A 112,205-nucleotide genomic window follows, 5' to 3' on the forward strand; every position below is an offset into this window, starting at 1 on the left:
CGTGACGAGCTTGCCGGCCACGCGCCGCACCGGCACGCCGCGGCGGACGACGCCGGTGCCGCCGGCGTGCTCACCTCCCGGCTCGGGGGTCAGGTCGAAGCGCGGCAGCAGGATCTCGGCCGTCTCGGTCGTGTCGGCCAGGTCGGACAGCGACAGCGCCGGGACGACGTCGCCGAGGTCCAGGTTCCAGTTGCCCTCGTCTTCGGGGGTGAACCGGTGGCCGAGCGACCCGCCGGGGACGACGGGCGTGCCGTTCTGATCGAGCAGCACGGTCTTGAAGTCGGCGCGTGGCACCTGCGCCTCGGGGCCGTCCAGGTCGCTCGCGGTGAGGAACTTGCCGGGCACGAGGCCGTCGGGGTGCTCTTCGAGCGAGACGAGGTACGGCGAGTCGGTGAATCGCTGCATGTAGTCCTCGAAGCGCGCGGTGCGCTTGTCGACGTAGTGCTCCTTGAGGATCACGTGACCCATCGCGATGGCCAGCGCCGCGTCGGTGCCCGGATGCGGGGAGACCCACTCGTCGGCGAACTTCGTGTTGTCGGTGTAGTCGGGGGAGACCGTGATGACCTTCTGGCCGCGATAGCGGGCCTCGGTCATGAAGTGCGCGTCGGGCGTGCGGGTCACCGGCACGTTGGAGCCCCACATGATGAGGTAGCCCGCGTTCCACCAGTCGGCCGATTCGGGCACGTCGGTCTGGTCGCCGAACACCTGGGGGCTCGCGACGGGCAGGTCCGCGTACCAGTCGTAGAAGGAGAGGATCGAGCCGCCGAGCAGGTTCAGGAACCGGGCGCCGGCGCCGTGGCTGACCATCGACATGGCCGGGATGGGGGAGAAGCCCGCGATGCGGTCGGGACCGTACTGCTTGACGGTGTGCACGTGGGCCGCCGCGGCGATCTCCATGGCCTCGTCCCACGTCGTGCGGATCAGGCCGCCCTTGCCGCGCGCCGACTTGTAGCTGCGGGCCTTCTCCGGGTCCTCGACGATCGAGGCCCAGGCGTCGACCGGGTCGGGGTGGGTGCGCTTGGCCTCCCGGTAGAGCTGCGCGAGGGTGTCGCGGATGTACGGGTAGCGCACCCGGGTGGGGGAGTAGGTGTACCAGCTGAACGCGGCCCCGCGGGGGCAGCCGCGCGGCTCGTACTCGGGCGAGTCAGGGCCGACCGACGGGTAGTCGGTCTGCTGGGTCTCCCACGTGATGATGCCGTCCTTGACATACACCTTCCAGGAGCAGGAGCCGGTGCAGTTCACGCCGTGGGTCGAGCGGACGACCTTGTCGTGCGACCAGCGGTCGCGGTAGAACACGTCGCCCGAGCGGCCGCCTTCGAGGAACAGCGCGCGCAGGTCCTCGCTCGTCTCGCCGCGGCGGAGGAAACGCCCCATGTTGAGCAGCGTGTCGGCCAGCGGCCCGTCGGTCGCGGGGTGGATGGCCCGGGTGTCGGGGGTCATGAGTCCTCCTGAAGGTTGCCGGCTGACCCCAGTCTGTCCACGCGTTTCGGGGTTGTCCATCCCCTCCGCCCGTGTCAAATAACCCGGTTCGGGACTTAGGTTCTCCTTATCCGGGCCTGGGTTTTTGACACGGCCGGGACAGGTGACGCAGGCGGGCGGCGCCGCTAGGTTGGGTCGCGAAGCGCCGGTGACACTGCGCCGGAGCCGCCCAGTCGGCCTGATCAAGGAGACCGCATGTCGACGACCATCCCGGAGAAATCGGCCACGGCCGCCGAACCGAACCTGCGTGGCGGACTGGGGCAGGTGATCCTGGCCACCTTGGCCTCCACCGTCGGGTTCTGGGCGTGGATGACGATCGCGCCGCTGCAGAACATCTATGCCACCGAGATGGGGCTCGACCAGGGCCAGATCTCGATCATGCTGGCCATGCCGGTGCTCGTCGGCGCGCTCGGCCGCATCGTCGTGGGCGCCATGACCGACCGGTTCGGCGGACGCAAGATGTTCACCTTCGTGCTGCTGGCGGGTGTGCCGCCGGTGCTGCTGGTGGCGCTGGCCGGCAGCATCGGCAGCTACTGGCTGCTGCTGGTGTCCGGTTTCCTGCTGGGCGTGGCCGGCACGATCTTCGCGATCGGCATCCCGTTCTCGAGCGCGTGGTTCCCGCCGGCGCGCCGCGGCTTCGCCAACGGTGTCTTCGGCATGGGCATGATCGGCACGGCCGTGTCCGCGTTCGCGACGCCGCGCCTGGCCGAAGGCATCGGCTACCTGCCCACGCACCTGCTCATCGCGGGCGTCATGATCGCGATGGCCGCCGTCGTCTGGTTCGGCATGCGCGAGTCGCCGGTGTGGAAGCCCAGCCACCAGGCGCTGATCCCCAAGGTGACCGGGGCGCTCAAGCTCGTCATCACCTGGCAGATGTCGTTCCTGTACGCCATCGTCTTCGGCGGCTTCGTCGCCTTCTCGACCTACCTGCCCAAGTACCTGCTGACGATCTACCCGGGCGATGTGGATGCCGTGGGCGCCGGCACCCGGACCGCGCTGTTCGCCGCGGCGGCCGTCGTGGCGCGGCCCATCGGCGGTGTGCTGGCCGACCGGTTCGGGCCGAAGGTGATCTCGCTCGTGTCGCTGGCCGGCATCGTGGCCACCGCCTACATCGTCGGACAGCAGCCGCCCGAGGGCGTGCTCACCGGCGTCGTGTTCCTGCTCATGGCCTCGGCGATGGGACTGGGCATGGGCGCGGTGTTCGCCTGGGTCGGCCCCTCGACCCCGCCGGACAAGGTCGGCGCCGTGACCGGTGTCGTGGCCGCCGCCGGCGGCCTGGGCGGATACTTCCCGCCGCTGGTCATGGGTGCCACCTACCACGCCGACACCAACTCGTACGCACTCGGCCTGTGGCTGCTCGTGCTCGTCGGCGCCGGCGCGCTCGTGGTCGGCGGGATGCTGCGCGACGCCCGTGCGCCCAAGCCGTGAGAGCGGGGCGCCGGTCCGGCCGACCGCGCCACGCCTAGGCTGAGGACATGCAGTTGCGCGCACGGGTCATCACGGTGTCCGACCGCACCGCGCGGGGCGAACGCGAGGACCGCAGCGGTCCGGTCGCCGTGGCCGGCCTGCGCGACTCCGGGGCCTTCATGGTGGATGCCACGGTGATCGCCGACGGCGCCGACAGTGTCGAGGCGGCCCTGCGCGCGGCGCTGGACGCCGGCATCCGGCTGGTCGTCACGACCGGGGGCACGGGCGTGTCCCCGCGCGACCAGACGCCCGAGGGCACGGCGCGGGTGCTCGACCGGGAACTGCCCGGCATCGCCGAGGAGCTGCGCCGTCGCGACGCCGCCGAGAAGCCGCACGGCATGCTGACCCGGGGGCTGGTGGGGGTGGCCTCCACGAGTCTCATCGTGAATCTGCCGGGTTCACCGGCGGCCGTGGCGACCGGGCTGCCGGTGGTGCTGTCGGTGGCCGCACATGTTCTGGACCAGCTCGAAGGGGGCGACCACTGATGGCCGAGGTGCGCATCGCGCAGATCAGCGAGCAGCCGCTCGACGTGGCCGCCCACCTGGCGGCCGTCGACGATCGGTCCGCCGGGGCCGTGGCGAGCTTCATCGGCACGGTGCGCGACCATGACCCGGATGCGGCGACCGCCGTCGTCGCGCTGGAGTACAGCGCACACCCCGACGCCGAGAAGACGCTGCGCGAGATCGCCCTGCGCGCCATGGCGGGCCGCCCGGCGATCGTCGCCGTCAGTCACCGGATCGGGCGGCTCACGGTGGGGGAGGCGGCCGTGGTGATCGCGGTGGCGACCCCGCACCGCGCCGAGTCGTTCGAGATCTGCCGTGAGGTCATCGAAGACATCAAGCGGTCGCTGCCGGTGTGGAAGCGTCAGGTCGAAGCCGACGGCAGCACCGCCTGGAAAGGCCTGGGCGGGTAGCGACCTCCTCGCCGGTCACCCGCCGGCGAACGGGGGCAGCACGTCGACGAGCGCGTCGGCGCCCAGCGGGGCGTCGTCGGGAACGCGGGCGCCGTCGACCAGCACGGCGCAGCGCGGCAGGATGCCGCCCAGCCCGGGCCGCTCGGAGGCCAGGGCGGTGCGCAGCGCGCCGAGCGTCGTCTCGGGCCGCTGCTCCTCGGCGCGGCCGGCCATCTCCTCGGCGGCGGCGAAATAGCGGACGCGGGCCATCAGCCCTCCCACTCCTTGGCCATCTCCGTGATGACGGCCACCGCGGCGGCGACGTCCTCGGGCGCACCGCCAGCACGGCCGGCGATCAGGCCGGCGGCATACGCGCTGAAGGGTGCGGCGGGGCGCGCGACCCCGACGGCCACGTCGCGGGCCAGGTCGAGGATCAGCGAGATCGGCAGGTCCTGCTCGCTCAGCCCGAACCGCGTGCGCAGGGCCGCAGCCCACGCGTCGAGGGCCTCGGGCGGAAGGGTCTTCTCACTCATGCTCGCTCCTCCTCCGGCCCGCCGTAGCGTGCACGGGCCTTCTCCAGATCTTCCCATGTATCCACATCGGCGGTCTCGTCGGCCGGCGCGGCGACCATCGCGATGGCCAGGTCCGCCAGCAGGTCGCGCATCGACGCGTCGGCGCCGTCGGCCGGCAGCGCGGCCGCCGCCCGCCGCAGCACCCGGGTGCGATAGGCCCCGGTGAGCCACTGCGGCCGGGACGACGGGTCGCCCAGGCACACGCCGTCGACATCGCCCGGCAGCAGCGGCAGGTCGCGCAGCACCCGGGCCACCGCGTCGCCGGCCCGCGGCAGATCGCTCGCCAGCAGCAGCGTCCACTCCGGCGGCTCCGGGGCCGAATCCAGCGCCCGCACCCCGGCCACCACCGCGGCGGCCGGACCGGCGAACCGGGGCTGCTCGCGCACCCACTGCACGGCGCCGCCACCCGGGAGGTGCTCGGCGCCCGCATCGCCCACCACGATGACCGGCGCGCACCCGGCCACCGCATCCAGCGCATGCTGCAGCAGCGACCGCCCGCCGACGTCGAGCCGCGGCTTGTCGCGGCCGCCCAGCCGCGTCGCGCGTCCCCCGGCGAGCAGCACCGCGGCGGTCATTCCGGCCGTACCCAGTCGCCGCTCTTGCCGCCGGTCTTCGCCGTGATGCGCACGTTCTCGATCGCGGTGGCCTTGTCCATGCCCTTGACCATGTCGACGACGGCGAGCCCGGTCACGGCCACCGCCGTCAGCGCCTCCATCTCGACGCCCGTGCGGTCGGCGGTGCGCACGGTGGCGGAGACCTCCACACCGTCGTCGACGATCTCGAGGTCCACGACGGCACCGTGCACCCCGATCACGTGCGCCAGCGGCAGCAGGGCGGGGGTCTGCTTCGCGGCCTGGATGCCGGCGATCCGCGCCACGGCCAGCACATCGCCCTTCGGCACGGTGCCGTCGCGCAGCGCCGCCACCACGTCCGGCGCGCAGCGCACGAACCCGCGCGCGGTGGCCGAGCGCACGGTGGGCTGCTTGGCGGTCACATCGACCATGCGCGCGTGGCCGGCCTCGTCGAGGTGCGTGAAGCTCATGGGGTCATCCTTCCAACATCCAGACATCGACCGCGTCGCCGGCGGCCACGGCATCCACCTCGGCGGGCACGACGATGTACGCCTCGGCGACGCCCAGCCCGCCCGCCCGGTGCGATCCGGAGCCGCCGGGGGTCGCCGGACCGGCCGTCCAGCGCGCCGGGTCGCTGCGGTCGATCGCCGCGGGCAGGAACTGGCGGCGCCCCGGCGGCGTGCGCCAGGCGGTGGATGCCGGCAGACGCAGGACCGGGCGCGCCACGGTCGTGCGGCCCTGCATCGCGCACAGCGCCGGGCGCACGAACACCTCGAACGACACGGCCGCGCTGACGGGGTTGCCGGGCAGGCCGAACAGCAGCGCACCGGAGTCCGCGACGCCGAACCCCTGCGGCTTGCCGGGCTGCATCGCGACCTTCGTGAACGCCATCGCCCCGGCCAGCTCGTTCTTCACGACTTCGTACGCGCCCGCGCTGACCCCGCCGGAGAACACGACGACGTCCACCGCGGCCAGCAGCTTCGCGAGGGTCTCCTGCAGCTGCCGACCCTCGTCGTCGACGCTGGTCCGGTGCACGACCTCGGCGCCGGCGGCCAGAGCCAGGCCCGCCAGCAGCACGCTGTTCGATTCGGGGATCTGCCCGCGCTGCAGGGACTGTCCGGGCGCCACCAGTTCGCTGCCGGTGGAGATCACCGCCACGCGGGGGCGTCGCGCGACCGTCACCTCGGCCACCCCGGCGGCGGCCGCCGCGCCCTGCTGCCACGCACCGAGCACGATGCCGGCCGGCAGCACCTCGTCCCCGGCGCGGACGTCTTCGCCGGTGCGGCGGATGTGCGCGCCGGCCGTGCGTGGCGCCCGCTGCACCGTGACGGTGCCCAGCGAGTCGGCCAGGCCCCCGGCGGTGTCTTCGAACGGCACGATCGCATCGGCGTCGGTCGGCACCGGCGACCCGGTCATGATGCGCGCGGCCTGGCCGGCGCCCAACGGAGGGTCCTCGGCGGTCCCGGCGGGAAGGTCTGCGACGACCGTCAGCGCGACCGGGTGCGCGGGGCCGGCCTCGTGCACATCGGCGAACCGCACCGCGAACCCGTCCATCGCCGAGTTGTCGAACACCGGGATGTCGACGGCCGCCCGCACCGGGGCGCGCAGGGTGCGTCCGGCCGCGTCGGCCACCGCGACCGTCTCGGCCCCCAGCAGGGGGGTGGATGCCAGGACGCGGTCGAGCTGGGTCTCGACCGCGACCGGGGCGCCGGTCATGACGCCCAGGCGGCCAGTCCGCCGGCGAGCACCGACGCCTGCACACCGCGCGCCTGCAGCACCTCGGCCGCCCGCTGCGCGCGGACGCCGTGGGCGCAGATCACCACGACGCTGTCCCCGTCGACCTGTCCGGGGTCGGCGAAGAAGTCGCCGAGCGGAATCAGCACCGAGTCGGCCACGATGCCGGTCGCCGTCTCGAACGGCTCGCGCACGTCGAGCAGGGTGGCGCCGGCGGCCTGCGCGGCGAGCATCTCCTCGGCGGTCAGCTGCGGGATCGGCGGCGGGGGCGGGGGCGTCACGTCAGCGGTCATGGGCTCCATCCGGGTCTCGGCGGGGGTGAGGGGGATCTCGCGCTGCGTGCCGCGCAGGCTGTCGACGACGGCGATCCGGCCCAGCAGCGGCTCACCGATGCCGGTGATCAGCTTGATCGCCTCGGTGGCCAGCATGCCGCCGACCTGCAGGCACAGGGCGCCGAGCACCCCGACCGCGCTGCACGACGGCGGTTCGCCGGCCTGGTCGGCCGGGTACAGGTCGCCCAGGCGCACGGGCGCGACGCCGGCCGGGGGTGCGGACCAGAACACGGTGATCTGGGCGTGGTATTCCTGCAGCACGCCCCACACCAGGGGGATGCCGAGGGTCTCGCACGCGGCGGCGACGTCGGTGCGGGTGGCGAAGGTGTCGCTGCCGTCGATGACCAGGTCGGCGCCGGCCAGCAGCTCGGCGGCGTTGTCGGCGGTCAGTCGGGTGCGCTGCGGGCGCACGACCGTCTCCGGCGACAGGTCGGCGGCGGCGCGCACCGCCGAGTCGAGCTTGTCGGCGCCGATGTCGGCGTGCCGGTGCAGGATCTGGCGGTGCAGGTTCGTGACCTCGACGACATCGTCGTCGATGACGGTGAGCGTGCCCACCCCGGCGGCCGCGAGCGCGAGGATGACGGGACTGCCGAGGCCCCCGACGCCGATGACGCCCACGTGTGCGGCGGCCAGGCGTCGCTGTCCGATCTCACCGAAGCCGGCGAGGGTCGCGTGACGCAGCGTGCGCTCGCGCTCGGCGGGCGACAGTGCGGCCACGGGCGCGACGAGCGGGGGCAGGGGCATGTGTTCAGCGTAGTCGCGGGCACCGGGCCGGGCGCCGCGCGCGGCCGGGAATTACGCGGTCGTCCGGGGCACACTCAGGCGCAGATGCGGAATAATCACGGGGGAGAGAACCGCAGCCGCGGTGTAGCGTGGCATCCATGCAGAGCTTCCGCATCGCCCAGGCCGCGCGGCTGCTGGGTGTCAGCGACGACACAGTGCGGCGGCTGGTCGAGCGCGGCACCCTGCCGACCACGGGTGGGTCGCCGACCACGATCCCCGGCGACGCGCTGGCCGCCTACGCGGTCGAGGCGCAGTCGGCGGCCGCCGACCCCACCGACGTGCTCTCCAGCGCCCGCAACCGATTCGTCGGGCTGGTGACCCGGGTGCAGGTCGACGGCGTCATGGCACAGGTCGACATCCAGGCCGGCCCCCACCGGGTCGTGTCGCTGCTGTCGGCGGAGGCCGTCCGTGAGCTCGGCCTCGAGCCCGGCTCTCTGGCCGTGGCCGTCGTCAAGGCGACCCACGTCGTCGTCGAGACACCCGGCGGCTGACCGATGCGTCGCCGGATCGTCGCGACGCCGCTGGCGGCGGCCGTCCTCCTGCTGGGTGGCTGCGCCGGCGGCACCGGCACCGCGCCGGCCGCCGACGGGCTGACCGGGCCGGTCGCCGTGTCGGCCGCCGCATCGCTGACCGCGCCGTTCGACGAACTCGCCGCCGCATTCACGGCCGAGCACCCGGGCGTGCAGGTCGTGCCCAGTTACGACGGCTCGTCGACGCTGGCGACGCAGATCATCGAGGGTGCGCCGGTCGATGTGTTCGCCTCGGCGGACGAGGCCAACATGCAGAAGGTGGTGGATGCCGGGCTGGCCGGCGACCCGCGACTGTTCGCGACGAACACGCTGACGCTCATCGTGCCGGCCGGCAACCCGGGCGGCGTCACCGGCATCGAATCGTTGTCCGATGAGGCGCTCACCGTCGTGCTGTGCGCACCGGAGGTGCCGTGCGGCACGGCGTCTGACCGCGTCCTGGATGCGGCCGGTGTCGCCGCCGCCGTCGACAGCTTCGAGCAGAATGTGACCGCGGTGCTCACCAAGGTCGCCGCCGGCGAAGCCGACGCGGGGCTCGTGTACGTCACCGATGCGGCGCTCGCCGCCGGCGAGGTCGAGACCGTCGAGACGGCCGGAGCCGACGCGGTGGTCAACCGCTACCCTGTCGTTGTGCTCGACGATGCGCCCCACGCCGCCGCTGCGGAGGCGTTCGTCGCCTTCGTGCGCGGCCCGGTCGGGCGGGCCGTGCTGGCCGACCACGGTTTCGGCGCCCCGTGAGCGGCGCCGACCGCGACGCGCGCGGATTCGTCCCGGCGGTCCTCGTCCTGCCCGCGCTGGTGGGCATCGCCCTGCTGGTGGTGCCGCTGGCCGCCCTCGTCGGCCGCGTCGACTGGTCGACGCTGTGGGCCGACGTCACCGCGCCCGAAGCGCTGGCGGCGCTCGGACTGTCGCTGCGGACGGCGCTGATCGCGACCGCCGTGTGTCTCGTGCTGGGCGTGCCGCTCGCCCTGCTGATCGCCCGCGCCGGCAGCCGCACCGCGGCGTTGCTGCGCGCCGTGGTCACCGTGCCGCTCGTGCTGCCGCCCATGGTCGGCGGTGTCGCCCTGCTGTTCCTGTTCGGCCGCTCCGGCTGGCTGGGACCGGTGCTGGAGCAGTGGGGCGTGCAGATCCCGTTCTCGACGACCGCGGTCGTGCTCGCCCAGACCTTCGTCGCCCTACCGTTCCTCGTCCTCGCCCTCGAGGGCTCGCTGCGTGCGACCGGCGTGGGCTATGAGGCGGCGGCGGCCGCGCTGGGCGCCGGCCGGTGGACGATCCTGTGGCGGGTGACGCTGCCGCTGGCCGCCCCCGGGCTGGTCGCCGGCACCGTGCTGTGCTTCGCGCGCGCGGTCGGCGAGTTCGGGGCGACCGCCCTGTTCGCCGGCAACGCGCCCGGCACCACCCGCACGATGCCGCTGGCGATCTACACGGCGTTCAACGGCGCCGGCGTCTCGCAGGGCACCGCCATCGCCCTGGCCCTGCTGCTGCTGTTCACCGCCGTCGGCGTGCTGCTGCTGGTGCGCGCCTGGCGCCCGGGAGCGATGCGATGACCGGCGACGGTTCGGCCCACCTCGACGCGCACGTCGTCGTGCGTCGTGCGCGCGGCTTCGCCGTGGACGCCGTGCTGGCGGCCGCCGCGGGGGAGATGGTGGCGGTCATGGGCCCGAGCGGTGCCGGCAAGTCCACCCTGCTGTCGGCCGTGGCCGGGTTCACCCGGCTGACCGACGGCTATGTGAGCGTGGCGGGCCGGCTCGTGTCGGGGCGTCGCCCCACCACTGAGGGGAGCCCGGCCCGCGGGCGGAAGGCCCGGGTGGCGCCGGACCGCCGCGGCGTCGTGCTGCTGGGTCAGGACCCGCGGCTGTTCCCGCACATGACGGCACGCGACAACGTCGCCTTCGCGCTGCGCGCCCGCGGCACCGAACGCCGCCACGCGGCGGCACAGGCCGACGAACTGCTGTGGCGGGTGGGCCTGCCCGGGATGGGCGGGCAGCGTCCCGCCGCGCTCTCCGGCGGTCAGCAGCAGCGTGTCGCGCTCGCCCGTGCGCTGGCCGCCGCGCCGGACGTACTGCTGCTGGACGAGCCGCTGACCTCGCTCGACCCGGTGACCGCCGACGGCATCCGCTCGGTCATCACCGAGCTGCGCGCCGGGATCACGACGGTCATGGTCACCCACGACGCCGTCGACGCGGCGGCGCTGGCCGCGCGGGTGGTCGTGCTCGAAGACGGCCGGGTCACCCAGGACGCCCCGATGCGCGAAGTGCTCGCCCACCCGGCCACCGCGTTCGCGGCGAGCCTGGCCGGTCTCAATCGCCTGGTCGGCCGTGCCGTCGACGGTCGGTGGACCGGCGGTGACGGCGGTCCGGTGCTGGCCGGCAGCGCCCCGGCATCCCTCACCGACGGCGACGAGGTCGCGGCGGTGTTCCGGCCCGCCGCCGTGACGGTCAGCCGCGCCGCCGAGCAGACCTGGACGGCGGCGCTGCGCCTCGACCGCGAGCGGCCCATCGTCCCGGGCGAATGGCTCACGCGCGTGACGCGCCTGGAGCAGAGCCCGTCGGGAGTGCGCGTGCACACCGCCGAGCCGGTCGTCGTGGCAGAAGTGTCGGTGGACGACGTCGCCGCGCTGGGCCTGACGCCGGGGCTGCCGGTGCGCCTGCGGGTGCCGCCCACCGAGGTGCGTCTCGTGCGGCGGTGATCAATCCGGCTCAGTGCAGTCGGCCGGACTCCAGGCGGAGGGTGCGGTCGATCAGGTGCGGCGGCACCTCGACGTGCGAGATGACGACGACGGCCTGATCGTCGCCGACGGCCGACAGCAGATCGGTCAGCAGTGCGGTGGACGCCGCCGGATCCACACCCGCGGTCGGCTCGTCCAGCACGAGCACCGGGAACCCGCGCAGCAGCGCACGGGCCAGCGCGATGCGCTGGGCCTGCCCGCCCGAGACGAGCGCGCCGCGCTCGCCCACGCGCGCGTCCAGTCCGCCGCGCTCGCGCAGCCAGGCGCCCAGGCCCACCCGTCCCAGGACGGCCTCGAGCTCGGCGTCGGTCGCCGTGTCGCGGGCGAACAGCAGGTTCTGCCGGATGTCCTCATCGAACAGCATCGGCTGCTGCTCGCACAGGCCGACGACCCGGCGCACGGCGTCGGGGGACAGGTCGCGCACCTCCCGGCCGCCCAGGCGGTACGAGCCGGTCGCGTCGAGGAACCGCACGAGCACGTGGGCCAGCGTCGTCTTGCCCGCCCCACTCGACCCGACCACGAGCACCCGCTCGCCCGGCCGGACGTCGAGGTCGACCCCGCGCAGGGTGGGTTCGGGGTCGCCGGGCCAGTGCGCCGTCACGCCGCGCAGCCGCAGCCCCTCGCCCAGCATCACCGGGTCCGCGTCGGCGGCATCGGCCTCGTCGGGTTCGTACGGCAGTTCCGGGGGCACCACGTCGGGCAGCGCGTGGGCGATGCGCTCGGCGGCCGCGCGCACCTGCCGCCACGACGCGGCGGCCAGGGGCACGGCAGCGAAGACTTCGAACACCGCCATCGGGACCAGCACTGTCACCGCCGCCGCGGGTCCGGTGATCGCGCCGCTGCCCAGGCCCGGAACGACGGCGAGCAGGGCCAGCAGCGACGCGGCGCCGGCCAGCAGCGACACGACCGCTCCGGTGCCCGCCTGCGCCCCCGCACGGCGGACGACCGCGCGACGCAGGGCGGCGTCGGCCTGCGCGATCCGCTGCCGCCCGGCATCCACGGCACCGCATGCGATGAGCACGTCGAGGCTGCCCAGATGGTCGACGACGGCGTCGGTCAGGCGGCCGCGCAGCGGCGCGATCGCCCGCTCGGCCCGGGAGCCGGACAGCCACCCCCAGCCGGTGGCGACCACGCCCGCGGCCACCAGGCAGGCCAGCAGGGTCAGCGCCGCCGGCCACCACACGAACGCGACGAGGACGACCGCGCCGACGGCGACGGCGGCCGAAGAGATGAGCGGCTGCACCACGCGCAAGGGCAGGTTCTGCAGCTCGTCGACGTCATCGACGAGGGTGGCCAGCATCGAACCCCGCCGCGTGCGGGTGAGGCCGTCGGGAGCGAGGGGCACGAGCCGGCGGACGAGATCGGTGCGGGTGGATGCCAGTTGGCGCAGCGCCGCGTCGTGCCCGGCCACCCGCTCGGTATAGCGGAAGACGGCGCGCGACAGGGCGAAGGCCCGGACGCCCACGACGGCGGCGGTGATGTACATGACCAACGGCTGCTCGGCGGAGCGCACGATCAGCCACGCGCTGACGGCCAGCAGCGCCACCGCCGAGGCCTCCGACAGGAATCCCGAGGCGGCGCTGGGCCAGAACCGCCGGGCGGGCGGCATGGCGCGGCGGAGCACGTCGGCGGGGGTCATGCCGTCACCTCCGCGGACAGCGACACGACCGTGTCGGCGATCGACCGGGCGCTGCGACGATGCGACACCAGCAGCACGAGGGCGCCGCCCTCGGCGAAGGTGCGCAGCGACGCCCACAGGGCGGCCTCCGTCTCTGTGTCGAGCGCCGCGCTGGGCTCGTCCAGCGCGAGCACCGGACCCAGGCCGCGCAGGTGCCGGTAGAACGCGCGGGCGACCGCCACCCGCTGGGCCTGGCCCCCCGACAGGCCGGCGCCCTGCACGCCGAGGCTCTGGGCGGCGGGCACGTCGTCCAGCAGTGCGAGGGCGCGGGCCCGGGCGACCAGGGCGGGGTCGGGAGTCGTGTCGCCGAGGGTGATGTTGTCGGCGACGGTGCCGGCCACAAGCCCCGGCTGCTGGCCCGCCCACGCCAGCCACGTCGCCGGCGACAGCGCCCGGACATCCCGGGAACCGTAGGTGGCCGTGCCGTCGAAGTCGGCGCCGCCCATCAGGGCCGCGAACAGGCTGGACTTGCCGGCTCCGCTCGGCCCCTCCAGGAGGGTGATCGTCCCCGGCCGGGCAGTGAAGGAGACCGGAGGCAGCGTGCGGTCGCCGCGACGCACCCGCACGTCGTCGAGGACGAGCACTCCCGCACCGATCGCGGCGGTGGACGGCTCGGCCGGGGGCGCCGGAGTCACGGCGGCGGCCGCGTCGAGCACCGCGAACACGTCGTCGGTGGCCGCCACGCCCTCGGCGGCGGCGTGGAACTGCACGCCCACTTGGCGCAGCGGCAGATAGGCCTCCGGGGCCAGCAGGAGTACGAACAGGCCGACGAACAGGGGAAGCTCGCCGCCCAAGAGCCGGAAGCCGATCGACACCGCGATGATGGCGACCGAGATCGAGGCCAAGAACTCCAGCGCGAACCCGGACAGGAACGACACCCGCAGCACGCGCATCGTCTCGCGGCGGTACTGGTCGGTCACCTGCTCGATCGAGCGCACCGCGCGGTGCTGCCGGCCGAACACCTTGAGCGTCGACAGTCCGCGGACCGTGTCGGCGAACCGGGAGGCCAGCCGGCCCAGCGTGCTCCACTGGCGCTGCTGCACAGCCCGGGTGGCCACACCGATGAGAGCCATGAACACGGGGATCAGCGGGATCGTGGCCACGACGGTCACGCCGGAGATCCAGTCGTGCGCCCACATCACCGCCACCAGGATCGGGGTGGCGATCGCGGTCTGCACCAGCTGCGGCAGGTAGCGCCCGAAGTACGCGTCGAGGGCCTCGAGGCCCCGTCCGGCGACCACCGCGAGGCGGGCGCTGTTGTGCGTGGCGAGCCAGCCCGGTCCGAGCACGCCCACCGCGTCGATCAGCGCGGCGCGCAGCTGACCCTGCACGCGGGCAGCGGCCCGGGCGGCGACCAGCTCGCGCACCCACACCAATCCGGCCCGCAGGGCGATCACGGCGACGAAGGCCACCAGCGTGGGGGTGAGGTCGCCCCCGGCGATCACCGTGGTGACACCCGTGGTGAGCAGCCAGGCGAAGGCGACGATCGTGAGGGTCTGCGCGAGGCTGATCACCCCGATCGCGACGAAGAACCCGCGCGACGCGCGCCCGTACCGCAGCAGCCGGGGGTCGACCGGCCGCCCGCGCCGGCGCGCAGGGGTGTCGCCCGACGTTGCCATGACTCGATCCTGCCTGTTCTGCTCGTCGCCTGCCCGATGAGCCGGGTGCCGTGCGGCGGCGGCCGGGTGTGCCCGGCGTGGTCACGCCCCCGCCGGGTCAGTGGGCGGGGGCGGCCTCGGCCTCCTCCATGCGCGCCCGGGTGACGCGCTTGCGGAACACCCAGTACGTCCAGCCCTGGTACAGCAGCACCAGCGGAAGGAAGATCAGCACCGTCCAGCTCATGATCTGGAGCGTGTAATCGGTGCTCGACGCGTTCTCGATCGTCAGGCTGTGAACCGGATCGGGAGAGGACGGCATGACGTAGGGGAACAGCGCCAGCCAGAGGGTCAGCACCGCGAAGGCGACGGTCACGGCACCGGCGGCGAAGGCGATGCCGTCGCGGTCGACCCAGTTCAGCGCCACGGAAGCCAACAGCGCGAGCGCGGCGATCACGCCGCACGCCACGACCGCCCACAGCAGCGGAGCCTCCCGCTCGGCGGCGAGGATCGTCGTCCAGATCACGGTGCCCGCCGCGAACACGATCGTCGGCAGCGCGAGCTTCTTGCCCAGCGCCTGGGCGTCGTGGTGCACCTGACCGTCGGTCTTCAGCCCGACGAAGTGCACACCGTGCAGCCAGAACAGCAGCAGCGTGGTGATGCCCACCCACAGCCCGTACGGGTTGAGCAGCGTCAGCAGCGAGCCGGTGAACTCGTGATCGGCATCCAGCGGGACGCCCTGCACGATGTTGCCCACCGCCACGCCCCACAGCAACGCCGGCAGCGCCGACCCCCAGAAGATCATCCGGTCGAAGCCGCGCTTCCACCGCAGCGAGTCACGCTGATGGCGGTACTCGAACGACACGCCGCGGGCGATGAGCGCCAGCAGGATCACCAGCAGCGCCAGATAGAACCCGCTGAACAGCGTCGCGTACCACTCGGGGAACGCGGCGAACAGGCACGCGCCGGCGACGATGACCCACGTCTCGTTGAGGTCCCAGACCGGTCCGATGGTGTTGATGACCTGGCGGCGGGACACTTCGTCCTTGCCGAGGAACGGCAGAGCCATGCCGACGCCGAAGTCGAACCCGTCGAGCACGAAGTAGCCGACGAACAGGAATCCGACGATGAAGAACCACAGGTAGGCGAGATCCATGACGTCCTCCTAGTAGACCGTGGTCGCGGTGGGGGTGGGGGAGCCGGCTTCCGGGGAGCCGGGCTCGGGCAGGGGCGCGGGGCCCTTCTGCGCGGCCTTGCGGATCAGCCCGAACTCGACGACCGCGAGGGCGGCGTATATCGCGGTGAACGCGATCAGCGAGACGAGCACCGTCCAGCCGGGCACATTCGGCGAGACGCCGTCCTCGGTGAGCATGAGGCTGAACACGATCCACGGCTGGCGGCCCATCTCGGTGAACACCCAGCCGACGAGGCTGCCCAGCAGGGGGAGCGGAGCCGACCAGATCGCGACCTTCCACATCCACTTGGCCACCGGGCGCTTGGCGTTCTTGCGCGTCACCCACAGGCCCGCGACCGCGACGAGGGCCGATGCGGCGCCCAGCCCGATCATCCAGCGGAACGACCAGTACGTCACCCAGATGACGGGCATGTAGTCGATGCCGGCGCCGAACTGCTGCTCGTACAGCGCCTGCAGGTCGTGCAGCCCTTCGACGCAGCCGTCGAACGAGTGCGTCGACAGGAAGGACAGCAGGTAGGGCACGCGCAGCGACCACACCTCGGCCGTGCCGTCGGGTGTGCCGATCGAGAAGAGCGAGAACGATGCGTCGGCCCCGCACGCGGTATGCCAGAGCGCTTCGGCGGCGGCCATCTTCATCGGCTGGGTATCGACCATGACCAGGCTCAGCTGGTCGCCGGTGAGGGCGGTGAGCCCGAACGTGACGATCGTGAACCACAGGCCGTACTTCAGCGAAGCGCGCATCGTCTCCAGGTGCTGGCCGCGGGAGAGGTGCCAGGCCGAGACGGCGATCACGACCGCGCCGGCGAACATGAACGCCGAGAACAGCGTGTGCGGGAACGCGGCGAGGACGACCGGGTTGGTGAGCACCGCGACGAAGTCCGTCAGCTCCACGCGCCCGGCCTCGGGGTTCAGCGTGTAGCCGACCGGGTTCTGCATGAAGGCGTTGGCGGCGAGGATGAAGTACGCCGACAGGGTCGATCCGAACGCGACGGCCCAGATGGATGCCAGGTGCAGCGCCCGCGGCAGGCGATCCCACCCGAAGATCCACAGACCGATGAAAGTCGCCTCGAAGAAGAACGCCAGCAGACCCTCGAACGCCAGCGGGGCGCCGAAGATGTCGCCGACGAACCGGGAGTACGAGGACCAGTTCATCCCGAACTGGAACTCCTGCACGATGCCGGTGACGACCCCCATCGCGAAGTTGATGAGGAAGATCTTCCCGAACAGCTGCGTCAGGTTCAGCCATTTCACGTTGCCGGTGCGATGCCACACGGTCTGGAAGATGGCGACCGTCAGGGCCATGCCGAGGGTCAGGGGGACGAACAGATAGTGGTAAAGGGTCGTCAGACCGAATTGCCACCGTGCCAGCGCCAGCGGGTCGAGGAAATCCACCGCACGCTCCTTTCGAGTGCCTGAAGGTGAGGGTACGCGGGTGGCATGACCCGCGGCCCGCCGGGGGGCCGTGATTAATCGCGTTTGCGGTTTCCCCGGCCGCAGACGGCCTCCGGGGTGCGATCGGCGAGTAGCCTCGATGGCATGGCGGCCGTACCTCTCATCCTCACCCACCGTGCTGCGGTGGGCGTCGATGCGGCCGAATCGGAGGGCACGGCGCTGGTCGACACGTTCGGCCGGGTGCACCGCGATCTGCGCATCTCCCTCACCGACCGGTGCTCGCTGCGGTGCACCTACTGCATGCCCGAGCAGGGCAACGAGTGGCTCGCGCGCGAGAGCATCCTGACCACCGACGAGATCGTGCGCGTCGCCCGGGTGGCCGCCGCCGCGGGCATCACCACCTTCCGGCTCACCGGCGGGGAGCCCCTGCTGCGCCGCGACATCGTCGAGGTGGTGGCGCGCCTGTCACAGGTCGAGGGCCCGGACGGCCCCGTCGACATCGCGATGACGACCAACGGCATCCGCCTGCCCGAACTGCTGCCCGCTCTGGTGGAGGCCGGCCTGAAGCGGCTGAACATCTCGATCGACACGCTCGACCGCGAGAAGTTCCGCACCCTGACCCGTCGCGACCGGCTCGACGATGTGCTCGAGGGGATCGCCGCGGCGGCCGCCAGCGGACTGCGCCCCCTCAAGCTCAACGCCGTGGCCATGCGCGGCGTCAACGACACCGAGCTGGTGGACCTGGTCGAGTTCGCCCTCGCGCACGACGCCCAGCTGCGGTTCATCGAGCAGATGCCGCTGGATGCCGGCCACACCTGGGACCGGACGTCGATGGTCACCCGCGACGAGATGCTCGCCACGCTCGGCGCGCGCTGGGAGCTGACCGGGGTGCCCGGGCGCGGCGGCGCGCCGGCCGAACTGTTCCTGCTCGACGGCGGCCCGGCGGCGGTGGGCATCATCGCGTCGGTGACCGCCCCGTTCTGCGGCAACTGCGACCGCATGCGGCTGACCGCCGACGGTCAGCTGCGCAACTGCCTGTTCTCCACCAGTGAATACGATCTGCTGCCGGTGCTGCGCGGCGACGGCGCCGACGCCGACGTCGACCGGGTGCTGCGCGCATGCGTGCGCGGCAAGCTGCCCGGGCACGCGATCAACGACCCGTCGTTCCTCCAGCCGGTGCGGGGAATGAACGCGATCGGCGGCTGACGTGGGGCGCATCACCGCTCGCGCACCCGTCGTCAAGATCTCCACCGGCGGGGCCAGTCGTCGTCGCGCCGACACGCTCGCCGTCGAAGAGCCCCTCGAGATCCGGGTGGGCGGCGCTCCGCTGACGGTGACCATGCGCACCCCCGGCCACGACGTGGAATTGGCCGCCGGCTTCCTCGTCTCCGAAGGCGTGCTCACTCACGCCGGCCAGTTCGCCTCGGCGATCCACTGCGGCGGTCCGGGCACCGGCGGCACGCCGGCGACAGCGGTGGATGCCGGTGGGGCGGCGCCGGGCACGGCGAGCCTGCAGGTGCTCGGCACCGCGGCTGGCGAGGGCAACACCTACAACGTGCTCGATGTCACCCTCGCCGCGGGGGTGGCGCTGCCGGCATCCGACCTCGCGCGCAACTTCTACACGACCAGTTCGTGCGGCGTGTGCGGCAAGGCGTCGATCGAGGCGGTCGCGACCGTGTCGGCGTTCGACCTGTCCGCCGACGACACGGTGGTCGACCCGGCCCTGCTGGTCGACCTGCCCGAACGGCTGCGCTCCGAGCAGCGGGTCTTCGACAAGACCGGCGGGCTGCATGCAGCGGGGCTGTTCGACCTTGCGACCGGGGAGCTGCTGGTCGTCCGCGAAGACGTCGGCCGGCACAACGCCGTCGACAAGGTGGTGGGCTGGGCGGTGCTCGGCGACCGGCTGCCGCTGCGCGGCACGGCGCTGATGGTGTCGGGCCGGGCCAGCTTCGAGCTGGCGCAGAAGGCCGTGATGGCCGGCATCCCAATGCTCACGGCCGTCTCGGCGCCGTCGTCGCTCGCGGTCGAGCTGGCCGCCGGCGCCGGGCTGACGCTGGTCGGATTCCTCCGCGGCGACACGATGAACGTGTACGCCGGCGCCGAGCGTCTCCGCCTCTGAGCGCGGTCAGGCGGCGGGTTCCCGGGTGCGGCCGGTGTGCCGCAGCAGCACGACGCATTCGGTCGGGTCGCACGCGGGCCGGATGCCGGCGACCTCGAGCGGTCCGCCCGCCTCGGTGAGCACCCCCTGCATGATGCTCAGGTGCACCTGGCAGAGCACCTCCAGGTGCTCGGCCTGCGCCTGCGCCTGGTGGCACGGGGTCAGCTCGATCGACAGGTCGTTCTCGTCGATGATCGGATCGAACCCGGCATCCACCAGGTCATCGACGATCGCGTCGAGCTGGTGCAGGGCGTCGGTGTCCAAGGACTCCGGCGTGGAGCCCGGCAGCACCCGCCGCATGAGGTCGCCGCGCTCGGCGGCGGCGCGCACGCGTCGCCGCTGGATAGGGCTCGATGCGGCGTCGCCGTCGGCCGCGCTGTAGAGCACGCGGGGCCGGCCCCGGGTGGTGCGACGCTCGGTCTCGGTCACGACGTAGCCGTCGTCGATGAGCCGCTGCAGGTGCTCGCGCACGGTGTTGGCGTGCAGTCCGCTCGCCGCCGTGAGCTCGGAGATCGTGCGGGGAGACTTCTGCTGCAGCATGTGCATCAGCTCCACCCTCGAGTAGCTGGAGATCGCACTGTAGCCGGTGGCCTGAGCTGTGGTCATACCTCACATTATTCACGTTTTTCACGGCAGTGTGGGGAGGTGTCCACCCGGCGATTCTCAGGCAATGGGATCGGTGCGCTTGGTGCTCCGTGTCGCCGTCTGCTACGCGGTCCGGCGTGGATGCCGCCGGGCGACGATACTGGTCGGATGGACCGCGTGGAGCTGCAGGGGGAACTGGTCTGTTCCGATGCCGATCAGGCCGCGACGGTGCGCGCGCACCTGCCGCAGCACATCGCACTGACCCGGGCAGAGCCGGGGTGCATGGCATTCGAGGTGCGGGCGACCGACGATCCGCTGGTGTGGCGTGTCTCGGAGATGTTCGCCGACGCGGACGCGTTCGCCCGGCACCAGCAGCGCGTCGCTGACAGCGAGTGGGGGGCGGGCCACGCGCGGGATCGAACGCCGGTACCGGGTTACCGGCCCGGGGATCAGCGACTGAGGGTCGGCTCCCAGCCCAGCGCGGGCGCGACGTGCGTCGCGAACGACTCGACGATGCGCAGGTTGAACTCTACGCCCAGCTGGGAGGGGATCGTGAGCATGAGGGTGTCGGCCGACATGACCGCGGCATCCTGCTTCAGCTGCTCGATGAGCACGTCGGGAGCGGCGGCGTAGGTCTTGCCGAACGTCGAGCGGAAGCCGTCGATGTAGCCGATGCCGTCGCCCTCCTGGCTGTGTCCGAAGTACAGCTCGTCCTCGGCCGTCGTGATCGGGAACACCGACCGGCTGACCGACACGCGCGGCGTGCCGGGGTGCCCGGCCTCGCGCCACGCGGCGCGGAAAACGTCGATCTGCTCGGCCTGCAGGATGTCGAACGGGCGTCCGTCGGCCTCGGTCACCAGCGTCGACGACATGAGGTTCAGACCCATCCGGCCGGTCCACTCGGCCGTCTCGCGGGTCCCCGAACCCCACCAGACGCGCGAGCGCAGGTCGGGGGAGTGCGGCTCGATGCGCTGCCGGCCGGTGCCACCGCCGAACGGGCTCTGCGGGTCACGCTCGGCCAGGCCCTCGCCGTCGATCGCGCGCAGGAACAGGTCGGTGTGGGCGCGGGCGAGGTCAGCGCCGCGCGGGTCGGTGGCCCCCGTGTAGCCGAAGGCCTCATAGCCGCGCACGACGGTCTCGGGTGACCCGCGGCTGATGCCCAGCGCGATGCGGCCGCCCGAGATGAGGTCGACGGCGGCGGCCTCTTCGGCCAGGTACAGCGGGTTCTCGTAGCGCATGTCGATGACGCCGGTGCCCATCTCGATGCGCTCGGTCTTCGCGGCGATCGCGGCCAGCAGCGGCATCGGGGCGGACTGCTGCCGGGCGAAGTGGTGCACGCGGAAGTACACGCCGTTGACCCCGAGGTCGTCCATCCCCTGCGCGAGGTCGATGGCCTGCCGGAGCGAATCGCCGGCGGTCAGTTCGCGGCCCCCGCCCAACGGGCCGTAGTGGCCGAACGAGAGCGTTCCGAATCGTTGCATGTCCGGTGCAACCGCCCGACCTCGCGATCCATTCCGCCGCATGCGCCGCAGTCGCCTGCGCCCCGGCCGTCCCCGAGCCCACCTCAGCCGCGAGAGAACAACGGATGGACGAGAGAACGGGTGTTGCCCGCACTCTCGGCGCCCCGTTGTTCTCTCGCGGAATCCGGCCGGTCAGTGGGGGAGACGCTCGATGGCGGTGATGAACGCGTCGAGGTCGAACGCGAGCTGGGTGTCGCCGAAGTTGTCCACGCGCGCGTCGACAAGCTGTCGTAGTGCGGCGTACTCGCCTTGGACGCCGTCGAGCGCGCGGCGCAGATCCTCGATCTGCGGGTGGCCCTCGGCGCGTCGTCCGACCAGTGCGTCGCGGGCGAATCCGGTGCAGATCGTGACCAGCAGGTGCATCGACCGGCTGACGGTCACCTCGTCGTAGCCGGCCGCGAGCATGCGCTCGGCGATCGCCTCCGCCGGTCCCACCAGGGCGAGGTCGCGTTGGCTGGTGAACCGGAAGTGCTCGGCCCAGGCGCCGATGTCGAGAAGGCTCTGGACCATTCCGCGCGCGTAGGCGCGACAGGCATCCTGCCAGGTCGTGCCCAGCGCGACATCGACCTCGCCGAAGCGACGTCGGAACGCATCGAGGGCGAGCAGCTCGAACAGATGCTCGCGGTTGCGCACATGGTGGTGAAGCGCTTTGCGGTCGACCCCGAGCTCTCGGGCGAGGGACTGCATCGTGAGCGTACCGGGGTCCATGCCCCGGGCCGCGGCGACGATCCGGTCCGCGTCCAAGCCGGCCCGAGCGCCGCGGGCGCGGCGGCCGGGAATGTCTGCGTGCTCCACCCTGCCTCCCGCGTGTTTTCACGGCCCCGGGCCCTTGAGGGCCGGTATCCCGAAGCCTAGAAATTCCCGTACGGGAAAGAAATTCCCGCACGGGAACTCAGCCCGGTGCACTTCCGGGCGATCCCCGGCGCAGACGAAAGAGGAACTCATGGCACAGAGGCCGCTCACCGCGCAGAGCACGATCGGAGAATGGCTCGACAGCGATGTCGGCGGCCCGATCATCCTCGAACTGCTGGCGGCCTCGTGCGCGAGCGCGGAGTCGCTCGCCCCGGTCCGCGGACTGCCCTTGCAGCAGATGGTCGCGCTCAGCCAGGGCAAGATGCCCCAGGCGGTCGTCGACGGCCTCGTGCTCAAGGCCAACGGCGGCGTCATGCCCGAAGCCGAGGCCACCGGGTGGGTCGAGAAGATCACCCCCGGTCGCTTCGACGGAAAGACGATCATCGTCACCGGCGCCGCGTCGGGCATCGGCAAGGCGACCGCCTCGCGCATCGCCCGCGAGGGCGGCCGGGTCGTGGCCGTCGACGTGTCGGCCGAGCGCCTCGAGCAGCTGCAGGCAGAGCTCCCGGGCGTGATCACCGTCACCGGCGACATCACCGCACAGGACTCGGTGGATGCCATCGTGGCGGCCGCCGGGGACCGCATCGATGGGCTGGCCAACGTGGCCGGCATCAACGACGACTTCTCCCCGCTCGGTGAGACGAGCGACGCCATGTGGGACCGCGTCCTGGCCGTCAACGTCACCGGCGCCTTCAAGCTCACCCGTGCGGTGCTGCCGGCCATGATCGCCGCCGGTACCGGTTCGGTCGTCAACGTCACCAGCGAGGCCGGACTGCGCGGCAACGCCTCGGGCAACGCATATACGACCAGCAAGCATGCCGTGATCGGCATGACCCGCAGTGCGGCCTTCATGTACGGCCCGGCCGGCATCCGCGTCAACGCCGTCGCCCCCGGCGGGGTGGCCACCGGCATCCCGTTCCCGCCGAACGTGTCCGAGGCAGGGTCGGCGCGACTGCAGCCGTTCCAGTCGGCGATCCCGACGCTGGCGACCGCCGAGCAGCTGGCCGCTTCGATCACGTTCCTGCTGTCGGACGACGGCGTCAACATCAACGGCGCCATCCTCCCCAGCGACGGGGGCTGGTCGGTCCAGTAACCCGCTTGACCCCCCCAGGGGCACCCGGTGTCCCCGCGCCCGGGTGCCCCGTTTTCGTTCCGTTCGCGGGCGTGCGTAGGCTCGGACCACGACCGGAAGGACTCCCCATGGCCCGCATTCTGATCTTCGGAGGACACGGCAAGGTCGCCCTCCAGCTCGCCCCGCTGCTCGTCGAGCGCGGACTGCACGTGACCAGCGTGATCCGCAATCCCGACCACGAAGCCGAGGTCGCCGCGACCGGAGCAGTACCGCTGGTCGCCGATGTCGAGGTCTTCGACACCGAGCAGCTCACCAACCTGGTCAGCGCGAATGACGCGATCGTCTGGTCGGCGGGCGCCGGCGGCGGAAACCCCGAGCGGACCTACGCGGTCGATCGCGATGCCGCCACCCGATCGATGGATGCCGCGGTCACGGCCGAGGTGCGCCGGTACGTCATGGTGTCCTACTTCGGGGCGCGCACCGACCACGGGATAGCCCCCGACGACACGTTCTTCCCCTACGCCGAGGCGAAGGCCGCCGCCGACGAGCACCTGCGCGCCAGCGGCCTGGACTACACGATCCTCGGCCCGAGCCGGCTCACCCCCGACGCGCCGACCGGGCGCATCGACACGACGGCCGACCAGTCCGGCTCCGTCTCGCGCGGCGATGTCGCGGCGGTCATCGACGCGGTGCTGGCCGACCCTTCGACGATCGGCCGGACGATCCGGTTCAACTCCGGCGACGTGCCGATCGCCGAGGCCGTGCGGGGCTGATCCGGTTCTCGGACGGGCGCGGCGCACCTCTAGGCTCGGACCGTGAACACCCGCACCCTGGCCGACGGCGCGATCGTGCGGGCGGCCCGCCCGGGCGACGAGCCCGGCATCCTCGCCCTCATCCATGCGCTCGCCGTGTACGAACGCGAACCGGATGCCGTCCAGAACACGACCGAGACGCTCACCGCGTCGCTGTTCGGCGCCGAGCCGCGCGTGTTCGCACACGTCGTCGAGCGGGACGGGGCGGTGGTCGGCATCGCCATCTGGTTCCTCACGTACTCCACGTGGCTGGGCACCCACGGCATCTGGCTCGAAGACCTCTATGTCGACGAGGCCCAGCGCGGCCGCGGCTACGGCAAGGCGCTCATGATGTCGCTGGCGGAGGTCTGCGTCGAGCGCGGGTACGGCCGGTTCGAGTGGACGGTGCTCGACTGGAACGCGCCCTCGATCGCGTTCTACCGCTCGATCGGCGCCGAGGGCATGGACGAGTGGACCACCCAGCGGCTGACCGGCGAGGCCCTGCGGCAACTGGCCGGCGCTTCGCGTGTCGGTGGGGCTCGCTAGCCTCGTGGCATGCACCGGCTGAGGCGGGATCTCGTGGCATGCATCGGCTGACGCGGGATCAGGCGCGCCGCATCGCCGTGCGCGCCCAGCTGCTCGATGCCGACCGCCCCGGTGACGTCGTCGAGGTCGCCGAGCAGATCGGGCCGATCAAGATCGATCCGACCGCCGTCATCGCGCCGTCCCAGCTGACGGTGCCCTGGACGCGCATCGGCTGGTCGTTCGAGGCCGCGCAGCTGACGAAGGCGGTCGAAGAGGACGGGCTGCTGTTCGAGTACGCCGGTCACTTCTACCCCGGCACGTGGCGTCCGCTGGTGCGTGCCCGCCAGGGGCCCGACCGCCTCTACGGAGCCACGACCGCGTGGCTCGAGGCGAACGCCCGCTTCCGTGCCGATGTGCTCGCCCGGCTGCGCGCCGAGGGGCCGCTGCTGGCGGCGGCGATCGACGACACGAGTCAGGTCGCGGCGAAGGACGCGAACGGGTGGTACGGGTCGAACCAGGTGCCGCGCATGCTCGACGTGCTCGAGCGTCTCGGCGAGGTCGCGGTCGTCGGACGCGTCGGCCGCATGCGCCGGTGGGATCTGGCCGAGCGTGTGCACCCCGCAACGCCGCCGCTGGGCGCCGACGAGGCACAGCGGATGCTGCAGGTCCGTCGACTGCAGGCGGCCGGCATCACCCGGGCCGGCACCGCGTCGGCCGGTGTGGGCACGGCCGGTGAACCCGCCGAGGTCGAGGGCAGCAGCCGCGCGTGGCGCGTGGACCCGGAGGCGATCGCGGCCCTCGACGACGATCCGGGCGGCCGGGTGGCGATCCTCAACCCGTACGACAGCATGCTGGCCGACCGCTCCCGGCTGAGCGAGCTGTTCGAGTTCGACTTCAGATCCGAGCAGTTCACCCCGAAGGCGCAGCGCGTCTACGGCTACTTCGCGCACCCCATCCTCATCAGCGACCGGTTCGTCGGACAGCTCGACGCCGCGCTGGACAAGAAGAGAGAGACACTCGTGGTCGCCGCGATCCACGAGATGATCCCGTTCGACGACGACGAGCGCGAGATGGTGCACGCCGAGATCCGTGACCTCGGGGAATGGCTCGGCGTGGAGGTCGCCGGGCTGGGGTGAACCCGGGCGCGTGCTGGCCTTCGTCACACGCTGCGGCTAGATTCGGCGTACCGGAGGAGGGTCGATGACGACGGTCCCGCGTCGGCAGGCCGACACCGCACTGCCCGACCTGCGGGGACGGACGGCACTGGTGACCGGTGCCAGCGACGGGGTCGGCCTCGAGATCGCCCGGGCCCTGGCCGCGGCCGGCGGTGAGGTGCTGCTGCCCGTGCGGGACCGGACAAAGGGCGACCGGGCCGTCGCCCGCATCCGCAGCACCGTGCCCGACGCCCGCCTGTCCCTGCTCGATCTCGACCTCGCCCGGCTGGAGACGGTGTCCGCGCTGACCGCGCAGCTGCGCCGTGAAGGCGGGCCGATCGACCTGCTCGTGCTGAACGCCGGCATGATCGGACTCGGTGAGCGCGAACGACACATCACCGGCGACGGGTTCGAGCTGCACTTCCAGACGAACTACCTCGGGCACGTCGCGCTCACCCTCGGGCTGCTTCCGCTGCTGTCCGCCGGACACGCGCGGGTCGTCGTCCAGACCAGCCTGGCGGCCCGCTTCGCCCGTTTCGACGAGCGCGACCCGCAGATCGAGCGGCGCTACAGCGCGCTGCGTGCCTACGGCTCGTCGAAGGTCGCACTCGGCCTGTTCGCCACCGAACTGGCCCGCCGCGAGATCGCCCGGCAGTGGGGGCTGACGGTCCACCTCGCGCACCCCGGCGTCGCCCCGAGCACCGGGATCGCGCCGCACGTGCGTGCGCGTCGCGACGGCGGCGTGCTGTCCCGCGTCGTGCGACGCGTGGGCAACACCCCCGCGCAGGCCGCGCAGCCGGCGCTGCTGGCGGCGATCAGCACGCAGGTGCCGCCCACCTTGTTCGCGCCTTCGGGGTTCGGGCAGCTCGCGGGCCCGCCGCGCCCGGTGCCGCTCTATCGGTCGTTCCGGGACTGGCGCCGGGCCGCCCGATTGTGGGACTGGACCCGGTCGCTGTTGCCCGACCCGGACTGAGAGGATGCCGGGGCTGTGCCGTGTCGGTGGGCCGGAGTACCGTGCCGCGCATGAGTGACAACGACGTCCGAGACTGGCTGCTCGACTCCGATCCGACCCTGCGCTGGCAGGTGCAGCGTGATCTGGTGGGCGAGCACGAAGAGGTGTGGCGCGCCACCCGCGCCCGCATGGCGACCGAGGGGAACGGGGCGCGGCTGCTCGCGTACCAGGACCCCGACGGACAGTGGGCCGGCGGCGCCTACTTTCCGGCCGACGACTTCCAGAACGAGCCCGGTCAGCCGTGGACGGCGACGACCTGGACGCTCACGACGCTGCGCGAATGGGGGCTCGACGCGGCGGCGCTGGCCGGCACCGCGGAGAAGCTCGCCGCCAACAGCCGCTGGGAGTACGAGGACCTGCCCTACTGGGACGGTGAGGTCGACGTGGGCATCAACGGCATGACGCTCGCCAACGGGGCGTGGCTGGGCGCCGACGTGTCGAAGATCGCCGCGTGGTTCCCGCCGCACCAGCTCGAGGACGGCGGGTGGAACTGCGAGTGGGAGACGGGGTCGACGCGGTCGTCGTTCCACTCGACCCTCAACGCGCTGCGTGACCTGCTCGCATACGAGAAGATGACCGGCGGCACCGACGAACTGCGCGCGGCACGCCACCGCGCCGAGGAGTATCTGCTCGAGCGCCGGCTGCGCTATCGCCTGTCAACCGGTGAACAGGTGGGCCCGTGGACCGACGGCATCATGTACCCCTACCGCTGGCGGTTCACTGCGCTGAAGGCGATCGACTACTTCACCGAGGCGGCCGCGCACGACGGCACGGTGCCCGACGCGCGTATCGGCGAAGCCGTCGAGCGGGTGCGTGCCGCGCGGGGCGACGACGGGCGCTGGATGCAGACGCACAAGGCCGCCGGCCGGGTGTGGTTCCCGCTGGACGTCGAACCGGGTCAGCCGTCGAAGTGGCTCACCTTCCTCGCGATGCGCGCGCTGAACCGCTGGGACGCGGCGCGTGCGTCAGGTCAGGCGGTTTCGGCGCGCTGAGGCAGCACCCATCCCGCGCGCGGGAAGTGGCAGGTGTAGCCGTTGGGGTACTTGATCAGGTAATCCTGGTGCTCGGGCTCGGCCTCCCAGAACGGGCCGGCGGGCTCGATCGTGGTGACGGCCTTGCCCGGCCACAGGCCCGAGGCGTCGACGTCGGCGATCGTGTCGCGCGCGATGCGCTCCTGCTCGGGGGTGAGCGGGAAGATCGCCGAGCGATAGCTCGTGCCGATGTCGTTGCCCTGCCGGTTCAGGGTGGACGGGTCGTGGATCTGGAAGAAGAACGCGAGGATGTCCCGATACGTCGTCTGGGACGGGTCGAACACGATCTCCACCGCTTCGGCGTGGCCGGGGTGGTTGCGGTAGGTCGCGTGCGCGTTCTCGCCTCCCGTGTAGCCGACGCGAGTGGACAGGACGCCGGGCTGCCGGCGGATGAGGTCCTCCATGCCCCAGAAGCAGCCGCCGGCCAACACGGCGGTCTCGGTGCCCGGGGTCTGGGTGATGGTTCCGGTGTCCGTCATGGTGTACTCCTGAAACTGTCGGCGGTGGTGCTCCCACGCTAATACTCCGACGGAATGGTGCGGCCCGATCCGACGTTGTTCACAGCGTGAACCCGTCTGCCCGCTCCGTCGACGTGGTCGTCATCGGCGCCGGGCAGGCCGGGCTCTCCGCCGCATATCACCTGCGCCGACGCGGCTTCACCCCGGCATCGGTCGCCGACGACCCGGCATCGGTCGCCGACCACGCGGCACGCAGCTTCGTCGTCCTCGACGGCGAGACCGCACCCGGGGGCGCGTGGCAGCACCGCTGGCGGTCGCTGAAGATGGCGACCGTCAACGGGATCCACGAGCTGCCCGGGTATCCCGTCCCACCGGCCGACCCCGCGGCCGCGGCCCGCGATGTGCTGCCGGCGTACTTCGGCGAGTACGAGCAGCGGTTCGATCTGCGCGTCGAGCGGCCGGTCGAGGTGCGCGCCGTCCGCCGCGAAGACGACGACCCCGACGGGCGTCTTCTCGTCGAGACGGATCGCGGCACCTGGCGCACCCGCTTCGTGATCAATGCGACCGGCACCTGGACCAAGCCGTTCTGGCCGCGCTATCCGGGGCAGGAGCGGTTCCGCGGCCGGCAGTTGCACGTGGCCGATTACGTCTCGGCCGATGAGTTCGCCGGCCAGCGGGTCATCATCGTGGGCGCCGGGGTCTCCGGTGTGCAGCTGCTCGACGAGATCTCGCACGTCGCCGACACCGTCTGGATGACGCGCCGCGAACCCGAGTGGATCGACGACGACTTCGACATCCCGGCCCGCGTCGCGGCCATCGCCGGTGTCGACGAGCGCGTGCGGCAGGGCCTGCCGCCGGGCAGCGTCATCTCGGTGACCGGCATGCACTGGACGCCGTGGGCGCGCGCGGCCCAGGCGCGCGGCGTGCTCGTGCGCCACCCGATGTTCACGTCGATCGACGAACACGGGGTGTGGATGCCGGACGGCACCTTCGTGCGCGCCGACGTCATCCTGTGGGCGACCGGGTTCCGTGCCGCGCTCGAGCATCTGGCCCCGTTGCGGCTGCGGGTGCCCGGCGGCGGCATCCGGGTGGCGGACTCGCGGGCCATCGACGAGCGGCGGGTGTTCCTCGTCGGCTACGGACCGTCGGCCTCCACGGTGGGTGCCAACCGCGCCGGTCGGGCGGCCGTGGCCGCCATCGTCCGTGACCTCGACGCGTCGGCGGCCGCGCGCGTCGCGTGACCGGTACCCGGCCCCGGCCGTGCGCGTCGCATATCGGTACCCGGCGCCGGCCGTGAACGCAAGGGGGTCGTCGGATCGGGCCGGTTCGCCGAGCCTGTCGTCATGACGAACGACAACCTTCCGCAGCCCGGCGAGCCGGACCCCGGCATCCAGCCCCTGCAGGGGCGCGACACGACCATCGAGCCCGATCCGAACCGCGACCCGGCACAGGCCGAGTGGGACCGCACCACCGCGGCGGACGACGGCGTCGACCTCGACGTCGAGACCGCGACCGGCGCCGATCCCGCCGAGATTCCCGCCGCCGCCGACGATGTCCCCGCCGCTGACCGGCACGCCGATGCGGCGCAGCCCGAGACACAGGGCGCGGAGCCGATCGCTGCCGAGCTCGGTGAGGACGGCGAGGGCGACCTCGCGCCGGAAGACCTGTAATCGTTCGAGGCCGGAGCCACCGGCGAGAATGGACACATGACCCCGCGTGCGACCCCGGCATCCATTCTCGGCTCTTTCGTGCTCGATGCGGTGCTGGTGACGGCGTTCGCGGCGACGGGCCGCGCGAGCCACGACTCCGAGGTGCTGAGCGGGTTGTGGGGCACGGCGTGGCCGTTCCTGGCCGCGCTCGTGGTCGGCTGGCTCGTCACCCTCGCGTGGCGTGCGCCGTCGGCACCGGTGCGGACGGGGCTCGGCGTATGGGCGGTGACCCTCGTCGGCGGGATGCTGCTGCGCGCGCTGTCGGGGCAGGGCACGGCGCTGCCGTTCATCATCGTCGCGACCATCGTGCTGGGTGCGACCATCGTGGGGTGGCGGCTGATCGTGCTCGCGGTGCGGCGCGGCCGCGCCCGGACCGGCATTCGGGGCTGACCCGCCGCTCGCGACTGACACGCAGCGTCACGGTGCCGCCCCGGCAGGCCTCGGCCGTCGATACGGTGGGACCATGACTACTCAGGCTCAGCGTGCCCAGACCTTGTCCGCTCTCCACGCCGCCCCCGAGATCCTCCGCGTGGTCAACGTGTGGGATGTCGTGTCGGCGAAGACGATCCTCGCGCTGCCCGAGACGAAGGCCATCGCCACGGCCGGCCACTCGATCGCGGCGACGTTCGGGTACGCCGACGGTGAGAACATCCCGCTCGACCTCGTGCTGGACATGGTCGGCCGCATCGTCGAGGTCGCCGGCGACGTGCCGGTCACCGCCGACCTGGATGCCGGGTTCGGCAACCCCGGCGAGACCGTGCGCCGGGCCATCGGCGTGGGTGCCGTGGGTGCGAACGTCGAAGACCGGCTGAAGCCGCTCGACGAGGCGGTCGCCGCCGTCGAAGCCATCGTGCGCGCCGGCGAGAGCGAAGGCGTGCCGTTCGCGCTCAACGCCCGCACCGACGCGTTCGTGCGGGCCGGCGGCCGCCCGGTCGAGGAGTCGATCGCCGACGCCGTCGAGCGCGGCCGCGCCTTCCTGGCCGCCGGAGCCGACGTCGTCTTCGTGCCCGGCGTGCTGAACGCCGACGTCACCCGGCAGCTGGTCGAGGGCATCGGCGAGCGCAAGGTCAGCGTCATCGGCCTGCCCGGTGCGCTCACGGCCGCCGAGTACGAGGCGCTCGGAGTCGCGCGCATCTCGTACGGACCGACCACGCAGCGCGTGGCGTTGACGGCGCTGCAGGATGTCGCCGCGAGCCTGTACGCCGACGGGGTGATCCCCGAGAGCACCCGCGCGCTGAACTGACGATCAGACCGCGCGAACTCGCGCGCGATCAGACGAAGCGCACCCAGTTGGCGCCGCGACCGGTCTCGGCCTGCTGCCGCAGCTCGAGCCGGTCGCCGTCGACGGCGTAGAGCGAGACGGTCGTCGACCGCTCGCCCGCCGCGATCAGCCAGGCGCCGTCGGGGCTCAGTGCGAAACCGCGCGGCTGCGGCTCGGTGACCGTGAAGTGCTCGGGTGCGGCGAGGGTGCCGTCCGCGGCGACGGCGAGCGCGCCCAGGGTGCTCTCGGTGCGCTCGGACGCCCACAGGTGTCGCCCACCGGCGCCGAGGTGCAGGTCCGCACCCCAGATGAAGTGGTTGGCCATCGGGTCGGCGCCGAACTCGCTGTGCCCGAGACCCTTCGACGGGTCGTGTGCGAGGGCCGAGCCGACGGGGGTGAGGGTTCCCGCCGCGGTGTCGCGGGCGAAGTGCAGCACCTCGCCGGAGAACTCGGTCAGCACGTAGACGGCGTCCTGCGCCGGGTTGAGGACGAGGTGGCGAGGGCCGCTGCCGGCCGGTGCGGCGACCGTCTCGGGGGTCAGCGCCGCCAGGTGCATGTCCGCGTCGAGTGCGTACTGCGCGATCACGTCGGCGCCCAGCGAGACGAAGTACGCGAAGCGGCCGTCGGCGCTGGGCAGCACCGAGTGCAGGTTCGGGAACTCGATGGTCGACACCGGCTCGCCGATCACGCCGTCGGCCACGCGGGCCGTGATGCCGTACCCGCCTCCGTACGACGCGCCAAGAAGGCCGGTCCCGTCGCGGGTGAGGGCGAGGTAATTCATGCCGCCTCGATCCAGGTCCCGCCGACGCAGCGGTGTCAGTCGGCCGGAGGCGCGGTCGATGGCAAGGGTCAGGATGCCGGCGGGCTCACCGTCGGCGGCCCCCTTCACCGCAGCGTGCACCAGGTCGCGCGCGGCGTCGATCGCGAAGTTTGAGCACCCGGTCACGCCGTCGGTCACGGCGAGGCGGTCGAGCCGCCCACCGGTGAGCCGGAAGGTGCTGATGCTGCCGTCACCGGCATTGGCCACGAGGACGAGAGTCGAGTCGGTCACCCCTCGATCGTAGGTCGCCGGCATAGACGGTGTCGCGGCCGTTCGCGCTATGACTGCGTGGGCGGAACAGGCGGCGGGCGGTAACCCTGCGGCGGCACGCCGGGCGCGCTGGCCCCGTAGCCGCCGGGACCCCCGTATCCGCGGCTCGCGCGCTCGGCGTCGGCGAGCAGGATGCCGTTCTTCACCGCCGTGCGCATGATGAGGTATCCGATCCACAGGCACAGTGCGAGCACGCCGAGATAGATCGCCAGCATCAGCACGAAGAATCCGACGCCGATCCCCGCAGCCCAGCCGAAGTCGTTGTTCATGGTGTCCTCCCGAGGCGGCTCCGTCGCCGCCGACAGTCCCGACCCTACCGACGGGCCGCTGCCGGCACAGCGCGGCATGCCTACGATGGAGGCATCCGCCGGTATCGGAGGGAGGACCCCATGGTCCAGGTCCGCGTGGCCGGTGTCGCACTCGACGCCGCCGGACAGCACGTCATCCTGCTCAAGCCACTCGACGCGCTGCCGGGGGAGGGTCTCATCGTTCCGATCTGGATCGGCGCGCAGGAGGCCGCGTCGATCCTCATCGCGGTCGAGGGGGCGATCACGCCGCGGCCGCTCGCCCACGACCTGATGGTCGCGCTGCTGGAGAGCCTGGCGGCATCCGTGGCCAAGGTCGAGGTGACCCGCATCGACGACGGCACGTTCTACGCCGAGATCACCCTGGCCACCGCCTCCGGCACCCGGGTCGTCGACGCCCGCCCCTCCGATGCGATCGCCCTGGCCTCGCGGGCGGCCGCCCCGATCTGGGTCGCCGACGCCGTGTTCGCCGACGCGGGCGTGCCGGACGTCGTGCCGCCGGAAGACGCCGAGGAGAACCTTGCCGAGTTCAAGGACTTCCTCGACCACGTCGATCCGGACGACTTCCGGGAGTGATCCGGGCGCGAACTACGATCGAAGGGTCCCCTGGAGGTTCTTCGTGCCCGCTGATGCCCTGACCCACGCCGGCGATCTCGCCGACTTCGTCGCCGCCTCTCCCTCGAGCTACCACGCGGTGGCCGAGGTCGCCCGCCGGCTCGTCGACGCCGGTTTCACCGGCCTGTCCGAGGCGGAGGCCTGGCCGGCCCAGCCCGGCGGCCGGTTCTTCGTCGTGCGGGACGGCGCGGTGCTGGCCTGGGTGGTCCCCGGCGGCGCGACGGCGGACACCGGCATCCACATCTTCGGGGCGCACAGCGACTCGCCGGGCTTCAAGCTCAAGCCGCAGCCGACCACAGGGTCGCTGGGGTGGCTGCAGGCCGGCGTCGAGGTCTACGGCGGCCCGCTGCTGAACTCGTGGCTCGACCGCGAGCTGACCCTGGCCGGCCGGCTCGTGCTCGACGACGGCACGACCGTGCTCGCCGACTCCGGTGCGCTGCTGCGGCTGCCGCAGCTGGCGATCCACCTCGACCGCGGGGTCAACGACGGCCTCGCCCTCCACAAGCAGGCGCAGACCCAGCCGGTGTGGGGTCTGGGCGACGCCGCGTCCGAAGACCTGCTGGCCGAGCTCGCCCAGCGCGCGGGCGTCGACGCGGCGCGCATCCGCGGGTACGACCTGGTGACCGCCGACGCCGCCCGCGGCGCGGTGTTCGGCAAGGGCGACGCGTTCTTCGCCGCCGGTCGGCTCGACGACCTCGCCTCCGTGCATGCCGGGCTGGTGGCCCTGACCGGTGTCGCGGACGGCTTCGACGGTGAGCGCATCGCGATGCTCGCCGTGTTCGACCACGAGGAGATCGGGTCGGGCACCCGCTCGGGGGCGGCCGGACCGTTCCTGGCCGACGTGCTCGAGCGCATCCAGCTCGGCCTCGGTGCCAACCGCGAGCAGCAGCTGCGGGCGCTGGCCGACTCGTGGTGCGTGTCGAGCGACGTCGGGCACTCGGTGCACCCGAACTACGCCGACAAGCACGATCCGGTGGTGCGTCCCGTGCTCGGCTCGGGCCCGATCCTGAAGATCAACGCCAATCAGCGCTACGCGACCGACGCGGTGGGCGCGGCCGCCTGGCACGGCTGGTGCGGGGATGCCGGCGTGCACAGTCAGGAGTTCGTCTCGAACAACTCGATCCCGTGCGGCTCGACCATCGGCCCGATCACTGCGACGCGGCTGGGCATCCGCACGGTCGACGTCGGCATCCCGATCCTGTCGATGCACTCCGCACGCGAGCTCGCCGGCGTGAGCGACCTGTTCGACCTGGCGCGCGTCGCCGAGGTGTTCTTCACGCGCTGACCGGCACCCTTGGCCGCCGTCCCCGGGTGGCGTCCAGGCGCGCTGGGTACGATGGGTGGTTGCGCGCATCGGCCGATGCGTCGCACGAGTGCAACTACCTGCTTCCGGGGCAAGGCGGCACGTGAGAACGAGCTGACTGCTCCGGAGGTCATATGGCTCAGGCGCCCGCACCGCGCACCCTCATCCAGCACACCGGATGGGGCTACTATCCGATCGCGTTCATCGCCCGGCTGCCGTTCGCCATGATGGTGGTCGGCGTGCTGACCTTCGTGGTCTCTGCCACCGGTTCGGTGAGCCTGGGCGGTCTCACCTCGGCGGCCGTCGGCGTCGGCGTCGTGCTCGCCGGCCCCGTGATCGGCATCGCCGTCGACCGGTACGGGCAGCGCGCCGTGCTCGTGCCGGTGGGGCTGGCCAACGGCGTGCTGCTGGCGGTGTTCCCGCTGGTGGTGCTGGGCGGATGGGCCGATGCGCTGATCCTGGTCGCCGGCCTTCTCATCGGTCTGTCCGCGCCGCAGTCGGCGGCCATGTCGCGCAGCCGCCTGATGGCCATCGTGCGGGAGAAGATCGCCGTCATGCGGCAGCCGGGCACGATGTCGCGCATCATGTCGTACGAGTCCGCGGCCGACGAGACGGCGTTCGTCATCGGTCCCTTCCTGGTCGGCATCTTCGCGGCATGGATCTCGCCCTGGGCGCCGATCGCCATCGCCGCCGGACTCAGCTTCGTCTTCGTCACCGCCTTCGCCCTGCATCCGACCGGTCGCGTCACCGGTGCCGGGAGCCGCGCCCACCAGGAGCGTGCCCCGCTGCGCGACGTGTTCCGCGGCCGGGTGCTGATCCTCGTGGCCGCAGCGTTCGGCGTCGGCCTGTTCTTCGGAACGACGCTCACCTCGCTCACCGCCTACGCCAAGGCCGCCGGCGACGAGGCGCAGGCCGGCATCCTCTACGGGCTCATGGGCATCGGCTCGGCCGTCCTGGCGCTGGCGGTCGTGCTGCTGCCGGACAGATTCGCGCTGCGCTGGCGGTGGCTCGTGTTCGCGGCGGTGCTGCTGACCGCGGCGGCCGGGTACACGGCATCCACCGATCTGGGCATGGTCACGGTGATGCTGCTGGTGATGGGACTCGGCGTCGGGCCCACGCTGGTGACGCTGTTCAGCCTGGCGGGCGACCGGGCCCCGCTCGGCCGCGAGGCCACGACGATGACCCTGGCGACGTCGGCGCTGACCCTGGCCCAGGCGCTCGCATCGGCGGTGACGGGGGCCGTCGCCGATGAGGTGTCGGTCGCCGCGGCCATGACCCTGCCGGCGGTGGCGGCCGCGTTCGTGCTCGTGTGCGGCGTCGGCAACGCGTGGCTGGCGCGCCGCGTAGCCTGAAGCGTATGTCTGCCGTTTCGACCGACCGCACCGCCGCCGACGCCCGCGCCCAGCTGGCTGCACTGGCCGCGGCGGCCGAGGACTCCGGCGGCATGGCGGCGTGGACGGGGCTGCCTCCGGCGCGCGAGACCCGCCCGGCCGCCGTGCTGATCCTGTTCGGCGTGCTCGACGGCGTGCCGGCCGACCGCGACGGGTCGGTGGTGTCGCGGGATCTCGACGTGCTGCTGCTGGCCCGTGCGACGACGCTGCGTTCGCACCCCGGCCAGGTCGCCTTCCCGGGCGGGCGGGTGGATGCGTCCGATCCTGACCCCGTCGCGGCGGCTCTGCGTGAAGCGGTGGAGGAGACCGGTCTCGACCCGGACGGTGTCGAGGTGCTCGGCACGCTCGGCGATGTGTCGCTCGCGTTCTCGCGGCATCAGGTGACGCCCGTGCTGGCTTGGTGGCGCCGGCCGTCACCGGTCGGCGTGGTCGATGTCGCCGAATCGTCGGATGTGTTCCGGGCGCCCGTGGCCGACCTGCTCGATCCGGCCCATCGCGGCGTCACCGTGCTGCGGCGCGGCGACCAGGTGTACCGCGGACCCGCGTTCGTCGTGGGCCGGCACCTGGTGTGGGGGTTCACGGCGATGCTGTTGGACGCCCTCTTCGACCAGTTGGGCTGGACCGAGCCGTGGGACCGGAACCGCGAGGTGCCGCTGGCCGTGCCCGGTGCGGACGCCGGCGATCACGGACGCTGAGTCGCTACTGGTCGCACTCGCAGATCAGGTTGTAGGAGACCACCTGGTCGCCCTCCTCCGGACAGGCCCACGCCTCCGCCTCGGCGCGGCTGGCGAACTTCCGGCCCGCGAGGCGCCCATTGGCCATCAGGACGCTGAACTCGATCTCCTCGCGCGGGTCGGTCCACGTGGTGCTGCTCATCCGGACCTCCCGCCTCCAGTGTAGGTCGGGCCGCGCCGGGCGTCACCGATTCGTGTCAGTCGTCGCTGGAGTGCACGCCGCGGCGCGTGGACAGCAGGGTGACTTCGGGGTGCTCCTCGGCGATGAGCCGCTCGGCACGGTCGAGCACGTCGCGCACGTGGACGGCCTCGGATGCCACGACCGAGATGCCGATCGCGGTGCGCCGGTGCAGGTCGTGGGCGCCGACTTCGGCGGCGGCGACCTCGGTTCGGCGGCTCAGCTCAGCCAGCAGCGGGCGCAGCACGCTGCGTTTCTGCTTGAGCGAGTGCACGTCGCCCAGCAGGACGTCGAATTCGATCCATCCGATCCACATCGGAACGAGTCTGGCACGTGGGTGGCACTCGCGGTCAGCGACGCGGCAATGCGACGGTCGTGGCCGCGTCGACGTGCACGGACTCGCCGTGTACGTCGATCGTGAGCGGCTCACCCTCGCGCAGGGTGAACACGAGCTCGTCGGCGGTGACCCGCACCGCCAGCACGCGGCCGCGGAAGCCGATGGTGAACGAGAACGCGTCCCACCCGTCGGGGCAGAACGGCCGGAACGACAGCCGCTCGTCACGGACCCGCATGCCGGCGAACCCCTGCACGATCGACAGCCACGCGCCGCTCATCGACGTGATGTGCAGGCCGTCCTCGGTGTCGTTGTTGTAGTTGTCGAGGTCGAGCCGCGCGGTGCGCCGGTACAGTTCGATGGCTTTCTCCGGTCGGCCGATCGCCGCGGCCAGCACCGAGTGGATCGACGCGGACAGCGACGACTCATGCACCGTCATCGGCTCGTAGAAGTCGAAGTTGCGGCGCAGGTCGTCGGCGTCGAAGTCGTCCTCGAACAGGTACATGCCCTGCAGCACGTCGGCCTGCTTGATGAAGCACGATCGCAGGATGCGGTCCCACGACCAGTTCTGGTTGATGGGCCGCTGGTCGGCCGGCAGCGCCGACGCCGGCATGAGGTCTTTGTCGAGGAACGTGTCGTGCTGCACGTGGATGCCGAGATCCGCATCTTCGGGCAGATACATGCCCTCGGCGATCTCACGCCACCGGGTGCGCTCGTCGCCGGTCACGCCGAGTTCGCCCGCGCGTGCCGGCACGGTGTCGAGGGTCTGGCCCGTGTAGCGCAGCACCCACGCGGCGAGATAGTTCGTGTACCAGTTGTTGCTGACGTTGTTCTCGTACTCGTTGGGCCCGGTGACCCCGTGCAGCATGTACTGCCCGCGCCGCGCGGAGAAGTGCACGCGATCGGCCCAGAACCGGCTGATCTCGACGAGCACCTCCAGTCCCGGGCCCTCGAGATACGTCCGGTCGCCGGTGTAGCGCGTGTAGTCGTGGATGGCGTGCGCGATCGCGCCGTTGCGGTGGATCTCCTCGAACGTGATCTCCCACTCGTTGTGGCATTCGACCCCCGTGAACGTCACCATGGGGAACAGCGCGCCCGCGAGGTGCTGCTGCCGGGCGTTGTGCTGCGCCTGCGGCAGCTGGTCATGCCGGTACTGCAGCAGAGCGCGGGTCACGTCGGGCGAGGCGACCGCCAGGTACAGCGGCACGAGGTAGGCCTCCGTGTCCCAGTAGGTGGCTCCGCCGTACTTCTCGCCGGTGAAGCCCTTGGGGCCGATATTGAGCCGCTCGTCTTCGCCGTAGTACGTCGAGAACAGCTGGAACAGGTTGAACTGGATGCCCTGCTGCGCCTCGTCGTCACCCTCGATGACCACTTCGGCGCGTGCCCAGCGCTGCGCCCACAGGGCGGCGTGGGCGGCGTGCTCGGCGTCGAAGTCGCGCGCCTCCGTCAGCAGCCGCGCGGCTGCTCTCGCGTGCTGATCCTCAGCGACGTCGCGGGTGGTGACCACGGCGGTGGTCTTGGCCAGCACGGCGGTGTGGCCGGGCGAGAGAATGCCGGAGTATGCGGTGCCGACCTGCCACGGCACATCGACGAGTCCCACACGATCGAGGCCCGCTGCCGTCGAGGTCATGGCCGCGGTGACGGTGAATCGCGGGGTGCCGAACGGATTCGGCGCCGTGCGCAGCGAGAGCACCTGCGGGCCGGGCGCCGCGTCGGCCGAGCCCGCGTCGCGCGCGGCCTCCTCCCAGAACCGCTCGCCGTAATTCGCGTCGAGGTTGTGCACGTCGCCGTCGAGGCGCGGTGTCAGCGTGATCTCGGGGGAGCCGGCCAGGGCGGTCACCCGCACGCGCTGCAGGCACAGTTCGCGGGTCGCGATCGAGAGGAAGCGCTCGAACTCGATGCGCACGCGTGTCTCACCCACCCGATAGGTGAACGAGCGGGTCAGCAGGCCGTCGCGCAGATCGAGGCGGATCGCGATGTCATCCGCGCCCGCGCCGAACAGGTCGACGCGCTCGCCGTCGATGGTCACATCGATCGCGATCAGGTTGGTCGCGTTGATGACCTTGCCGAAGTACTCGGGGTAGCCGTTCTTCCACCAGCCCACACGGGTCTTGTCCGGAAACCAGACACCGGCGATGTAGGTGCCCTGATGGGTGTCGCCGCCGTAGCCCTCTTCGAAGTTGCCACGCATGCCCATGTGGCCGTTGCCGGTCGAGGTCATCGCCTCGATCAGTCGCACGTCGGCGTCCGCCAGCCCGGTCGTCGCGATCGCATACGGCTCGACCGTGAACACCCGCTCGCTCATGGTGGACATCCTCCCTCGACGGCACGCCGGATCACCGGATTCACCGGAAACGTATCCGGGCAGAGACGTTACCCCCGATCCGCACGCCGCGCACATCGCAGGCGGTTCCCAGCGCGTCGCCGGTAGGGTGGACGCCGTCATCAGTCAGAGGGGGAGCCGTGTTCTCGCGGATGTTCGACCGTGCCGGCCCACTGTGGCGCGCCGCGAACAGCATCGGCGACATCATCGTCGTCAACGTGCTGCTCGTGCTGACTCTGTTGCCGGTGGTCACCGCCGGAGCAGGCTTGACCGCCGCCTATGACACCGCACGTCGGGTGCTGGCCGACGAGGACCAGGGCGCAGCCCGCACGTTCTGGATCTCATTCCAGGCCAACTTCCGCGCCGCCAGTGCGTTGTGGGCCGTCGTCGGACCGATCGGTGCAGCGGTCGCCGCAAGCTGGGTCTTCATCCGGATCGACGAGCTGTTGGTGCTGAAAGTCTTGCTGACCTGGGTGTATCTGTTGATCTTTCCGTTCGTGTGGACGATGCAGGCACGGTTCGAGAACACCATTGGGCGCACCTTGCGCAATGCGGTGATCGTCGCCGTGGCCCGGCTGCCCCATGCGCTGGGCGTCCTCGCCATCCACGCCGTGATCGTCGCCGTGACCGTGGCGACGTGGATCATGCTGCCCCAGATCGTGGTCATCCTCCTACTGCTGGGCTATGCCCTCGCGGTGTTCGCGGTCACGCCCTTGCTGCAGCGGGCCATCGCGGTGCTCATGCCACCCGCACCGGCCGGCGTCGACTCCGTCTGAGGTGGTGCCGGGCGTCGGGTGCAGGCGCGCCCGCGCCGGACCGTGCCCGTCTGTGATTAGTCACGGCCTGCGCAGTGTTGCATCCGCGCCGATCGGTGCGTATCGTGTCGTCCGAGCCCCGGAACCGATTCCGAAAGCCCGACGAGACGGACGGGGTTCCGCGATGCGGCGTGGCGCGGTATCGCGTGAGTGTCCTCGATCCAAAGAAGGAAGGCCCAGGACGAATGAACAAGCGCAGGATGGCGACCGCGGTCGCCGCCGGGATGACCGTGGCGGCCCTCACCGGCGCCCTCGCCGGCTGCAGCAGCGCCGAAGGCGACGGTGATGCCGAGGGCAAGGTCTACTACCTCAACTTCAAGCCCGAGCAGGCCGAAGACTGGGTGGCTCTGGCCGAGGCCTACACCGACGAGACCGGTGTGGCCGTCGACGTGCAGACCGCAGCATCAGGCACGTACGAGACCACGCTCAAGTCGGAGATGGCCAAGAGCGACGCGCCGACTCTGTTCCAGGTGAACGGCCCCGTGGGGCTCGCGAACTGGAAGGACTACGTCGCCGACCTGTCCGACACCGCGATCTACGAGCACCTCAACGACCAGTCGGTGGCCCTGACCGGTGACGACGACGAGGTCCTGGCCGTCCCGTACGTCATGGAGACCTACGGCATCATCTACAACAAGAAGATCGTGAACGACTACATCGCCCTCGGTGATGCGGCCGTGGCATCCATCGACGAGATCACGGACTTCGACACGTTCTCCGCCGTCGTCGAGGGAATCCAGGAGCACAAGGACGAGCTGGGCGTCGAAGGCGCCTTCACCTCGGCCGGCTTCGACTCGTCGAGCGACTGGCGCTTCAAGACGCACCTGGCCAACCTGCCGCTGTACTGGCAGTTCGCCGCCGACGGCGTCGACGGTCAGCCCGCCGAGATCAACGACAGCTTCCTCGACGGCTACCAGCGCATCTTCGACCTGTACATCGACAACGCCACCGTCGAGCCCTCGACCCTGTCGGGCAAGACGATCGAAGACGCGAACAGCGAGTTCGCGCTGGGCAAGGCCGCGTTCTACCAGAACGGCACCTGGGCCTACGGTGACGTCTCGGGCCAGGCCGTGGCCGATGAGGACCTCGGCATGCTGCCGATCTACATCGGCGCGGACGGCGAGGAGAATGCAGGCCTCGCGACCGGTTCGGAGAACTACTGGGTCATCAACAACGAGGCATCCGCGGCCGACCAGAAGGCGACCAAGGACTTCCTCGAGTGGGTCATCACCTCCGACACCGGACGTGACAGCCTCGCGAACGCCATGGGCTTCGTGACGCCGTTCGACACGTTCGCCGACTACCTGCCCTCGAACCCGTTCGTGCAGGCCGACGCCGCGTACACCGAGGCCGGCAAGACCGCCGTCACCTGGAACTTCACCGTCATGCCCTCCGAGGAGTGGAAGAACGGCGTCGGCCAGGCGCTGCTGCAGTACGCGCAGGGCACTGGCGACTGGGCTGCGGTCGAGACCGCCTTCGTCGACGGCTGGGCCGCGGAGTACCAGCTCACCAACGGCTGATCCATCCCTGAACGTGGATGCCACGGCATCCACTCGCGTGCCGGTGGCGGCGACTGCGGTCGCCCCGCCGGCACCACCACGCACGCACTCCGCGTGCCGGGCCCGCGCAAGGAGCACGCACATGAAGAAGTCCCTCGCCCGCTGGGGGTGGCTGTTCACCGGACCGACGGTGGCGGCCTTCATCATCGGGTTCATCATCCCGTTCGTCCTGGGCGTGTACCTGTCGTTCACCGAGTTCCGCACGGTGACCAAGAGCACGTGGGTGGGGCTCGACAACTACGCGAAGCTGCTGGGCGACGAGACGTTCGCGCACTCGCTGTGGTACACCGCGGCGTTCGCGCTGGTGACCACGGTGCTCATCAACGTCTTCGCGTTCGCGATCGCGTACTTCCTCGTGAAGAACTTCCGTGGCAAGAACGTGTTCCGTTCGGTGTTCTTCATGCCGAACCTCATCGGCGGCATCGTGCTGGGCTACATCTGGCTGCTGCTGCTCAACGGCGTGCTGGGGCTGTGGGCGCGGTCGATCACCTATGACGCGACCTACGGGTTCTGGGGCATGGTCATCCTCATGTGCTGGCAGCAGATCGGCTACATGATGGTCATCTACATCGCCGGGCTCCAGTCGGTGCCCACCGAGCTGATCGAAGCGGCCGAGATGGACGGCGCCTCGCGCGGCCGCACGCTGCGCAGCGTCATCATCCCGCTCGTGATGCCATCGATCACCGTGTGCACCTTCTTGACCATCACCAACGGCTTCAAGATGTTCGACCAGAACCTTGCGCTGACCAACGGCGCACCGTCGCGGCTCTCCGAACTATTGGCGCTCAACATCTTCAACACGTTCTACGGCCGCACCGGATTCGAGGGGGTCGGGCAGGCCAAGGCCGTCATCTTCCTCATCATCGTGGCGGTCATCGCCCTGGTGCAGAACCGCTTCGCCCGCTCGAAGGAGGCCGCGCTGTGAACGACAAGCCCCGTCGCCCGTGGCTGTGGACGGTCACGTTCACCGTCATCGCGCTGGCCTACCTGTATCCGATCGCGCTCGTTGTCATCAACTCCTTCAAGGGTAAGGTGCACATCGCCGACAACCCGTTCGCGCTGCCGAATGCGGAGAGCTTCGTCGGCTGGCAGAACTACATCGACGGCGTTCAGAAGACCGACCTGTTCGCGTCGTTCGGCTGGTCGCTGGTCATCACGGTCGGCTCGGCGCTGCTGATCCTGGCGTGCACGTCGATGACTGCGTGGTGGATCGTCCGCATGGACAACCGGTACGCCAAGACGCTGTACACGTCATTCCTGTTCAACCTCGTGGTGCCGTTCCAGATGGTCATGTTCACCCTGTCGTGGCTGACCGACTACCTGGGGCTGGGCAACCCGTTCGGGCTGTGGATCATCTACCTCGGCTTCGGCGCGGGGCTCGCGGTGTTCATCTTCACCGGGTTCGTGAAGGGCATACCGTACGAGATCGAAGAAGCCGCCACCATCGACGGCTGCGGTCCGGTGCGCACGTTCTTCCTCGTGGTGCTGCCGATCATGAAGCCGGCGGTCATCACCGTCGCGATCCTCGAGGTCATGTGGCTGTGGAACGACTACCTGCTGCCGTACCTCACGCTGGACCTGAAGGAGTACATGACCATCCCGATCTCGGTGCAGTACCTCAAGGGTGGCTACGGCGCGGTCGACATGGGTGCCATGATGGGCGTGCTGGTGCTCGCGATGATTCCCGTGATCGTGTTCTATCTGTTCAGTCAGAAGCACATCATCCGCGGCGTCGTCGCCGGTGCCGTCAAGGGCTGACCGCGAGAAGGAGCACCGCGCCGTGGCCGAGATGACCATCAAGGAGCTGGCGCGCATCTGCGGCGTCGCGGTCTCGACGGTGTCGCGCGCCATGAACGACCGGTCCGACGTGAATCCGGCCACCCGGGCGCGCATCCGCGCCGCAGCCGAGCGGTACGGCTACGTACCCAACGCGAGTGCCCGGCGGTTGAAGATCGGCACGACCCGCACGATCACGGTCATCATCCAGGGTGAATTCGGCCAGCTGCTCATCGAGGTGCTCGAGCATCTCGAGCAGGCCTTCGCCGACGCCGGGTACGACATGACCATGTCGCACATCGCCGACCAGCACGCGCATGCCGCGACCGTCGAGCGCATCGTGCGCGAGGGCAAGTACGGGGGAGTGGTCTTCCTCGGCCGGTACGGTTCGGCCGACCGTGAGGCGTCAGCCGCGCTCAGCCGGCGGCTGGCCGAAATCGATGTGCCGATGGTGTTCTGCACGACCCCCGACTACTCGGGATCGGCGGCGCTGCACTCATCGATCTCGGTCGACGACCACTCCGGCGCGCGCGACTTGACGACACATCTGATCGAGCGCGGCCACCGGCGCATCGGGTTCATCGGTGCCGGTGACGAGCACGACCGTGAGCACGCGTGGGCATTGCGCCTGGCCGGTTACCGGTCCGGACTCGAGGCCGCCGGCATCCCCTACGACCCGAAGCTGGTGGTCGCGTCGGCCGCACCCGACCAGATCTACACGATGGTCAACGGCTACGAGTCGGCGCGGCGCTGGCTCGCCGACGGCGCGGCGGTGGATGCCGGTGCGACGGCACTGTTCGCGGTCTGCGACGCCGCCGCGATCGGCGCGGCGCGCGCCCTCAGCGAGAGCGGCCGGCGGGTGCCCGACGACATCTCGCTCGTCGGCTTCGACGGACTCGACATCGCGCAGTACTACGTGCCGCGGCTGACGACACTGGTCCAGCCGGTGGCGGAGCTGGCGCAGAGCACCGCGCGCGTGCTGATGTCGACGATGGACGACCCGGGACGGGCCCGCGAACAGGTCTGGATCCGCGGGCGCCTCGTCACGGGTGAGTCCGTGAAGACGCTCGCTGTGTCAGCCTGACGCTGTTGCATGACGTCGCGGCAACTCCCGTTGCATGCTGATTCGAGTTCCGTCAATATAGAGGCATGTCTATGCAGTCCGGCGTGTACCTCGTCGATGACGCACCCGCCGCGCCGGAGGCGACGAGGCTCTCGACCCTCGACCGGTGGCTTCCGCTCTGGATCGCGGGAGCGATGATCTCCGGACTGTTGCTGGGCCGGTTCGTGCCCGGCGTCGCCACCCTTCTCGCGCAGATCGAGGTAGGGGGGATCTCGGTGCCGATCGGCCTCGGCCTGCTGGTGATGATGTATCCCGTGCTGGCGAAGGTCCGCTACGACAAGGTGGCCGCCGTCACCGACGACAAACGGCTTCTCGTCTCGTCTCTCGTGCTGAACTGGCTGGTCGGACCGGCGTTCATGTTCGTGCTGGCCTGGGTGTTCCTGCCCGATCTGCCGGAGTACCGCACAGGCCTCATCATCGTGGGTCTCGCACGATGCATCGCGATGGTCATCATCTGGAACGACTTGGCGTGCGGCGACCGTGAGGCCGCTGCCGTGCTCGTGGCGATCAACTCCGTGTTCCAGGTCATCGCTTTAGCGTTGCTGGGGTGGTTCTACCTCGCAGTCCTACCCGGGTGGCTCGGTCTCGACACGCAGGGGCTCGACATCTCGATCGGTCAGATCGCGCTGAATGTCATCGTCTTCCTCGGCATTCCGCTGGCGGCCGGCTTCGCTTCGCGGCTGATCGGCGAGCGCCGCCGGGGCCGCGACTGGTACGAGCGGGCCTTCCTCCCCAAGGTCGGACCGTGGGCGCTGTACGGGCTGCTGTTCACCATCGCGCTGCTGTTCGCCCTGCAGGGCGAACAGGTCACCTCCCACCCCTGGGACGTCGCGCGTATCGCGTTGCCGCTGCTGGTGTACTTCGGTGTGATGTGGTTCGCGGGTCTGCTCGTCGGCAAAGCGCTCGGGCTGGGGTACGCCCGGTCAGCCACCCTGGCGTTCACGGCGGCGGGCAACAATTTCGAACTCGCCATCGCCGTCGCGATCGGAGCCTTCGGCGCCGCGTCCGGGCAGGCGCTGGCAGGCGTCGTGGGCCCGCTCATCGAAGTGCCCGTGCTCGTCGGCCTCGTCTACGTCTCCCTCTGGGCTGCGCGGGCGTGGTTCCGGACCGATCCCACCGCACGTGACCGCGTCACCGAAGAGAGGACGCCGTGATGGCCACCATCATCGATCCCGTCGCCGCCGACGGCGTGTGTGCTCCGGCATCCACCCACGCCATCGACGACGCAGCGGCCACCACGGTGGCGGCGACGCTCAAGGCGCTCGCCGATCCGCTGCGTCTGCGGATGCTGTCGGTTATCGCGTCCGACCCTCGCGGGGAGGCGTGCGTGTGCGACCTGACGGAGCTATCGGACGTGTCGCAGCAGACGGTGTCGCACCACCTCAAGGTGCTGCGTGAGGTCGGGCTGGTTTCCGCCGAACGGCGTGGCACGTGGGTCTGGTATCGCTTCACCCCCGAAGGTCGCCCAGCCGTCACGATGCTGCTGGACTCGTTCGCGCCCCTTGTACCCGCACTCATCCCCGCCCACCGATCTGGAGAGCCCGCGTGAACACTCGCACGCCCGCCGTCCTGTTCGTCTGCGTTCACAACGCCGGTCGCTCGCAGATGGCCGCGGGGTTCCTCCGGGACCTCGCCGGGGACCGCATCGAGGTGCGCTCGGCCGGGTCGATGCCCGCCGACCAGATCAATCCGGTGGCGGTCGAGGCCATGGCCGAGGTCGGCATCGACATCACCGCCGAGCAGCCCAAGGTGCTGACCACCGATGCCGTGCAGGACTCGGATGTCGTGATCACGATGGGCTGCGGCGATGCGTGCCCGTTCTTTCCCGGCAAGCGCTACGAGGACTGGACGCTGGACGATCCCGCAGGGCAGGGGATCGAGGCTGTCCGTCCGATCCGCGACGACATCCGAACTCGTATCGAGCAACTCGTGAGCGAGCTGATCTAGCGCCTGGGCGCACAGCCGCCGCCCATCTGCACCCGGTACGCTGTCATCCGTGCATCTGTACTTCTTCATCTGATCGACGCCTTGGCGTGCTGCTCGTCGAGTCTTCCGAGCGTGCGCCACGGTCAGCCGACCCCACGTGGGTCCGTCCATCAGATCCTGCGCACGCGCGCGCGCCTCGACGCGCGACGCTCGTGCGCTCATACCGGAGTACTCATGCCCATCACCCCTCAGCGCGCTCGCGCGCAGATTCTCGCCGCCGACGTCACGATGACGCGGGGCGCCCACACCGTCCTCGACCGCGTCGACTTCGTCGTCTCGCCGACCTCGCGCATCGCGATCGTCGGTGAGAACGGCCGTGGCAAGTCCACACTGCTGCAAGTGCTCGCCGGCGCGCTGACACCCGACGCGGGCACCGTCACGCGCATCGGCACACTTGGTGTCGCCGATCAGGAGATGCCCGCCGACGACGGCCGCACCGTCGGCGACGCCGTCACCGCTACGATCGCCGACGCCGTCGCCGCGCTCGCCGAACTCGAAGCCGCCTCGGAGGCCCTCACCGGCACCGCTCCCGGCGACGACCCCGCGGTTGTCCCCGAGCCCGGCGACGCCGCGCGCGCGGCATCCGACCGATACGCTGCGGCCCTCGATCGTGCCGTCGCGCTCGACGCGTGGGATGCCGAGCGTCGCGTCGACATCGCGCTCGAAGCGCTCGGCGCCGAGACCGACCGGGCACGCCCGCTGGCCGCATTGTCGGTCGGTCAGCGGTACCGCGTGCGGCTGGCGTGTCTGCTCGGCGGCGACGCGGACTTCCTGCTGCTGGACGAGCCGACCAACCACCTCGACCGCGTGAGCCTGGATTTCTTGACGTCTCAGCTGCGGGACCGGGCCGGCGGCCTGGTGCTGGTCAGCCACGACCGCGCTCTGCTCGCCGACGTCGCCGACACGATCGTCGATCTCGATCCCACGCCCGACGGGCGCCCGCGGACATACGGCGGTTTCGAGGCGTACCGCGCCGGCCGCGCGGCCGAGCGCGAGCGGTGGGAGCAGCAATTCGAGCGTGAGCAGGCCGAGCGCAGCCGGCTCCAGGCCGACCTGAGCTCGGCGCAGAACCGGCTCGTGACCGGGTGGCGTCCACCGAAGGGCGCGCCCAAGCACGGCCGGGCCACGCGCGCGGGCGGCCTGGTGCAGGCGGTGCACCGCCGGCAGGCCGAACTGGCCGCGCACGCGGTGACGGTTCCGCCGCCCCCGATGCGTCTGGCCTTCCCCGACCTGCGGGCGCGCACGGGAGTTCCGCTTGTCGTGGCCGACGAGGTCGCGGTCGCCGGGCGGCTCGCCCCGGTGTCGATCGCCCTGTCCGGCGCCGCGCACGTGCTGGTCACCGGCCCCAACGGCGCGGGAAAGTCGACGCTGCTGGACGCGCTCGCCGGGGATCAGCCGGTGGATGCCGGGCGCGTCGCCCGCGCGTCCGGGGTGCGGCTGGCCTATCTGCGCCAGGAGTCGGCGCTGCCGCCCGACCGGCGCGCCGCCGACGTCTTCGCCGAGCACGTCGACCAGTTGGTCGCCGCCGGCCGGCTGCCGGCATCCGCCGTGGTCGGGCTCGGTTCTCTGGGGCTGCTCGGTGCGCGGGAGACGGGCAAGGTGCTCGGGGCGCTGTCGATCGGCCAGCTGCGCCGGTTCGACCTGGCGCTCGCACTGGCGGCCCGGCCCCACGTGCTGCTGCTCGATGAGCCGAGCAACCATCTGTCGTTCACGCTCGTGGACGAGCTCACCCAGGCGCTGGATGCGACCGGCGCGGCGGTGGTGCTGGCGTCACACGATCGTCAGCTGCTGCGTGACCTGAGCCACTGGAAGCGCGTGGAGCTGGCGCCGTGCTGAAGGACACTCGCCCGTCATGCCTCACTGCGGTGTGTCGGGCGGGAGCGTCGGCTCGACCGGGTGGGGTGCCGGCGGCTCCGCGGGGTGCGGTGCCAGGGGCTCCTCGGGGTGCGGCGCGAGGGGTTCGTCCGGGGAGGACGGCGACGGCTCCTCCGGGGAGAGCGGCGGGTCGGGCATCGGGCTCGGCTCGCCGGGGACGGCGGGCTCGGCCGGACCGGGTGGGATCTCGTCGGGCCGCGGCGGGATCTCGCCGGGCATCGGGCTGGGAGTCTCGGGGAAGGTCATGACTCGTCCTCACGTGCGGACGCATCAGTCGATGCGCTCCGCCACCCTCCGCCGGTGCGGCGGTGTCACGCGAGGGGCTTGACCGGAGCGGTGCGGCCGTCTACCGGCATCCACTCGGGAGACCCGTCCGCCGCCCGCACACGGCATGCCGTGCCGAGGTGGTGTCGCGGGGAGGACGCAGCGCCCTCCCCGCGACGGGCGCTCAGAGCGCGCGGATGTTCGTCGCCTGCAGGCCCTTCTGGCCTGCTTCGGTGTCGAACTCGACGCGCTGGTTCTCTTCGAGGTTGCGGTGCCCGGTGCCGGCGATCGCGCTGAAGTGCGCGAACACGTCGGCCGAGCCGTCGTCGGGAGCGATGAACCCGTAGCCCTTGTCGGAGTTGAACCATTTGACGATGCCGGTGGCCATGACGTCATTCCTTCTTGTTCTGGGACCACGTGAGTGGTCCGGGTGTCCGCGGCGACGGCGCCGGCGCGGAGCGGTGTCCCCGACGACATGCGTGTCGGGGAAGGGTGGGGTGGATGCCGGTGGAGCCGCCAGAGCGGACTGCGCGGCCTCGAACGTCGCGTGCACGCCGAGGCGGGCGCTGTGGTGGTCGTAGAGCTCGAACGCTCCGCCGAGGTCGACGATGAAGCCGGCGAACTCACCGTCGCGGGTGGCGACGTGGACATCGAGATCGGCTTGGCGCCAGAGCAGGGGAGAACAGGGTGTGGACTGAAGAGTGAGGGGGATGATGCTGTCGATTCTGAGTGGGCGTCTCATGACGCCGGGGCCGAGGCAGGGATTGCGCTCAGAGAGGGCCCGTGGGTCTGACATGCGTGGCGCCGCTTTGCGCTGCGCGGGTCTGACCGCACATCAGTCTACGCGACCCGGGATGCCCCGGGACGAATCGGCCGCACGTGGACACATGGACGGTCCGATCACGCGCCGGCGAGTGGATGCCGCGCAGTGCGACCGCGCGGCATCCGGTACCCCAGCTGCCGGCCCCCTCTCCCCAGCGGTGACCGGCACTGTCGACAATGCCAGATCCTTCCGACATCGGGGCACGGCCGCCGGTCGCGCCGACGCGTCGACGCGTCGACGCGAGGTGCTTGCATCGTGGGCGCCTCGGCCGCTATGGTCACTGCCAAGACAGTAAACGCTTACGTTGCGTGGGGAACCGGAGTCGGTCGATGGTGACGCTCTATGACGTAGCGAGTGCCTGCGGGCTCTCGATCGCGAGTGTGTCGCGCGCGCTGAACGGGCAGCCGGGTGTTTCGTCGACGACGGCCGAGCGGATCAACCGCATCGCGACGGAACTCGGCTATGAGCGCAACGAAGTGGCCCGATCGCTCGTGGCCAAGTCGACGCAGACGATCGCGCTGCTCGTTCCCGACATCACCAACCCCTTTTTCCCCGAGCTCGTCAAAGGCGTCCAGTCCGTCGCAGATGAGCATGGGCTGTTGCTGCTGCTCGTCGATGCTCCTGCCGATGGGGAAATGCTGCGGGCCCGGCTCAAGGCATTGCGTCGCAAGCAGGTCGACGGCATCCTCATCGTGGCCAGCGAGTTGGACGGTGACGTCGACGAGATGTTCCCCGATACTGCGGTGGTCCTGCTCGACCGTGGCGCGAGCGATCGGCATGCGACGGTGAGTATCGACCAGGAGGCTGCCGGGTATGACGCGACCCGGTACCTGCTCGCCGCGGGACACACCCGGATCGCACACATCGCCGGTCCCCGCGAGCTGGCCGTGACCCGCGCACGGCGCGCCGGGTGGGAGCGCGCACTCACCGAAACGGGGATCCCCGCCCGCGACGACCACGTGGTCTATGGAGACTTCACCGAGGCGGGCGGCGATCGTGCCGGCGCCGAGTTGTTCGATGCCGGCGCCGCGCCGACGGGCGTCGTCGCCGCCAACGATCTGACCGCCATCGGATTCCTCGCCTGCTGTGCCCGTCGCGGACTCTCCGTACCCGAGGACGTGTCGGTCGTCGGAATCGACGGGATCGGGCTGGCCCGCTACACCAACCCGGCGCTGACCACGATCGCCCAACCGATTCGCGAGCTCGGTGCGACCGCGTGTCGGCTCCTGCTCGACCACGAACCGTCCCACGACGTCGTGCTGCCCACGACGCTCATCGCCGGGGCGAGCGTTTCCGCACCGGCGCTCCCGGGGGGAGGCGTGCCATGAGCGCACCGCGGGTCATCGTCGTCGGATCGATCAACGCCGACCTCACCTTTCTCGTCCATCGGCTGCCCGTGGCCGGCGAGACCGTCGTCGCCGACGCCACTCATCGGTCATCGGGTGGCAAGGGCGCCAATCAGGCGTATGCCGCGGCGCGTTCGTCGCGTGCTGTCGACGTGCGCATGGCCGGTGCCGTGGGGAACGACGAGGACGGACGGCGCATGCGCGCCGAACTGCGGGCTGCCGGTGTCGACGTCAGTGGCATCCGCGAGGTCGATGAGCCCTCCGGGGTGGCCATGATCGCGGTCGACCCGGAGGGAGCGAACCTGATCGTCGTTGCGCCCGGGGCCAATCACGCGTGGCCCCGCGATATCGATCTGGGGGTGGCCTCCGGTGATGTCGTGGTGTTGCAACTCGAACTGCCGCTCGACATCGTCGCTGAAGTCACGCGGCAGTCCCACGAGGCCGGTGCCACCGTGGTTCTCAATGCGGCTCCGGTCATGGCCGACGCGGCACGGCTGCTTCCCTTCGTCGACGTGCTGTTGGTCAACGACGGTGAGGCCCGTGAGCTTCTCGGTCTGGCGTCTCTCGCCGACGCCGACGTCGCCGCAGCAGCCGTGGAGCACAGCGTGGACATCGTGATCACGCTGGGCTCCGAGGGTTCCCTCGTTGCCCCGCGCGCCGGCACCGCGCCGGTGCGTCAAGCCGCATTCGCTGTATCGGCCGTGGACACGGTGGGAGCCGGAGACGCCTTCGTCGGCGCGCTCGCCGGCGCGCTCGCCGCCGGACACGATCTGCAGACGGCGGCGCGTCGAGGTGCGGCCGCCGGCGCGCTCACCGTCACCGTGCGCGGCGCACGGCATCCACAGTTGACCCCCGACGCCATCGACGACTTCCTGCGTCGAACGACCCCCCACGAATGAGGAACTCCGTGACCGCTCGCACTCCGCTCGTCGTCGATGTCGACACCGGCATCGACGACTCGCTCGCCCTGCTCTACTTGATGGCCAGCCCCGAGGCCGAGATCGTCGGCATCACCTGCACGGCCGGCAATGTCCCGGCCCGGCAGGTGGCGACGAACAACCTCGCCTGGCTCGAGCTGTGTGGATACGACGAGGTCGAGGTGGCGCTCGGAGCCGAGATCCCCATCGTGCAGCCGCTCATGACGACGGAGGAGACCCATGGGCCGCAGGGCATCGGGCATGCGGAGCTGCCGGCGCCCACCCGACACGTATCCGAACGGCACGCGACCGAGGTGTGGATCGATGCGGCCCGCAGTCGCCCGGGTGAGATCGTCGGGCTGGTCACCGGGCCGTTGACCAATCTGGCTCTGGCCGTCAAGCTGTGTCCCGAACTGCCGTCGCTGCTGAAGCGGCTGGTCATCATGGGCGGCGCGTTCAACCATCCCGGTAACACGCGGCCCACGACCGAGTGGAACATCGCGGTCGACCCCGAGTCGGCCAAGATCGTCTTCGACGCGTTCTCCGGCCTTCCCACCGACCAGCATCCGATCATCTGCGCGCTGGATGTCACCGAGCGCATCGAGATGAAGCCCGAACACATCGCAGCGCTCGCACGCGACGCCGGCAGCACGCCGGAGGAGGTCATCTCACCCGACGACCCGATCGGCCGGCGCTCACGGGCCTCGCACAAGGTGATCCGCCACCTCTCGGACGCGGTGCGGTTCTACATGGAGTTCCACCGCGCATACGACCAGGGGTTCCTGGCCCACATGCATGATCCGTTCGCCGCCGCGGTCGCGCTGGATCCGTCGTTGGCGGTGACGCGCCCGGCCACCGTCGACATGGAGCTGGCCGGAACTCTCACGCGCGGTCAGACCGTCGCCGACTGGCGAGGAATGTGGGGACGCGAGCCCAACGCCGCCATCGTGGTCGACACGGACCCCGCCGAGTTCTTCCGCCGCACGATCGAACGGGTCGGCAGGCTGGCCCGCGACGTCGGCTGATCACTGTCGAAGCCCTCTCACCTCTCCGGAAACAACCACCCGAATCGAATGCAAGGAGGCATTCATGTCCAGCAAAACACCCGTCAACACGGCGGAGCCGAAGCGGCTCCGTAACACCATCCTCGTCGCGGTCGGCGCCGTCGTCATTCTCGTGACCTATCTGTACCTCGTCATCGGGCAGCCGACGGAGGTGGCCGAGTCCGCCACGAGCCAGGCGTCGCTCATCGCCATGGGCGGTTACGTGATCGGCGCGATCCTGCTCGCGGCTGGATCGATCCACCGTCTTCCCACGGCCACCATCGCCATGGTTCCGGTCGCGATCGCGCTCAACATCGTGGTCGGTCAGATCGTCGCCGTCCTCGGCCTTCCGGTCTATCTCGACTCGATCGGCACCGTGCTGGTCTCCGCGCTCGCGGGGCCGGCAGCCGGCGTGGTCACCGGCATCCTCACGAACGTCATCTGGGGGCTGACCCTCAGTCCGATCGCGCTGCCGTTCGCGGTCGTGCAGGTCGTCATCGGCGTGATGGCCGGTTATGCCGCCCGCTACGGCATGTTCCGTCGGTTCTACCTCGCGCCGATCGCCGGCGCGGTCACCGGAGTGGTGGCGGCTGTCATCTCCGCACCGATCGCGGCATTCATCTTCGGCGGCGCCACCGGCGGGGGAACCGGTGCGATTGTAGGCGCCTTCCAGGCGATGGGTCAGTCTCTCCTGGGTGCGACGACGTTGCAGGGCCTGTTGTCGGATCCGCTCGACAAGGCGATCACCTTCACCGTCGTCGTGGTGATCCTCGCCGCATTGCCGGCACGATTCCGCCAGCGGTTCCCCTTCGTGCGGCAGCACCGCGTGTTCGGTAAGAACGCGACGCCGGTCACGAGCCGGAGCGCCGCAGCCGACGCCGAGACCAAGGGCTGAGAACAGATGACGTCGACGCTGTACGTCGATCGGGCTTCGCCGGTCCACCGGTTGAACCCGGTGACCAAGCTCGTGGTGATGCTCACTCTGATCGTCGTGGTGTTCGCTATCCCGTATTGGTGGGTTGCGGTCACCGTCATCGTCGTCGTCGTCATCCCGGCCGCCGTCGTCTCCGGCTGCGGCGGCCGGCTCACCCGCATCGGGTTGACCATCCTGCTGCCGATCATCACGGTGCTGTTCATCGTGCAGGGACTGACCTTCCCAGGCGGCAGAACTCCGATCTTCGAATGGGGCATGGTCACGGTCACCTCGGAAGGACTCTTGTTCGCGCTGGGCATCGGCTCACGGATCGTGTGTCTCGTCCTGGCTTCCGTGCTGTTCGTCCTGACCACCCACCCCGGCATGCTCCTGGCAGCGTTGACCGAGCGTGGGATGTCTCCGAAGTTCAGTTACATCATCAGCTCGACGCTGCAGCTCATCCCCGCGTTCCAGGACCGGGCCGATGCGATCCTGCTGGCGCAGCAGGCGCGGGGCCTGAAGGTCGGTCGCGGTGTGCGGGGGCGGGTGAGCGCGATGATGCCGCTGCTGGCACCGCTCGTGCTGGGGATGTTCACCGACGTCGAAGAGCGAGCCACCGCGATGGAGGCGCGCGGGTTCGGCTCCACGGCGAAGCGGACCGCGCTGAGCCCCGTGCCCGACAGCACCGCGCAGCGCATCGTCCGCTGGGCGATGCCCGTGGTGGCAGTCGCCGCCATCGCCCTCCCGATCGTGACAGGAACGCTGTGATCACCCTCACCGATATCACTTACGCCTACCCCGAAGCCGAACATTTCGCGCTCGAGCGGGTGAACCTCAACATCGCTGCCGGAGAGATCGTCGGCGTCGTGGGTGCCTCGGGTGCCGGAAAGACCACCCTTGCCAAGATCATCGCCGGGTTCATCCCTCATGTGGACGGCGGCGAGCTGACCGGAACAGTGACCGTGGCCGGCGTGGATATCGCGCAGATGAAGCTCTCCGACGCCGTGGCCAACGTGGGTCTGGTCATTCAGAACCCGTTCAACCAGATCTCCGGTGCCAAGTACACCGTGCGGGACGAGATCGCGTTCGGGCTGGAGAACCTCGGCACCCCCCGAGAAGAGATGATCGAACGCGTGGATGCCTCAGCGCGACTGCTCGGGATCTCCGCGCTGCTGGACCGTTCCCCCTATGACCTGTCGGGCGGTCAGCAGCAGTTGGTCGCGATCGCGTCGATGGTGGTGCTCCGCACACCCGTGCTGGTCATGGATGAGCCGACGTCGCAGCTCGATCCAGCCGGCACGCGCATGGTGTTCGACGTGCTCTCGTCGCTGCGGGAGGCGGGTACGACCATCGTGGTGCTCGAGCACAAGGTCGAACTGCTGCGCGAGCATTGCGATCGCATCGCCGTGATCGCGCAGGAGACCATCGCCGCCGTCGGCGAGCCGCGCGCTCTGCTGGCCGATGAACGCATGGCGCAGTGGGGCGTGACTCGCACCCGCTACACCGAGGCGGCCCGAGCCGCCGTGACGGCCGGCATCCTGCCCGCCGATGTGGCCCTGCCTGTTTCGCTCGAGGAAACCGTCGAACTGTTCACTCGGGAGAAGACGGCATGACCGGGCTGGCGCTGCGCTTTGAGAACGTGCGATTCCGCTATCCCTCCGGCACCGAGGCCCTGCGCGGTGTGACACTGCAGATCGACGCAGGTGAGCGGGTCGCCATCGTCGGCCAGAACGGAGCCGGGAAGACCACCCTGGTGCGCCACCTCAACGGCATCTTCACACCCAGTGAAGGGTCGGTGCATGTGGGCGACTGGAACACCGGCGGACGGTCGATCGCCGAACTGGCGGCACGCGTCGGCTACGTCTTCCAGAACTCCGACGAGCAGATTTTCGCGCGTCGCGTCATCGATGATGTGAGCTTCGGTCCCCGGAACCTCGGAATGGACGAGACCGCAGCCCTCGAACGTGCGCGTCAAGCACTTCAGGCGGTGGGCTTGACGACCCAGGAGGAGGTCCATCCGCACCAGCTCTCGCTGTCGGAGCGCAAGCGAGTCGCTCTGGCGGGGGTGCTCGCGATGCGCACGCCGGTGCTCGTTCTCGACGAGCCGACCACAGGTCAGGATGCCCGTGGCGTGGAGATGATCGCGCGCGTGGTCGATCGCGTGAGTGCGGAGGGGACCACCGTGGTGGCCATCACCCACGACATGGACTTCTGTGTGGAGAACTTCGACCGCGTGATCGTCATGACACAGGGCGCGGTGCGCGCTGACGGAACGCCCGAGGAGGTGTTCGCGAAAGACGATGTGGTGCAGGCTGCGCGCGTGGAGCAGCCTCAACTGATGCGGTTGGCCGAACAGCTGAGGTGGTCACAGCGACCACGCACGGTTGAGGACTTCATCGCGATCGCCGGAGGCCGGGGCGCATGACGGCCGCGTTCGCGCTGCTCGCCGCGCTGTGCCTGGGCGTCGCCGACTTCTTGGGCGGAGCGCTGTCGCGGCGCGTCGCACAGATCACCGTCCTGGTGCTGTCGCAGATGGTGGCCACGCTCGCGGTGATTCCACGAGTCATCGCCGAGCCGATCGGGCCCGACCCCGGGCCGGCACTGGTGTGGGGCGCGATCAGTGGTGTGGGGGCTGCGGTGGGCGTGGCTTCGCTGTATCGGGCGCTGTCGATCGGGACCATGGGCGTCGTCGCGCCGATCTCGGCTCTGGGCGTCGTCGTCCCCGTGGCGGCCGGCGTGATCGATGGGGATGCGCCGGGCGCGTGGCTGGTCGTGGGCATGGCCGTGGCCGTCGTCGGGTCGGTCTGCGCCAGTGGGCCCGAGATCGGCGGACGCACGGGTCACGGTGTGAAGCCGGTGCTGCTCGCACTGCTTGCCGCATTCGGGTTCGGCATGAACAACCTCGCTGTCGCGCGGGGCAGCGCGTTCGACATCTCAGCCACGCTCGTCGCGAATGTGTCGGCGACGCTGGTCCTATATGTGATCGCCCTCGCGGTGTTGCGGGTGGTTCCCCGGGCCGGGGGACGCCATCTCATCGGGATCATCGCCATCGGTGTTCTCGGCTTCATCGCCAACCTGTTCTTCGCGATCGCCAGTGAGTCGGGAATGCTGTCCGTCGTCGCCGTGTGCGCATCGGTGTTCCCGGCCGTCACGGCCGTCCTCGGGTGGTGGATTCTCAAGGAACGCCTGCTACCTGTCCAGGTGATCGGCGTCGTGCTCGTGCTGGGCGGCGTGGCGGTGGTCGCGCTCGGGCAGTGACCGGGGCGCCGGCGCTGCGCGGGGACCCGGCGTGGCCGGTCCGTGAGCCCGGCTGCGCGCCACGGCGCTGAATGCTCCGACAATGCTGGCCTGCGGCATCCGGCACCGCCATGATGATCGTATGGACACCCCTGCACGCAAGCCCGATCGCACTCTCTGGGTCGTGATCGGCGTCGTGGCGGCGCTCGTCGTCGTCGCCCTCATCGTCGTCTTCACCCGCGGCGGCTCCGCTCCGCTGGACGAGTCATCACCCGCGGGAGTCGTGCAGCGCTACACCCAGGCCGTCCTCGACCGCGACCGCGAGGCGGCGCTGCGCCACCTCGCCCCCGACGTGGCCGACCGATGCGAGCGGCTGGATCCGAGCGCCGCCGACGACGTCCGCGCCGTGCTCGACGACACCCGCGAGCACGGCGATTCGGCCGAGGTCACCGTGACGATCTCGCAACCGGCCGGCGGTGGCCTGCTCGGCCCGAACGAATACAGCTATCAGGCTTCGTTCTGGCTCGCGCGCACCGATTCCGGCTGGGTGATCGAGACGGCGCCGTGGGAGTTCGCCGTCTGTGCCGAGGTGACGCAGTGACCACGCCCCGTCAGACCGCCGCGCCGGGCGTTTCCGGCGCGCCGGGCGCGCAGGGCACCGTGCGTCGGGTGATCGTCTTCCTCCTGCTGTTCGTGCTGGTGTGCCTGACCGCGTCGGGGCTCGCCGGACTGCTCGGCCGGCTGTTCGAGGTCCGACCCGAGTTCGACATCGGCATCGGCGGCCTCGCCCTGTCGCTCGCCTTCACACTCGTCGGCGGCCCGCTGGCGGCGGTGCTGTGGTGGTTCGCGTGGCGCAGGCTCGACGGACCCGACCGCGGCTCGGTCGCGTGGGGCCTGTATCTGACCGCGATCTCGTTCACCGCGCTCGTGGTCTTCACCAGCGCGCTGCTGGGCATGTTCGCCGACCTGATCGCCGGACGGTGGGACCCCGGAGCACTGGGCACGGCCATCGCGTGGCTGGCCGTATGGGGCGCCCACCGCTGGATGCGGCTGCGCCGGCGACCGGTGCGGCTGCGCACCGCGCCCGGCGTGCTCGGGGCGGCGTACGGGCTGATCGTCGGTGTCGTCGGCGTCGTGCGCGCCCTGGCGAGTCTGTTCGACGAGGCGATCGCCCCGGCGCAGGCACACCTGGGCGGCGGATGGTGGGTCTTCGCGCTGCAGAGCCTGGTGTGGGGTGTCGGTGGCGCGCTCATCTGGTGGTGGCACTGGTACCGCGACGCCGTGCGAAGCTTGCGCGGCGGTTTCGCGGACGTCGCCCTCGTGGTCGTCGGGGTGCTCGGGGCGGCGGCGACAACCCTCGGCGGTGTCATCGCCGTACTGTACGTCGGACTGCGGGCGCTGTTCGACCCGAGCGAGCCGTGGCGCGAGATCGTGGAGCCACTGGGCCTGGGGGTGGCTGCCGCAGCCGTGGCGGCGGCGGTGTGGCTGTACCACCGGCGCATCGCGCTCGCGCGCACAGAGACCACGGCAGGGGCGATCGGCCTGGTCGAAGCCGGACTGGGGCTGATCGCCGCGGCATCCGGGATCGGCGTCGTCATCAACGCACTGCTGGCGGCGCTCACGGAGCCCCTGGCCGGGTCGGACGCCCGGGCGCTGCTGCTGGGCGGGATCGCGGCGCTCGTCGCCGGTGCGCCGTTGTGGTGGATCGCCTGGCGTCCGCCGGCCGGCCGGGTGGATGCCGCGTGGTCGAGCCGCCGGGTGTACCTCATCGCGGTGTTCGGGGTGAGCGCGGTGGTGGCCATCGTCGCGTTGCTCGTCGTCGGCTACCGCCTCTTCTCGTTCGCGCTCGAAGGCGACGGCGGCAACCTCGTGGAGCAGATCCGCGCCCCGTTCGGGTTGCTCGTGGCCACCGCGCTGATCGCCGGCTACCACTTCGCGATCTGGCGCCGCGATCGCGTCGACGCGGAAGACGAGCCGTCCGTGCCGCGCATCCGTCAGGTGATCCTGGTCGCTCCGCCAGGTGCGGACGAGTTGGCCCGCACCATCGGCGCGGTGACCGGTGCGGCGGTCACCCGCTGGGTGCGTGCCGACGCGGCGGGGGATGACGGGGGTGTGCGGGCTGGTGTCGTCAGTGACGTGGATGCCGCGGGCTCCGGTCGCGCGGATGCCGGCGGCGTGGGTGCTGCCGGGGGAGTGGACGCCGCGGCGCTCACGGACACGCTCGCCGGCCTCACTGCCCGCCGTGTGCTCGTGCTGGCCGCGCCCGACGGGAGGGTGGAGGTCGTCCCGCTCGCGGACTGACTCGGCGGGAGCGTCACCCCGCGGCGTGCAGCAGGGCGTCGGCGACCGGGGCGATCGCCTCCGGTGCCACATGCAGATTCAGCGCGGGTTCGATGAGCTCCACCTCGAGCACGATCAGGCCGTGCTCAGCGGTGTCGACCACATCGACGCGCGCGTACAGCGGCATCGGCTCGCCCGTGATGTGGCTCACCGCGCGCACCGCGTCGATGGCGAACGTCTGCTCCGCCAGGCTCGCCGGCACGGGGATCGGGTTCTCCTGATAGACGCCGCCGCGCAGCTCGCCGCCGACTTCCAACAGGGCGCCCTTCGCGATCGCGTGGGTGAAGCGTCCCTTGATGACGTACAGCGCCTTCTCCGCGCCGGCGCTCAGTTCGGCGATCTCGGGCTGGATCATGGCCGTGCCCCCGCGCGCGATGATCCGCTCGGCCAGCGCGAGCGCGCGGGGATCGTCGGCGTCGAACAGCCCGGTGTCCCGCGCGCCGGCCGACAGGGTGGGCTTGACCACGATGCGCTGTGGGCCTCCGGCATCCGCTGTGCGCGCGGAGCGCCGGCTGCGTGGGGTCCTGGCATCCACTTCTGCTGCCGCGTGAGCGCGCAGCGCCGCGCGCGCGTCGTCGAGATCGCGGCAGTACGCCGTCGGCACGGTGGGGATGCCGGCATCCGCCAGCGCGGTCAGATACGACTTGTCAAGGTTCCAGCGCACCAGCGTGGCCGAGTTGACCAATCGCGTCGCGGCGGCGGCACGCGCGACCCAGGCGGCGAACTCGTCCGCGCGCTCGGGGTAATCCCATGTGGAGCGAATGGCCACGAGGTCGAACGCGCCCAGGTCGATGCGGTCGTCGTGCCACACGACGGCCTCGGCCACCGCGCCCCGCGCGCGCAGCGCGGTCAACAGCAAGGGAGTGTCGTGGTCGGGGTCCTCAGCGGCGAACACATCGGTCGTGGCGAGGGCGATGCGCAGGGTCACGAAGTCAGCGTACGGGGCGGCGGCGGGCACGGATTCCTCCCCAATCTGTGTTCGATATACGTTGTCCACACTGTGTAGCGGATATGGAACGAATGTCCGACCCTCCTGTCAGTATGGAGCCATGACATTCCTCGCCGAGCTGACAGAGAGGCTGCGCATGGTCACCCGCCACGCCGAGCTCGACGTCGCGCCCGGTGAGCTCCTGCCCGCCGTGCGGCGGCTCGATGACGACGCGGTCGTCGCACTGCTCGAAGAGGCCGCGGCCATCTCCTCCTGCGTCGAGCGCCTCAAGGTCGTCGGAGCCGCCGTCGTCGCCGAGCGATCAACCGGCGGCGGTCTGGCTCGACGTCGCGGCTTCCGCAACCCGGTGCAGCTCGTCCAAGACATCACCGGTGGCACGCGCGGCGACGCATCGCGCACGCTGCGGGTCGGCTCGGCCCTCCTCGACGACGGGCCGGTGGATGCCGGAGACGGTCCGGCCGGTCGGGGCCCGTCGATCGAGGGCGCGGCCGGCGACGGTGAGGCCGGGGGTGACGGGGTCGACGGTGCGAGCGGCGACGTGGTCGAGGGTGGTGACGGTGTCGGCGCTGGAGGTGGCAGCGGCAGCGCGCCGGTGTTCATCTGGCACGCGGAATTGCGTGACGCCATGCTGACCGGTGCACTTTCGACCGCGCAGCACGATGCGATCCGTAACGGTCTCGGTGAGCCCGCCGACACCGAGCGCGCCGACGAGGTGTGGGCGATCGCCGCCCAGCAGCTCATGGCCGAAGCCGCCGACGTCACCGTGGAAGAGCTCCGCAAGAGCGCACGGGCGGTGCGCGATGCGCTCGACCCGGTCGGCGCCGAAGAACGGTTCGCCGAGCGCTTTGCCGCGCGATCGTGGCGGGAGTGGACGGACGAGCACGGCCGTCACCACGCGCACATCATCTACGACGACGAGATGGGGGCCTGGGCCAGCAGTGTGATCAGCGCGGCGCTGCGGCCGCGACGCGGCGGGCCGCGCTTCCTGACCGACGCCGAGCGCGCCCAGGCCGAAGCGCTGCAAGACGACGACCGTACGAACGACCAGCTCACCTACGACCTGATGATGGGTGTGCTGCGAGCCGGCGCGCTGGCCACCGCCGAGGACGTGTTCGGCGTGCGGCAGCCGGGCGTCCGCCTCGTCACGGTGAAGGACCACATCGGGCGCCGCGACATGTTCGGGCGGCTGGTGGCCATCGCGAACCTCGAAGACGGCGGCGACGCGCTGCCCGGCTCGGTTCTCGACGCGGCGCTGTGCAACACGGGGACGCTCGAGATCACCGTTTCGTCGTGCGGCAAGCCCCTCGATGTGGGGCGGGAGAAGCGACTGTTCACTTCGGCGCAGAAGCAGGCGCTGGCCATCCGTGACGGCGGCTGCATGTGGCCCGGATGTCACATGCCGGCCTCGTACTGCGAGTCGCACCACACGACGCCGTGGGCGGAGGGCGGATCGACCGACGTGGACGACGGCATCCTGCTGTGCCGATTCCATCACCTGCTGCTCCACAACGAAGGCTGGCGCGTCACCCGTGACGCGGCCCACGGAGTCTTCGTCCTCCACGCACCGACGGGGGAGCGGACCACGCTGCATTCGAAGTCGCCGCTGCGGTGGGCGTGGAGCGATCCGCCCGACCGGCCCGGCTGGCGCACGCCGCCGTCGGCGCGAGCTTCGGCCCCGGCCGCACCGCCCGCACCGCCCGGGAACCGGCCGGTGAGCGAACCACCCCGTGAGCGACCACCGGAAGGCGCCCGCCCACGTGAGGATACGTACGCCCGTGAAGGTGCCCGGTCACGTGAGGATGCGTACCCCCGTGAAGGTGCCCAGTCACGTGAAGATCTTCAACCCGCGCTGCTGCCCGCGTGATGTGGGCGACGGTCATGCCGCCCATGCGCGGAGGGTCCGCGAGACCACACCGATCACGGCGAAGGAAAAATGGCGGAGGATAGGGGATTCGAACCCCTGAGGGCTTGCACCCAACACGCTTTCCAAGCGTGCGCCATAGGCCACTAGGCGAATCCTCCAGGTCCCGCGAACGGGCCGACCGACAGTCTACCTGGTGGATCCCCGAGTCTCCGCCTCGGCCGCATTCAGGTCGTCGGTCACACCACGAGCTCAGCCCCACCGCAGCCGTCTCGGCAGCCGGCGCTACTTCGCCAGCGCCCGCGGCACCGAGCGCAGCCCCACGCGCTCGGCGACACCCGAACCCGGCTTCACAATCAGCGACTTCGGCATCAGCAACGCGCCGCGGCGCAGGTGCGGGGGCGCGGCCGCCAGCAGCCCGCGGCGCACGACCCCGGCATCCACCCCCGGCCGCGAGCCGGGCCGCGCTGCACGCGCATAGTTCGCATGCTCCACCGTCGACACGAGCCGCTCCACCGCATCGGCCGGCGCACCGTGCGACGCCACCAGCCGCGCACCGAACGCGCGCGGCGACTCGGCGCCGGGAACCGCGATGCCCAAGTCGATCGCCGTCTCCTGCACGATCCGCCACGCCGCCGCCACATCACCGCGCCGCGCGCGCCGGCGCAGCGCCGCCAGTCGCACCTGCCCCGCTGCCCACGGAAGAGCCCCGACCAGCAGCGCGATGCCCAGCGCCGCGAAATACGGCAGCGGACTCACCGGCGTGGACCCCGCCCCGGCACCGCCGGCGTCGACCTCGTCCTGCTCGTCGACCGGTGTCGCCGAACCCGTCGGCGTCGGGGCGGCCGTCGGCGTCGGACCGCTGACATCCTCACCGCCGTCCGGAGGAGCGGGCGCCGATTCGGGAAGGAAACTCGTGGGCACCCCCAACGACTTGGTCGGTTCGAACGGCACCCAGCCGATCCCCTCGAAGTGCACCTCGGGCCACGCATGCAGCAAGCTCGTCGACACGGCCGCCACGCGCTCGCCGTCGACCACCTCGTCCGTCGTTTCGCCGGGCAGGAAGCCGATGACGATGCGGGCAGGCATATCCAGCGTCCGCGCCATCACCGCGAACGCCGACGCGAAGTGCACACAGTATCCCTCGCGCACATCGAGGAACTGCGCGACCGCGTCGGCGCCGCTGCCGTCGAAGCCCTCCTGCACGGGGGCGAACAGCGAATACGTGAACTCCGGCCCGCGGAACCACGCCTGCAGCGCGATCAGCCGGTCATAGTCGTTGTCCGCCCCCGCCGTCACCTCAGCCGCTGTGTTGGCGATGATCGGCGGCATGCCCGACGGCAGCGTGAACTCGTCGACGCCGCTGCCGCGCAACGACGCCCGCGCACCCCGGATCTTCTCACGCGACGGCCGCACCACGTTCGACAGCACTTCGTACGTCTGGCCCTGCGTCGAGCTCTCTGCCGTGATCACCGTGCGGTTCGCGGCGACCGCCCGCCACGCCCCCTCCAGCCCCGTCAGCGACACCGCGGGGAACGGGATCGGCAGTCGCGCCGACGCAAGACCGTCGATCGCGATCGTCGTGCGGTACTGCGTGACGCGGACATCCTCGTCCACCGTGAGCGCCTCCCACGACGAGTCGTCGACGAGCTCGACCGAACGGTACCGGTCCGGCCGCCACACCTCGCCGTCGAACTCCGAGAGCGTCGCCACCCGCAGGTACGGCGGCGATGGCGCGTTGGTGTGCACGCGCAGCACCTCGACGTCGGTCGGCTGGCGCAGATCCTTGCCCAGCTCGAGCGACGCGTCGATGGATGCCAGTCCCAGCGCCCCGCCCGCTCCGGCCGACGGCGGCAGCGTCGGCGTGGCCAGCACCGTGGCGACGATCGCCACGGCACCGATTCCCGCAGCCATGGCCGTCACGCCGGCGCTGGCCCGGGCGCCGACCGGCACCGGCGCCTCCCGGGTGCGTGTCTCCGCGCGGATCAGATACAGCACCGCGGCGGCGAGGACGATGAAGGCCGCGACGCTCGCCCCGGTGGGGACGGCCAGCGACGGGATGAGCCACACCGCCACCAGCGCCACGGTCGCCAGCAACGGCATGCGCGCGGTGAGCACGACGTGATCCAGCGCGATGGTGAGCGCGCCCAGTGCCGTGACGACGATGAACGTCATCGCGTGCGTCGCCTCCAACGGCGCCACGCCCAGCAGGATCTCGTTCGCCGCCACGCCCACCAGGTCGGGCGCTGCGCGGAAGGAGTCGAGCGTCGGGACGAAGCCGAGGAACGCCGTGTCGCGCAGGAACGCGACCGTCACGATCACCAGCCACAGCGCGAGAAGGATGAGCGTGACGACCATCGCCGGCACGCGCAGCCGCCGTGCGACCAGGCCCGCGGCCAGCAGCACGGCGGCGAAGACGATGACCCCGGGGATCCAGCCCCCCGGTGCGATGACGGTCGTCAACGGCAGGAGCGCCGCCACGAGCGCCACCCACAGCCCAGCCGTCAGACGGATCTCCCCGCGTCGCCGCAACGCTTCCGGGGTCGCCCTGCGCGCGGTGGATGCCGCAGCCCCGCGCCCCGGAACGCCCGGGCCCCCGCCGCGTCCGGTGTCACGCGATGACATGGTCCGACTCCCGGTCGATGGCGGCGATCCACGCGTCCGACAGGTCGCCCGCCACATCGATCTGAGCGGCCCGCCACCCGGCGGTGGCGATGTCGGCCAGGGCGCGCTCGGTCGGGTCGACCGTCAGCAGCACCGGCAGCGTGCTGTGGTGGACCAGCGGCGCGAGCAGCGCGGCATCCGCTTCGTCGAATCGGCCGGTGACCACCACGAGCGGGCCGGTCATGGTGCCGAGGAACAGGTTCCGCACGCCCTCGAGCGTTCCCTCGCGTCGCGCGGTGATCGACGCGAAGGCGATCGTCATGTCCTCGACGGCCCCGTGGTCCTCGCTGTCGATCCGCTCGACCAGGGCGGCACCGTCGACGTCCAGCACGGAGACGACGTAGCCCTCGTCGGTCAGCCGCGCCACCGCCGAGGCGCACGCCGAGACCGCCGCCTCGAACGCGGGGTCCGCCCCCGGGGTCACCAGCGCCCCGGCGCCGTACCGGTCGGCGGTGCGGTCGAAGACGACGGTGGCCTCGGGGGTGGACTCCTGCTCCTCCTGCCGCACCATCAGGTCGTCGCGGTGGGCGCTGGCGCGCCAGTGGATGCGGCGCATCGAATCGCCGGGCACGTACGCGCGCGGAATGAGGTTGTCGGCGCCCTGCCCCAGCTCGTTGGTCTCCGAGTGCAGGCTGCCGCCCACACTGCCGGGCAGGTCGTCCAGCGCGCCGAGCTCGATGACGGCGGGCGTCACGGTCAGCGGCACCGGCGTGCCGATGACGTGGCGGCGCCGGGCGAATCCGAACGGGTCGGTCGACGTCACCGACAACGGTCCGATCGGGCGGATGCCGCGGCGTTCGGCGTGCACGACGTACTCGAGTTCGACACGCTGCGGGCCCGTGCCGAGCCCCGAGCCCACCGCCGGGAACTCACCGCCGGCGTCCCCGGACAGGCCCGATGCGAGCTGATCGCTCCACGTCGACGGAGCGCTGGGCAGCGGCGTGCGGATGTCGACCTGCACGCGCACGTGCGTGTCGCCGCCGGCGGGGGCGACGTCGGGGCGGAAGGCCCGCGCGATCGAGGCGGTGCGGCGCACGAGGTACAGGCTGGCCAGGCTCGCCGCGACCACGAGGAACAGGAGGATGCTGACATACAGCAGCTCGGTCAGGTGCAGTGCATGCGCGAGGAAGAAGAACACGATTCCCAGGAGCACCGCACCGGTGCCCCTCACGGTCAGCGGCCACCCCTTCATCGCATCGGCTTTCAGCGGGCGGCGACGGGGACCCGCACCGAGCCGGTGATCGACTCGAGGATCGTGCCGATCGCCTCGGCGGCGGTGCGGCCGCGCGCCAGGCCGGTGCCGCGCGCGGCGATGAGACGGTGTGCGAACACCGGCGGGACGAGGGTGGCGACGTCGTCGGGGATGACGAAGTCGCGGCCGTCCAGCGCTGCCCACACCTTCGCGGCGCGCACCAGTTGCAGCGTCGCACGGGGGCTGGCGCCCAGGCGCAGGTCGGGGTGCTGCCGGGTCGCGCGGGCGAGGTTGACCGCGTATTCCTCGACGGCGGGGGAGACGTGCACGCTCCGTGCCCACCGGATCAGGTCGCGCACGCCCGCCGCGCCCACCACCGGCTGGACGGCGTCGAGCGGATTGACCACGTCGCGCTGACGCAACATGAGTGCCTCGTTCGCGGCATCCGGGTACCCCATCGAGATGCGCATCATGAACCGGTCGCGCTGCGCTTCGGGCAGCACGTAGGTGCCCTCCATCTCGAGCGGGTTCTGCGTGGCGACGACCAGGAACGGGTCGGGCAGCGGCCGCGATGTGCCGTCGACGGTGACCTGCCCCTCCTCCATGGCTTCCAGCAGCGCCGACTGGGTCTTCGGCGACGACCGGTTGATCTCGTCGGCGATGACGATGTGCGCGAAGATGGCGCCCGGCTTGAACTCGAACTCGCGGTCGACGGGGTTGAACACGCTCACCCCGGTCACGTCGCCCGGCAGCAGGTCGGGCGTGAACTGGATGCGGCGCACCGTCGCCTCGACGGTGGCGGCCAGCGCCCGCGCCAGCATCGTCTTGCCCACGCCCGGCACGTCCTCGATCAGCAGGTGCCCTTCGGCGAGCATGCAGACCAGCGCGGCGCGCACGGCGTCGGGCTTGCCGTCGATGACCCGGCTGATCGACTCGATGATCTGCCCGGTCGTGGCCGCGAATCGCTCCGCATCGACGGTGGGCAGCGGGGGCAGGGGCGGCACCTTCAGCGTGCTGTCGTCCGGCATCGGGCTCCCTGGTCGAGTTGTCGGCGAGGTGTGCGTCGTCGCATCCCCATGAATCGATGCTAACCCGGCAGGTGGATGCCGGCACCTGATCGTCGGGTAGACTCGAACCGCTCTCCGCGAGGCGGCATCCAGGCCAACTCCCCCAGGACGGAAACGTAGCAAGGGTAACTTGGCTCTGCCGGGTTCGCGGAGAGTCTTTTTTGTGCCCGGATCAGGGGCGGGCGCGACGGGATTATGCCCGGTCGGCGTGCTGGTCGCCAGGCAGCGGCCGCCATAGGCTGGACGGGTGGCGCAGAGCATCTACATCACGTCGGCCGAGGGGCACTCGGGCAAATCCACCATCGCGCTGGGCGTCCTCGACGCGCTGAGCCATGCGACACCGCGGGTGGGGGTGTTCCGGGCGATCGCGCGGTCGACCGATGAGCGCGACTACGTGCTCGAGATGCTGCTCGACCATGACGGCGTCGACCTCGGCTACGACGAGTGCATCGGCGTCACCTACGACGACGTGCGCACCGACCCCGACGCGGCGCTGAGCCGGATCGTCGAGCGCTACAAGGCCGTCGAAGCGCAATGCGACGCCGTCGTCATCGTCGGCAGCGACTACACCGACGTCGCCGCACCTGCCGAGTTCGGCTACAACGCCCGCATCGCGGCGAACCTGGGCGCCCCCGTGCTGCTGGTGGTCGGCGGCCGCGCCGCGCAGGAGCAGCCCGAGCAGCTCGGCACGACCATCGCCCGCACCCCCGCTCAGGTCGGGCAGATCGCAGATCTGGCCTTGACCGAGCTCGCGCACGCCCGCGCCCAGCTGCTGGCCGTCGTCGCGAACCGCGCCGACCCCGAGTACCTCGAAGAGACAGTCGCTGCGATCCACCGGGCGGTGCGCGACGCGCAGCCGCCCACGATCGACACCACCGTGCCGGTGTGGGCGATCCCCGAGGACCGGTACCTGGTCGCCCCGTCGGTGCGCGGCATCATGCGCTCGGTGGACGGCCGGCTGCTCAAGGGCGACCCGGAGCTGCTGACCCGCGAGGCGCTCGCGGTGGTGGTCGCCGGCATGTCGATGAACAACGTGCTGCCGCGCCTGATCGAAGGCGCCGTCGTGGTCATCGCGGCCGACCGCACCGATGTGCTGCTGGCGACGCTGCTGGCCAACGCGTCGGGCACCTTCCCCTCGATCGCGGGCATCGTGCTCAACGGCCCGTTCGACCTGCCGCCCGACATCGAGCGCCTCATCGAAGGGCTCGGCTCCACCGTGCCGATCATCACGACCGCGCACGGCACCTACGAGACCGCGCTGCGGGTCATGCGCACCCGTGGGCGCCTGGCCGCCGATTCGCAGCGTCGCTATGACACCGCGCTGGCGCTGTTCGAGACCCACGTCGACACCGACGAGCTGCGGCGCGCGCTCGGGGTGGCGACCTCGACGGTGGTCACCCCGCTCATGTTCGAGTACCAGCTCGTCGAGCGCGCCCGCGCGACCCGCAAGCGGATCGTGCTGCCCGAAGGGAACGACGACCGGGTGCTGCGTGCGGCGGCCACGGTGCTCACCCGCGGCATCGCCGACCTGGTGATCCTGGGCGACCCGGCCGAGGTGCACGCCCGGGCGGTCGAGCTCGGCATCGATCTGACCGGCGCGCAGGTGCTCTCGCCGTTCGACGGGACACTCGTGCAGCGCTTCGCGGAGACCTACGCGCAGCTGCGGGCGCACAAGGGCGTGACCCTCGAGCGGGCCGCCGACACCGTCACCGACGTGTCCTACTTCGGCACCATGATGGTGCACCTGGGACTGGCCGACGGCATGGTCTCGGGTGCGGCGCACACCACGGCGCACACGATCCGCCCGGCCTTCGAGATCATCAAGACCAAGCCCGGCACCTCGGTCGTGTCGTCGGTGTTCCTCATGGCGCTCGCCGACCGCGTCCTCGTCTACGGCGACTGCGCCGTCATCCCCGATCCCACCAGCGCCCAGCTGGCCGACATCGCCATCTCGTCCGCGTCGACGGCCGCGCAGTTCGGCATCGAGCCGCGTGTGGCGATGCTGTCGTACTCGACGGGGGAGTCGGGCTCGGGTGCCGACGTCGACAAGGTGCGCGAGGCCACCGCCCTGGTGCGGGAGCGTGCGCCCGAACTGCTGGTCGAAGGGCCCATCCAGTACGACGCCGCCGCCGACGCCGCCGTCGCCCGCGCGAAGCTGCCCGAGTCGGCGGTCGCCGGTCGGGCCACCGTGTTCGTGTTCCCGGATCTGAACACCGGCAACAACACCTACAAGGCCGTGCAGCGTTCGGCGGGAGCTGTCGCGATCGGACCCGTGCTGCAGGGCCTGAACAAGCCGATCAACGACCTGTCGCGCGGTGCGCTGGTCGAAGACATCGTCAACACGATCGCGATCACCGCGATCCAGGCGCAGGGAGAGGCATGAGCACCGTCCTGGTCATCAACAGCGGCTCCTCGTCGTTCAAGTACCAGCTCATCGACGTCGAAGCGGCCCGGCCACTGGCCGGCGGCCTCGTCGAGCGCATCGGGCAGGACACCGGGGCGGCCCAGCACACGGTCATGCTCGGCAGCGCCGAAGGCCCCGTCGTGACCGCGACGGATGCCACGTACCGTCAGGAGCTGCCCATCCCCGACCACACGGTGGGATTCCAGGTGATGCTCGATGCGTTCGCCGCGCACGGCCCCTCGCTCACCGACCATGCCCCGGTGGCCGTCGGGCACCGCGTGGTGCAGGGTGGCGCCCGGTTCTTCGAGCCGACCTTGATCACCGACCTGGTCGAGATCAACGTCGACGAACTGTCGGTGCTCGCGCCCCTGCACAACCCCGGCGCGCTGCAGGGGATCCGTGCCGCGCGTGCCGGTTTCCCCGATGTGCCGCACGTCGCGGTGTTCGACACCGCGTTCCATCAGACGATGCCGCCCGCGGCCTACACGTACGCGATCGATGCGCAGACGGCGCGCAAGCACCGCATCCGCAAATACGGCTTCCACGGCACGAGCCACAAGTACGTGAGCGAAGCGGCCGCCGCCTTTCTCGGCCGCGACAACAGCGAGCTGCGCCAGATCGTGCTGCACCTGGGCAACGGCGCGTCGATGACGGCCATCGCCGGCGGCCGGTCGGTCGACCACTCGATGGGGCTCACCCCGCTCGAGGGGCTCGTCATGGGCACCCGGTCGGGTGACCTCGATCCGTCGGTGCTGCTCGTGCTGTCGCAGCGCGAGCACCTCACGCCCGATCAACTCGACGCGTTCCTGAACACCCGCAGCGGCCTCATGGGCCTCGCCGGCGTCTCGGACATGCGCGACATCCAGCAGCGCCGCGATGCCGGCGATCCCGACGCGTCCCTCGCCTTCGACGTGTACGTCCACCGGCTGCGCGCGTACCTGGGCGCCTACCTCGCCCAGCTCGGCGGCGCCGATGTCATCTCGTTCACCGCCGGGGTGGGGGAGAACTCCCCGGCGGTGCGCGCCGCGGCCGTCGAGACGCTGGGCTACGCCGGGGTCGTGCTCGACCCGGAGCGGAACGCGGCGCCGGGCCGTGGCATCCGCGTGATCTCCACCGACGACTCGGCGGTCACCGTCCTGGTGGTGCCCACCGATGAGGAGCTGGAGATCGCCCGGCAGACCATGTCGGTGGCCGGCTGAACACCGGCATCCACCCCCTCGCGCTCGGCTCGTGGCCACGACGGACGGCGGTTACGCTGAGACCGTGACAGTCGACCAGCTCCCCGACCTGACGACGTACGACGGCGTCCTCTTCGACCTCGACGGTGTGCTGACGCCGACGGCCGAGGTGCACATGTACGCCTGGCAGGCGATGTTCACCGAGCTGTTCACGGCGTGGGACATCGAGCCGCCGTACACCGAACGCGACTACTTCCTCTACCTCGACGGCAAGAAGCGGTACGACGGCGTGGCGAGCCTGCTGCGCTCGCGCTCGGTCGAGGTGCCGTGGGGCGACCCGTCCGATCCGGTGACCGCCGACACCGTGTGCGGCATCGGCAACCGCAAGAACGCGGCGTTCGAGAAGGTGCTCGGCGAGATCGGAATCGCGCCGTACCCGGGCTCGCTCGCGCTGCTGGACGTCCTGCAGGCCGCGGGCGTGCCGGTCGCCGTCGTCTCCAGCTCGAAGAACGCGGTCGACGTGCTGACCGTCGCCGGCATCCGTGACCGGTTCCCCGTGATCATGGACGGCGTGATCGCCGAGCGCGACCACCTCCCCTCCAAGCCTGCGCCCGACGTCTTCCGCGAGGCTGCCCGGATGCTGGGCGTCGACCCCGCCCGCAGCGCCGCCGTCGAGGACGCGCACTCCGGCGTGCAGTCGGCCGCCGCCGCCGGATTCGGCCTCGTCATCGGCGTCGATCGTGGCGCGGGTGCCGAGATCCTGACCGCCGCCGGAGCCGACCTCGTCGTCGACGACCTGTCGGCGTTCGTCCCCTGACAAGCCCCCGCACCGCTAAGGAGCATCGTGGATCGCGACCGTTTTCCCGTAGACCCCTGGCGCCTGGTCGAGACGCGCATGTCGATCGACGACGTCGGCCTGACCGAGACGCTGTTCGCCGTCGGCAACGGCTACCTCGGCATGCGCGGCAACCCGCCCGAGGGGCGGCATGCGCACGAGCACGGCACGTTCATCAACGGCCTGCACGAGACGTTCCCCATCCGCCACGCGGAGCAGGCGTACGGGTTCGCGGAGACCGGGCAGACCATCATCAACGCCCCCGACGCGAAGGTGATGCGCGTCTACGTCGACGACGAGCCGCTCGCGTTCGACGTCGCCGACTTCCGGGAGTACGAGCGCGTGCTCGACATGCGCAAGGGCGTGCTGACCCGGCACATGCGGTGGACCACACCCAGCGGCAAGGACGTCGTGCTGGACTTCGAGCGCATGGTGTCCTTCGAAGAGCGGCACCTGGCGGTCATGCGTGTCACGGTCACCGTGCTCAACGCCGACGCGCCGGTCGTGATCAACTGCCAGCTCATCAACCGCCAGGACGGCGAGGACGTGTACGGCGGCAACGCCCCGCACGCCAGCGCGCCGACCGCCGCGGCCGCCTTCGATCCGCGCAAGGCCGAATCGATCGAAGAGCGCGTCCTGCAGCCGGTCGAATACTGGCAGGAGGGGCTGCGCTCGGTGCTGTCGTACCGCGTGTCCCACTCCGGTATGACCGTGGCGGTGGTCGCCGACCACGAGATCGACACCGCGAACGAGTACACCGCGCGCACCCTCATCGAGCCCGACATCGCCAAGAACGTGTTCCGCGTGCAGGCGAAGGCGGGCGTGCCCATCACCGTCACGAAGTTCGTCAGCTACCACAGCTCGCGCGGCGTACCGGCCCGCGAACTCGTCGACCGGGGGCGCCGCACGCTCGACCGGGCGCGGCTGGAGGGTGCCGAGTTCCAGTTCGAGGAGCAGGAGGCGTGGTGCCGCGACTTCTGGGAACGCTCCGACGTGCAGGTCGCCGGCGACGACGGGCTGCAGCAGGCGATCCGGTGGTGCATTTTCCAGCTCGCGCAGGCCGCCGCACGCGCCGACGGCAGCGGCGTGCCCGCCAAGGGGCTCACCGGCTCCGGGTACAGCGGCCACTACTTCTGGGACACCGAGGTGTACGTGCTGCCGTTCCTCACCTACACGACGCCGCAGTGGGCGCGCAACGCGCTGCGCATGCGGTACCACATGCTGCCGGCCGCCCGGCGCCGCGCCGCCCAGCTCAACGAGGCGGGTGCCCTGTTCCCGTGGCGCACCATCAACGGTGAGGAGGCGTCGGCCTACTACGCCGCCGGCACCGCGCAGTACCACATCAACGCCGACGTCAGCTTCGCGGTCGCCAAGTACGTGCGCGCGACCCATGACCTGCACTTCCTCGACAAGGAAGGCGTCGACATCCTCGTCGAGACCGCGCGGCTGTGGGCGACGCTCGGGTTCTGGCGCTTCAACGAGGACTTCGGCACCGAGGTGTTCCACATCCACGGCGTGACCGGCCCCGACGAATACACCACCGTCGTCAACGACAACCTGTTCACGAACGTGATGGCCCGGTTCAATCTGCGGGCGGCCGCGCGGGTGGTCCGCGAGATGGCCGACTACGCGCCCGACGAGTACCGCGCCATGGCCGCCCGCCTCGACCTCGATCCGAACGAGGCCGATGCCTGGGATGCCGCGGCCGAGGCCATGCACATCCCCTTCAGTGAGGGGCTCGGCATCCACCCGCAGGATGCGGTCTTCCTCGAGAAGGAGGTCTGGGACCTCGAGAACACGCCGCCCGAGCAGCATCCGCTGCTGCTGAACTTCCACCCGTTGGTGATCTACCGGTACCAGGTGCTCAAGCAGGCCGACGTGGTGCTCGCCCTGTTCCTGCAGGGGAACCACTTCACCGACGAGGAGAAGCTCGCCGACTTCGAGTACTACGACCCGCTGACCACCGGCGACTCGTCGCTGTCGGCGGTCGTGCAGTCGATCCTGGCGGCCGAGGTGGGGTACCAGGACCTGGCTCTGGAGTACTTCCGCGAGTCGGCGTTCGTCGATCTCGAGGACATCCACCGCAACGCCGCCGACGGGGCCCACGTGGCCTCTGCCGGTGGGGTGTGGGGCGCCCTGGTCAGCGGGTTCGGCGGCATGCGCGACTACAGCGGCGAGCTGAGCTTCGACCCGCGGCTGCCCGCCGAATGGCCCTCGCTGTCGTACAAGCTGCGGTGGCGGGACATGCAGCTGACGGTCACCGTGACCGCCGACGAGCTGACCGTCGTGGGCACGCCCGCGCCGGGTGTCGACGCCGTCGACGAACCGGTCGAGTTCAGCGTGCGCGGGGAGAAGTACACCGTGGCTGCGGGCGAGACGGTGACCGTGCCGCTGGACGGGCAGGGTCCGCGGCTGGCCGGCCGGCCCACCCTCAGCGACATCGGCCAGGCGCTGCGCGAGGACGGCACCCGGCTGTCGGCGTCGGTGCCGGTCTCCACGGCGACCACCAGCATCCCCGTCATCGGCGAGACGATCGGCGGGATCGAGGCGGTGCCGGTCGAGGAGGGCAATCTCGGCGTCGACTCGTGACCGGCGCGCGCCGGCGGGGACGGGAACCGGGAACGGTGTCGGCGGCAGGCCGTAGTCTGTCAGGGTGACCACAGCTCTGTACCGCCGCTACCGCCCGGAGTCCTTCGGCGAGATGATCGGACAGTCGCAGGTCACCGAGCCGCTGATGACGGCGCTGCGCAGCGACCGTGTCGGTCACGCGTACCTGTTCTCGGGTCCGCGCGGCTGCGGCAAGACGACGTCGGCGCGCATCCTGGCTCGGTGTCTCAACTGTGCGGCCGGTCCCACCGACACGCCGTGCGGCACGTGCGACAGCTGCGTCGAACTCAGCCGCGCGGGCGGCGGTTCGCTCGACGTCGTCGAGATCGACGCGGCCAGCCACAACGGTGTCGACGACGCGCGCGACCTGCGGGAGCGGGCCGTGTTCGCCCCGGCGCGCGACCGGTTCAAGATCTTCATCCTCGACGAGGCCCACATGGTCACGGCGCAGGGCTTCAACGCCCTGCTGAAGCTCGTCGAAGAGCCCCCCGCGCACGTGAAGTTCATCTTCGCGACGACCGAGCCCGACAAAGTCATCGGGACGATCCGGTCGCGCACCCACCACTATCCGTTCCGCCTTGTCGCTCCCGGTCCCATGCTCGAGTACGTCGAGCAGCTCTGCGCCGCCGAGGGCGTGCAGGTCGAGCCCGGGGTGCTGCCGCTGGTCGTGCGCGCCGGTGGGGGTTCGCCGCGCGACACCCTGTCGCTGCTCGACCAGCTTATCGCCGGCTCGGAGCCCTCGACCGACGACACCCAGGCCGTGGTCCGCTACGAGCGCGCGGTCGCGCTGCTCGGGTACACGCACGCCGAGCTGCTCGACGAGGTGGTCGACGCGTTCGGTGCGCGCGACGCTGCGGCCGCCTTCGCCGCCGTCGATCGCGTCGTGCAGACCGGGCAGGACCCGCGGCGCTTCGTCGACGACCTGCTCGAGCGGCTGCGTGACCTCATCATCGTCGCGGCGACCGGTGACGGCGCCGCCGCTGTGCTGCGCGGGATGCCGGCCGACGAGCTCGAGCGCATGGGGGTGCAGGCGGCCGTCTTCGGCACCGACCGGCTCTCGCGCATCGCCGACCTCGTGGTCGCGACCCTCGACGAGATGAGCGGCGCGACCAGCCCCCGGCTGCAGCTCGAGCTCATGGTCGCCCGCGTGCTCGCGGCGACGGATGCCGGTGTGCCGGCGGCCGGCGGTGCCGCAGCCGCGGGTGCGGGTGGTGTCGCGGGTGCCAGTAGTGCCGCGGGGGCCGCGGCCGGCGCTGCGTCTGCCGGTGGCATCGGTGGGGGTGGTGCCGGTGCTGCGCCTGCGGGCGGTGCGGGTGCTGGCGTTCCCGCCGGCGGTGCGGGTGGCGCCGGTGCAGGAATGCCGGTTGGAGTTCCCGCCGCCGCGACGGACGGATCTGCGCCGGCCACCCCCGGCGACCACGGCGCACCGGCCTCGGCCCCGCCGGCGCATCCGTTGCCGGCCGGACCGCTCACCCTCATGCAGGTGCGCGACGCGTGGACCGAGATCCTCAACCGGCTCGAGCCGGTCAGTCGCTCGTCGTGGATGATCGCCAGCGCGGCCCGTCCGGTCGCGTACACGAGCGACGACGTGCTGACGCTGTCGTTCCAGAGCCAGGCCGACGTCGCGGCGTTCAAGAAGCTCAACGCGGGCAAGGGCCCGAGTGAAGACCTGCGCGGCGCGATCCAGTCCGTGCTCGGCGTGCGGGTCAAGTACATCGCGCGCCACGACGCCGATCCGGCGCCCGCCCCGCCCGGGTCGCTGCCCGCCGCGTCGGCCGGCGACCAGCCGGCGCCGCCGAACCCAGAGGAGCCCTCCTCAGGGCCGGCACACGCGCCCCTCCACCCGCCGGCCGACCAGACCGGCACCCCCGGCCGACCCGCCCCCGTCTCGAGCGGACCTGCAGGCGACGCACCCGCACAGGCAGGTGCGGCGTCCGGGCCCGCACCTCCTGCACCGGGGCCCGGCGGCGCGGCACCCACCGACGCCGCCCCCGCAGCGGGATACCCCTCCGCGTCCGCGAACGCGCACACGGCGGCGCCCCCGTCTACGCTCGCCGGCTCGCACAGTGCGCCCTCGGCGCCGTCGCCTCAGCGCGCGAGCCCGCCGGCTGCGGCCGCACCCGCCGCCGCACCGGCCCCGTCGGCGCCCGCACGGCCGCACACCGCGCAGCCCGCTTCGCCCGCCCGCCCCGGCCCGCACGCGTCGGCACCGGCCGCCGCGCCCGTGACCGAATGGGCCGTCGCCACCATCCCCGGTTCCGACACCGCCCCTGCCGGCCCGGGCCTCGCCGTCGACGACGAACCCGAGGACGCGGCCCGCGCCGCCTGGGACCCCACGCCCTCGCCCCGCGACGGCGCGGTCGTCACCGAACCTGAACCCGGCCCCTACGACGACGATGCGCCGCCGCCCGAAGACTTCGACGCGCCCGTACCTCCCCGGGCCCCGGTCGTGGTCGAGCGTCCTGCAGCGCAACCGCCCGCCTCCCGGCCCACCCGCAACGGCGGCATCGAGCGGGTCGGCGAAGCCGTCGTCCGCCAGATGCTCGGCGCGACATTCCTCCGTGAAGAGCCCTACACACCCCCGACGAGGTTCAACTAGCCCATGTACGACGGCATCGTCCAGGATCTCATCGACGAGTTCGGGCGCCTTCCCGGCATCGGCCCGAAGTCGGCGCAGCGCATCGCGTTCCACATCCTGCAGACCCCCACCTTCGACGTGACCCGCCTGTCGCAGCTGCTTGGCGAGCTGCGCGAACGGGTGCGGTTCTGCGAGCTGTGCGGCAACGTCTCCGAGCAGGAGCGCTGCGCCGTGTGCCGTGACCCGCGCCGCGACGACTCGCTCATCTGCGTCGTCGAAGACGCGAAGGACGTCGCCGCGATCGAGCGCACCCGCGAGTTCCGCGGCCGTTACCACGTCCTCGGCGGGGCCATCAGCCCCATCGCCGGGGTCGGGCCGGACGACCTGCGCATCGCCCAGCTCATGCAACGGTTGGCCGACGGCACCGTGCAGGAGGTCATCCTGGCCACCAACCCCAACCTCGAGGGCGAGGCGACGGCCACCTACCTGAGCCGTCTGCTGCACACCCTGGAGATCCGTGTCACACGGCTGGCGTCGGGGCTTCCCGTCGGCGGCGACCTCGAATACGCCGACGAGGTGACGCTCGGTCGCGCCTTCGAGGGGCGCCGCAACGTGTGATGGCCGCCGTCTCCGGGCGGGCCTGGCTGCTCTACGCGGCGATGGCGGTGCTGTGGGGCATCCCATACCTGTTCATCCGCGAGGCCGTCGACAGCTTCTCCCCGGCCGCGGTGGTCGCCGGCCGCACCCTGCTGGGGGCGGCGATCCTGCTGCCGATCGCGATCCGCCGCCGGACGCTGGGCCCCGCGCTGCGCGTGTGGCCGTGGGTGCTCGCGTTCGGCGCCATCGAGATGGCCGGGCCGTTCTTCCTGCTCAGCCACGCCGAGCAGACCATCCCCTCCGGCACCACCGGCCTGCTGGTGGCCACCGTCCCCCTGTTCGCCGCGATCATCGCGCTCCTGCGCGGCGATCGCTCGGCGTTCACCCCGGTGCGGGCGCTCGGCCTGCTGATCGGGTTCGGCGGTGTCGCGGTCACCGTGGCTGGACCCGGCCTGGGCATCCTCACCGACCCGGCCGCGATGTTCGCCGTCGGCGAGGTGCTGCTGACCGCCGTCCTCTACGCGATCGCACCGTTCATCATCGCGACCAAGCTCAAAGGCGTCTCGTCGATGGCCTCCGTCGGCCTGGCGCTGCTGGCGGTCGGACTGGTCTACCTGCCCATCGCCCTGCTGACCCAGCACGAGGTGCCCACCGTCCGCAGCACCGTGTCACTCGTGGCGCTCGGCGTGCTGTGCTCGGCCGTCGCCTTCATCGGGTTCTTCGCGCTCATCCGCGAGGTCGGCCCGGTGCGCGCGCCGCTGTTCACCTACGTCAACCCGGTCGTCGCGATCGGACTGGGCGTCGTCATCCTGGGGGAGCAGCTCACCCCCGGCCTGCTGCTGGGCTTCCCGCTCGTCATCGCCGGATGCTGGCTGGCCGCCACCGGGGGTCGCCCGCGGCGCCGTCGCCTGCCCGAGATGCCCGTCAGCGTGCCGCCCACCGCAGCGCCCCCGTCCGCATAGCACCCGCCGTCAGGGCCGGACGCGCGCCCGCGCGCGCCGCACCCCGCCCAGCGTCGCGCGCAGCGGCTGGCCGAGGTAGATGCCCAGCGACGCGCCGACGGCCAGCGCGATGCCGACCGTGGCCGCGAAGGTCAACGTCGTGAACCCGGCCAGCAGCATCGTGGTGTCGTCGCCGGACTCCACCACACTCAGCAGCCCGCGGAACACCGCGGCGCCGGGCACCATCGGCAGGATCGCCGCCGTCGTGATCGCCACCGACGGCACATGCAGCCGGAACGCCAGCAGCACGCCGACGAAGCTGCCCGCGAACGCCCCGACGCCGCTGGCCGCCGCCACGTCGAAGCCCAGCGCCGTCGCCAGCAGGAACCCGGTCCACGCCACCACGCTCAGCAGCAGGCTCACCACGACGATGCGCGACCGTGCGCCGTTGAACACCGCGACCGCCACGGCGATGATCGCCGCCCCCAGGAACTGCAGGCCCAGCGGCCCCAGCGGCAGCGTCTCACTGGGCGGGGCCATGGGCAGGCCGATGAGCTTCGCCGTCTCGAGCCCGACGAGGATGCCGAGCACGACACCGAGCGTGTGCGTGGTCAGTTCGAGGATGCGGCCCATCGCGGTCAGCGCGAACCCGTCGATCGCGTCCTGCGCCGCGCCCACCACCGTGAGCCCTGCCAGCATCAGCACGATGCCCGACGCGACGATCACCGACGGGCGGATGCCGGCGGCCGGCGGCCACCCGGTCAACTGCAGCAGCGGCGCCAGGGCCGCCACGATCGTCAGCACGAACCCACCCGCGATCTGACTGAAGAAGAACGGCACGCGCGCCTTCGACATGCCGTACTGCGTCAGCGCCGCCATCCCCGCCCCGAGGAACGCGAAGGCGATGCCCAGCCAGTTCACGCCGAACATGACGGCCACGCCCACCGCCAACAGCGCCTGCGCGCCGATGACGACGACGGGGGGATAGCGGAACGGGGCGCGCCGGATGGCCCGGTACTGCTCGTACGCGGCATCCACCGGCAGCCCGGTCTGGATCTCGGCGACCAGCGCCTGCAGCCGCTGCAGCTTGTCGTGGTCGGGCACCGAGGCGCGCACGACGCGCAGCAGCGTGATCGGCCGCGCCGCTCCCGCCCGGTGGTGCGCCGCGGTGATGGCGTTGTAGGTGACCTCGACGTGCACCGGTTGCAGGCCGTACGCCCCGGCGACCCGCACGATCGTGAGGGTCGCCTCGCTCGCGGGGGCGCCGGCGACCAGCGTCGACTCGCCGATGCGCACGGCCAGGTCGAGGATGCGTGCGGCCAGTGCGTCGTCCATGATCGGCAGCGCCTCGGTGAAGGCGTCAGGGGAGTGCGCCGGGCGCACCATGTCGGTCAGCGACGCGAAGACGCCGCGGCGACGCGCAGCCATCACAGCGGTGCGAACGCGTCGGGGTCGTTGCGCAGTGCCGTCTCGAGCGCGTGCTCGATGTCCTCGTCCTCGAGCGTGTAGGTCTCGTCGATGCGCTGCTCGGCCTCTTCGCGGCTCTCCTCGTCGAGGTCGCGCTCTTCGAGCACGGCGTTGTCGATCGCGCCGGCGGCCGATTCCAGACCGAAGAACCGGTACGCCTCCACGACCGCGTCCGACGGATACACGGGATCGTTGGCGTGCAGCTCGACGGCGGCGAGCAGACCGCCGTTCATGACCAGGCCGTGGAAGGTGAGGACCGTCAGCAGCGCCGCGTCGCCGGGACGCTCGGCGGCGTCGGGCGACTCCAGATCGAGGGCGCGGTTCCACACATCGTCTGCGAGGGAGCTCATGCCACCACGGTACGCCGTCGACGTCACATGGGAAGGGGCGGCCCCGCGCGCTCCTTACAATGTCTGGTGGGGTTGCGGCATCCGCGCACCCGCCGGTCGCTGAACCGGCCGTCTCCCGGGAGCTTTACACGTGGCGCTGATCGTCCAGAAGTACGGCGGTTCGTCCGTCGCCGACGCCGAGAGCATCAAGCGCGTCGCCAAGCGCATCGTCGACGCGCGCCGCGCCGGTGACGACGTCGTCGTCGCCGTCAGCGCGATGGGCGACACGACCGATGAGCTGCTCGACCTCGCCGCGAAGGTGTCGCCGATCCCGGCGCCGCGCGAGCTCGACATGCTGCTGTCCAGCGGTGAGCGCATCTCGATGGCCCTGCTGGCCATGTCTATCCACTCGATGGGCTTCGAGGCGCGCTCGTTCACCGGGATGCAGGCCGGCATGCTCACCACCGCCGACCACGGTTCGGCGCGCATCGTCGATGTCACCCCCACCCGTGTGCGTGAGGCGCTCGACGAGGGTGCGATCGTGATCGTCGCCGGCTTCCAGGGCTTCAACACCGACACCCGCGACATCACCACGCTCGGCCGCGGCGGATCCGACACGACCGCCGTGGCGCTGGCCGCCGCGCTCAAGGCCGACGTCTGCGAGATCTACAGCGACGTCGACGGCATCTTCACCGCCGACCCGCGCGTGGTGCCGCAGGCCCGCAAGCTGTCCACCGTCGGCGCCGAGGAGATGCTCGAACTCGCCGCCAACGGCGCCAAAGTCCTGTACATCCGTGCGGTCGAGTACGCCCGCCGTCACGGCGTCATGATCCACGCCCGCTCGTCGTTCAGCTCGGGCCCCGGCACGTACGTGCTCGGCCCCGGCATGACCGCACCGGAGGGCATCGAGGGAGAAGAGATGGAAGAGCCGATCGTCGCGGGTGTCGCGACCGACATGAGCCAGGCCAAGATCACCGTCATCGGCGTGCCGGACGTTCCCGGCAAGGCCGCGGAGATCTTCAAGATCGTCGCCAAGAGCGGCGCCAACGTCGACATGATCGTGCAGAACGTGTCCGCCGCGGCGACCGGACGCACCGACATCTCGTTCACCCTGCCCAAGTCCGAGGCGTCCACGGCGCTGCGCGCGCTGGCAGCCGAGCAGGGCGGCGTCGGGTTCGAGAGCCTCGTCCACGACGACCAGATCGGCAAGCTCTCCGTCGTCGGCGCCGGCATGCGCTCGCACTCGGGCGTGTCCGCCACGCTGTTCGAGGCGCTGTCGACCGCCGGCGTGAACATCGAGATGATCTCGACCTCGGAGATCCGCATCTCGGTCGTCGTCCGTGGGGACGACCTGGCCGAGGCGGCACGGGTCGTGCACACCGCCTACGGTCTCGACGGGGACGTCGAAGCGGTCGTGCACGCCGGCACCGGCCGCTGATCGCGGGCCGGCATCCGGACCCTGGATGCCGGTGGCAGTGATCCGCCGGCATCCGACCGTCCGCGGACGTCACATCGGGCCGTCGCCCGGTCGGGCGCGGGTAGACTCGCGGCATCCGCCCGCTCGGGCACCCCACCACCCGCACCGCCGTAAGGAATACTCGCAATGACCCGTATCTCGGACTCCGGACTCTCCGTCGCCATCGTCGGCGCCACCGGCCAGGTGGGGACGGTCATGCGCGAGATTCTGGCCGAGCGCACGTTCCCCGTCCGGGAACTGCGGCTGTTCGCCACGGCCCGCAGCGCCGGCAGCACCGTCGACTTCGCCGGACAGTCCGTCGTGATCGAAGACGTCGCCACCGCCGATGCGGCCGGCATCGACATCGCCCTGTTCTCGGCCGGCGCGGCCGGCTCGCGTGCCCACGCCCCGCGCTTCGCCGAGGCCGGCGCCGTGGTCATCGACAACTCCAGCGCCTGGCGCATGGACCCCGAGGTCCCGCTCGTGGTCAGCGAGGTCAACCCGCATGCGACAGAGAACCTGCCCAAGGGCATCATCGCCAACCCCAACTGCACCACGATGGCCGCCATGCCGGTGCTCAAGGCCCTCGACACCGAAGCCGGCCTGGAGCGGCTCATCGTCAGCACCTACCAGGCGGTCTCCGGCTCGGGTCTGGCCGGCGCCCAGGAACTGCTCGGCCAGGTCGAGAGCGTCCTCGCCCAGGGCCACACGCTCGACCTCGTCCACGACGGCAGCGCCGTCGACTTCCCGCAGCCGGAGAAGTACGTCGCGCCCATCGCGTTCGACGTCATCCCGCTGGCGGGCAACCTCGTCGACGACGGGCTGAACGAGACGGACGAGGAGAAGAAGCTCCGCAACGAGAGCCGCAAGATCCTGGAACTGCCCGACCTGCGCGTGGCCGGCACCTGCGTGCGCGTGCCCGTCTTCACGGGCCACTCGCTGTCGATCCACGCCGAGTTCGCGCGCGACATCACGCCCGACCGTGCGCGCGAGGTGCTCGCCGAGGCCCCCGGCGTCGTGCTCGAAGAAGTGCCGACACCGCTGCACGCCGCGGGCAAGGACCCGAGCTTCGTCGGCCGCATCCGCGCCGACCAGTCCGCCCCCGAGGGCAAGGGACTCGTGCTGTTCATCAGCAACGACAACCTGCGCAAGGGCGCGGCGCTGAACACGGTGCAGATCGCCGAGATCGTCGCGCAGCGCCTCGGCGCCGGCGTCGCCCGCTGACCCCTCGGCGTGCCACGGGGCAGCTGACCCCCGCCGGGAGTGACGCGGGCGCCGCTGCGCCGCCGAAAGTGCTCGCCACGCAAGATCGGCGAAAGTTCGCGGATGCCGGGGAGCCGCCGGCCGGGGGACAGCGGCGGCGACGCCTAGACTGGTGCATTGTGAGTGAACCAGTCGACGTCGTCCTGATCGGTGGGGGCATCATGAGTGCCACCCTGGGTACGCTGCTGCACCAGCTGCAGCCGGACTGGAAGATCGTCGTCTGCGAGCGACTGTCCGACGTCGCTCTGGAATCCTCCAACGCGTGGAACAACGCCGGCACCGGGCACGCTGCGCTCTGCGAGCTGAATTACATGCCTGCCGGTCCCGACGGTGAGGTCGACCCGGCCAAGGCGATCTCGATCAACGAGCAGTTCCAGCAGAGCCGCCAGCTGTGGACCTCGTGGGTCGAGCAGGGCCTGCTCGACGAGCCGTCGACGTTCATCAACGCCACCCCGCACATGACATTCGTGCGCGGCGAAAAGGACGTCGCCTACCTGAAGAAGCGCTACGAGGCGCTCAAGGACCAGCCGCTGTTCGCGGGCATCGAATACTCCGAGGACTCGCGCGTCATCAACCAGTGGGCGCCTCTGCTCATGCAGCGCCGCCGCAAGGGCGAGCCGTTCGCCGCCACCCGCGTGCCCGCCGGCACCGACGTCGACTTCGGCGCGCTCACCCGCCAGCTGTTCGAGGGCCTGAAGAAGGACGGCGTCGAGGTCGTCACCAACCGCGAGGTGCGCGGCCTGAAGAAGCAGTCCGACGGCACCTGGAAGGTGTCGTACCGCAACGCCCTGGGCAAGACCCCCGGCAGCCTCACCGCACGGTTCGTGTTCGTCGGCGCCGGCGGCTGGGCGCTCAAGCTGCTGCAGAAGTCCCGCATCCCCGAGATCTCCGGGTACGGCGTGTTCCCCATCGGGGGCCAGTTCCTGAAGACCACGAACCCCGCCATCGTCGCCCAGCACAAGGCCAAGGTGTACTCGCAGGCTTCGGTGGGCGCCCCGCCGATGTCGGTGCCGCACCTGGACACCCGGGTAGTCGACGGCGAGGCGTCGCTGCTGTTCGGACCGTTCGCGACGTTCAGTCCCAAGTTCCTCAAGAACGGGCGCCTCACCGACATCATCGCGCAGGTGCGCCCGGGCAACCTGTGGCCGATGCTCAAGGTCGCCATCGACAACCCGAGCCTGATCAGCTACCTCGTCGGCGAACTGCTGAAGAACCACGCGAAGAAGGTCGACTCGCTGCGCGTGTTCATGCCCACCGCGAAGGACGAGGACTGGGAGCTCATCCAGGCCGGCCAGCGCGCGCAGGTGATGAAGAAGGACCCCGACAAGGGCGGCGTGCTGCAGTTCGGCACGGAGGTCGTCACCTCCGCCGACGGCTCGATCGCCGCCTTGTTGGGGGCCTCGCCGGGCGCCTCCACGGCGGCCTCTATCATGCTCAACCTGCTGAGCACCTGCTTCCCCGACCGCATCGAGGGCTGGAAGCCGACGCTGACCGAGCTCATCCCCAGCTACGGCCAGACGCTGAACACCGATCCGGACTTCGCCGCCGCTTCGTTGCGGCGCACCGCCGCCGCACTCGGCATCAACGTCTGACGCATGCGGGGCCCAGCGACGCTCACCCGCGCCGTGCGGATGCCGGTGGCGCTGGCCGCCGCGCTGCTCACGGCGCTGCTGGTGTGGCTGCCGGCATCCACCGCCCACGCCGACGTCGACGACTTCACCTTCGAGTCGTTCACCGGTGACTACTTCCTGAGCCGTTCGGCCGACCAGCGCTCGCAGCTGTACGTCGTGGAGACGCTCGTGGCCGTCTTCCCGGAGTTCGACCAGAACAAGGGCCTCGTGCGCACCCTGCCCAAGACCCAGTCGGGCATCGACCTGGACACCGAGGTCGTGTCGGTCACCGGACCGGACGGTGCGGCGGTGCCGTGGTGGACCGAGGAGGACGACGACTGGATCTACGTGCTCACCGGCGACGACTCGTACGTGCACGGCGTGCAGGAGTACACGTTCCGGTACACCATGAGCGACGTCGTCGTGCGGTTCCCCGACCCCGATGCCGACACCGGCTCCGACTCCGGCACGGAGGAGTTCTACTGGGACACCGTCGGCACCGACCATCCGCAGCCGGTCGACCGTGCCGACATCACCGTGCACGTGGTGGGCTCGGCCGCTGCCGGCCTGCTCGACGGCGCGGCATCCTGCTACCAGGGCCCGGAGGGCTCGACCGAGGCGTGTGAGATCGCCGGCCCGGAGACCGGCGCGCAGTGGCCGTACGACGCGGCGTCGTGGGCCTCGTGGCACGGCGCCTCCGCTGCCGGTGCCGTGTCGTTCACCGCGCACGCGACGGGGCTGGGCGCCGACGAGAACGTCACCGTCGCGCTGGGGTTCACGCCGGGGACCTTCGCCGCCCCGACCGCGCCGCCACCGCCGGCCTACCCGTGGTGGCAGTGGATCCTCCCGGTGCTCGGGCTGGCCGTGGCCGTCCTCGGCCTGCCGCTGCTGCTGCTCGTGCGATGGATGCTGCGGCGCAACCCCGACCGCACGCCCGTCGTCGTGCGGTACACCCCCGCCGACGACGAGTCCCTGACACTGTCGGCCGGGGTGCTCGATGTCCCGGCCCGGGCCCTCGCCGCCCACACCGTCGACCTGGCGGTGCGCGACGTCATCGAGATCCACGGCACCGGTGACCGGGACGACCCCGAGGACTTCGAGCTCGTGCTCGTCGACCCGACCGGTCTCGATGCCGACGACCGCCGCGTCGTGCAGACGCTGTTCGGGCGCACCGCGCAGGCCGGTGCGCGCGTGGGTCTCGCCGACTTCACCGCGTCCCCGCCGCAGCGTGCTGTGACGTACGTGCGCCGCATCGACGAGTTCACCGTGCAGCGCGGATATCGCGCGAAGCGTCCCGCGTGGGCCGGCCGGCTGCGGACCGGGGTCATGTTCGGCGCGGTGCTGACGGCCTGGTTCCTGCTGCGCGACCTCGGGGAGACGGTCGTGCCCGACGGGATCATCCTGGCCGGGATGATCGCGTGCGCGCTCGCATTCCTCGCCGCGTTCGCCATCCGCATGCCCGAGACGGTGCTCACCGTCGCCGGGGGTATGCACGCCCATGAGCTCGACGGCATCAGGCAGTACCTCGGCCTGGCCGAGGAAGAGCGGCTCCGGGCGGCCCAGGCGCCGCAGACGGCCGACCTCGTCAGCGCCGGAAGCCGCCGGTACGGCGACGACAGCCCCGGCAGCGTGGTCAACGTGTACGAGCGGCTGCTGCCGTACGCGGTGCTGTTCGGCATGGAGGACGAGTGGGCGAAGGTCATCCGCGCCGAGCTGCCGGCCGCACAGGCCGCGCAGCGGGCCGTGCTGTTCGACGTCATCTCGTCGCGGTCGCTGGCCCGGGCCTCGTCGTCGGTCGGTCACCTGGCGGCCACCCCCGTCTCGCGGGCCGGGGGATCGGGGTCGTCGTGGAGCTCCTCCAGCAGCGGATGGTCCTCGTCGGGCGGATCGTCCGGCGGCGGATTCTCCGGCGGTGGCGGGGGAGGCGGCGGCATCGGCGGACGCTGAGGCCGCCCACGACGATGCGACTGTGGTCCCTGCACCCTGCGATCCTCGATCGCGCGGCTCTCGTCGCCTGCTGGCGGGAGGGCCTGCTCGCGCAGAAGGTGCTCGCCGGCCACACCCGCGGCTACACGCGCCATCCGCAGCTCGAGCGGTTCCGCGCCGCGGCCGATCCGCTCGGCGCCATCGGTCACTTCCTCGGCGGTCTGCACGCGGAGGCCACCGCGCGCGGGTACCGCTTCGACGCCGCGCGCATCGCGCGACCGGATGCCGGGACGCCGGCCATCCCGGTCACCGACGGTCAGTTGGCCTACGAGGCGGAGCACCTGCGGCGCAAGGTCGCCGCCCGCGACCCGGCCTGGCTCACCCGGCTGCCACAGACCCCGACCGCGGCCGACACGTTCGTCGTCAGACCCGGGGGCATCGAGCCGTGGGAGCGGCCCTGACCGGCGGCCGGACCGCGCGCAGCGGTCAGTAGACTCGTCCGGTGGCCAAACTGTACTTCCGCTACGGCGCGATGAACTCCGGGAAGTCCACGGCACTCCTGCAGGCCGCCTACAACTACGAGGAGCGCGGGCAGCATGTGCTGCTGGCCAAGCCCGAGATCGACACCAAGGGTGCCGATCGCATCTCCAGCCGCCTCGGCGTCGAACGCGTCGTCGACTTCCTCATCCGGCCGGACGACGATGTGCGCGCCCTGTTCGCCGAGCACCGCCGCCGGGTGCAGGACCGCGCCGAGGACGCCCTCATCCCGGAATCCGCGGCCACGGGATCCCGACCCGACGTCGCCTGCCTGCTCATCGACGAGGCGCAGTTCCTCACCCCCGCGCAGGTGGACGACCTGTTGCGGATCGTGGTCGAAGACGGCATCCCGGTGCTGGCCTACGGCATCCGCACCGACTTCCAGACCCGCGCCTTCCCGGGCTCGGCGCGCCTCCTCGAACTCGCGCACACGCTCGAGGAGCTCAAGACCATCTGCCGCTGTGGCCGCAAGGCTCTGTTCAACGCGCGATTGGTCGGGGGCCGGTTCGTGTTCGACGGCGACCAGGTCGCGATCGACGAGCTGTCGGCCGATCGCGTCACGTACGAGTCGATGTGCGCGCGCTGCTACCTCGAGGAGTCCGGCGGCCGCCTGCGCTGAAAGCACCGGCCACGACGAGTTGCGTGGTCAGACCATGGGCGACTAGTGTGGTCCGACATCAGGAAGGATGTCGATGACCGACACACCCACCCCGCGCGCCTGGCGCGTCGTGCTGGAGAAGATCGAGAGCGATCTGCTCAACGGCACGCTCGGCCCCGGTGACCACCTCCCGCCCGAGCGGGAACTGTCCGCGACCCTCGGCGTCGGCCGCTCGAGCGTGCGTGAGGCGCTGCGCGTGCTCGAGGTCATGGGCCTGATCCGCACCGGCACCGGCTCCGGGCCGACCTCCGGCGCGATCATCATCGCCACGCCCGCGGGCGGCCTCGCGCAGTTCCTGCGCCTCCAGGTCGCCGCGCAGGGCTTCCCGATCGACGACGTCGTCGAGACCCGACTGCTCCTGGAGGACTGGGCCGTCGCCCACCTCGCCGCAGCCCCCGATGCCGATCTGGCGGCCGTCCGGGCCACCCTGGCCGCGTTGGATGCCGAGGATCTCACCCGCGACGAGTTCCTCGCCCTCGACGCCCAGTTCCACCTGGCGCTGGCCGACGCGGCGGGCAACCAGATCGTCTCGGCCACGATGAACGGGCTGCGCTCGGTCATCGAAGGCTACGTGCGTTCGGGCGCCGACCTGCTCGCCGACTGGGACGAGGCCTCCCGGCATCTGCAGCACGAGCATCACGGCATCCTCGACGCCATCGACCAGCAGGACGCCGCCACCGCGCGCGAGCGCGTCCGCACCCACATCACCGGCTATCTCGCCGCGACCGGCCTGCGCGGCTGATCCGGCATCCAGGAAGGAACCCCATGGTCCAGCGCCAGCTGCCCCAGATCTCCGAACTGCTCGAGCTCATGCAGTTCAAGAAGCCCGAGTTCAACGGCAAGAAGCGCCGCCTGGGCGCCGCGTTGACGATCGACGACCTGCGCACGATCGCGAAGCGGCGCACGCCCAAGGCCGCGTTCGACTACACCGACGGCGCCGCGGAGGGCGAGCTGTCGCTGGCCCGCGCGCGGCAGGCGTTCCAGGACATCGAGTTCCACCCCGACATCCTCCGCCCGGCCGAGAACGTCGACATGTCCACCGAGATCCTCGGCGGCCCCTCCGCACTGCCGTTCGGCATCGCCCCGACCGGATTCACCCGCCTCATGCAGACCGAGGGCGAAGTGGCGGGGGCGTCGGCCGCCGGTGCCGCCGGCATCCCGTTCACCCTGTCCACGCTCGGCACGACCTCGATCGAGAACGTCCGCGCCGCCAACCCGCACGGACGCAACTGGTTCCAGCTGTACGTGATGCGCGAGCGGGAGATCTCGTACGGTCTCGTGCAGCGGGCCGCGGATGCCGGGTTCGACACGCTCATGTTCACCGTCGACACCCCGGTGGCCGGCGCCCGCCTGCGCGACAAGCGCAACGGGTTCTCGATCCCGCCGCAGCTGACCCTGGGCACCATCATCAACGCGATCCCGCGGCCGTGGTGGTGGTTCGACTTCCTCACCACGCCGAGCCTGGAGTTCGCGTCGCTGACCACGACCGGCGGCACGGTGGGGGAGCTACTCGACGCCGCGATGGACCCGACCATCAGCTATGAGGACCTCGAGGTGATCCGGTCGCTGTGGCCGGGCAAGATCGTCGTGAAGGGGGTGCAGAACGTGCCCGACTCGAAGAAGCTCGTCGACCTGGGAGTGGACGGTATCGTGCTGTCCAACCACGGTGGACGACAGCTCGACCGTGCGCCGGTGCCGTTCCGGCTGCTGCCGCAGGTGGTGCGCGAGGTCGGCAAGGATGCGACGATCATGGTCGACACCGGCATCATGAACGGCGCCGACATCGTGGCCTCGGTTGCGCTGGGCGCGAAGTTCACGCTCATCGGCCGTGCGTACCTGTACGGGCTCATGGCCGGGGGGCGCGCCGGCGTGGACCGCACGATCGACATCCTGCGCAGCGAGATCGAGCGCACGATGAAGCTGCTGGGCGTGTCGTCGCTGGCCGAGCTGGAGCCGCGCCACGTGACGCAGCTGCAGTCGCTCGTCCCCGTGGCGGTCGGAGGGCCGGTCAGCGCGCGGGCAGCGTCGGGATGAGGTCCTCGAGGAACGTGATCGTGTCCTCCCAGCCGGTGACCGCGTGGCAGGTCACGCCCATCGCGAGCACGGGGTAGTCGTTGCCGTGCTCGTCGAGCCGGTCGCCGACGAACAGCATGTCGTCGAGGGGGATGCCGGTCTGCTCGGCCAGCCGGCGCATGCCGTAGGCCTTGTCGATGCCGCGCTGGGTGATGTCCACCGAGGTGGAGCCTCCGGAACGCACTTCGAGGTCGGGGATGCGGGCGGCCACCGCGTCGCGCAGCGCGTTCTTCTTCTCGCCGGTGGGGTCCCACGCCTTCTTCGCCTCGAGCGGGGCGGTCTGCCCGAGCGCCGAGAACGTGATCTGTGAGCCGCGGTCCTCGAGGATGTCGCCCCAGGTCTTGCTCTCCCACAGCCCCAGCCGGCGGGCCTCCTCCTCGACGGCGGTGAGCGCGCGCTGCTTCTCGTCGTCGCTGAGCGCGTGCGCGTACACGGTCTCGACGCCGTCGGGGCTGAGCCGGTAGTACTGGGTGCCGCACGTGGGCAGCAGGTGGAAGTGCGCGAGGATGCCGGCGTCCGCGGCCGGCAGACGGTCGACCACCTGGGTCTGGAACTGCAGCAGCTGCCCGCCGGAGATGACCGCGACCTCGACCCGCTCGGCCAGCGCGAGCAGCAGCTCGCCCATGCGCGGCGTGATGGCGCTCTTGGACGGAGCGAGGGTGTCGTCCAGATCGAAGGCGACAAGACGGACTGTGCTCATGCGCGGCCTCTCGTGTTCGCGGAGATCAGACGAGAGGCTCCGTCCGGCGGACCGGGCGGAGCCTCTTGACTGGTCGGGGTGACAGGATTTGAACCTGCGGCCTCTTCGTCCCGAACGAAGCGCGCTACCAAGCTGCGCCACACCCCGTTGGCAACCCTGAGAGTCTACCCTCTCGCGCGCTCGATTCCGAATCGAGCGACGGGGCGCCCGGTCACGCCGCAGCGGTGAGGGTCAGCACCGACGCTTCGGGCCGGCATCCGAACCGGACCGGCGCGTAGATGGAGTGCCCGAGCCCCGCGCTGACGTTGAGCGGGACGCTGCGGCCGGCGGCCGTCCAGGTGCTGAGTCCCCGTGCCTGATCGAGCGGGATGTCGCAGTTGGCCACGAGTGCGGACGGCGAGAACGGGATGCGCACCTGCCCGCCGTGGGTGTGGCCGGCGAAGATCGCATCCCCGCCGAGCTCCACGAAGCGGTCGAGCACGCGCCGGTACGGGGCGTGGGTGACGCCGATCGTCAGCGCCCGGTCGCCGGGCAGCGCGTTGACGGCGGCCGGCAACGCGTCGAGTTCGTCCCAATCGCGGTGGGCGTCGGACACGCCGAATGCGCCCAGGGTCAGGCCGGCGATCTCGACGGCAGCGGCCGCGTTGTTCAGACGGTGCCAGCCGAGCTCATCGGTGAAGAACGCGTCCATCGCGTCGGTGTCCAGCACCGTCGCGGAGTAGGTGCCCTCGGACGGCCCCGTCAGGTACTTCAGGGGGTTGCGGGCGGTCGGTCCGATGACGTCGTTCGAGCCGTGCACATAGAACCCGGGCACGCCGCGCAGCGGTGCGAACGCCGAGCGGATGCCGGAGAGCCCACCGGTGTGGCCGAGGTTGTCACCGGTGTTGATCACCAGGTCGGGCTGCACCTCGTCGGCCAGGTCCGCGATCCAGCGCTGCTTACGGCGCTGCCAGGGCGCCATGTGCGCGTCGGACAGGTGCAGCACGGTCAGGCGAGGGGAGCCGGCGGGAAGGATCGGCAGCTCGTGGCGCCGCGCCGTGAACAGGAACCGTTCGATGCCGATGCCCCACACCGCCGCGCCCACGCCCACGGCGCCCACAGCGGCCGCCCCCACGAGCCACGGGCTCACGGGGGCGGTGCGGTGGTCGCCGGTCACGGGCGACCGGGACGCTCGCGGTCGTCGCCGCGGCAGTTCTCGCTCTGGTACTGGATCGTGACCGTCGTGTCGCGGCTCGTCGTGGTGCCCGCCGCGGGGTCGGTGCCGGTGACGACACCCTCGCGTGGCGCGCCCTCGGTCTCGGTGCACTGCTGCTCGATGTTCGAGAAGCCGGCGGCCCGCAGCTGGGCCACGGCGTCCCTCGGCGAGCCGTTGACGGCCGGGATCGTGGCACCCTCGCCGTTGCTCGGGTAGATCGTGACGGTGGTGCCGCCGACGACGCGCCCGGCGCCCGGATCCTGCTCGACGATCGTGCCCGGGGCCTCCGACGCGTCCACGGGGTCGCCGACCCGGACATCGAAGCCGGCCCCCTTGAGCGTGTCGACGGCGTCGTCCTCATCCATGCCGATGACGTTCGGCAGCGTGACGTAGGTGCGTTTGGTCAGCGCGGAATCCGGCTCCGGGAAGCGGTCGCCGCCGTACTTCGCGTTCGCGGCCCGCTGCATGTTCGGCCAGATCGAGTTGCGGATGCGCGAGAGCTGCCAGCCGCTCGCGTAGTACGGGTAGAGCTTCACGAAGCCCTCGACGTTGCCGACCCAGACCACGGTGGCCACCTCGGTGGACGAGCCGTCCATCCAGGTGTGCTCGTACTCGTGGATACCGGTCTTGCCGAAGATGGGCGTCCCGTCGAACGTGCGTGCGCCCACACCGGTACCGTTCATGACCCCCTGCAGCGTGTACGCGGCCGTGGAGGCGACCGCCTCGCTCAGGACCCGTTCGCACTTGGTCTCGGGCAGCGGCATCTCCTCGCCGTCCGAGTTCACGACCTTGTCGATCGCCTTGGGCTCGCACAGGATGCCGTTGGAGGCGATCGCCGCGTAGGCGGCGGCCATGTCGATCGGCGCGACGTTCTTCGAGCCGAGCACGTCGTAGGGGTGGTTCTCGGAGTCCAGCGGGCTGCCGTCGCCGTAGGCCACGCCGAGCTTCATCGCCGTGCGGTTGGTGCTGCACACCGAGATCTTCTCGCCCATGGCGAGGAAGCCCGAGTTCAGCGAGTCGACGGTGAACCGGTAGATCGATCCCGTGTAGCCGGGGTTGTTCTCGAAGTTGCCGATGTGTCCGGCGCGACCGCTGTTGTCGGACTCCACTGAGGCGGTGGCGCCGTCGCAGGTCTCCACCGTCTTCTTGCCGATGCGGCCGTTGAGGTATTCGTTGACCGAGTGGCCCTGCTCCATCCAGTTGATGAGGCTGAACACCTTGTAGGTCGATCCGGCCGGGTGCCCGATACCGCCGCCGTTGGTCTCACGGACGTTGTAGTTGACCGGGGTCTTGCCCTCTTGACCGCCCGTGGGGCTGTAGCCGGTGTTCTGCACCATCGACAGGACGCGTCCCGTGCCCACCTCGACCTGCACCCCCGAGGCGCCGAGCTTCATGTAGTCGACGTGGGCGGGAACGACCGAGATCGCCTCGCGCGCGGCCTTCTGCAGGTCGTAGTCCAGCGTGGTGTAGACCTTCAGGCCGCCGCGGCGCAGCGCCGCCTTGCGGGCCTCGTCGCTTTCGCCGAACGCCTTGTCCTCCTGGATGATCGAGACCACGTACGAGCAGAAGTATTCGGCACCCTTGGCCACCGCACAGCCCTGCTTGCGCTCGGTGATCTTCGGCTCGATCGGTGCTTCGGCGGCCGCGTCGTGCTCTTCCTGCGTGATCTTGCCGTCTTCGAGCATGCGCCCCAGGACATACAGCTGGCGCTGCTTGGTGAGGGCGTAGCCGTCCTCGGCGCTGTTGACCGGGTTGCCGTCACGGTCGGTGGTCGAGCCGCCCGGCATGTCGATGCGATAGGTGTTCGGCTCCTGCACCATGCCCGCGATCGTGGCGGCCTGCGCGATCGTCAGGTCCTTCGCGCTCACGCCGAAGTAGTACTCGGCGGCCGCGCCGATGCCGTAGGCGACACCGCCGAAGTGGGCGATGTTCAGGTATCCGTTGAGGATCTCGTCCTTGGAGTAGCGGTCCTCGAGCTGGATCGCGTACCGCATCTCCTGGATCTTGCGCTGATACCCCTCCGCGCCCTGGGCGACGGTCGTCTCGCGGAAGCACGCCTCCACCTCGTCGCTGCTCTCGGCGGTCAGCTCGCAGTTCTGCTGCAGGATGTTCTTCACATACTGCTGGGTGATCGACGATGCGCCGCGGTTCGTTCCGCTGGTCGCGTTGCCCACCAGTGCGCCGATCGTGCCGAGGATGTCGACACCGCCGTGTGAGTAGAAGTTCTTGTCCTCACTTGACAGGATCGCGTCGTACATCACAGGGGTGACCTGGTCGAAGGACACCGGAATGCGGTTCTGGTCGTAGAACTCGGTGAGCAGCCGGTACTCGTCGTCCGCATCCTTCACGTAGATCTCGGTCGGCAGCATCAGCTTGTCGATCTCGAGATAGCTCGGCATGTTCTCGAACACTTCGATGGCGCTCGAGGCGGCGTATCCGGAGACGGCGATGGCCGGGGTCACGGTCGCGGTGACCAGCACACCGGCGACGGCGCTCAGGCCGACCAGGCCGACAAGACCACCGAGCACGCCGGTGGTCGTCCGTTTCTGATGGGGCATAGGGTTGATCGTAAGGGAGATAGCTGGGGGAAGCCTTGGTGGCTTTCCGCACGTCGCGCTGATTCCACCGCCTATTCAGGGAGTGCTCATGACCACGTGGGAGTACCTCACCACGCCGCTGCTCATCCACAACACCGCCGCGATCCTCAACAACTGGGGCAAGCAGGGCTGGGAGCTTGTGCAGGTGGTGACCGGTCCCGAGGGTGGACTCGTCGCCTACTTCAAGCGTCCCGTGGGCGGCGGGGCCGCCAACGCGGGTCTGGATGCCGCGGCCGAGGCCGCCCAGAAGTTCGAAGGCCGGTGATGTCCCTCACGCAGCGCCTGGCCGAGCTGGGCATCGAGCTGCCGGGCGTCGTCCCCCCGGTGGCCGCCTACATCCCCGCGAACGTTCACGGCGACCTCGTCTACACCTCGGGGCAGCTGCCCATGGTCGACGGCACGCTCCCGGCCACCGGCAAGGTGGGCGAGGGGGAGGGGCTGGTCGCCCCCGCCGACGCGAAGGCCTACGCGCGGCAGAGCGCGCTGAACGCGCTCGCTGCCGCCGCTGCCGCCGTCGGCGGCGTCGACAAGCTGGTGCGCGTGGTCAAGGTGACGGGGTTCGTGGCATCCACCCCCGACTTCACCGGACAGCCCGGCGTCATCAACGGTGCGAGCGAACTGCTCGGCGAGATCTTCGGCGACGCGGGGCGCCACGCCCGCTCCGCCGTCGGCGTGCCGGTGCTGCCGCTGGACTCACCCGTCGAGGTCGAGGTGATCTTCGCACACGCCTGACGATCGCAGACGCCCCGGAGAACCGTCCCCGGGGCGTCTGTTCACGTCATGCCTACTTCACCTGTGCGCTGATGACCGACATGACCATGGTGTCGGCCAGGGTCGTCGTGTCGCCCACCTCGCGGCCTTCGGCGACGTCGCGCAGCAGGCGGCGCATGATCTTGCCCGAGCGGGTCTTGGGCAGTTCGCCCACGATGTAGACGTCGCGGGGCCGGGCGATCGGTCCGATCTGCTGACCGACCCAGTGGCGCAGCGTGTCGGCGAGGCCCTCGGGGGAGTGCTCGTCGAGGAAGCTCTGCTTGATGATCACGAACGCGACGACGGCCTGCCCGGTGGTCTCGTCCGACCCGCCGACCACGGCCGCTTCGGCGACCGCCTCGTGGGCGACCAGGGCCGACTCGATCTCGGTCGTGGACAGCCGGTGTCCCGACACGTTCATGACGTCGTCGACGCGGCCGAGGAACCAGACGTCGCCGTCCTCGTCGAGGCGCGCGCCGTCGCCGGCGAAGTAGTAGCCCCGGTCGGAGAACTTCTCCCAGTACGTCTCGACGAACCGGTCGGGGTCGCCCCAGATGCCGCGCAGCATGCTGGGCCACGGCTCGGTCACCACCAGCAGACCGCCGTTGCCGTTGCCGACGCGCTCGCCGGTCTCGTCGACCACGTCGACCGAGATGCCCGGCAGCGGCACCTGGGCGCTGCCCGGCTTGGCCTCGGTCACACCGGGAAGGGCCGACACCATGATCGCGCCCGTCTCGGTCTGCCACCAGGTGTCGACGATCGGGGCCGTCTTGCCGCCGATGATCTTGCGGTACCACATCCACGCTTCGGGGTTGATGGGCTCGCCCACCGAGCCCAGCAGCCGCAGGGACGACAGGTCGAACTGCTTCGGGATCTTGCGGCCGAGCTTCATGAACGAGCGGATCGCGGTCGGCGCGGTGTAGAGGATCGTCACGCCGTACTTCTGCACGAGCTCCCACCAGCGGCCGTGGTGCGGGGTGTCCGGCGTGCCCTCGTACATGAGCTGCGTCACCCCGTTGGCCAGCGGCCCATAGGTGACATAGGAGTGGCCGGTCACCCAGCCGATGTCGGCGGTGCACCAGAACACGTCGGTCTCGGGGTGCACGTCGTGCACGACCCGGTTCGTGTACGCGCACTGGGTGAGGTAACCGCCCGAGGTGTGCAGGATGCCCTTGGGCTTTCCGGTGGTGCCGGAGGTGTACAGGATGAACAGCGGGTTCTCCGCGGGGAACGGCTGGGCCTCGTGGTCGGCGGATGCCGCGGGCACCACGTCGTGCCACCACAGGTCGCGGCCTTCGGTCCAGTCGATGTCGTTGCCGCCGCGCCGCACGACGAGCACGTGCTCGACCGTCTCCTGGACGCCCTCGCCGCGGTCGCTGAGCGCCTGGTCGACGGCGGGCTTCAGCGGCGACACCTTCCCCTTGCGGTAGCCGCCGTCGGCGGTGATGACCACCTTCGCGCCGGCGTCGTCGATGCGCGAGCGCAGGCTGTCGGCCGAGAACCCGCCGAACACGACCGAGTGGATGGCGCCCAGCCGTGCGACGGCCAGCATCGACGCGACCGCCTCGGGGGTCATCGGCAGGTAGATCGCGACGCGGTCGCCGGCGGTCACCCCGAGCCCGGTCAGCACGTTCGCGAGGCGCTTGACCTCGTCGGTCAGCTCCGCATAGGTCACCCGCCGCTCGTCACCCGGCTCACCCTCCCAGAGCAGGGCCACGCGGTCGCCGTTGCCGGCTTCGACGTGCCGGTCGAGACAGTTGTAGGCGACATTGAGCTCACCGTCGGCGAACCACTTCGCGAACGGCGGGTTCGACCAGTCGAGCACCTCGGAGAACGGCGTGTGCCAGTGCAGCTCACGCGCCTGCGTCGCCCAGAACGCGTCACGGTCGGCCGCCGCCTCGGCGTACAGCTCCGCCGTGGCGTTGGCTGTCGCAGCGAACTCGGCCGGCGGCGCGAAGCGACGGCTCTCGTTCAGCAGGTGGTCGATCTGGCTGCTCATGGGCACGCTCCTTTGCGAGTGGGATGGCGGCAGGGATGCCGGACGTCACGCACCATCTAAGCCGCTGACGAAAGGAGGCACTACCGCCGATAGTGGGTAGGGGGCGCGTATCCATCCAGACAGATATATCGCGCAACGGGCCCTCGAGGTGTTTTGCGGCCCGCGGGTGGGTGCGTATGCTCGTTCCCGCCCGAACATCGATTCCGGCAGTGCTTCGTCCCGACCCCCCCGATTGCGGGGCGTTGCACGCGGCGGCATCCCATTCCCCCCAATGGGATGCCGCCCTCTCCTTTCCGGGGGTCGGCGCGGTCGCCTCCTCCCCAGCGGCGGGATGCCGGACGTTGTCCACCGATCGTCCGCAGCGCCCGTGGTGCCGGATGCCGGGGCTCTACGTTCGGCGTATGCCCCACCTGTTCGTCGTGCAGCCACGCCCCGCGTCGGCGGCCGCGCGCACCGATCGGACGGTGATATCGGTGCCGGCCGCTCCGCGCCGGGCGACCGGGGCGGACCAAGCGGTCGACGCGACGGGGCCCGGCGGCCGGAGCGGGCAGGGTGGCGTGACGGATCCGGGTGGCGTGCGCGGGCTCGGCGGCATCGCCGGCGCGGGCGATACGGGACCGCCCCCGGGCTCGGAGGGGCGTCTGCGTCGGGTGCCGGACCACCCGGCGCTCGAACCACTGCTGCCGTACCTTCTCGACCCGGCCGTCACCGACGTGTTCATCAACGGCGCGGACGGGCTGTTCGTCGATCGGGGCTGTGGCGCCGAACCGGTGGACGGGTGGATCACCGACGAAGCCGAAGCGCGCGACCTGGCCGTCACCCTCATCGGGCTGGGCGGCCGCCACCTCGACGACCTGGCGCCGTGCGTCGACGTCCGGTGGGAGCACGGGGCACGCGTGCACGCGGTGCTGCCGCCCGTCTCGTGCGGCGGCACGATGATCTCGATCCGGCTGCCCTCCGCACGCATTCCCGACCTGGACGAACTCGGGCGCAGCGGGATGTTCGACGCCGACACGGCGCACCGGCTGCAGCGCCTCGTCGCCGAGCGCGAGAACGTGCTCATCACCGGGGCCACCGGCGCGGGCAAGACCACCCTGCTGGCCGCGCTGCTGGGCCGGGTACCCGCGGGGGAGCGGATCGTCACGATCGAGGACGTCGCCGAGCTGCGTATCGCCCACCCGCACCACGTGCGGCTGGAGGCGCGGCAGGCCAACCTCGAGGGCGCCGGCGGCGTGCCGCTGAGCCGACTGGTGCGCGAAGCACTGCGCATGCGACCGGACCGATTGGTGGTGGGCGAGTGTCGCGGTGAAGAGGTGCGCGAACTGCTCACCGCGCTCAACACCGGACATGCCGGCGGGGCCGGCACCGTGCATGCCGGGAGTCTCCGCGACGTCCCCGCCCGGCTTGAGTCGCTCGGCGCGCTCGCCGGGCTGGACGACCACGCCGTGGCGCGGCAGGTGGTCAGCGCCATCGGGGCGATCGTGCATGTCGACCGCGGCGGCGACGGCCGGCGCCGGGTCGTGGGCATCGCGCATCCGGTCGTCGTCGACGGGCGGCTCGGCATCGAGGAACGGCGATCATGAGCCCGGCGCCCGGCGTCGCCGAGACCGTCCACCGGCTGGCGGTGCTGCTCGAAGCCGGTGTCGTCCCCGACCGGGCGTGGGAGCATCTGGCATCCTCCGGCGACGCGGATGCCGGGCAGGTGACCACCGCGGCAGCGGCCGGGGCGCCGATCGCCGACACCCTGCAGGAGATCGGCGGGGCATGGCAACACATCGCCGTGGCCTGGCGGGTGGCGCAATCGGTCGGGGCGCCACTCGCGCCGAGTCTGCGCAGCATCGCCGACGCGCTGCGCGACGGGGAGCAGTCGCGCGACGACGTCGCCGTCGCGCTGGCCGAGCCGGTCGCGACCGCCCGGCTGATCTCCTGGCTGCCGCTCGTGGCCGTCGCGCTGGGGATGCTGCTCGGATTCGACGTGCTCGTGACGCTCACCCGGCCGCTCGGTGTCGCGTGCCTCGTCGCCGGGGCCGCGCTCATGCTCGTCGCCCGCCGGTGGACGTCGCGACTGATCGCCGCCGCACAGCCGGACCCCGGCATCCCGGGGCTGCAGTGCGACGTCGTGGCCATCGCACTGAGCGGCGGCGTATCGGTCGACCGGGCACTGCAGGTGGTGACCGACGCCGGCGGGGGTGCGGTCGAACCGGCCACCGACGAGATCCTGCGGCTGTCGCGCCGCGCCGGGGCTCCCGCCGTCGACCTTCTGCGTGCCGCCGCCGGCAGCGCCCGGCATCGTGCCCGCACCGACGGGCGCATGCGGGCGGCACGGCTCGGCAGCCGGCTGCTCATTCCGCTGGGCGTGTGCACCCTGCCCGCCTTCCTGCTGCTGGGCGTCGGACCCATGCTGCTGTCCGTGCTCAGCGGCGAGGCGATGATCCTCTGACTTCCCGATCGTGCCCACCCATCCGAAGGAGAGACACCCATGACAGACCCCATCCATACCGCTCCCGCCCCGCTGCCGCCGCTGACGACGGCCCGCGCCCGTGCGCTCTACGACGACGAGACCGGCGCCGCCACCGCAGAGTACGCCATCGCCACGATGGCAGCGGTGGCCTTCGCGGGCCTGTTGGTGATCATCATGCGCAGCGATGAGGTGCGCGGCATCCTCACCGATCTGGTGCGACGCGCGCTGACGGTGCAATGATCCGCGACCGCGACGAGCGGGGCTCGGTGACGGCGGAGTTCGCCGTCATCGTCCCCGCCGTCGTGCTCGTGGTGTTGCTGACCGTCGCCACGCTGGCCGGCGCCGGGCGTCAGATCCGCCTGGAGCAGGCCGCCGCGCAGGCGGCACGCCTGGCGGCGCGGGGCGAGGACGATGCCCGGGTGCGGGCGACGCTGGCCACGGTGGGCGGCGACCCGACGGTGCAGATGCACACGGAGGGCGACCTGGTGTGCGCGACCGTGCGGGCGCGGGCTTCCGTGCCGCTGCCGCTCCCACCGCTGCGCGCCGAGTCCTGCGCCGCCGCGTCGCTGCCGGCCGGCGCTGCGGGGGACCCACCGTGAGGAAGCCGGCGTGAGCGGTGCGGCACTGGCCGCCGGTGCGCTCGCGGTCACCGCCACCCTGGCGGTCGGCATCGCGGGCGTGGGCGTCGCGGCCGTGCGCAGCGTGAGCGCGGCGGGGATCGCCGACGCCGCCGCACTGGCCGCGGCAGACGCCGCCAGCGGTGCCGTCGGCGGCGTGCCCTGTGAACGCGCGGCCCAGATCGCAGCCCGCGGCGGCGCCGAACTGGCATCCTGCAGCGTCGAGATGCTCATCGCCACCGTCGAAGTCGCGGTGCCGGTGGGGGTGTTCCACGCGCGCGCCCGCGCGCGTGCGGGACCGCCGCCGTGATCCCGCCGCCATCGGGTTTCTCCCAGCTTTCTCCGGCTCCCGCTGTGTGTATGGTGTGCATCGAAGAAAGGACGCCACGTGGCAGATGGCAAGAAGCTCGTCATCGTCGAGTCGCCGACGAAGATGAGGTCGATCCAGGGATACCTGGGCGACGGGTATGAAGTGCTCAGCTCGGTCGGGCACATCCGTGACCTTGCGGACAAGAAGGACATCCCGGCGGAGCTGAAGAAGACCTCGGTCGGGAAGTACTCCATCGACATCGAGAACGACTTCACCCCTCTATATGTGGAGAGCGACCGCGGCAAGAAGACCGTCGCCGAACTGCGGCGCGCCCTCAAGAACGCCGACGAACTCCTGCTCGCCACCGATGAAGACCGCGAGGGCGAAGCCATCGCGTGGCACCTGCTCGAGGCGCTCAAGCCCAAGGTGCCGGTCAAGCGCATGGTGTTCCACGAGATCACCAAAGACGCCATCCGCGCCGCCGTCGACAACACGCGCGAACTCGACCTCGCGCTCGTCGACGCCCAGGAGACCCGCCGCATCCTCGACCGTCTCTACGGCTGGGACGTCTCCGACGTGACCCGTCGCAAGGTCGGCCAGGGCACCTCGGCCGGACGGGTGCAGTCGGCCGCCACGCGCCTGGTCGTCGACCGTGAGCGCGAGCGTATGGCGTTCGTGTCCGCGTCGTACTGGGATGTGGAGGCCACGGCAGCGGCCATGAGTGCCGGCGCGCAGTCGTTCTCGACGCGCCTGGCCCGCCTCGACGGGGCGCCGCTGGCCCGCGGCACCGACTTCGACGACGCCGGCGCGCTCAAGAAGGCCGTCGTCGTGCTCACCGAGAAGCAGGCCGGCGAACTGGCCGCCGTGCTCGAGAAGAACGGCACCGCCTCAGTCGTCTCGGTCGAGGCCAAGCCCGGCACCCGCAGCCCCAAGCCCCCGTTCACGACCTCCACGCTCCAGCAGGAGGCCGGTCGCAAGCTCTCGATGAGCGCCAAGCACGCCATGGGCGTCGCGCAGCGCCTCTACGAGAAGGGCTACATCACCTATATGCGCACCGACTCGACGGCGCTGTCGGCGCAGGCCATCGCGGCCGCGCGCGCCCAGGCTGTCGCGCTGTACGGCGACAAGGCCGTGCCGGCCAACCCGCGCAGCCACCGCAACAACAGCAAGAACGCGCAGGAAGCGCACGAGGCGATCCGCCCGTCGGGTGAGGACTTCCGCACGCCGTCATCGGTGGCATCCAGCCTGGACCGGGACGAGGCCCGCCTGTACGACCTCATCTGGAAGCGCACGATCGCCAGCCAGATGTCCGACGCGAAGTACGAGACGACCACCGTCACCCTCGAGGCACCCGTCACCGGCGCCGGCGACCACACCACGGCCACCTTCACCGCCTCGGGCACCGTCTACGTGTTCAAGGGCTTCCTCGAGGCGTACGAAGAGGGCCGCGACGAGAAGCGCAACGAGAGCGACCAGGACCAGGACCAGTCGCTGCCGCCGCTGACGGTCGGCGACGAGGTGCGCCTGCGCGACATCGAGGCCAAGGGGCACGCCACCAGCCCGAAGCCGCGCTACACCGAGGCGTCGCTGGTGAAGGCGCTGGAGGAGAAGGGCATCGGCCGCCCCTCCACGTTCGCGAGCATCATCGACGTGATCCTCGACCGCGGCTACGTCACCAAGCGCGGCCAGGCGCTCGTGCCCAGCTGGCTCGCCTTCAGCATCGTGCGGCTGCTCGAGCGGCATTTCACCGAGCTGGTCGACTATGACTTCACCGCGGCGCTCGAAGACGACCTCGACGCGATCGCCCGCGGCGAGCAGGACCGTGCCGAGTGGCTGCGCCGCTTCTACTTCGGCGACGACGAGCGCGTGGGCCTGCGCAACATCGTCGACAACCTCGGCGACATCGACGCGCGCGAGATCAACTCGACGCCGATCGGCAACGTCGCCACGCTGCGGTTCGGCAAGTACGGGCCGTACCTCGAAGTGCCGGTCACCGATGAGGACGAGACTCCGCGCCGTATCAACGTGCCCGACGATCTCGCCCCCGACGAGCTGACCCCCGAGAAGGCGCAAGAGCTCATCGACGCGCCGGTGGGCGGCGACCGCGTGCTCGGCCAGCATCCCGAGACCGGGCGCGACATCGTCGTCAAGGACGGCCGGTTCGGCCCGTACCTCGAAGAGGTGCTGCCCGAGACCGAGGCCCCGGCCGAAGAGGCGCCCAAGAAGCGTGGCGCCAAGAAGGAAGCGGCCCCCAAGCCCCGGCGTGCATCGCTGTTCAAGAGCATGTCGCCCGAGACGATCGACCTCGACACCGCGGTTAAGCTCCTCGGGCTGCCGCGCGTCGTCGGCATCGATCCCGAGACCGAGCAGCCCATCACGGCGCAGAACGGACCGTACGGCCCGTACCTGAAGAAGGGCACCGACTCGCGATCGATCGGCAGTGAGGACCTCATCTTCGACATCACGCTCGAGCAGGCCCTGGAGATCTACAAACAGCCCAAGTACGGCAACCGGGCCGCCTCCAGCGCCCTGAAGGAGTTCGAGCAGCCTGACCCGGTCAGCGAGAAGCCCATCAAGATCAAGGACGGCCGATTCGGCGCCTACGTCACCGACGGCACCACGAACGTGACCATCCCGCGCGGGCAGACCGCCGACGACATCACATACGAGATCGCGGTGCAGATGCTCGCCGACAAGCGTGCGAAGGGACCGGCCAAGAAGCCGGCCCGCCGTACGACGGCGCGCAAGACCCCGGCGAAGAAGAAGTGAGCCGCAGCCTCTGGGTCACCTTCGAAGGGGGCGACGGCTCGGGCAAGACCACCCAGGCCGCGCTGCTGGAGCGCTGGTTGCGTGACCAGGGGCACACGGTCGTGCGCACCCGCGAGCCGGGAGGCACTGAGGTGGGCGGCCTCATCCGTGAGATCGTGCTGCACCATCGCGGCGACATCGCCCCGCGCGCCGAGGCGCTGCTGTACGCCGCCGACCGGGCGCATCACGTCGCCACGCTCGTGCGCCCGGCGCTGGCGCGCGGCGAGGTCGTGATCCAGGACCGCTACCTCGACTCGTCGGTCGCCTACCAGGGCGCCGGCCGGGTGCTGGATGCCGGGGAGGTGCGCGAGCTGTCCCTGTGGGCCACCGAGGGGGCACTGCCCGACCTCACCGTGCTGCTCGACCTGGATCCGGCGACCGCCCGTGCGCGGCTGGACGCCGCCGACAAACCCTTCGACCGCCTCGAGGCCGAGCAGGACGACTTCCACGCCCGCGTGCGCGCGGCCTTCCTCGGGCTCGCCGCGGCCGAGCCCGCGCGGTTCCTCGTGCTCGACGCCACCCTCCCGCCCGCCGAACTCGCCGCCGCGATCCGCGACCGTGTCGCCGCGGCGCTGGGCTGATCCGCCCCCGCGGCGCTGGGCTGACCGTGGTGCGGCGCGGGCTGACCGGTCCGCGGGGCCTCGTGCACGCCCGGCATCCCGCCGGAGCCGGCCACGTCCGCGGCACACCTTAGGCTGGGAGCCATGACCCACCCCACCACGCACGAACTGCCGTGGGGGGACGTCTGGGGGCAGGACGACGCCGTCGCTCAGCTGCGCGCCGCGGCATCCGACCCCGCGCAGCTCGCACACGCGTGGCTGATCACCGGCCCGCCCGGCTCGGGCCGCTCCACGCTGGCGCATGCGTTCGCCGCGTCGCTGATCGCCGAACCCGGGGACGAGGCCGCCATGCGCCAGGTGCTGGCCGGCACCCACCCCGATCTGACGGCGCTGCGCACCGAGGGCGTGATCATCTCGATCAAAGACGCCCGCGCGCTGGTCGAGCGCTCGTACTTCTCACCGTCACTGGGCCGCTACCGCGTCATCGTGATGGAAGACGCCGACCGCATGGTCGAGCGCACCAGCAACGTGCTGCTCAAGGCCCTCGAAGAGCCGCCCGAGCGCACCGTGTGGGTGCTGTGCGCCCCCAGCGACGCCGATCTGCTGCCCACGATCCGCTCCCGGGTGCGCACGCTGCGGCTGCGCGAGCCCGACGTCGCGGACGTCGCGCGGCTCATCGTGGCGCGCACCGGCGTCGACGAGGCCACCGCCGAGCAGTCGGCGCGGCTCGCGCAGCGCCACATCGGCATGGCGCAGCGCCTGGCCACCGACGCCGCCTCGCGCCAGCGTCGCGACGAGACGCTGCGCGCCGTGCTGCGGGTGCGCGGGGTCGGCGACGCCGTCGAGGTCGCCGCCCGCATCGTGCAGCTGGCCACTGAAGACGCCAAGGCCCTCACCGCCGAGCGCGACGAGGCCGAGCGCGAGGCGCTGCTGCGCACACTGGGTGTCGCCCCCGGCTCCGCGGTGCCGCCCGCCGTGCGCGGGCAGATCAACGCCCTCGAAGACGAGCAGAAGCGCCGTGCCACCCGCAGCCTGCGCGACGGGCTCGACCGCGTGCTCACCGACCTTGAATCGATGTACCGCGACACGCTCATGCTGCAGTTCGGCCGGGCGGACGACCTCATCAACCGCGAGTTGACCGACGACCTGACCGAGCTGGCCGCCGCGTGGACCGCGCCGCGCACGCTCACCGTGCTCGACCAGATCGCGGTGACCCGCACCAACCTCCAGGGCAACGCCGCGCCCGCGCTGGCGCTGGAGAGCATGCTGATCACGGTGGCGACCGGACGGACGCCGTGATCCGGCGCCTGATCATCGCCCTGGTGGGCCTCGTCGCGGCATCCACCCTGCTCGCCGGCTGCGGGCAGCTGCCCGCACCCGACCGCACTCCGGTCGTCGACGGGGTGGCCGCCGAACTGTTGCCCTTCTACGGCCAGCAGCTCGACTGGACCGCCTGCGACGGCGCCGACGAGGGCGCGTACTACTGCACGACGGTCACCGCCCCGCTCGACTGGGCGGCGCCGGCCGCCGGAGAGATCGACCTGGCCGTCATCGTCCGCGTCGGCGACAGCGGCCACTCCACCGCGTCGCTGCTGACCAACCCGGGCGGGCCGGGCGCCAGCGGCTACAGCCTGATCGCCGACTCGGCCGTCTACGCGGTGGGTGAGGAACTGGCATCCGCCTTCGACGTCGTCGGCTTCGACCCGCGCGGGGTGGGGCGCTCCACGGCCGTGCGGTGCTTCGACGCCCCCGAGATGGACGCATACCTGTTCGACGTGCCGGCAGCCGAACGCGGCAGCCCGGAGTGGGAGGCCGAGCTCACCGCGCGCAACGACGACTTCGCAGCCGCGTGCGAGGCCCACAGCGCCGGCATCCTGCCCCACATCACCACCGCGAACGCCGCCCGCGACATGGACCTGCTGCGCGCGGTCCTCGGCGACGAGAAGCTCACCTACCTGGGGTACTCCTACGGCACGTTCCTCGGCGCCACGTACGCGGATCTGTTCCCGGAGCGGGTGGGCGCCCTCGTGCTCGACGGCGCGATCGACCCGTCCGTCTCCGGGATCGAAGTGGGCACGACGCAGGCCATCGGCTTCGAATCGGCCCTGCGGGCCTTCATGGCCTCCTGCCTCGGCGGCGAGGCCTGCCCGTTCGGCGGCACCGTCGACGACGCCATGGCCGACCTGGCGACCCTCCTGGCGACGGTGGATGCCACGCCTCTGCCGAATGAGGACGGGCGGCTGCTGGGCGCCGACACACTGACGACCGCGATCGTCGCCGCCCTCTACGCGCAGGGCAGCTGGCCGGTGCTGTCGGTGGCGCTCAGCGACGCGCTGCAGGGCGACCCGGCGCAGGCGTTCCGTCTCGCCGACTTCTACTACGACCGCGCCGGCGGCCGCTACCTCAGCAACCAGACCGAGGCATTCACCGCGTACAACTGCATGGATTACCCGGCCGACGACGATCCGGCCGCCGAAGCCGCCGCCGAGGCGCGGGTCGCCGAGCTGGCCCCGACGATCGCGCCCTACTGGTCGGGGGTCGACACGTGTGCCAGCTGGCCGCACGAGCCCACCGGCACGCGGGAGGCGATCGCCGCCGACGGCGCCGCGCCGATCGTGGTGATCGGCACCACCGGAGATCCCGCGACACCGTACGAATGGTCGGTGTCACTGGCCGAGCAGCTGTCCAGCGGCGTGCTCATCACCCGCGAGGGCGAAGGGCACACCGGCTTCAACAAGGGCAGTGCCTGTGTGGACGACGCGGTCGTGGCGTACTTGACCGACCAGGTCGTGCCCCGCGACGGCCTCACCTGCCGCTGACGTCATGGCCGCGGCCTCGCCGTGGGCGACCGCCGATGGTTCGAGGCACCCGTGACGACCCTGTAAGATAGTGGATCGTGCATCGCGCAAGCGACGCGCGCCACCTTAGCTCAGTGGTAGAGCATCCCACTCGTAATGGGAAGGTCGTCAGTTCAATCCTGACAGGTGGCTCCACCCTCTTGTACTCTCCCTTCCGAGAGGCCCTGCGCCTTCGGATTGGAGAGACCGATGAAGTTCTTCCAGCGTCTGGGCAGATCGATCATGCTGCCCGTGGCCGTCCTCCCCGTGGCGGCGATCCTGTCGGGCATCGGCTACTGGATAGCCTCGGCGGCCGGCGAGAACGTCGTGTCGGCGTTCCTGTCCGCGGCCGGCGGCGCGCTGCTGAACAACATGGCGCTGCTGTTCGCCGTGGGCATCGCGATCGGCATGGCCAACAAGACCGACGGCACCTCGGCTCTGGCGGGTCTGGTGTCGTGGCTGACCGTGACGACGCTGCTGGCGCCCACCACCATGCAGGCCTTCCTCGGCGTGGAGTCCGTGGAAGACGTGGATGCCGCGTTCAGCAACGTCAACAACGTGTTCGTCGGCATCATCTGCGGTCTCATCGGCGCCTGGTGCTACAACCGGTTCAAAGACACCAAGCTGCCCGACGCGCTCTCGTTCTTCTCGGGCAAGCGGTCGGTGGCGATCGTCACCGCCGGAATCTCGCTCGTGGTGGCCGTGGCGCTGATGTTCGTGTGGCCGCTCGTCTACAACGGGCTGGTGATCTTCGGCGAATGGATCCTCACGCTCGGCCCGATCGGTGCCGGCATCTACGGCTTCCTCAACCGGCTGCTCATCCCGCTCGGCCTGCACCACGCGCTCAACTCGGTGTTCTGGTTCGATGTGGCCGGCATCAACGACCTCATCAACTTCCAGCAGGGCGCAAACGGCGAGGGGGTCTTCGGGGTCACCGGCCAGTACATGACCGGGTTCTTCCCGATCATGATGTTCGGCCTTCCCGGTGCGGCGCTGGCCATCTACCTGACGGCCAAGACCACGCGCAAGAAGGTCACCTACGGCATCATGTTCTCCGCGGCGATCGCGTCGTTCTTCGTCGGGGTCACCGAGCCGCTGGAGTTCTCGTTCATGTTCCTGGCGCCGTGGCTGTACGGCATCCACGCGCTGTTCACGGGCATCTCGATGACGATCTCCGCCCTGCTGCCGGTGCGGATGGGCTTCGGGTTCTCGGGCGGATTCATCGACCTGGTGCTGAGCTGGGTCAACCCGCTCGCCCAGAACCCGTGGCTGATCCCGGTCATGGGCGTGTTCTGGTTCGCGATCTATTTCTTCACGTTCCGCTGGGTGATCAAGCGGTGGAACCTGAAGACCCCGGGCCGTGAAGACGACGAGGACCTCCTCGACGCCGACACCGCCGGCACGTCGCTGACCGGATACCACGGCACCGCCGAGAAGTTCATCACGGCGTTGGGCGGCAAGGCCAACATCATGGACCTCGACAACTGCGCGACCCGGCTGCGGATGGAGATCGCGGACGTGTCGAAGGTCGACGAGGCCGCCCTCAAGCGAGCCGGTGCGGCCGGCACCGTCAAGCCGGGCGGTCACTCGGTGCAGGTGGTCTACGGGCTGAACGTGCAGTTCGTGAAGGATGCCATGGACGACATCATCAGCGACCGTCCCATCACGTCGACTGATGAGCCGGTCGCCGAGCCGGTCTCCGGGGGCGCAGCCACCACGACCGTCACGGCGCCCGGCGCCACGCGCGTCGTGCTGCGTCAGCCCGTCGAGGGCCGGGTGCTGCCGCTGGAGAAGGTGCCCGACCCGATGTTCGCCCAGGGCACGATGGGGCCCGGCATCGCGATCGACCCGAGTGGGGACACCGTCGTGGCGCCCGCCGACGCGACCGTGACCACCGTGTTCCCCACCGGCCATGCCATCGGGCTCACCCTGGCCGACGGCACCGAGCTGCTGATCCACGTCGGCATCGACACCGTGGGGCTCAAGGGTGACGGTTTCGAGACCCTCGTCGCCTCCGGCGACAAGGTCACCGCCGGCACACCCCTGGTGCGGTTCGACGCCGCCGTGATCCGCGACCGCGGGCTGTCGGCGATCACCCCGATCATCGTCCTGAACAACGAGGAGGCCACAGTAGAGTTCGAGTGACGCACTGACGGGAGGGCCGATGCTCGTGACGATCGGCGTCGTCCTCGACGTGTTCACGTGGATCGGCCTGGGCGCCGCGGCGCTGCTGGGTGTCATCGCGGTCGCGATGTGGGTCGCCGACGGCACGTGGCTGCCCGCCGACGCCTACGTCGACCATGAGGACGGGGTCACGACCGTGCGATGGTTCGACGCCGACGGCGATGCCAACAGCGCGCAGGCGGTGGGGCCCGTGGCATCCGCCCTCGCCGGCGTCGATCGGGCGGCGATCTGGTACCGGCACGGCTGGAACGGGCGCATGCGCCTCACCCGTCGGGACCCGCAGTTGCGCCGTGTCGTGGTCGCCGCCGGCACGCTGGCGGCCGTGGGCGTGGCCGCCGCCGCGGGGTCGCTCGTGCTGCTGTTCGCCGGTGGCTGACATGTCCGGAGCCAGTGCCCGGCTTGGGTAAGCTGAACGGCATGTCCGGCAGCAGCCGCGCTCGCCGCGAACCCCCACGTCTTCTCCGCATCGGAATCCCCGCGCTGCTGGTCGTGATCTGGCTAATCGGCGGGGCGATCGGCGGCCCGTTCTTCGGGAAGGTCGGCGAGGTGTCGACCAACGACCGCTCGACGTTCCTGCCCGAGAGCGCCGACGCGACCGGTGTCAACGAACGGCTGCCCGACTTCCTCGGCGCCGACAGCATCCCCGCGCTGGTGGTCATCGCCGGTGACGAGGAGCTCACAGCCGAGCAGCTCGAACAGCTGCGGACGCTCGCGGGCGATCTGGCCGAGGTCGACGGCGTCAACGACGAGGTGTCGCCGGCGATCCCGTCCGACGACGGGCTGGCCGCGCAGATCATCGTGCCGCTGGACACCGCCGGTGACATCGACGGCATCGTCGAAGGCCTGCGCGAGGCGGTCGCCGCCAACGTGCCCGAGGGTCTCGAGGGCTGGGTCACCGGGCCCGCGGGCTTCACCGCCGACCTCGTCGAGGGATTCCTCGGCATCGACGGGCTCCTGCTGGCGGTGGCGCTCATCGCCGTGTTCATCATCCTGGTGATCGTGTACCGGTCACCGCTGCTGCCGGTGCTCGTGCTGCTGACATCCACCTTCGCGCTGTGCGTCGCGCTGCTGGTGGTGTGGCTGCTCGCCTACAACGGCGTCTTCGTGCTCAACGGGCAGGTGCAGGGGATCCTGTTCATCCTCGTGATCGGCGCCGCCACCGACTACGCCCTGCTGTACGTGGCGCGGTTCCGTGAGGCGACCGCCGCCGGCGCGCACCGCTGGGATGCCGCGCTGAAGGCCTGGAAGGGTGCCGTCGAACCGATCGTGGCCTCCGGCGGCACGGTCATCGCCGGGCTCCTGTGCCTGCTGCTGTCGGACCTCGCGACCAACCGCACGCTCGGGCCCATCGCCTCGATCGGCATCGTGTTCTCGATGCTGTCGGCGCTGACGTTCCTGCCGGCGCTGCTCGCGCTGGTGGGCCGGGCGGCGTTCTGGCCGTTCATCCCGAAGGAGCCGGTGCGGATCTCCGCCGACGTGTCGCAGCCGGTGAAGGGCATCTGGCCGCGCCAGGCGCGCCTGGTCGCCCGGCACGCCCGCCCCGTGTGGATCGTGGTGACCCTCGTGCTCCTGGCCGGGGCCGCAGCCGTCCCGCAGCTCAAGGCCGACGGGGTGCCCACCAGTGAGTTCGTGCTCGGCGAGTCGCAGGCGCGCGACGGGCAGAAGGTGCTGGCCGAGCACTTCCCGGCCGGATCAGGCAGCCCCGTCTACGTCATCGTCGCCGAGGACGATCTCACCGCCACCGTCGAGACGCTCGACCGCAGCGCCGGCATCGAGTCGGTCGCGGTGTCGTCCACCGACTCGCCGACCGGTCAGGCCGACGTCGCCCTCGAAGACGGCGAACCGGTGTTCACCGCGCCCGGGCCTCCCGGCACGCCCGCTCCCGCTCCCACGGTCGCCGGCGGCGATGTGCTCGTGATCGGAACCCTGGTCGACGCCGCCGACTCGCTCGAGGCCGAGGAGACCGTCCGCGATCTGCGTGCCGACCTCGACGACACCATCGGTGCCGACCGGTCGCTGGTCGGCGGGGAGACGGCGACCGACATCGACACCATCGACACGTCGACGCGCGACCGCACGCTGATCATCCCCGTCATCCTCGCGGTGATCCTGCTCATCCTCATGCTGCTGCTGCGCTCGTTCGTGGCGCCGCTGATCCTGATCGCGACCGTGATCCTCTCGTTCGGCACGGCGCTGGGCGTGAGCGCGCTGGTCTTCAACGGGATCTTCGACTTCCCGGGGGCCGACCCCGCGGTGCCGCTGTACGGGTTCGTGTTCCTGGTCGCGCTGGGCGTGGACTACAACATCTTCCTCATGTCGCGCGTGCGCGAGGAGTCGATTGTGCACGGCACCCGGCCGGGCATCGTCCGCGGTCTCATCGCCACCGGCGGTGTCATCACCTCGGCCGGCCTCGTGCTGGCGGCGACGTTCGCCGCGCTTGGGGTCATCCCGATCCTGTTCCTCGTGCAGCTCGCGTTCATCGTGGCCTTCGGCGTGCTGCTGGACACCTTCGTGGTCCGCTCGCTCCTCGTCCCGGCGTTGTCGTACGACATCGGCCGTGCGATCTGGTGGCCGTCCAAGCTCGCCCGCCGGGATGCGCCCGGTGAGCTGGCCGCCCGCGGCGAAGGCGGCGACACCGGTGCGGACGACGGCGCGGGGGATGCCGGCGCTGTGGATGCCGGCGCTGTGGATGCCGAGGCTGTGGATGCCGGTGCGGCTGACACCGGGGCGGTGGATGCCGGCGACGCCGAGCCTCGGGACGACGCGGACGGTGACGCGCGCGAGGTGGAACCCGACCCGACCACGATGACGCGCGCGGAGTATCGGCGTACGCTCGGAGAATGACCCGAGGACTGTTCATCGTCGATGTCCAGAACGACTTCACCGAAGGCGGCGCGCTCGGCGTGACCGGCGGTGACGCCGTCGCCGAGGGCATCACCGCGTACCTGGCCGATCACGCTGCCGACTATGCGCTGATCATCGCGTCGCGCGACTGGCACGACGCCGACAGCGACAACGGCGGGCACTTCGCCGACGACCCCGACTTCGCGGGCACCTGGCCGGTGCACTGCGTGGCCGGCACACCCGGGGCGGAGTACGACCCGGGCCTGTCGACAGACGCCGTCACCCACCACGTCAAGAAGGGCCAGGGCGTCCCGGCCTACTCGCTGTTCGAGGGCGTCACCGACGACGGGCAGACTGTGGCGCAGCTGCTCGACGAGCACGGCGTCGTCGACATCGACGTGGTCGGCATCGCGACCGACTACTGCGTGCGGGCGTCCGCACTCGACGCGATCGCCCACGGCCGCCACGTGCGCATCCTCACCGGGCTCGTGGCCGGTGTCGCCGCCGAGTCCAGCGACGCCGCGCTGGCCGAGCTCGCGCACGCCGGCGCCGAACTCATCCCCGACGCCTGACGCGGCCGGGCCCTGGCATCCATGACTGCACCCGGCAGGCGAGGTGCGGTGCGGTGGGCCCCGTGGGGCTCGAACCCACGACCCGCGGATTAAAAGTCCGATGCTCTACCGACTGAGCTAGAGGCCCGCAGCAATCCAGCTTACTGGCACGCTCGCCGTGCTTCGTCGCATGCGGCATGCTGGAAGCCACACCACCCCGCCGACCCCGGAGGAAC

General features: G+C 71.0%; 105 protein-coding genes, 4 tRNA genes, 1 other RNA gene and 1 pseudogene (1 of these 111 running past the window's edge). 76 read left to right on the forward strand and 35 right to left on the reverse strand.

The features are described from left to right. Positions 1-1,440, reverse strand: the 5' end (the start) of a protein-coding gene (locus ACQ143_RS08950; protein ID WP_449570342.1) for a nitrate reductase subunit alpha. 2,304 nt of this gene lie to the left of the window's left edge; 1,440 of the gene's 3,744 nt are visible here — the first part of the coding sequence; its start codon is at positions 1,438-1,440; its stop codon lies beyond the left edge, outside the window. A 234-nt stretch (positions 1,441-1,674) separates the two neighbouring features. On the opposite strand from ACQ143_RS08950, the gene ACQ143_RS08955 reads away from it, so the two are divergent. From ACQ143_RS08955 to ACQ143_RS08965, 3 genes are read left to right on the forward strand one after another with little or no spacing between them, the layout of a single operon-like run. Next, positions 1,675-2,907 (forward strand): MFS transporter, encoded by a 1,233-nt coding sequence (locus ACQ143_RS08955; protein WP_449570343.1) that lies wholly within the window; start codon positions 1,675-1,677, stop codon positions 2,905-2,907. A 47-nt stretch (positions 2,908-2,954) separates the two neighbouring features. Then, positions 2,955-3,431, forward strand: coding sequence for a MogA/MoaB family molybdenum cofactor biosynthesis protein (locus ACQ143_RS08960; RefSeq protein WP_449570344.1), 477 nt, complete (start codon positions 2,955-2,957; stop codon positions 3,429-3,431). Further along, complete coding sequence (locus tag ACQ143_RS08965; RefSeq protein WP_449570345.1) at positions 3,431-3,859, forward strand: molybdenum cofactor biosynthesis protein MoaE; 429 nt, start codon at positions 3,431-3,433, stop codon at positions 3,857-3,859. Before ACQ143_RS08960 ends, ACQ143_RS08965 begins: the two co-directional genes overlap by 1 nt. Positions 3,860-3,874: 15 nt before the next feature. Here the strand turns inward: ACQ143_RS08965 and ACQ143_RS08970 are convergent, their stop codons facing one another. Genes ACQ143_RS08970 through ACQ143_RS08995 form a run of 6 tightly spaced genes read right to left on the reverse strand, consistent with a single transcriptional unit; the run spans position 3,875 to position 7,792 of the window. Continuing rightward, positions 3,875-4,108: a MoaD/ThiS family protein gene (locus ACQ143_RS08970; RefSeq protein ID WP_449570346.1), complete on the reverse strand. Its 234-nt coding sequence runs from the start codon at positions 4,106-4,108 to the stop codon at positions 3,875-3,877. Further along, complete coding sequence (locus ACQ143_RS08975) at positions 4,108-4,371, reverse strand: DUF6457 domain-containing protein (RefSeq protein WP_449570347.1); 264 nt, start codon at positions 4,369-4,371, stop codon at positions 4,108-4,110. Before ACQ143_RS08975 ends, ACQ143_RS08970 begins: the two co-directional genes overlap by 1 nt. Then, a complete protein-coding gene (mobA, locus tag ACQ143_RS08980; protein ID WP_449570348.1) occupies positions 4,368-4,985 on the reverse strand; it encodes a molybdenum cofactor guanylyltransferase in 618 nt (205 codons plus the stop codon). Before mobA ends, ACQ143_RS08975 begins: the two co-directional genes overlap by 4 nt. After that, on the reverse strand, positions 4,982-5,452 hold the full coding sequence (gene moaC / locus ACQ143_RS08985) for a cyclic pyranopterin monophosphate synthase MoaC (RefSeq protein WP_449570349.1): 471 nt from the start codon (positions 5,450-5,452) through the stop codon (positions 4,982-4,984). The genes mobA and moaC overlap by 4 nt, the downstream gene beginning before the upstream one ends. Before the next feature lie 4 nt (positions 5,453-5,456). Further along, positions 5,457-6,698 (reverse strand): molybdopterin molybdotransferase MoeA, encoded by a 1,242-nt coding sequence (locus ACQ143_RS08990; protein WP_449570350.1) that lies wholly within the window; start codon positions 6,696-6,698, stop codon positions 5,457-5,459. Next, positions 6,695-7,792: a ThiF family adenylyltransferase gene (locus ACQ143_RS08995; RefSeq protein ID WP_449570351.1), complete on the reverse strand. Its 1,098-nt coding sequence runs from the start codon at positions 7,790-7,792 to the stop codon at positions 6,695-6,697. The genes ACQ143_RS08990 and ACQ143_RS08995 overlap by 4 nt, the downstream gene beginning before the upstream one ends. A gap of 137 nt (positions 7,793-7,929) precedes the next feature. On the opposite strand from ACQ143_RS08995, the gene ACQ143_RS09000 reads away from it, so the two are divergent. Genes ACQ143_RS09000 through ACQ143_RS09015 form a run of 4 tightly spaced genes read left to right on the forward strand, consistent with a single transcriptional unit; the run spans position 7,930 to position 11,047 of the window. Beyond that, on the forward strand, positions 7,930-8,322 hold the full coding sequence (locus ACQ143_RS09000) for a TOBE domain-containing protein (RefSeq protein WP_449570352.1): 393 nt from the start codon (positions 7,930-7,932) through the stop codon (positions 8,320-8,322). A gap of 3 nt (positions 8,323-8,325) precedes the next feature. Next, positions 8,326-9,096 carry a molybdate ABC transporter substrate-binding protein gene (gene modA, locus ACQ143_RS09005; RefSeq protein ID WP_449570353.1) on the forward strand — a complete coding sequence of 257 codons (771 nt, stop codon included), beginning with the start codon at positions 8,326-8,328 and terminating at the stop codon, positions 9,094-9,096. Continuing rightward, positions 9,093-9,905 carry an ABC transporter permease gene (locus ACQ143_RS09010; protein ID WP_449570354.1) on the forward strand — a complete coding sequence of 271 codons (813 nt, stop codon included), beginning with the start codon at positions 9,093-9,095 and terminating at the stop codon, positions 9,903-9,905. Before modA ends, ACQ143_RS09010 begins: the two co-directional genes overlap by 4 nt. Beyond that, a complete protein-coding gene (locus ACQ143_RS09015) occupies positions 9,902-11,047 on the forward strand; it encodes an ABC transporter ATP-binding protein (RefSeq protein ID WP_449570355.1) in 1,146 nt (381 codons plus the stop codon). The genes ACQ143_RS09010 and ACQ143_RS09015 overlap by 4 nt, the downstream gene beginning before the upstream one ends. Before the next feature lie 10 nt (positions 11,048-11,057). Here the strand turns inward: ACQ143_RS09015 and cydC are convergent, their stop codons facing one another. From cydC to ACQ143_RS09035, 4 genes are all read right to left on the reverse strand, one after another. After that, complete coding sequence (gene cydC / locus ACQ143_RS09020) at positions 11,058-12,725, reverse strand: thiol reductant ABC exporter subunit CydC (RefSeq protein WP_449570356.1); 1,668 nt, start codon at positions 12,723-12,725, stop codon at positions 11,058-11,060. After that, complete coding sequence (gene cydD, locus ACQ143_RS09025) at positions 12,722-14,383, reverse strand: thiol reductant ABC exporter subunit CydD (RefSeq protein ID WP_449570357.1); 1,662 nt, start codon at positions 14,381-14,383, stop codon at positions 12,722-12,724. The genes cydC and cydD overlap by 4 nt, the downstream gene beginning before the upstream one ends. A 97-nt stretch (positions 14,384-14,480) precedes the next feature. Next, positions 14,481-15,515: a cytochrome d ubiquinol oxidase subunit II gene (gene cydB / locus ACQ143_RS09030; protein WP_449570358.1), complete on the reverse strand. Its 1,035-nt coding sequence runs from the start codon at positions 15,513-15,515 to the stop codon at positions 14,481-14,483. A gap of 9 nt (positions 15,516-15,524) precedes the next feature. Continuing rightward, complete coding sequence (locus ACQ143_RS09035) at positions 15,525-16,946, reverse strand: cytochrome ubiquinol oxidase subunit I (RefSeq protein WP_449570359.1); 1,422 nt, start codon at positions 16,944-16,946, stop codon at positions 15,525-15,527. 144 nt (positions 16,947-17,090) lie between these two features. On the opposite strand from ACQ143_RS09035, the gene moaA reads away from it, so the two are divergent. Both moaA and fdhD read left to right on the forward strand, forming a co-directional pair. Further along, on the forward strand, positions 17,091-18,152 hold the full coding sequence (moaA, locus tag ACQ143_RS09040; protein ID WP_449570360.1) for a GTP 3',8-cyclase MoaA: 1,062 nt from the start codon (positions 17,091-17,093) through the stop codon (positions 18,150-18,152). 1 nt (position 18,153) lies between these two features. Beyond that, positions 18,154-19,065, forward strand: a complete 912-nt coding sequence (gene fdhD, locus ACQ143_RS09045; protein ID WP_449570361.1) for a formate dehydrogenase accessory sulfurtransferase FdhD — start codon at positions 18,154-18,156, stop codon at positions 19,063-19,065. A 6-nt stretch (positions 19,066-19,071) separates the two neighbouring features. Here fdhD and ACQ143_RS09050 read toward each other — a convergent pair whose 3' ends face one another. Next, positions 19,072-19,710: an ArsR family transcriptional regulator gene (locus ACQ143_RS09050; RefSeq protein ID WP_449570362.1), complete on the reverse strand. Its 639-nt coding sequence runs from the start codon at positions 19,708-19,710 to the stop codon at positions 19,072-19,074. 147 nt (positions 19,711-19,857) lie between these two features. On the opposite strand from ACQ143_RS09050, the pseudogene ACQ143_RS09055 reads away from it, so the two are divergent. Then, a pseudogene (locus ACQ143_RS09055) lies at positions 19,858-20,007 on the forward strand (putative quinol monooxygenase); the annotation flags it as partial. Positions 20,008-20,138: 131 nt separating this feature from the next. On the opposite strand, the gene ACQ143_RS09060 reads toward ACQ143_RS09055, so the two are convergent. Then, positions 20,139-21,170 carry an LLM class flavin-dependent oxidoreductase gene (locus ACQ143_RS09060; RefSeq protein WP_449570363.1) on the reverse strand — a complete coding sequence of 344 codons (1,032 nt, stop codon included), beginning with the start codon at positions 21,168-21,170 and terminating at the stop codon, positions 20,139-20,141. 171 nt (positions 21,171-21,341) lie between these two features. Beyond that, positions 21,342-22,004 (reverse strand): TetR/AcrR family transcriptional regulator C-terminal domain-containing protein, encoded by a 663-nt coding sequence (locus ACQ143_RS09065; protein WP_449570364.1) that lies wholly within the window; start codon positions 22,002-22,004, stop codon positions 21,342-21,344. Between the two features lie 148 nt (positions 22,005-22,152). Between ACQ143_RS09065 and ACQ143_RS09070 the strand changes: the two genes are divergently transcribed. From ACQ143_RS09070 to ACQ143_RS09095, 6 genes are all read left to right on the forward strand, one after another. Then, positions 22,153-23,154: an SDR family NAD(P)-dependent oxidoreductase gene (locus tag ACQ143_RS09070; protein WP_449570365.1), complete on the forward strand. Its 1,002-nt coding sequence runs from the start codon at positions 22,153-22,155 to the stop codon at positions 23,152-23,154. 107 nt (positions 23,155-23,261) lie between these two features. Continuing rightward, complete coding sequence (locus ACQ143_RS09075; RefSeq protein WP_449570366.1) at positions 23,262-23,906, forward strand: SDR family oxidoreductase; 645 nt, start codon at positions 23,262-23,264, stop codon at positions 23,904-23,906. 42 nt (positions 23,907-23,948) lie between these two features. Beyond that, positions 23,949-24,470, forward strand: a complete 522-nt coding sequence (locus tag ACQ143_RS09080) for an N-acetyltransferase family protein (RefSeq protein WP_449570367.1) — start codon at positions 23,949-23,951, stop codon at positions 24,468-24,470. Positions 24,471-24,508: 38 nt separating this feature from the next. Next, a complete protein-coding gene (locus tag ACQ143_RS09085; RefSeq protein ID WP_449570368.1) occupies positions 24,509-25,585 on the forward strand; it encodes a DNA glycosylase AlkZ-like family protein in 1,077 nt (358 codons plus the stop codon). Positions 25,586-25,649: 64 nt separating this feature from the next. Further along, positions 25,650-26,576, forward strand: a complete 927-nt coding sequence (locus tag ACQ143_RS09090; RefSeq protein WP_449570369.1) for an SDR family oxidoreductase — start codon at positions 25,650-25,652, stop codon at positions 26,574-26,576. A 50-nt stretch (positions 26,577-26,626) separates the two neighbouring features. Next, positions 26,627-27,607 (forward strand): squalene cyclase, encoded by a 981-nt coding sequence (locus ACQ143_RS09095; RefSeq protein WP_449570370.1) that lies wholly within the window; start codon positions 26,627-26,629, stop codon positions 27,605-27,607. Here the strand turns inward: ACQ143_RS09095 and msrA are convergent. Next, a complete protein-coding gene (gene msrA / locus ACQ143_RS09100) occupies positions 27,586-28,125 on the reverse strand; it encodes a peptide-methionine (S)-S-oxide reductase MsrA (RefSeq protein WP_449570371.1) in 540 nt (179 codons plus the stop codon). The genes ACQ143_RS09095 and msrA overlap by 22 nt on opposite strands. An 86-nt stretch (positions 28,126-28,211) precedes the next feature. On the opposite strand from msrA, the gene ACQ143_RS09105 reads away from it, so the two are divergent. From ACQ143_RS09105 to ACQ143_RS09120, 4 genes are all read left to right on the forward strand, one after another. Then, positions 28,212-29,345 carry an NAD(P)-binding domain-containing protein gene (locus ACQ143_RS09105; RefSeq protein ID WP_449570372.1) on the forward strand — a complete coding sequence of 378 codons (1,134 nt, stop codon included), beginning with the start codon at positions 28,212-28,214 and terminating at the stop codon, positions 29,343-29,345. A gap of 102 nt (positions 29,346-29,447) precedes the next feature. Continuing rightward, positions 29,448-29,774: a sugar ABC transporter ATPase gene (locus tag ACQ143_RS09110; RefSeq protein ID WP_449570373.1), complete on the forward strand. Its 327-nt coding sequence runs from the start codon at positions 29,448-29,450 to the stop codon at positions 29,772-29,774. A gap of 36 nt (positions 29,775-29,810) precedes the next feature. Next, positions 29,811-30,203 carry a DUF3054 domain-containing protein gene (locus ACQ143_RS09115; protein ID WP_449570374.1) on the forward strand — a complete coding sequence of 131 codons (393 nt, stop codon included), beginning with the start codon at positions 29,811-29,813 and terminating at the stop codon, positions 30,201-30,203. Positions 30,204-30,276: 73 nt separating this feature from the next. Further along, positions 30,277-31,056 carry an isocitrate lyase/PEP mutase family protein gene (locus ACQ143_RS09120; protein ID WP_449570375.1) on the forward strand — a complete coding sequence of 260 codons (780 nt, stop codon included), beginning with the start codon at positions 30,277-30,279 and terminating at the stop codon, positions 31,054-31,056. Between the two features lie 28 nt (positions 31,057-31,084). On the opposite strand, the gene ACQ143_RS09125 is transcribed toward ACQ143_RS09120, so the two are convergent. Together ACQ143_RS09125 and ACQ143_RS09130 are read right to left on the reverse strand one after the other, a co-directional pair. Continuing rightward, complete coding sequence (locus ACQ143_RS09125; protein ID WP_449570376.1) at positions 31,085-32,125, reverse strand: lactonase family protein; 1,041 nt, start codon at positions 32,123-32,125, stop codon at positions 31,085-31,087. A 47-nt stretch (positions 32,126-32,172) separates the two neighbouring features. Beyond that, positions 32,173-32,433 carry a hypothetical protein gene (locus ACQ143_RS09130; protein ID WP_449570377.1) on the reverse strand — a complete coding sequence of 87 codons (261 nt, stop codon included), beginning with the start codon at positions 32,431-32,433 and terminating at the stop codon, positions 32,173-32,175. A 120-nt stretch (positions 32,434-32,553) separates the two neighbouring features. Between ACQ143_RS09130 and ACQ143_RS09135 the strand changes: the two genes are divergently transcribed. From ACQ143_RS09135 to ACQ143_RS09150, 4 genes are all read left to right on the forward strand, one after another. Next, the gene (locus ACQ143_RS09135; RefSeq protein ID WP_449570378.1) at positions 32,554-33,045 is read left to right on the forward strand and encodes a bifunctional nuclease family protein; all 492 of its coding nucleotides are present in this window, start codon (positions 32,554-32,556) and stop codon (positions 33,043-33,045) included. Positions 33,046-33,088: 43 nt separating this feature from the next. Then, positions 33,089-34,369 carry a M18 family aminopeptidase gene (locus ACQ143_RS09140; RefSeq protein ID WP_449570379.1) on the forward strand — a complete coding sequence of 427 codons (1,281 nt, stop codon included), beginning with the start codon at positions 33,089-33,091 and terminating at the stop codon, positions 34,367-34,369. A 152-nt stretch (positions 34,370-34,521) separates the two neighbouring features. After that, entirely contained in the window at positions 34,522-35,739 is a 1,218-nt protein-coding gene (locus tag ACQ143_RS09145) for an MFS transporter (protein ID WP_449570380.1), read from the forward strand. Between the two features lie 5 nt (positions 35,740-35,744). Next, positions 35,745-36,473, forward strand: coding sequence for an NUDIX hydrolase (locus tag ACQ143_RS09150; RefSeq protein ID WP_449570381.1), 729 nt, complete (start codon positions 35,745-35,747; stop codon positions 36,471-36,473). A 4-nt stretch (positions 36,474-36,477) separates the two neighbouring features. Here the strand turns inward: ACQ143_RS09150 and ACQ143_RS09155 are convergent, their stop codons facing one another. The 3 genes from ACQ143_RS09155 to ACQ143_RS09165 are packed head-to-tail and all read right to left on the reverse strand — an operon-like array spanning position 36,478 to position 39,329. After that, a complete protein-coding gene (locus tag ACQ143_RS09155; RefSeq protein WP_449570382.1) occupies positions 36,478-36,654 on the reverse strand; it encodes a hypothetical protein in 177 nt (58 codons plus the stop codon). Between the two features lie 55 nt (positions 36,655-36,709). After that, the gene (locus ACQ143_RS09160) at positions 36,710-37,006 is read right to left on the reverse strand and encodes a DUF503 domain-containing protein (RefSeq protein ID WP_449570383.1); all 297 of its coding nucleotides are present in this window, start codon (positions 37,004-37,006) and stop codon (positions 36,710-36,712) included. A 34-nt stretch (positions 37,007-37,040) separates the two neighbouring features. Then, a complete protein-coding gene (locus tag ACQ143_RS09165) occupies positions 37,041-39,329 on the reverse strand; it encodes a glycoside hydrolase family 65 protein (protein WP_449570384.1) in 2,289 nt (762 codons plus the stop codon). A 158-nt stretch (positions 39,330-39,487) separates the two neighbouring features. On the opposite strand from ACQ143_RS09165, the gene ACQ143_RS09170 reads away from it, so the two are divergent. From ACQ143_RS09170 to ACQ143_RS09210, 9 genes are all read left to right on the forward strand, one after another. Next, the gene (locus tag ACQ143_RS09170) at positions 39,488-40,123 is read left to right on the forward strand and encodes a DUF624 domain-containing protein (RefSeq protein WP_449570385.1); all 636 of its coding nucleotides are present in this window, start codon (positions 39,488-39,490) and stop codon (positions 40,121-40,123) included. A gap of 224 nt (positions 40,124-40,347) precedes the next feature. Then, positions 40,348-41,682 carry an ABC transporter substrate-binding protein gene (locus ACQ143_RS09175; protein WP_449570386.1) on the forward strand — a complete coding sequence of 445 codons (1,335 nt, stop codon included), beginning with the start codon at positions 40,348-40,350 and terminating at the stop codon, positions 41,680-41,682. A 121-nt stretch (positions 41,683-41,803) separates the two neighbouring features. Then, positions 41,804-42,646 carry a carbohydrate ABC transporter permease gene (locus ACQ143_RS09180; RefSeq protein ID WP_449570387.1) on the forward strand — a complete coding sequence of 281 codons (843 nt, stop codon included), beginning with the start codon at positions 41,804-41,806 and terminating at the stop codon, positions 42,644-42,646. Continuing rightward, on the forward strand, positions 42,643-43,479 hold the full coding sequence (locus tag ACQ143_RS09185; protein ID WP_449570388.1) for a carbohydrate ABC transporter permease: 837 nt from the start codon (positions 42,643-42,645) through the stop codon (positions 43,477-43,479). Before ACQ143_RS09180 ends, ACQ143_RS09185 begins: the two co-directional genes overlap by 4 nt. 31 nt (positions 43,480-43,510) lie before the next feature. After that, complete coding sequence (locus ACQ143_RS09190; RefSeq protein ID WP_449570522.1) at positions 43,511-44,581, forward strand: LacI family DNA-binding transcriptional regulator; 1,071 nt, start codon at positions 43,511-43,513, stop codon at positions 44,579-44,581. 71 nt (positions 44,582-44,652) lie between these two features. After that, positions 44,653-45,774, forward strand: a complete 1,122-nt coding sequence (arsB, locus tag ACQ143_RS09195; RefSeq protein ID WP_449570523.1) for an ACR3 family arsenite efflux transporter — start codon at positions 44,653-44,655, stop codon at positions 45,772-45,774. Continuing rightward, positions 45,774-46,169: an ArsR/SmtB family transcription factor gene (locus ACQ143_RS09200; RefSeq protein WP_449570389.1), complete on the forward strand. Its 396-nt coding sequence runs from the start codon at positions 45,774-45,776 to the stop codon at positions 46,167-46,169. The genes arsB and ACQ143_RS09200 overlap by 1 nt, the downstream gene beginning before the upstream one ends. A gap of 56 nt (positions 46,170-46,225) precedes the next feature. After that, the gene (locus ACQ143_RS09205) at positions 46,226-46,567 is read left to right on the forward strand and encodes an arsenate reductase ArsC (protein WP_449570524.1); all 342 of its coding nucleotides are present in this window, start codon (positions 46,226-46,228) and stop codon (positions 46,565-46,567) included. Positions 46,568-46,780: 213 nt separating this feature from the next. After that, complete coding sequence (locus tag ACQ143_RS09210; protein ID WP_449570390.1) at positions 46,781-48,442, forward strand: ABC-F family ATP-binding cassette domain-containing protein; 1,662 nt, start codon at positions 46,781-46,783, stop codon at positions 48,440-48,442. A gap of 21 nt (positions 48,443-48,463) precedes the next feature. Here ACQ143_RS09210 and ACQ143_RS09215 read toward each other — a convergent pair whose 3' ends face one another. Further along, a complete protein-coding gene (locus ACQ143_RS09215) occupies positions 48,464-48,727 on the reverse strand; it encodes a hypothetical protein (RefSeq protein ID WP_449570391.1) in 264 nt (87 codons plus the stop codon). 202 nt (positions 48,728-48,929) lie between these two features. After that, positions 48,930-49,133 carry a cold-shock protein gene (locus ACQ143_RS09220; protein ID WP_449570525.1) on the reverse strand — a complete coding sequence of 68 codons (204 nt, stop codon included), beginning with the start codon at positions 49,131-49,133 and terminating at the stop codon, positions 48,930-48,932. 683 nt (positions 49,134-49,816) lie between these two features. On the opposite strand from ACQ143_RS09220, the gene ACQ143_RS09225 reads away from it, so the two are divergent. The 10 genes from ACQ143_RS09225 to ACQ143_RS09270 all read left to right on the forward strand — a co-directional run bounded on the left by ACQ143_RS09225 (position 49,817) and on the right by ACQ143_RS09270 (position 59,325). Further along, entirely contained in the window at positions 49,817-50,896 is a 1,080-nt protein-coding gene (locus tag ACQ143_RS09225; protein WP_449570392.1) for a LacI family DNA-binding transcriptional regulator, read from the forward strand. After that, positions 50,893-51,813 carry a ribokinase gene (locus ACQ143_RS09230; protein WP_449570393.1) on the forward strand — a complete coding sequence of 307 codons (921 nt, stop codon included), beginning with the start codon at positions 50,893-50,895 and terminating at the stop codon, positions 51,811-51,813. The genes ACQ143_RS09225 and ACQ143_RS09230 overlap by 4 nt, the downstream gene beginning before the upstream one ends. 8 nt (positions 51,814-51,821) lie before the next feature. Continuing rightward, a complete protein-coding gene (locus tag ACQ143_RS09235) occupies positions 51,822-52,856 on the forward strand; it encodes a nucleoside hydrolase (RefSeq protein WP_449570394.1) in 1,035 nt (344 codons plus the stop codon). 64 nt (positions 52,857-52,920) lie between these two features. Continuing rightward, the gene (locus ACQ143_RS09240; protein WP_449570395.1) at positions 52,921-53,769 is read left to right on the forward strand and encodes an ECF transporter S component; all 849 of its coding nucleotides are present in this window, start codon (positions 52,921-52,923) and stop codon (positions 53,767-53,769) included. A 6-nt stretch (positions 53,770-53,775) separates the two neighbouring features. After that, positions 53,776-54,555, forward strand: coding sequence for an energy-coupling factor transporter transmembrane component T family protein (locus ACQ143_RS09245; protein WP_449570396.1), 780 nt, complete (start codon positions 53,776-53,778; stop codon positions 54,553-54,555). Further along, positions 54,552-55,400 (forward strand): energy-coupling factor ABC transporter ATP-binding protein, encoded by an 849-nt coding sequence (locus ACQ143_RS09250; RefSeq protein ID WP_449570397.1) that lies wholly within the window; start codon positions 54,552-54,554, stop codon positions 55,398-55,400. The genes ACQ143_RS09245 and ACQ143_RS09250 overlap by 4 nt, the downstream gene beginning before the upstream one ends. Further along, positions 55,397-56,212, forward strand: coding sequence for an energy-coupling factor ABC transporter ATP-binding protein (locus ACQ143_RS09255; RefSeq protein WP_449570398.1), 816 nt, complete (start codon positions 55,397-55,399; stop codon positions 56,210-56,212). The genes ACQ143_RS09250 and ACQ143_RS09255 overlap by 4 nt, the downstream gene beginning before the upstream one ends. Further along, positions 56,209-57,045, forward strand: a complete 837-nt coding sequence (locus ACQ143_RS09260; protein WP_449570399.1) for an EamA family transporter — start codon at positions 56,209-56,211, stop codon at positions 57,043-57,045. The genes ACQ143_RS09255 and ACQ143_RS09260 overlap by 4 nt, the downstream gene beginning before the upstream one ends. 121 nt (positions 57,046-57,166) lie before the next feature. Further along, on the forward strand, positions 57,167-57,625 hold the full coding sequence (locus ACQ143_RS09265) for a hypothetical protein (RefSeq protein ID WP_449570400.1): 459 nt from the start codon (positions 57,167-57,169) through the stop codon (positions 57,623-57,625). Continuing rightward, positions 57,622-59,325, forward strand: a complete 1,704-nt coding sequence (locus ACQ143_RS09270) for a DUF5671 domain-containing protein (protein ID WP_449570401.1) — start codon at positions 57,622-57,624, stop codon at positions 59,323-59,325. The genes ACQ143_RS09265 and ACQ143_RS09270 overlap by 4 nt, the downstream gene beginning before the upstream one ends. A gap of 13 nt (positions 59,326-59,338) precedes the next feature. Here ACQ143_RS09270 and ACQ143_RS09275 read toward each other — a convergent pair whose 3' ends face one another. Then, positions 59,339-60,292, reverse strand: coding sequence for an ATP-grasp domain-containing protein (locus tag ACQ143_RS09275; RefSeq protein WP_449570402.1), 954 nt, complete (start codon positions 60,290-60,292; stop codon positions 59,339-59,341). 121 nt (positions 60,293-60,413) lie between these two features. Here ACQ143_RS09275 and ACQ143_RS09280 point away from each other — a divergent pair, with 121 nt between their 5' ends. After that, positions 60,414-62,177, forward strand: a complete 1,764-nt coding sequence (locus tag ACQ143_RS09280; RefSeq protein ID WP_449570403.1) for an HNH endonuclease signature motif containing protein — start codon at positions 60,414-60,416, stop codon at positions 62,175-62,177. A 70-nt stretch (positions 62,178-62,247) separates the two neighbouring features. On the opposite strand, the gene ACQ143_RS09285 is transcribed toward ACQ143_RS09280, so the two are convergent. The 4 genes from ACQ143_RS09285 to ACQ143_RS09300 all read right to left on the reverse strand — a co-directional run bounded on the left by ACQ143_RS09285 (position 62,248) and on the right by ACQ143_RS09300 (position 67,058). Further along, positions 62,248-62,335 (reverse strand) — tRNA-Ser (locus ACQ143_RS09285). 124 nt (positions 62,336-62,459) lie between these two features. Then, entirely contained in the window at positions 62,460-64,799 is a 2,340-nt protein-coding gene (locus ACQ143_RS09290; RefSeq protein WP_449570404.1) for a transglutaminase family protein, read from the reverse strand. Then, the gene (locus ACQ143_RS09295; protein WP_449570405.1) at positions 64,786-66,030 is read right to left on the reverse strand and encodes a DUF58 domain-containing protein; all 1,245 of its coding nucleotides are present in this window, start codon (positions 66,028-66,030) and stop codon (positions 64,786-64,788) included. Before ACQ143_RS09295 ends, ACQ143_RS09290 begins: the two co-directional genes overlap by 14 nt. Positions 66,031-66,041: 11 nt before the next feature. Continuing rightward, entirely contained in the window at positions 66,042-67,058 is a 1,017-nt protein-coding gene (locus tag ACQ143_RS09300; protein WP_449570406.1) for an AAA family ATPase, read from the reverse strand. A gap of 105 nt (positions 67,059-67,163) precedes the next feature. Here ACQ143_RS09300 and ffs point away from each other — a divergent pair. The 8 genes from ffs (at position 67,164) to ACQ143_RS09340 (ending at position 78,258) form a co-directional block, all read left to right on the forward strand. Further along, positions 67,164-67,260: signal recognition particle sRNA small type (ffs, locus tag ACQ143_RS09305), an RNA gene on the forward strand. A gap of 84 nt (positions 67,261-67,344) precedes the next feature. Next, on the forward strand, positions 67,345-69,480 hold the full coding sequence (gene pta / locus ACQ143_RS09310; protein ID WP_449570407.1) for a phosphate acetyltransferase: 2,136 nt from the start codon (positions 67,345-67,347) through the stop codon (positions 69,478-69,480). After that, positions 69,477-70,700 carry an acetate/propionate family kinase gene (locus tag ACQ143_RS09315; protein WP_449570408.1) on the forward strand — a complete coding sequence of 408 codons (1,224 nt, stop codon included), beginning with the start codon at positions 69,477-69,479 and terminating at the stop codon, positions 70,698-70,700. The genes pta and ACQ143_RS09315 overlap by 4 nt, the downstream gene beginning before the upstream one ends. A 64-nt stretch (positions 70,701-70,764) precedes the next feature. Then, positions 70,765-71,496, forward strand: coding sequence for an HAD family hydrolase (locus ACQ143_RS09320; protein ID WP_449570409.1), 732 nt, complete (start codon positions 70,765-70,767; stop codon positions 71,494-71,496). A gap of 24 nt (positions 71,497-71,520) precedes the next feature. Continuing rightward, entirely contained in the window at positions 71,521-74,103 is a 2,583-nt protein-coding gene (locus ACQ143_RS09325) for a glycoside hydrolase family 65 protein (protein ID WP_449570526.1), read from the forward strand. A gap of 64 nt (positions 74,104-74,167) precedes the next feature. Beyond that, entirely contained in the window at positions 74,168-76,720 is a 2,553-nt protein-coding gene (locus ACQ143_RS09330) for a DNA polymerase III subunit gamma and tau (protein WP_449570410.1), read from the forward strand. 3 nt (positions 76,721-76,723) lie between these two features. Further along, positions 76,724-77,317 carry a recombination mediator RecR gene (recR, locus tag ACQ143_RS09335; RefSeq protein ID WP_449570411.1) on the forward strand — a complete coding sequence of 198 codons (594 nt, stop codon included), beginning with the start codon at positions 76,724-76,726 and terminating at the stop codon, positions 77,315-77,317. Next, on the forward strand, positions 77,317-78,258 hold the full coding sequence (locus ACQ143_RS09340; protein WP_449570412.1) for a DMT family transporter: 942 nt from the start codon (positions 77,317-77,319) through the stop codon (positions 78,256-78,258). The genes recR and ACQ143_RS09340 overlap by 1 nt, the downstream gene beginning before the upstream one ends. Positions 78,259-78,267: 9 nt before the next feature. Here ACQ143_RS09340 and ACQ143_RS09345 read toward each other — a convergent pair whose 3' ends face one another. Together ACQ143_RS09345 and ACQ143_RS09350 are read right to left on the reverse strand one after the other, a co-directional pair. Then, entirely contained in the window at positions 78,268-79,665 is a 1,398-nt protein-coding gene (locus tag ACQ143_RS09345) for a threonine/serine ThrE exporter family protein (protein ID WP_449570413.1), read from the reverse strand. Further along, a complete protein-coding gene (locus ACQ143_RS09350) occupies positions 79,665-80,054 on the reverse strand; it encodes a DMP19 family protein (protein WP_449570414.1) in 390 nt (129 codons plus the stop codon). The genes ACQ143_RS09345 and ACQ143_RS09350 overlap by 1 nt, the downstream gene beginning before the upstream one ends. Positions 80,055-80,184: 130 nt before the next feature. Between ACQ143_RS09350 and ACQ143_RS09355 the strand changes: the two genes are divergently transcribed. The 8 genes from ACQ143_RS09355 to ACQ143_RS09390 all read left to right on the forward strand — a co-directional run bounded on the left by ACQ143_RS09355 (position 80,185) and on the right by ACQ143_RS09390 (position 89,517). Next, a complete protein-coding gene (locus ACQ143_RS09355; RefSeq protein ID WP_449570415.1) occupies positions 80,185-81,471 on the forward strand; it encodes an aspartate kinase in 1,287 nt (428 codons plus the stop codon). A 165-nt stretch (positions 81,472-81,636) separates the two neighbouring features. Beyond that, positions 81,637-82,713, forward strand: coding sequence for an aspartate-semialdehyde dehydrogenase (locus ACQ143_RS09360; RefSeq protein WP_449570416.1), 1,077 nt, complete (start codon positions 81,637-81,639; stop codon positions 82,711-82,713). 158 nt (positions 82,714-82,871) lie between these two features. Then, entirely contained in the window at positions 82,872-84,344 is a 1,473-nt protein-coding gene (locus ACQ143_RS09365; protein ID WP_449570417.1) for a malate:quinone oxidoreductase, read from the forward strand. Positions 84,345-84,347: 3 nt separating this feature from the next. Continuing rightward, a complete protein-coding gene (locus ACQ143_RS09370; protein ID WP_449570418.1) occupies positions 84,348-86,309 on the forward strand; it encodes a DUF2207 family protein in 1,962 nt (653 codons plus the stop codon). Positions 86,310-86,323: 14 nt separating this feature from the next. Further along, a complete protein-coding gene (locus ACQ143_RS09375; RefSeq protein ID WP_449570419.1) occupies positions 86,324-86,749 on the forward strand; it encodes a pyrimidine dimer DNA glycosylase/endonuclease V in 426 nt (141 codons plus the stop codon). A 41-nt stretch (positions 86,750-86,790) separates the two neighbouring features. Continuing rightward, positions 86,791-87,444, forward strand: a complete 654-nt coding sequence (locus ACQ143_RS09380; RefSeq protein WP_449570420.1) for a thymidine kinase — start codon at positions 86,791-86,793, stop codon at positions 87,442-87,444. A 73-nt stretch (positions 87,445-87,517) separates the two neighbouring features. Then, positions 87,518-88,225 (forward strand): FadR/GntR family transcriptional regulator, encoded by a 708-nt coding sequence (locus tag ACQ143_RS09385; protein WP_449570421.1) that lies wholly within the window; start codon positions 87,518-87,520, stop codon positions 88,223-88,225. A gap of 23 nt (positions 88,226-88,248) precedes the next feature. After that, a complete protein-coding gene (locus tag ACQ143_RS09390) occupies positions 88,249-89,517 on the forward strand; it encodes an alpha-hydroxy acid oxidase (protein WP_449570422.1) in 1,269 nt (422 codons plus the stop codon). On the opposite strand, the gene ACQ143_RS09395 is transcribed toward ACQ143_RS09390, so the two are convergent. The 4 genes from ACQ143_RS09395 to ACQ143_RS09410 all read right to left on the reverse strand — a co-directional run bounded on the left by ACQ143_RS09395 (position 89,492) and on the right by ACQ143_RS09410 (position 94,009). Then, positions 89,492-90,256 (reverse strand): HAD-IIB family hydrolase, encoded by a 765-nt coding sequence (locus ACQ143_RS09395; RefSeq protein ID WP_449570423.1) that lies wholly within the window; start codon positions 90,254-90,256, stop codon positions 89,492-89,494. The two genes, ACQ143_RS09390 and ACQ143_RS09395, sit on opposite strands and share 26 nt — an antisense overlap. Positions 90,257-90,326: 70 nt before the next feature. Continuing rightward, positions 90,327-90,403, reverse strand: a tRNA-Pro gene (locus ACQ143_RS09400). A 64-nt stretch (positions 90,404-90,467) separates the two neighbouring features. Beyond that, complete coding sequence (locus ACQ143_RS09405) at positions 90,468-91,412, reverse strand: metallophosphoesterase (RefSeq protein ID WP_449570424.1); 945 nt, start codon at positions 91,410-91,412, stop codon at positions 90,468-90,470. Further along, positions 91,409-94,009, reverse strand: coding sequence for a transglycosylase domain-containing protein (locus tag ACQ143_RS09410; RefSeq protein WP_449570425.1), 2,601 nt, complete (start codon positions 94,007-94,009; stop codon positions 91,409-91,411). Before ACQ143_RS09410 ends, ACQ143_RS09405 begins: the two co-directional genes overlap by 4 nt. Before the next feature lie 88 nt (positions 94,010-94,097). Between ACQ143_RS09410 and ACQ143_RS09415 the strand changes: the two genes are divergently transcribed. Further along, on the forward strand, positions 94,098-94,313 hold the full coding sequence (locus tag ACQ143_RS09415) for a hypothetical protein (protein WP_449570426.1): 216 nt from the start codon (positions 94,098-94,100) through the stop codon (positions 94,311-94,313). Next, positions 94,313-94,780, forward strand: a complete 468-nt coding sequence (locus tag ACQ143_RS09420; RefSeq protein ID WP_449570427.1) for a RidA family protein — start codon at positions 94,313-94,315, stop codon at positions 94,778-94,780. The genes ACQ143_RS09415 and ACQ143_RS09420 overlap by 1 nt, the downstream gene beginning before the upstream one ends. A gap of 52 nt (positions 94,781-94,832) precedes the next feature. Here ACQ143_RS09420 and acs read toward each other — a convergent pair whose 3' ends face one another. Further along, positions 94,833-96,797 (reverse strand): acetate--CoA ligase, encoded by a 1,965-nt coding sequence (acs, locus tag ACQ143_RS09425; RefSeq protein ID WP_449570428.1) that lies wholly within the window; start codon positions 96,795-96,797, stop codon positions 94,833-94,835. 467 nt (positions 96,798-97,264) lie between these two features. Here acs and ACQ143_RS09430 point away from each other — a divergent pair, with 467 nt between their 5' ends. The 14 genes from ACQ143_RS09430 to ACQ143_RS09495 all read left to right on the forward strand — a co-directional run bounded on the left by ACQ143_RS09430 (position 97,265) and on the right by ACQ143_RS09495 (position 111,990). Beyond that, complete coding sequence (locus ACQ143_RS09430; protein ID WP_449570527.1) at positions 97,265-98,380, forward strand: TadA family conjugal transfer-associated ATPase; 1,116 nt, start codon at positions 97,265-97,267, stop codon at positions 98,378-98,380. After that, entirely contained in the window at positions 98,377-99,237 is an 861-nt protein-coding gene (locus tag ACQ143_RS09435; RefSeq protein ID WP_449570429.1) for a type II secretion system F family protein, read from the forward strand. Before ACQ143_RS09430 ends, ACQ143_RS09435 begins: the two co-directional genes overlap by 4 nt. A gap of 39 nt (positions 99,238-99,276) precedes the next feature. Beyond that, positions 99,277-99,498, forward strand: a complete 222-nt coding sequence (locus tag ACQ143_RS09440; RefSeq protein ID WP_449570430.1) for a DUF4244 domain-containing protein — start codon at positions 99,277-99,279, stop codon at positions 99,496-99,498. Further along, entirely contained in the window at positions 99,495-99,857 is a 363-nt protein-coding gene (locus tag ACQ143_RS09445; RefSeq protein WP_449570431.1) for a TadE family type IV pilus minor pilin, read from the forward strand. Before ACQ143_RS09440 ends, ACQ143_RS09445 begins: the two co-directional genes overlap by 4 nt. Positions 99,858-99,867: 10 nt before the next feature. After that, positions 99,868-100,185, forward strand: coding sequence for a helicase (locus tag ACQ143_RS09450; protein WP_449570432.1), 318 nt, complete (start codon positions 99,868-99,870; stop codon positions 100,183-100,185). 78 nt (positions 100,186-100,263) lie between these two features. Beyond that, the gene (gene topA / locus ACQ143_RS09455; RefSeq protein ID WP_449570433.1) at positions 100,264-102,954 is read left to right on the forward strand and encodes a type I DNA topoisomerase; all 2,691 of its coding nucleotides are present in this window, start codon (positions 100,264-100,266) and stop codon (positions 102,952-102,954) included. Further along, positions 102,951-103,574 carry a dTMP kinase gene (gene tmk, locus ACQ143_RS09460; protein ID WP_449570434.1) on the forward strand — a complete coding sequence of 208 codons (624 nt, stop codon included), beginning with the start codon at positions 102,951-102,953 and terminating at the stop codon, positions 103,572-103,574. Before topA ends, tmk begins: the two co-directional genes overlap by 4 nt. Positions 103,575-103,697: 123 nt before the next feature. Further along, on the forward strand, positions 103,698-104,852 hold the full coding sequence (locus tag ACQ143_RS09465) for a DNA polymerase III subunit delta' (protein ID WP_449570435.1): 1,155 nt from the start codon (positions 103,698-103,700) through the stop codon (positions 104,850-104,852). Continuing rightward, positions 104,849-106,372 (forward strand): alpha/beta hydrolase, encoded by a 1,524-nt coding sequence (locus ACQ143_RS09470; RefSeq protein WP_449570436.1) that lies wholly within the window; start codon positions 104,849-104,851, stop codon positions 106,370-106,372. Before ACQ143_RS09465 ends, ACQ143_RS09470 begins: the two co-directional genes overlap by 4 nt. 99 nt (positions 106,373-106,471) lie before the next feature. Then, positions 106,472-106,546, forward strand: a tRNA-Thr gene (locus ACQ143_RS09475). Positions 106,547-106,600: 54 nt separating this feature from the next. Further along, on the forward strand, positions 106,601-108,535 hold the full coding sequence (gene nagE / locus ACQ143_RS09480) for an N-acetylglucosamine-specific PTS transporter subunit IIBC (protein WP_449570437.1): 1,935 nt from the start codon (positions 106,601-106,603) through the stop codon (positions 108,533-108,535). 19 nt (positions 108,536-108,554) lie between these two features. Then, the gene (locus ACQ143_RS09485) at positions 108,555-108,950 is read left to right on the forward strand and encodes a hypothetical protein (protein WP_449570438.1); all 396 of its coding nucleotides are present in this window, start codon (positions 108,555-108,557) and stop codon (positions 108,948-108,950) included. Between the two features lie 41 nt (positions 108,951-108,991). Continuing rightward, on the forward strand, positions 108,992-111,418 hold the full coding sequence (locus tag ACQ143_RS09490; protein WP_449570439.1) for an MMPL family transporter: 2,427 nt from the start codon (positions 108,992-108,994) through the stop codon (positions 111,416-111,418). Then, positions 111,415-111,990, forward strand: a complete 576-nt coding sequence (locus ACQ143_RS09495; protein WP_449570440.1) for an isochorismatase family protein — start codon at positions 111,415-111,417, stop codon at positions 111,988-111,990. Before ACQ143_RS09490 ends, ACQ143_RS09495 begins: the two co-directional genes overlap by 4 nt. A gap of 54 nt (positions 111,991-112,044) precedes the next feature. Here ACQ143_RS09495 and ACQ143_RS09500 read toward each other — a convergent pair. Continuing rightward, positions 112,045-112,117: transfer RNA gene (locus tag ACQ143_RS09500), tRNA-Lys, on the reverse strand. Positions 112,118-112,205: the final 88 nt, after the last annotated feature.

It is taken from the genome of Microbacterium pollutisoli (genome assembly GCF_053586795.1).

What these genes read in the sequence shown, in the direction of transcription:
- ACQ143_RS08955 (WP_449570343.1), top strand. Translation starts at nt 1,675, where the DNA reads ATGTCGACGACCATCCCGGAGAAATCGGCCACGGCCGCCGAACCGAAC.
- ACQ143_RS08960 (WP_449570344.1), top strand. Translation starts at nt 2,955, where the DNA reads ATGCAGTTGCGCGCACGGGTCATCACGGTGTCCGACCGCACCGCGCGG.
- ACQ143_RS08965 (WP_449570345.1), top strand. Translation starts at nt 3,431, where the DNA reads ATGGCCGAGGTGCGCATCGCGCAGATCAGCGAGCAGCCGCTCGACGTG.
- ACQ143_RS08970 (WP_449570346.1), bottom strand. Translation starts at nt 4,108, where the DNA reads ATGGCCCGCGTCCGCTATTTCGCCGCCGCCGAGGAGATGGCCGGCCGC.
- ACQ143_RS08975 (WP_449570347.1), bottom strand. Translation starts at nt 4,371, where the DNA reads ATGAGTGAGAAGACCCTTCCGCCCGAGGCCCTCGACGCGTGGGCTGCG.
- mobA (WP_449570348.1), bottom strand. Translation starts at nt 4,985, where the DNA reads ATGACCGCCGCGGTGCTGCTCGCCGGGGGACGCGCGACGCGGCTGGGC.
- moaC (WP_449570349.1), bottom strand. Translation starts at nt 5,452, where the DNA reads ATGAGCTTCACGCACCTCGACGAGGCCGGCCACGCGCGCATGGTCGAT.
- ACQ143_RS08990 (WP_449570350.1), bottom strand. Translation starts at nt 6,698, where the DNA reads ATGACCGGCGCCCCGGTCGCGGTCGAGACCCAGCTCGACCGCGTCCTG.
- ACQ143_RS08995 (WP_449570351.1), bottom strand. Translation starts at nt 7,792, where the DNA reads ATGCCCCTGCCCCCGCTCGTCGCGCCCGTGGCCGCACTGTCGCCCGCC.
- ACQ143_RS09000 (WP_449570352.1), top strand. Translation starts at nt 7,930, where the DNA reads ATGCAGAGCTTCCGCATCGCCCAGGCCGCGCGGCTGCTGGGTGTCAGC.
- modA (WP_449570353.1), top strand. Translation starts at nt 8,326, where the DNA reads ATGCGTCGCCGGATCGTCGCGACGCCGCTGGCGGCGGCCGTCCTCCTG.
- ACQ143_RS09015 (WP_449570355.1), top strand. Translation starts at nt 9,902, where the DNA reads ATGACCGGCGACGGTTCGGCCCACCTCGACGCGCACGTCGTCGTGCGT.
- cydC (WP_449570356.1), bottom strand. Translation starts at nt 12,725, where the DNA reads ATGACCCCCGCCGACGTGCTCCGCCGCGCCATGCCGCCCGCCCGGCGG.
- cydD (WP_449570357.1), bottom strand. Translation starts at nt 14,383, where the DNA reads ATGGCAACGTCGGGCGACACCCCTGCGCGCCGGCGCGGGCGGCCGGTC.
- cydB (WP_449570358.1), bottom strand. Translation starts at nt 15,515, where the DNA reads ATGGATCTCGCCTACCTGTGGTTCTTCATCGTCGGATTCCTGTTCGTC.
- moaA (WP_449570360.1), top strand. Translation starts at nt 17,091, where the DNA reads ATGGCGGCCGTACCTCTCATCCTCACCCACCGTGCTGCGGTGGGCGTC.
- ACQ143_RS09050 (WP_449570362.1), bottom strand. Translation starts at nt 19,710, where the DNA reads ATGACCACAGCTCAGGCCACCGGCTACAGTGCGATCTCCAGCTACTCG.
- ACQ143_RS09060 (WP_449570363.1), bottom strand. Translation starts at nt 21,170, where the DNA reads ATGCAACGATTCGGAACGCTCTCGTTCGGCCACTACGGCCCGTTGGGC.
- ACQ143_RS09070 (WP_449570365.1), top strand. Translation starts at nt 22,153, where the DNA reads ATGGCACAGAGGCCGCTCACCGCGCAGAGCACGATCGGAGAATGGCTC.
- ACQ143_RS09075 (WP_449570366.1), top strand. Translation starts at nt 23,262, where the DNA reads ATGGCCCGCATTCTGATCTTCGGAGGACACGGCAAGGTCGCCCTCCAG.
- ACQ143_RS09085 (WP_449570368.1), top strand. Translation starts at nt 24,509, where the DNA reads ATGCATCGGCTGACGCGGGATCAGGCGCGCCGCATCGCCGTGCGCGCC.
- ACQ143_RS09090 (WP_449570369.1), top strand. Translation starts at nt 25,650, where the DNA reads ATGACGACGGTCCCGCGTCGGCAGGCCGACACCGCACTGCCCGACCTG.
- ACQ143_RS09095 (WP_449570370.1), top strand. Translation starts at nt 26,627, where the DNA reads ATGAGTGACAACGACGTCCGAGACTGGCTGCTCGACTCCGATCCGACC.
- msrA (WP_449570371.1), bottom strand. Translation starts at nt 28,125, where the DNA reads ATGACGGACACCGGAACCATCACCCAGACCCCGGGCACCGAGACCGCC.
- ACQ143_RS09110 (WP_449570373.1), top strand. Translation starts at nt 29,448, where the DNA reads ATGACGAACGACAACCTTCCGCAGCCCGGCGAGCCGGACCCCGGCATC.
- ACQ143_RS09115 (WP_449570374.1), top strand. Translation starts at nt 29,811, where the DNA reads ATGACCCCGCGTGCGACCCCGGCATCCATTCTCGGCTCTTTCGTGCTC.
- ACQ143_RS09120 (WP_449570375.1), top strand. Translation starts at nt 30,277, where the DNA reads ATGACTACTCAGGCTCAGCGTGCCCAGACCTTGTCCGCTCTCCACGCC.
- ACQ143_RS09130 (WP_449570377.1), bottom strand. Translation starts at nt 32,433, where the DNA reads ATGAACAACGACTTCGGCTGGGCTGCGGGGATCGGCGTCGGATTCTTC.
- ACQ143_RS09135 (WP_449570378.1), top strand. Translation starts at nt 32,554, where the DNA reads ATGGTCCAGGTCCGCGTGGCCGGTGTCGCACTCGACGCCGCCGGACAG.
- ACQ143_RS09145 (WP_449570380.1), top strand. Translation starts at nt 34,522, where the DNA reads ATGGCTCAGGCGCCCGCACCGCGCACCCTCATCCAGCACACCGGATGG.
- ACQ143_RS09150 (WP_449570381.1), top strand. Translation starts at nt 35,745, where the DNA reads ATGTCTGCCGTTTCGACCGACCGCACCGCCGCCGACGCCCGCGCCCAG.
- ACQ143_RS09155 (WP_449570382.1), bottom strand. Translation starts at nt 36,654, where the DNA reads ATGAGCAGCACCACGTGGACCGACCCGCGCGAGGAGATCGAGTTCAGC.
- ACQ143_RS09160 (WP_449570383.1), bottom strand. Translation starts at nt 37,006, where the DNA reads ATGTGGATCGGATGGATCGAATTCGACGTCCTGCTGGGCGACGTGCAC.
- ACQ143_RS09165 (WP_449570384.1), bottom strand. Translation starts at nt 39,329, where the DNA reads ATGAGCGAGCGGGTGTTCACGGTCGAGCCGTATGCGATCGCGACGACC.
- ACQ143_RS09175 (WP_449570386.1), top strand. Translation starts at nt 40,348, where the DNA reads ATGAACAAGCGCAGGATGGCGACCGCGGTCGCCGCCGGGATGACCGTG.
- ACQ143_RS09180 (WP_449570387.1), top strand. Translation starts at nt 41,804, where the DNA reads ATGAAGAAGTCCCTCGCCCGCTGGGGGTGGCTGTTCACCGGACCGACG.
- ACQ143_RS09190 (WP_449570522.1), top strand. Translation starts at nt 43,511, where the DNA reads ATGACCATCAAGGAGCTGGCGCGCATCTGCGGCGTCGCGGTCTCGACG.
- arsB (WP_449570523.1), top strand. Translation starts at nt 44,653, where the DNA reads ATGCAGTCCGGCGTGTACCTCGTCGATGACGCACCCGCCGCGCCGGAG.
- ACQ143_RS09200 (WP_449570389.1), top strand. Translation starts at nt 45,774, where the DNA reads ATGGCCACCATCATCGATCCCGTCGCCGCCGACGGCGTGTGTGCTCCG.
- ACQ143_RS09205 (WP_449570524.1), top strand. Translation starts at nt 46,226, where the DNA reads ATGGCCGCGGGGTTCCTCCGGGACCTCGCCGGGGACCGCATCGAGGTG.
- ACQ143_RS09210 (WP_449570390.1), top strand. Translation starts at nt 46,781, where the DNA reads ATGCCCATCACCCCTCAGCGCGCTCGCGCGCAGATTCTCGCCGCCGAC.
- ACQ143_RS09215 (WP_449570391.1), bottom strand. Translation starts at nt 48,727, where the DNA reads ATGACCTTCCCCGAGACTCCCAGCCCGATGCCCGGCGAGATCCCGCCG.
- ACQ143_RS09220 (WP_449570525.1), bottom strand. Translation starts at nt 49,133, where the DNA reads ATGGCCACCGGCATCGTCAAATGGTTCAACTCCGACAAGGGCTACGGG.
- ACQ143_RS09230 (WP_449570393.1), top strand. Translation starts at nt 50,893, where the DNA reads ATGAGCGCACCGCGGGTCATCGTCGTCGGATCGATCAACGCCGACCTC.
- ACQ143_RS09240 (WP_449570395.1), top strand. Translation starts at nt 52,921, where the DNA reads ATGTCCAGCAAAACACCCGTCAACACGGCGGAGCCGAAGCGGCTCCGT.
- ACQ143_RS09245 (WP_449570396.1), top strand. Translation starts at nt 53,776, where the DNA reads ATGACGTCGACGCTGTACGTCGATCGGGCTTCGCCGGTCCACCGGTTG.
- ACQ143_RS09255 (WP_449570398.1), top strand. Translation starts at nt 55,397, where the DNA reads ATGACCGGGCTGGCGCTGCGCTTTGAGAACGTGCGATTCCGCTATCCC.
- ACQ143_RS09260 (WP_449570399.1), top strand. Translation starts at nt 56,209, where the DNA reads ATGACGGCCGCGTTCGCGCTGCTCGCCGCGCTGTGCCTGGGCGTCGCC.
- ACQ143_RS09265 (WP_449570400.1), top strand. Translation starts at nt 57,167, where the DNA reads ATGGACACCCCTGCACGCAAGCCCGATCGCACTCTCTGGGTCGTGATC.
- ACQ143_RS09280 (WP_449570403.1), top strand. Translation starts at nt 60,414, where the DNA reads ATGACATTCCTCGCCGAGCTGACAGAGAGGCTGCGCATGGTCACCCGC.
- ACQ143_RS09290 (WP_449570404.1), bottom strand. Translation starts at nt 64,799, where the DNA reads ATGTCATCGCGTGACACCGGACGCGGCGGGGGCCCGGGCGTTCCGGGG.
- ACQ143_RS09295 (WP_449570405.1), bottom strand. Translation starts at nt 66,030, where the DNA reads ATGAAGGGGTGGCCGCTGACCGTGAGGGGCACCGGTGCGGTGCTCCTG.
- ACQ143_RS09300 (WP_449570406.1), bottom strand. Translation starts at nt 67,058, where the DNA reads ATGCCGGACGACAGCACGCTGAAGGTGCCGCCCCTGCCCCCGCTGCCC.
- ACQ143_RS09315 (WP_449570408.1), top strand. Translation starts at nt 69,477, where the DNA reads ATGAGCACCGTCCTGGTCATCAACAGCGGCTCCTCGTCGTTCAAGTAC.
- recR (WP_449570411.1), top strand. Translation starts at nt 76,724, where the DNA reads ATGTACGACGGCATCGTCCAGGATCTCATCGACGAGTTCGGGCGCCTT.
- ACQ143_RS09340 (WP_449570412.1), top strand. Translation starts at nt 77,317, where the DNA reads ATGGCCGCCGTCTCCGGGCGGGCCTGGCTGCTCTACGCGGCGATGGCG.
- ACQ143_RS09345 (WP_449570413.1), bottom strand. Translation starts at nt 79,665, where the DNA reads ATGGCTGCGCGTCGCCGCGGCGTCTTCGCGTCGCTGACCGACATGGTG.
- ACQ143_RS09350 (WP_449570414.1), bottom strand. Translation starts at nt 80,054, where the DNA reads ATGAGCTCCCTCGCAGACGATGTGTGGAACCGCGCCCTCGATCTGGAG.
- ACQ143_RS09360 (WP_449570416.1), top strand. Translation starts at nt 81,637, where the DNA reads ATGACCCGTATCTCGGACTCCGGACTCTCCGTCGCCATCGTCGGCGCC.
- ACQ143_RS09370 (WP_449570418.1), top strand. Translation starts at nt 84,348, where the DNA reads ATGCGGGGCCCAGCGACGCTCACCCGCGCCGTGCGGATGCCGGTGGCG.
- ACQ143_RS09375 (WP_449570419.1), top strand. Translation starts at nt 86,324, where the DNA reads ATGCGACTGTGGTCCCTGCACCCTGCGATCCTCGATCGCGCGGCTCTC.
- ACQ143_RS09385 (WP_449570421.1), top strand. Translation starts at nt 87,518, where the DNA reads ATGACCGACACACCCACCCCGCGCGCCTGGCGCGTCGTGCTGGAGAAG.
- ACQ143_RS09390 (WP_449570422.1), top strand. Translation starts at nt 88,249, where the DNA reads ATGGTCCAGCGCCAGCTGCCCCAGATCTCCGAACTGCTCGAGCTCATG.
- ACQ143_RS09395 (WP_449570423.1), bottom strand. Translation starts at nt 90,256, where the DNA reads ATGAGCACAGTCCGTCTTGTCGCCTTCGATCTGGACGACACCCTCGCT.
- ACQ143_RS09410 (WP_449570425.1), bottom strand. Translation starts at nt 94,009, where the DNA reads ATGCCCCATCAGAAACGGACGACCACCGGCGTGCTCGGTGGTCTTGTC.
- ACQ143_RS09415 (WP_449570426.1), top strand. Translation starts at nt 94,098, where the DNA reads ATGACCACGTGGGAGTACCTCACCACGCCGCTGCTCATCCACAACACC.
- ACQ143_RS09420 (WP_449570427.1), top strand. Translation starts at nt 94,313, where the DNA reads ATGTCCCTCACGCAGCGCCTGGCCGAGCTGGGCATCGAGCTGCCGGGC.
- acs (WP_449570428.1), bottom strand. Translation starts at nt 96,797, where the DNA reads ATGAGCAGCCAGATCGACCACCTGCTGAACGAGAGCCGTCGCTTCGCG.
- ACQ143_RS09435 (WP_449570429.1), top strand. Translation starts at nt 98,377, where the DNA reads ATGAGCCCGGCGCCCGGCGTCGCCGAGACCGTCCACCGGCTGGCGGTG.
- ACQ143_RS09440 (WP_449570430.1), top strand. Translation starts at nt 99,277, where the DNA reads ATGACAGACCCCATCCATACCGCTCCCGCCCCGCTGCCGCCGCTGACG.
- ACQ143_RS09445 (WP_449570431.1), top strand. Translation starts at nt 99,495, where the DNA reads ATGATCCGCGACCGCGACGAGCGGGGCTCGGTGACGGCGGAGTTCGCC.
- ACQ143_RS09465 (WP_449570435.1), top strand. Translation starts at nt 103,698, where the DNA reads ATGACCCACCCCACCACGCACGAACTGCCGTGGGGGGACGTCTGGGGG.
- nagE (WP_449570437.1), top strand. Translation starts at nt 106,601, where the DNA reads ATGAAGTTCTTCCAGCGTCTGGGCAGATCGATCATGCTGCCCGTGGCC.
- ACQ143_RS09485 (WP_449570438.1), top strand. Translation starts at nt 108,555, where the DNA reads ATGCTCGTGACGATCGGCGTCGTCCTCGACGTGTTCACGTGGATCGGC.
- ACQ143_RS09490 (WP_449570439.1), top strand. Translation starts at nt 108,992, where the DNA reads ATGTCCGGCAGCAGCCGCGCTCGCCGCGAACCCCCACGTCTTCTCCGC.
- ACQ143_RS09495 (WP_449570440.1), top strand. Translation starts at nt 111,415, where the DNA reads ATGACCCGAGGACTGTTCATCGTCGATGTCCAGAACGACTTCACCGAA.